Annotated in this window: 107 protein-coding genes and 1 riboswitch; of the genes, 86 read left to right on the top strand and 21 right to left on the bottom strand. The window is 28.5% G+C overall.

Annotated features, from left to right (window positions below; translation table 11 throughout):
- Nucleotides 1-159 precede the first annotated feature (159 nt).
- From OW729_RS05685 to OW729_RS05670, 4 genes are all read right to left on the bottom strand, one after another.
- The gene (locus tag OW729_RS05685; RefSeq protein ID WP_268060510.1) at nucleotides 160-1,500 is read right to left on the bottom strand and encodes a HAMP domain-containing sensor histidine kinase; all 1,341 of its coding nucleotides are present in this window, start codon (nucleotides 1,498-1,500) and stop codon (nucleotides 160-162) included.
- A 4-nt stretch (nucleotides 1,501-1,504) separates the two neighbouring features.
- Nucleotides 1,505-2,167: a response regulator transcription factor gene (locus tag OW729_RS05680; protein WP_326498359.1), complete on the bottom strand. Its 663-nt coding sequence runs from the start codon at nucleotides 2,165-2,167 to the stop codon at nucleotides 1,505-1,507.
- Between the two features lie 16 nt (nucleotides 2,168-2,183).
- Nucleotides 2,184-3,362: an FMN-binding protein gene (locus OW729_RS05675; RefSeq protein WP_268060509.1), complete on the bottom strand. Its 1,179-nt coding sequence runs from the start codon at nucleotides 3,360-3,362 to the stop codon at nucleotides 2,184-2,186.
- Nucleotides 3,363-3,583: 221 nt separating this feature from the next.
- Entirely contained in the window at nucleotides 3,584-4,120 is a 537-nt protein-coding gene (locus OW729_RS05670) for a DUF6143 family protein (protein ID WP_268060508.1), read from the bottom strand.
- A gap of 341 nt (nucleotides 4,121-4,461) precedes the next feature.
- Here OW729_RS05670 and OW729_RS05665 point away from each other — a divergent pair, with 341 nt between their 5' ends.
- A complete protein-coding gene (locus tag OW729_RS05665; RefSeq protein WP_268060507.1) occupies nucleotides 4,462-5,106 on the top strand; it encodes a TVP38/TMEM64 family protein in 645 nt (214 codons plus the stop codon).
- 48 nt (nucleotides 5,107-5,154) lie between these two features.
- Here OW729_RS05665 and OW729_RS05660 read toward each other — a convergent pair whose 3' ends face one another.
- Nucleotides 5,155-6,363, bottom strand: a complete 1,209-nt coding sequence (locus tag OW729_RS05660; protein ID WP_268060505.1) for an alanyl-tRNA editing protein — start codon at nucleotides 6,361-6,363, stop codon at nucleotides 5,155-5,157.
- Between the two features lie 522 nt (nucleotides 6,364-6,885).
- Here OW729_RS05660 and OW729_RS05655 point away from each other — a divergent pair.
- The 7 genes from OW729_RS05655 (at nucleotide 6,886) to nifJ (ending at nucleotide 15,023) form a co-directional block, all read left to right on the top strand.
- The gene (locus tag OW729_RS05655; RefSeq protein ID WP_268060504.1) at nucleotides 6,886-7,665 is read left to right on the top strand and encodes a DeoR/GlpR family DNA-binding transcription regulator; all 780 of its coding nucleotides are present in this window, start codon (nucleotides 6,886-6,888) and stop codon (nucleotides 7,663-7,665) included.
- A 27-nt stretch (nucleotides 7,666-7,692) separates the two neighbouring features.
- A complete protein-coding gene (locus tag OW729_RS05650) occupies nucleotides 7,693-8,814 on the top strand; it encodes a DegT/DnrJ/EryC1/StrS family aminotransferase (protein WP_268060503.1) in 1,122 nt (373 codons plus the stop codon).
- Between the two features lie 29 nt (nucleotides 8,815-8,843).
- Entirely contained in the window at nucleotides 8,844-10,022 is a 1,179-nt protein-coding gene (locus OW729_RS05645) for a DegT/DnrJ/EryC1/StrS family aminotransferase (RefSeq protein WP_268060502.1), read from the top strand.
- 163 nt (nucleotides 10,023-10,185) lie between these two features.
- Nucleotides 10,186-10,413, top strand: coding sequence for a spore coat associated protein CotJA (locus OW729_RS05640; protein WP_268060501.1), 228 nt, complete (start codon nucleotides 10,186-10,188; stop codon nucleotides 10,411-10,413).
- A gap of 17 nt (nucleotides 10,414-10,430) precedes the next feature.
- Complete coding sequence (locus OW729_RS05635) at nucleotides 10,431-10,715, top strand: spore coat protein CotJB (protein WP_268060500.1); 285 nt, start codon at nucleotides 10,431-10,433, stop codon at nucleotides 10,713-10,715.
- A 5-nt stretch (nucleotides 10,716-10,720) separates the two neighbouring features.
- On the top strand, nucleotides 10,721-11,320 hold the full coding sequence (locus OW729_RS05630) for a manganese catalase family protein (RefSeq protein WP_268060499.1): 600 nt from the start codon (nucleotides 10,721-10,723) through the stop codon (nucleotides 11,318-11,320).
- 178 nt (nucleotides 11,321-11,498) lie between these two features.
- Nucleotides 11,499-15,023, top strand: coding sequence for a pyruvate:ferredoxin (flavodoxin) oxidoreductase (nifJ, locus tag OW729_RS05625; RefSeq protein WP_268060498.1), 3,525 nt, complete (start codon nucleotides 11,499-11,501; stop codon nucleotides 15,021-15,023).
- 72 nt (nucleotides 15,024-15,095) lie between these two features.
- On the opposite strand, the gene OW729_RS05620 is transcribed toward nifJ, so the two are convergent.
- Nucleotides 15,096-15,263, bottom strand: a complete 168-nt coding sequence (locus tag OW729_RS05620) for a DUF3787 domain-containing protein (RefSeq protein WP_268060497.1) — start codon at nucleotides 15,261-15,263, stop codon at nucleotides 15,096-15,098.
- Between the two features lie 175 nt (nucleotides 15,264-15,438).
- Complete coding sequence (locus OW729_RS05615) at nucleotides 15,439-18,105, bottom strand: cation-translocating P-type ATPase (RefSeq protein ID WP_268060496.1); 2,667 nt, start codon at nucleotides 18,103-18,105, stop codon at nucleotides 15,439-15,441.
- Between the two features lie 512 nt (nucleotides 18,106-18,617).
- On the opposite strand from OW729_RS05615, the gene OW729_RS05610 reads away from it, so the two are divergent.
- The 23 genes from OW729_RS05610 (at nucleotide 18,618) to speB (ending at nucleotide 42,846) form a co-directional block, all read left to right on the top strand.
- A complete protein-coding gene (locus OW729_RS05610; RefSeq protein ID WP_268060495.1) occupies nucleotides 18,618-19,070 on the top strand; it encodes a MarR family winged helix-turn-helix transcriptional regulator in 453 nt (150 codons plus the stop codon).
- Nucleotides 19,071-19,151: 81 nt separating this feature from the next.
- Entirely contained in the window at nucleotides 19,152-20,879 is a 1,728-nt protein-coding gene (locus OW729_RS05605) for an ABC transporter ATP-binding protein (RefSeq protein WP_268060494.1), read from the top strand.
- Nucleotides 20,876-22,753 (top strand): ABC transporter ATP-binding protein, encoded by a 1,878-nt coding sequence (locus tag OW729_RS05600; protein ID WP_268060493.1) that lies wholly within the window; start codon nucleotides 20,876-20,878, stop codon nucleotides 22,751-22,753. Before OW729_RS05605 ends, OW729_RS05600 begins: the two co-directional genes overlap by 4 nt.
- A gap of 202 nt (nucleotides 22,754-22,955) precedes the next feature.
- On the top strand, nucleotides 22,956-23,687 hold the full coding sequence (locus tag OW729_RS05595) for a VCBS repeat-containing protein (RefSeq protein WP_268060492.1): 732 nt from the start codon (nucleotides 22,956-22,958) through the stop codon (nucleotides 23,685-23,687).
- A 415-nt stretch (nucleotides 23,688-24,102) separates the two neighbouring features.
- Nucleotides 24,103-26,454: an ATP-dependent Clp protease ATP-binding subunit gene (locus OW729_RS05590; protein WP_268060491.1), complete on the top strand. Its 2,352-nt coding sequence runs from the start codon at nucleotides 24,103-24,105 to the stop codon at nucleotides 26,452-26,454.
- A 355-nt stretch (nucleotides 26,455-26,809) separates the two neighbouring features.
- Nucleotides 26,810-26,998 (top strand): hypothetical protein, encoded by a 189-nt coding sequence (locus tag OW729_RS05585; protein ID WP_268060490.1) that lies wholly within the window; start codon nucleotides 26,810-26,812, stop codon nucleotides 26,996-26,998.
- A gap of 58 nt (nucleotides 26,999-27,056) precedes the next feature.
- Complete coding sequence (locus tag OW729_RS05580; RefSeq protein WP_268060489.1) at nucleotides 27,057-29,042, top strand: sigma-54-dependent Fis family transcriptional regulator; 1,986 nt, start codon at nucleotides 27,057-27,059, stop codon at nucleotides 29,040-29,042.
- 268 nt (nucleotides 29,043-29,310) lie between these two features.
- A complete protein-coding gene (locus OW729_RS05575) occupies nucleotides 29,311-29,781 on the top strand; it encodes a Na+/H+ antiporter subunit E (RefSeq protein ID WP_268060488.1) in 471 nt (156 codons plus the stop codon).
- A 5-nt stretch (nucleotides 29,782-29,786) separates the two neighbouring features.
- Nucleotides 29,787-30,038 (top strand): monovalent cation/H+ antiporter complex subunit F, encoded by a 252-nt coding sequence (locus OW729_RS05570; RefSeq protein ID WP_268060487.1) that lies wholly within the window; start codon nucleotides 29,787-29,789, stop codon nucleotides 30,036-30,038.
- 12 nt (nucleotides 30,039-30,050) lie between these two features.
- Entirely contained in the window at nucleotides 30,051-30,371 is a 321-nt protein-coding gene (gene mnhG, locus OW729_RS05565; protein ID WP_268060486.1) for a monovalent cation/H(+) antiporter subunit G, read from the top strand.
- Nucleotides 30,358-30,597, top strand: coding sequence for a hydrogenase subunit MbhD domain-containing protein (locus tag OW729_RS05560; RefSeq protein WP_268060485.1), 240 nt, complete (start codon nucleotides 30,358-30,360; stop codon nucleotides 30,595-30,597). The genes mnhG and OW729_RS05560 overlap by 14 nt, the downstream gene beginning before the upstream one ends.
- Nucleotides 30,594-30,896: a hydrogen gas-evolving membrane-bound hydrogenase subunit E gene (gene mbhE / locus OW729_RS05555; RefSeq protein WP_268060484.1), complete on the top strand. Its 303-nt coding sequence runs from the start codon at nucleotides 30,594-30,596 to the stop codon at nucleotides 30,894-30,896. Before OW729_RS05560 ends, mbhE begins: the two co-directional genes overlap by 4 nt.
- 29 nt (nucleotides 30,897-30,925) lie before the next feature.
- A complete protein-coding gene (locus tag OW729_RS05550; RefSeq protein ID WP_268060483.1) occupies nucleotides 30,926-31,345 on the top strand; it encodes an MnhB domain-containing protein in 420 nt (139 codons plus the stop codon).
- The gene (locus OW729_RS05545) at nucleotides 31,346-31,708 is read left to right on the top strand and encodes a sodium:proton antiporter (protein ID WP_268060482.1); all 363 of its coding nucleotides are present in this window, start codon (nucleotides 31,346-31,348) and stop codon (nucleotides 31,706-31,708) included. It begins immediately after the preceding gene.
- A 3-nt stretch (nucleotides 31,709-31,711) separates the two neighbouring features.
- Nucleotides 31,712-33,181 (top strand): complex I subunit 5 family protein, encoded by a 1,470-nt coding sequence (locus OW729_RS05540; protein ID WP_268060481.1) that lies wholly within the window; start codon nucleotides 31,712-31,714, stop codon nucleotides 33,179-33,181.
- Nucleotides 33,182-33,195: 14 nt separating this feature from the next.
- Nucleotides 33,196-34,647, top strand: a complete 1,452-nt coding sequence (locus OW729_RS05535; protein WP_268060480.1) for a monovalent cation/H+ antiporter subunit D family protein — start codon at nucleotides 33,196-33,198, stop codon at nucleotides 34,645-34,647.
- 16 nt (nucleotides 34,648-34,663) lie between these two features.
- On the top strand, nucleotides 34,664-36,736 hold the full coding sequence (locus tag OW729_RS05530; protein WP_268060479.1) for a complex I subunit 5 family protein: 2,073 nt from the start codon (nucleotides 34,664-34,666) through the stop codon (nucleotides 36,734-36,736).
- 322 nt (nucleotides 36,737-37,058) lie between these two features.
- Nucleotides 37,059-37,541 (top strand): DUF4829 domain-containing protein, encoded by a 483-nt coding sequence (locus OW729_RS05525; protein ID WP_268060478.1) that lies wholly within the window; start codon nucleotides 37,059-37,061, stop codon nucleotides 37,539-37,541.
- Nucleotides 37,542-38,060: 519 nt separating this feature from the next.
- The gene (locus OW729_RS05520; protein ID WP_268060477.1) at nucleotides 38,061-38,687 is read left to right on the top strand and encodes an HDIG domain-containing metalloprotein; all 627 of its coding nucleotides are present in this window, start codon (nucleotides 38,061-38,063) and stop codon (nucleotides 38,685-38,687) included.
- Nucleotides 38,688-38,829: 142 nt separating this feature from the next.
- On the top strand, nucleotides 38,830-40,287 hold the full coding sequence (locus OW729_RS05515) for an aminotransferase class I/II-fold pyridoxal phosphate-dependent enzyme (protein WP_407647642.1): 1,458 nt from the start codon (nucleotides 38,830-38,832) through the stop codon (nucleotides 40,285-40,287).
- A gap of 428 nt (nucleotides 40,288-40,715) precedes the next feature.
- The gene (gene speD, locus OW729_RS05510) at nucleotides 40,716-41,120 is read left to right on the top strand and encodes an adenosylmethionine decarboxylase (protein WP_268060628.1); all 405 of its coding nucleotides are present in this window, start codon (nucleotides 40,716-40,718) and stop codon (nucleotides 41,118-41,120) included.
- A 30-nt stretch (nucleotides 41,121-41,150) separates the two neighbouring features.
- Entirely contained in the window at nucleotides 41,151-42,005 is an 855-nt protein-coding gene (gene speE, locus OW729_RS05505) for a polyamine aminopropyltransferase (protein WP_268060475.1), read from the top strand.
- The gene (gene speB, locus OW729_RS05500; protein ID WP_268060474.1) at nucleotides 41,992-42,846 is read left to right on the top strand and encodes an agmatinase; all 855 of its coding nucleotides are present in this window, start codon (nucleotides 41,992-41,994) and stop codon (nucleotides 42,844-42,846) included. Before speE ends, speB begins: the two co-directional genes overlap by 14 nt.
- A 363-nt stretch (nucleotides 42,847-43,209) precedes the next feature.
- Here the strand turns inward: speB and OW729_RS05495 are convergent, their stop codons facing one another.
- The 3 genes from OW729_RS05495 to OW729_RS05485 are packed head-to-tail and all read right to left on the bottom strand — an operon-like array spanning nucleotide 43,210 to nucleotide 44,250.
- Complete coding sequence (locus OW729_RS05495; protein WP_268060473.1) at nucleotides 43,210-43,362, bottom strand: hypothetical protein; 153 nt, start codon at nucleotides 43,360-43,362, stop codon at nucleotides 43,210-43,212.
- A gap of 34 nt (nucleotides 43,363-43,396) precedes the next feature.
- Complete coding sequence (locus OW729_RS05490; RefSeq protein ID WP_268060472.1) at nucleotides 43,397-44,029, bottom strand: hypothetical protein; 633 nt, start codon at nucleotides 44,027-44,029, stop codon at nucleotides 43,397-43,399.
- Entirely contained in the window at nucleotides 44,026-44,250 is a 225-nt protein-coding gene (locus OW729_RS05485; RefSeq protein WP_268060471.1) for a helix-turn-helix transcriptional regulator, read from the bottom strand. The genes OW729_RS05490 and OW729_RS05485 overlap by 4 nt, the downstream gene beginning before the upstream one ends.
- 227 nt (nucleotides 44,251-44,477) lie before the next feature.
- Here OW729_RS05485 and OW729_RS05480 point away from each other — a divergent pair, with 227 nt between their 5' ends.
- The 11 genes from OW729_RS05480 to OW729_RS05430 all read left to right on the top strand — a co-directional run bounded on the left by OW729_RS05480 (nucleotide 44,478) and on the right by OW729_RS05430 (nucleotide 54,279).
- A complete protein-coding gene (locus OW729_RS05480) occupies nucleotides 44,478-44,960 on the top strand; it encodes a cytochrome b5 domain-containing protein (protein WP_268060470.1) in 483 nt (160 codons plus the stop codon).
- 38 nt (nucleotides 44,961-44,998) lie between these two features.
- Complete coding sequence (locus OW729_RS05475; protein ID WP_407647644.1) at nucleotides 44,999-45,883, top strand: hydrogenase small subunit; 885 nt, start codon at nucleotides 44,999-45,001, stop codon at nucleotides 45,881-45,883.
- Between the two features lie 33 nt (nucleotides 45,884-45,916).
- Complete coding sequence (locus OW729_RS05470) at nucleotides 45,917-47,323, top strand: nickel-dependent hydrogenase large subunit (RefSeq protein WP_268060468.1); 1,407 nt, start codon at nucleotides 45,917-45,919, stop codon at nucleotides 47,321-47,323.
- A 2-nt stretch (nucleotides 47,324-47,325) separates the two neighbouring features.
- Complete coding sequence (locus tag OW729_RS05465) at nucleotides 47,326-47,781, top strand: hydrogenase maturation protease (RefSeq protein ID WP_268060467.1); 456 nt, start codon at nucleotides 47,326-47,328, stop codon at nucleotides 47,779-47,781.
- Nucleotides 47,782-47,900: 119 nt separating this feature from the next.
- Nucleotides 47,901-48,155 carry a hypothetical protein gene (locus OW729_RS05460; RefSeq protein ID WP_268060466.1) on the top strand — a complete coding sequence of 85 codons (255 nt, stop codon included), beginning with the start codon at nucleotides 47,901-47,903 and terminating at the stop codon, nucleotides 48,153-48,155.
- Between the two features lie 7 nt (nucleotides 48,156-48,162).
- Nucleotides 48,163-50,463 carry a carbamoyltransferase HypF gene (hypF, locus tag OW729_RS05455; RefSeq protein ID WP_268060465.1) on the top strand — a complete coding sequence of 767 codons (2,301 nt, stop codon included), beginning with the start codon at nucleotides 48,163-48,165 and terminating at the stop codon, nucleotides 50,461-50,463.
- A gap of 1 nt (nucleotide 50,464) precedes the next feature.
- The gene (locus tag OW729_RS05450; protein ID WP_268060464.1) at nucleotides 50,465-50,698 is read left to right on the top strand and encodes a HypC/HybG/HupF family hydrogenase formation chaperone; all 234 of its coding nucleotides are present in this window, start codon (nucleotides 50,465-50,467) and stop codon (nucleotides 50,696-50,698) included.
- A complete protein-coding gene (gene hypD, locus OW729_RS05445; RefSeq protein WP_268060463.1) occupies nucleotides 50,688-51,785 on the top strand; it encodes a hydrogenase formation protein HypD in 1,098 nt (365 codons plus the stop codon). Before OW729_RS05450 ends, hypD begins: the two co-directional genes overlap by 11 nt.
- 49 nt (nucleotides 51,786-51,834) lie before the next feature.
- Nucleotides 51,835-52,827 carry a hydrogenase expression/formation protein HypE gene (gene hypE, locus OW729_RS05440; protein WP_268060627.1) on the top strand — a complete coding sequence of 331 codons (993 nt, stop codon included), beginning with the start codon at nucleotides 51,835-51,837 and terminating at the stop codon, nucleotides 52,825-52,827.
- Between the two features lie 121 nt (nucleotides 52,828-52,948).
- Nucleotides 52,949-53,524: a hypothetical protein gene (locus OW729_RS05435; RefSeq protein WP_268060462.1), complete on the top strand. Its 576-nt coding sequence runs from the start codon at nucleotides 52,949-52,951 to the stop codon at nucleotides 53,522-53,524.
- Nucleotides 53,525-54,051: 527 nt separating this feature from the next.
- Nucleotides 54,052-54,279, top strand: a complete 228-nt coding sequence (locus OW729_RS05430; protein ID WP_268060461.1) for a helix-turn-helix domain-containing protein — start codon at nucleotides 54,052-54,054, stop codon at nucleotides 54,277-54,279.
- A 133-nt stretch (nucleotides 54,280-54,412) separates the two neighbouring features.
- On the opposite strand, the gene OW729_RS05425 is transcribed toward OW729_RS05430, so the two are convergent.
- The 3 genes from OW729_RS05425 to OW729_RS05415 all read right to left on the bottom strand — a co-directional run bounded on the left by OW729_RS05425 (nucleotide 54,413) and on the right by OW729_RS05415 (nucleotide 58,302).
- Nucleotides 54,413-54,694: a DUF503 domain-containing protein gene (locus tag OW729_RS05425; RefSeq protein ID WP_268060460.1), complete on the bottom strand. Its 282-nt coding sequence runs from the start codon at nucleotides 54,692-54,694 to the stop codon at nucleotides 54,413-54,415.
- A gap of 107 nt (nucleotides 54,695-54,801) precedes the next feature.
- On the bottom strand, nucleotides 54,802-56,385 hold the full coding sequence (locus OW729_RS05420) for a DEAD/DEAH box helicase (protein WP_268060459.1): 1,584 nt from the start codon (nucleotides 56,383-56,385) through the stop codon (nucleotides 54,802-54,804).
- A 180-nt stretch (nucleotides 56,386-56,565) separates the two neighbouring features.
- Nucleotides 56,566-58,302, bottom strand: coding sequence for a methyl-accepting chemotaxis protein (locus tag OW729_RS05415; RefSeq protein ID WP_268060458.1), 1,737 nt, complete (start codon nucleotides 58,300-58,302; stop codon nucleotides 56,566-56,568).
- Between the two features lie 252 nt (nucleotides 58,303-58,554).
- On the opposite strand from OW729_RS05415, the gene OW729_RS05410 reads away from it, so the two are divergent.
- From OW729_RS05410 to OW729_RS05385, 6 genes are all read left to right on the top strand, one after another.
- Nucleotides 58,555-60,126 carry a sigma 54-interacting transcriptional regulator gene (locus OW729_RS05410; RefSeq protein ID WP_268060457.1) on the top strand — a complete coding sequence of 524 codons (1,572 nt, stop codon included), beginning with the start codon at nucleotides 58,555-58,557 and terminating at the stop codon, nucleotides 60,124-60,126.
- A gap of 266 nt (nucleotides 60,127-60,392) precedes the next feature.
- Nucleotides 60,393-61,601, top strand: a complete 1,209-nt coding sequence (megL, locus tag OW729_RS05405; protein WP_268060456.1) for a methionine gamma-lyase — start codon at nucleotides 60,393-60,395, stop codon at nucleotides 61,599-61,601.
- Between the two features lie 149 nt (nucleotides 61,602-61,750).
- Nucleotides 61,751-63,121 (top strand): Na+/H+ antiporter NhaC family protein, encoded by a 1,371-nt coding sequence (locus OW729_RS05400; protein WP_268060455.1) that lies wholly within the window; start codon nucleotides 61,751-61,753, stop codon nucleotides 63,119-63,121.
- Between the two features lie 348 nt (nucleotides 63,122-63,469).
- The gene (gene megL, locus OW729_RS05395; RefSeq protein WP_268060454.1) at nucleotides 63,470-64,678 is read left to right on the top strand and encodes a methionine gamma-lyase; all 1,209 of its coding nucleotides are present in this window, start codon (nucleotides 63,470-63,472) and stop codon (nucleotides 64,676-64,678) included.
- A 233-nt stretch (nucleotides 64,679-64,911) separates the two neighbouring features.
- A complete protein-coding gene (locus tag OW729_RS05390) occupies nucleotides 64,912-66,273 on the top strand; it encodes a Na+/H+ antiporter NhaC family protein (RefSeq protein ID WP_268060453.1) in 1,362 nt (453 codons plus the stop codon).
- A 119-nt stretch (nucleotides 66,274-66,392) separates the two neighbouring features.
- Nucleotides 66,393-68,387: a methyl-accepting chemotaxis protein gene (locus OW729_RS05385; protein ID WP_268060452.1), complete on the top strand. Its 1,995-nt coding sequence runs from the start codon at nucleotides 66,393-66,395 to the stop codon at nucleotides 68,385-68,387.
- Nucleotides 68,388-68,527: 140 nt separating this feature from the next.
- Here the strand turns inward: OW729_RS05385 and OW729_RS05380 are convergent, their stop codons facing one another.
- Nucleotides 68,528-69,952 (bottom strand): pyridoxal phosphate-dependent decarboxylase family protein, encoded by a 1,425-nt coding sequence (locus tag OW729_RS05380; protein WP_268060451.1) that lies wholly within the window; start codon nucleotides 69,950-69,952, stop codon nucleotides 68,528-68,530.
- Nucleotides 69,953-70,388: 436 nt separating this feature from the next.
- Here OW729_RS05380 and OW729_RS05375 point away from each other — a divergent pair, with 436 nt between their 5' ends.
- The 27 genes from OW729_RS05375 to OW729_RS05245 all read left to right on the top strand — a co-directional run bounded on the left by OW729_RS05375 (nucleotide 70,389) and on the right by OW729_RS05245 (nucleotide 95,820).
- Nucleotides 70,389-71,270, top strand: a complete 882-nt coding sequence (locus tag OW729_RS05375; protein WP_268060450.1) for a DMT family transporter — start codon at nucleotides 70,389-70,391, stop codon at nucleotides 71,268-71,270.
- Nucleotides 71,271-71,315: 45 nt separating this feature from the next.
- Nucleotides 71,316-71,738 carry an acyl-CoA thioesterase gene (locus tag OW729_RS05370; protein WP_268060449.1) on the top strand — a complete coding sequence of 141 codons (423 nt, stop codon included), beginning with the start codon at nucleotides 71,316-71,318 and terminating at the stop codon, nucleotides 71,736-71,738.
- Between the two features lie 461 nt (nucleotides 71,739-72,199).
- The gene (locus tag OW729_RS05365) at nucleotides 72,200-72,496 is read left to right on the top strand and encodes a WXG100 family type VII secretion target (RefSeq protein ID WP_268060448.1); all 297 of its coding nucleotides are present in this window, start codon (nucleotides 72,200-72,202) and stop codon (nucleotides 72,494-72,496) included.
- Nucleotides 72,497-72,556: 60 nt separating this feature from the next.
- Nucleotides 72,557-73,060, top strand: a complete 504-nt coding sequence (locus tag OW729_RS05360; RefSeq protein ID WP_268060447.1) for a hypothetical protein — start codon at nucleotides 72,557-72,559, stop codon at nucleotides 73,058-73,060.
- Nucleotides 73,041-73,271 (top strand): hypothetical protein, encoded by a 231-nt coding sequence (locus tag OW729_RS05355; RefSeq protein ID WP_268060626.1) that lies wholly within the window; start codon nucleotides 73,041-73,043, stop codon nucleotides 73,269-73,271. Before OW729_RS05360 ends, OW729_RS05355 begins: the two co-directional genes overlap by 20 nt.
- A 13-nt stretch (nucleotides 73,272-73,284) precedes the next feature.
- On the top strand, nucleotides 73,285-74,493 hold the full coding sequence (gene essB / locus OW729_RS05350) for a type VII secretion protein EssB (RefSeq protein ID WP_268060446.1): 1,209 nt from the start codon (nucleotides 73,285-73,287) through the stop codon (nucleotides 74,491-74,493).
- Between the two features lie 8 nt (nucleotides 74,494-74,501).
- A complete protein-coding gene (gene essC / locus OW729_RS05345; protein WP_268060445.1) occupies nucleotides 74,502-78,929 on the top strand; it encodes a type VII secretion protein EssC in 4,428 nt (1,475 codons plus the stop codon).
- Nucleotides 78,930-78,966: 37 nt separating this feature from the next.
- The gene (locus tag OW729_RS05340; RefSeq protein WP_268060444.1) at nucleotides 78,967-81,387 is read left to right on the top strand and encodes a YhgE/Pip domain-containing protein; all 2,421 of its coding nucleotides are present in this window, start codon (nucleotides 78,967-78,969) and stop codon (nucleotides 81,385-81,387) included.
- Nucleotides 81,388-81,577: 190 nt separating this feature from the next.
- Entirely contained in the window at nucleotides 81,578-81,961 is a 384-nt protein-coding gene (locus OW729_RS05335; protein WP_268060443.1) for a WXG100 family type VII secretion target, read from the top strand.
- A 77-nt stretch (nucleotides 81,962-82,038) separates the two neighbouring features.
- Nucleotides 82,039-82,362, top strand: a complete 324-nt coding sequence (locus OW729_RS05330) for a hypothetical protein (protein WP_268060442.1) — start codon at nucleotides 82,039-82,041, stop codon at nucleotides 82,360-82,362.
- A gap of 29 nt (nucleotides 82,363-82,391) precedes the next feature.
- Nucleotides 82,392-84,062: a hypothetical protein gene (locus OW729_RS05325; RefSeq protein ID WP_268060441.1), complete on the top strand. Its 1,671-nt coding sequence runs from the start codon at nucleotides 82,392-82,394 to the stop codon at nucleotides 84,060-84,062.
- A gap of 4 nt (nucleotides 84,063-84,066) precedes the next feature.
- Nucleotides 84,067-85,002: an ankyrin repeat domain-containing protein gene (locus tag OW729_RS05320; protein ID WP_268060440.1), complete on the top strand. Its 936-nt coding sequence runs from the start codon at nucleotides 84,067-84,069 to the stop codon at nucleotides 85,000-85,002.
- A 217-nt stretch (nucleotides 85,003-85,219) separates the two neighbouring features.
- Nucleotides 85,220-86,158 (top strand): ankyrin repeat domain-containing protein, encoded by a 939-nt coding sequence (locus OW729_RS05315; RefSeq protein WP_268060439.1) that lies wholly within the window; start codon nucleotides 85,220-85,222, stop codon nucleotides 86,156-86,158.
- Nucleotides 86,159-86,331: 173 nt separating this feature from the next.
- Nucleotides 86,332-87,333 carry a hypothetical protein gene (locus OW729_RS05310; protein ID WP_268060438.1) on the top strand — a complete coding sequence of 334 codons (1,002 nt, stop codon included), beginning with the start codon at nucleotides 86,332-86,334 and terminating at the stop codon, nucleotides 87,331-87,333.
- 144 nt (nucleotides 87,334-87,477) lie between these two features.
- Complete coding sequence (locus OW729_RS05305; protein WP_268060437.1) at nucleotides 87,478-88,137, top strand: YwqJ-related putative deaminase; 660 nt, start codon at nucleotides 87,478-87,480, stop codon at nucleotides 88,135-88,137.
- Nucleotides 88,127-88,597 carry a toxin-antitoxin system YwqK family antitoxin gene (locus OW729_RS05300; protein WP_268060436.1) on the top strand — a complete coding sequence of 157 codons (471 nt, stop codon included), beginning with the start codon at nucleotides 88,127-88,129 and terminating at the stop codon, nucleotides 88,595-88,597. The genes OW729_RS05305 and OW729_RS05300 overlap by 11 nt, the downstream gene beginning before the upstream one ends.
- A 1-nt stretch (nucleotide 88,598) precedes the next feature.
- The gene (locus OW729_RS05295) at nucleotides 88,599-89,303 is read left to right on the top strand and encodes an endonuclease V (RefSeq protein WP_268060435.1); all 705 of its coding nucleotides are present in this window, start codon (nucleotides 88,599-88,601) and stop codon (nucleotides 89,301-89,303) included.
- A 409-nt stretch (nucleotides 89,304-89,712) separates the two neighbouring features.
- Nucleotides 89,713-90,180 carry an EndoU domain-containing protein gene (locus tag OW729_RS05290; RefSeq protein WP_268060434.1) on the top strand — a complete coding sequence of 156 codons (468 nt, stop codon included), beginning with the start codon at nucleotides 89,713-89,715 and terminating at the stop codon, nucleotides 90,178-90,180.
- A 19-nt stretch (nucleotides 90,181-90,199) separates the two neighbouring features.
- Entirely contained in the window at nucleotides 90,200-90,529 is a 330-nt protein-coding gene (locus tag OW729_RS05285) for a hypothetical protein (RefSeq protein ID WP_268060433.1), read from the top strand.
- Between the two features lie 175 nt (nucleotides 90,530-90,704).
- On the top strand, nucleotides 90,705-90,995 hold the full coding sequence (locus OW729_RS05280; protein ID WP_268060432.1) for a hypothetical protein: 291 nt from the start codon (nucleotides 90,705-90,707) through the stop codon (nucleotides 90,993-90,995).
- Between the two features lie 358 nt (nucleotides 90,996-91,353).
- Nucleotides 91,354-91,713, top strand: a complete 360-nt coding sequence (locus OW729_RS05275) for a hypothetical protein (RefSeq protein WP_268060431.1) — start codon at nucleotides 91,354-91,356, stop codon at nucleotides 91,711-91,713.
- 732 nt (nucleotides 91,714-92,445) lie between these two features.
- Entirely contained in the window at nucleotides 92,446-92,754 is a 309-nt protein-coding gene (locus OW729_RS05270; RefSeq protein ID WP_268060430.1) for a hypothetical protein, read from the top strand.
- 87 nt (nucleotides 92,755-92,841) lie between these two features.
- Complete coding sequence (locus OW729_RS05265) at nucleotides 92,842-93,198, top strand: hypothetical protein (RefSeq protein WP_268060429.1); 357 nt, start codon at nucleotides 92,842-92,844, stop codon at nucleotides 93,196-93,198.
- A 4-nt stretch (nucleotides 93,199-93,202) separates the two neighbouring features.
- Nucleotides 93,203-93,523, top strand: coding sequence for a WXG100 family type VII secretion target (locus OW729_RS05260; RefSeq protein ID WP_268060428.1), 321 nt, complete (start codon nucleotides 93,203-93,205; stop codon nucleotides 93,521-93,523).
- Between the two features lie 2 nt (nucleotides 93,524-93,525).
- Nucleotides 93,526-94,809: a hypothetical protein gene (locus tag OW729_RS05255; protein WP_268060427.1), complete on the top strand. Its 1,284-nt coding sequence runs from the start codon at nucleotides 93,526-93,528 to the stop codon at nucleotides 94,807-94,809.
- Nucleotides 94,800-95,531, top strand: a complete 732-nt coding sequence (locus OW729_RS05250; RefSeq protein ID WP_268060426.1) for a hypothetical protein — start codon at nucleotides 94,800-94,802, stop codon at nucleotides 95,529-95,531. The genes OW729_RS05255 and OW729_RS05250 overlap by 10 nt, the downstream gene beginning before the upstream one ends.
- Nucleotide 95,532: 1 nt before the next feature.
- Nucleotides 95,533-95,820, top strand: coding sequence for a DUF4176 domain-containing protein (locus OW729_RS05245; protein ID WP_268060425.1), 288 nt, complete (start codon nucleotides 95,533-95,535; stop codon nucleotides 95,818-95,820).
- Between the two features lie 113 nt (nucleotides 95,821-95,933).
- On the opposite strand, the gene OW729_RS05240 is transcribed toward OW729_RS05245, so the two are convergent.
- Both OW729_RS05240 and OW729_RS05235 read right to left on the bottom strand, forming a co-directional pair.
- Entirely contained in the window at nucleotides 95,934-97,007 is a 1,074-nt protein-coding gene (locus OW729_RS05240; RefSeq protein WP_268060424.1) for an HD-GYP domain-containing protein, read from the bottom strand.
- A 157-nt stretch (nucleotides 97,008-97,164) separates the two neighbouring features.
- On the bottom strand, nucleotides 97,165-97,743 hold the full coding sequence (locus OW729_RS05235; RefSeq protein ID WP_268060423.1) for a GDSL-type esterase/lipase family protein: 579 nt from the start codon (nucleotides 97,741-97,743) through the stop codon (nucleotides 97,165-97,167).
- A 247-nt stretch (nucleotides 97,744-97,990) separates the two neighbouring features.
- Here OW729_RS05235 and OW729_RS05230 point away from each other — a divergent pair, with 247 nt between their 5' ends.
- From OW729_RS05230 to OW729_RS05200, 7 genes are all read left to right on the top strand, one after another.
- Complete coding sequence (locus OW729_RS05230) at nucleotides 97,991-98,758, top strand: TatD family hydrolase (protein WP_268060422.1); 768 nt, start codon at nucleotides 97,991-97,993, stop codon at nucleotides 98,756-98,758.
- A gap of 35 nt (nucleotides 98,759-98,793) precedes the next feature.
- Nucleotides 98,794-98,902: riboswitch (TPP riboswitch) on the top strand.
- 204 nt (nucleotides 98,903-99,106) lie between these two features.
- Nucleotides 99,107-99,397 (top strand): MTH1187 family thiamine-binding protein, encoded by a 291-nt coding sequence (locus tag OW729_RS05225; RefSeq protein WP_268060421.1) that lies wholly within the window; start codon nucleotides 99,107-99,109, stop codon nucleotides 99,395-99,397.
- Nucleotides 99,369-100,130, top strand: coding sequence for an ABC transporter permease (locus tag OW729_RS05220; protein WP_268060420.1), 762 nt, complete (start codon nucleotides 99,369-99,371; stop codon nucleotides 100,128-100,130). Before OW729_RS05225 ends, OW729_RS05220 begins: the two co-directional genes overlap by 29 nt.
- A gap of 14 nt (nucleotides 100,131-100,144) precedes the next feature.
- Complete coding sequence (locus tag OW729_RS05215; RefSeq protein ID WP_407647638.1) at nucleotides 100,145-101,158, top strand: ABC transporter substrate-binding protein; 1,014 nt, start codon at nucleotides 100,145-100,147, stop codon at nucleotides 101,156-101,158.
- A complete protein-coding gene (locus OW729_RS05210; RefSeq protein WP_268060419.1) occupies nucleotides 101,139-101,888 on the top strand; it encodes an ABC transporter ATP-binding protein in 750 nt (249 codons plus the stop codon). The genes OW729_RS05215 and OW729_RS05210 overlap by 20 nt, the downstream gene beginning before the upstream one ends.
- A 258-nt stretch (nucleotides 101,889-102,146) precedes the next feature.
- Nucleotides 102,147-102,875: a CsxC family protein gene (locus OW729_RS05205; RefSeq protein WP_268060418.1), complete on the top strand. Its 729-nt coding sequence runs from the start codon at nucleotides 102,147-102,149 to the stop codon at nucleotides 102,873-102,875.
- A gap of 175 nt (nucleotides 102,876-103,050) precedes the next feature.
- Nucleotides 103,051-104,121, top strand: coding sequence for a DUF7852 domain-containing protein (locus tag OW729_RS05200; RefSeq protein WP_268060417.1), 1,071 nt, complete (start codon nucleotides 103,051-103,053; stop codon nucleotides 104,119-104,121).
- A gap of 134 nt (nucleotides 104,122-104,255) precedes the next feature.
- Here the strand turns inward: OW729_RS05200 and OW729_RS05195 are convergent, their stop codons facing one another.
- Entirely contained in the window at nucleotides 104,256-106,040 is a 1,785-nt protein-coding gene (locus OW729_RS05195) for a SpoIID/LytB domain-containing protein (protein WP_268060416.1), read from the bottom strand.
- Nucleotides 106,041-106,221: 181 nt separating this feature from the next.
- Between OW729_RS05195 and OW729_RS05190 the strand changes: the two genes are divergently transcribed.
- Together OW729_RS05190 and OW729_RS05185 are read left to right on the top strand one after the other, a co-directional pair.
- Nucleotides 106,222-108,021: a heme NO-binding domain-containing protein gene (locus tag OW729_RS05190; protein ID WP_268060415.1), complete on the top strand. Its 1,800-nt coding sequence runs from the start codon at nucleotides 106,222-106,224 to the stop codon at nucleotides 108,019-108,021.
- Nucleotides 108,022-108,056: 35 nt separating this feature from the next.
- Nucleotides 108,057-108,716, top strand: coding sequence for a phosphatase PAP2 family protein (locus OW729_RS05185; RefSeq protein ID WP_268060414.1), 660 nt, complete (start codon nucleotides 108,057-108,059; stop codon nucleotides 108,714-108,716).
- A 78-nt stretch (nucleotides 108,717-108,794) separates the two neighbouring features.
- Here the strand turns inward: OW729_RS05185 and OW729_RS05180 are convergent, their stop codons facing one another.
- Entirely contained in the window at nucleotides 108,795-109,850 is a 1,056-nt protein-coding gene (locus OW729_RS05180; protein WP_268060413.1) for a YkvI family membrane protein, read from the bottom strand.
- Between the two features lie 145 nt (nucleotides 109,851-109,995).
- On the opposite strand from OW729_RS05180, the gene OW729_RS05175 reads away from it, so the two are divergent.
- Both OW729_RS05175 and OW729_RS05170 read left to right on the top strand, forming a co-directional pair.
- Nucleotides 109,996-111,090, top strand: a complete 1,095-nt coding sequence (locus OW729_RS05175) for a hypothetical protein (RefSeq protein ID WP_268060411.1) — start codon at nucleotides 109,996-109,998, stop codon at nucleotides 111,088-111,090.
- 82 nt (nucleotides 111,091-111,172) lie between these two features.
- Nucleotides 111,173-112,099 carry a TIGR01212 family radical SAM protein gene (locus OW729_RS05170; RefSeq protein WP_268060410.1) on the top strand — a complete coding sequence of 309 codons (927 nt, stop codon included), beginning with the start codon at nucleotides 111,173-111,175 and terminating at the stop codon, nucleotides 112,097-112,099.
- A gap of 100 nt (nucleotides 112,100-112,199) precedes the next feature.
- Here the strand turns inward: OW729_RS05170 and OW729_RS05165 are convergent, their stop codons facing one another.
- From OW729_RS05165 to OW729_RS05155, 3 genes are all read right to left on the bottom strand, one after another.
- Complete coding sequence (locus OW729_RS05165; RefSeq protein ID WP_268060409.1) at nucleotides 112,200-112,853, bottom strand: HAD family hydrolase; 654 nt, start codon at nucleotides 112,851-112,853, stop codon at nucleotides 112,200-112,202.
- A gap of 39 nt (nucleotides 112,854-112,892) precedes the next feature.
- Nucleotides 112,893-113,417, bottom strand: a complete 525-nt coding sequence (locus tag OW729_RS05160; protein WP_268060408.1) for a phosphatase PAP2 family protein — start codon at nucleotides 113,415-113,417, stop codon at nucleotides 112,893-112,895.
- A 142-nt stretch (nucleotides 113,418-113,559) separates the two neighbouring features.
- Complete coding sequence (locus OW729_RS05155) at nucleotides 113,560-114,906, bottom strand: [Fe-Fe] hydrogenase large subunit C-terminal domain-containing protein (protein ID WP_268060407.1); 1,347 nt, start codon at nucleotides 114,904-114,906, stop codon at nucleotides 113,560-113,562.
- Nucleotides 114,907-115,343: the final 437 nt, after the last annotated feature.

Here is a 115,343-nt window from a genome sequence, read left to right as displayed (position 1 = left end):
GTAATTTATGGTATTGTTTCCTAGGAAAATCTATTTGAATTAATCATAATATTTTTAAAGTATAGATAACTTTTTTTATTAAAAAAAGGCTATCTTAAAATTATTTAATTAAATAATTTTAAGATAGCCTATAATCCTATGTCTATAAAATATATACTATTAAAAGTTAATTTTAAATTCAACACCTTTATTTATATTATAAGCTAATATAGTTCCTCCATGGGCTTCAATAACTTGTTTTACGATAGCAAGACCTAGCCCAAATTTACCTTCTTTATCTTTTTTATAAGTATCAAAGAGTATATTTGGATCATTGACTTCAAATGGTGGTCCATCGTTTGAGATTTTTATCTCTGATTTATCATTAATATCTATAGATATAGAAATTGAGGTTTTTGCATACCTTAGTTGATTTTCAATAATATTTTCAAATGCAATGAGAAGTGCTTCTGCATCACCTTTAATTTCTAATTCTTTAAAATTTAGTTCCCAATTTAGTTCAGGGCTGACTATGCTGAATTTAGATATAATGCTTTTCAAAATCCTATCAATTCTTACAATTTCCCGATTTTCGCTATATTCAAGTATATGTCCAAGTGTATTTAGTTTTAGTAGTTGAGTAATTCGTCTTTCTAAACGCTCAGATTCTGTTTTAATTACTTCAGCTGCTGATCTCTCTGAATTTATACTTATGTCATCTAATATAGCTTGAGCATATCCCTTAATAATCATAACAGGGGTCTTTAAATCGTGTGATGTAGATTGTAGAAATTGTCTATCTCTTTCTTCCGCAATTTTTAATGAATCTCTCATTTTCTCTAATGCTTCCGATAAAAGTCCAATTTCATCAGGATCAGTTTTAGGTACTTTTGTGCTCCAATTACGTTTAGAAATTTCTTCAGCAAAGATTACAAGCTTTTGAATAGGCTCAGCAATTTTTTTTGCGGCAATCTTGGAAGTGAAAAAACTGATTATGAGAAGAATTATTATAATGGCAAAAACTTCAATTCCAAATTTGATATTTTCTTTAGATGAAGTTAAAAAAACCATAGCGCTAGTTTTAGTGTCATTCCAGTCCACATAATAATAATGAGACATACCGTTATCTTTTATTATGCCTTGATCTTCTTCAACACCATATTTCGATATATTATCAACGATTTTATCGATGATTTGTTCATTATTTTTATTATTTAAATATAAGGCCTCAGTAAATTTATCAATAGTTATATTAATTTTATCTCCGTTTTTTTCAATTCTAAAATGAGCTACCAAAATAGGGGCTTCTGATGTTCCTTCTAATTTATTTGGTTGTATAAAGCTCTGTTCTCCATTCTTTTTAGCCTCGGCCGATTCTTTTAATTGATTAAAAATAAATTCATCTTTAGCATTTTTAAAAACAGTAATGTTAGCAATAAAGATTATAATTAATAGTATTGCAATAATTCGAGTTATATCATACCATATTTTCCAACTTATCGAACGAAATGTTTTTTTCATGTTGTCACTCCATTTTCAACATATAACCATAGCCATATACTGTTTCTAAAGGTAAGTTATGTACTTTTTTTCTAAGTCGTCTAAGAGTGTCATCTACAACTCTTTCAGAGCCAAAATAGTCTGTTCCCCAAATGTTATCAATGATTTCTGTTCTACTTATAGCTGTTCCACGGTTAGTAATGAGAAATTCTAATATATCATATTCTTTTACTGTTAGTGTAATTTCTTCACTGTTATTTATAATTACTCTCTTTTGTCTATGAAAAATATAGGGGCCTAAGGAAACTGCTATTTCACCTTGTTTGCTTTTTTTGTTTTTTAAAATTCGATTCACTCTTAAAACTAATTCTCTAGGGAGAAAAGGCTTAGGGAGGTAGTCATCGCTTCCCATCTCAAGCCCAATTACACGATCTAGTTCTGCACTTCTAGCAGACATAAATATTACAGGTATTTCAGGAGTATTATTCTTAATTTCTTTAATTAAACTATATCCATCTATACCAGGAAGCATAATATCAAGTATCCATAGGCTAGGTTTCTCTGAAATAGCATTTTTAGCATCTAATCCATTATTGAAAGTTATAACATTATATTCAGCATTTGTTAGATAAGATACTAATAGATCACTTAAGTTTTTTTCATCTTCAACTAGAAATATTTTCTTCATATACATCATCACCTTTTTACTTTGCTTTTTCTAAAGCATCTTTAACAGCATTTTTAATACCCAGAGATGAATATGTTGCACCACTAACTGTATCAACATCGGTACTTTGGGATTCAATGATGCTATTAGGTATAGTAGCATTAGCTCTGTTAAACCACTTCATATCATCACTAGATTCTAGCACTTCTATAGTTGAAATCTTCTGGTCTTTTATTGTTACTTTCACGGTTATTGGACCTCTAAAACCTTCACTAGTACCAGTATAGGAACCATCAGTAATATTTGTTGTACCTACTGAGTTTTCAGTACTATTATTGTCAGCTGTTTTTGTACTATCTAATGATGAAGATTCGTTATTAGAGGTTGATGATTTAGGCGTATCATTAATTGTTGTTTTGTCATAAATATTAGAATGTTTTTCTGCGTTTAAGGGATTAGTTCTATTAAATATATTATATACTAAAGGAACTGTAATCAATACTAGTATCACTACCAATATAGGTAAGTATTTGTTCTTTTTATTTTGCTTAAAGTGTACTTTACCATAACTAAGAGTATCCTTTACAGGACAGTTAGAAATACATTGGAAACAATTAATACACTGAACTGATCTTAAATTACTGCATTTTGATATTTCAATATTCATAGGACAAACTATGTTACATTTATTGCAGTTAATACATGTAGATTCATTTCTTCTTATGGTAAAAGGTCTAAGAATACTCATTAGACCATATTTAGCTCCTTCATAACATAAGTAATTACAAAATGGTCTATCAAAAAATAAAGATACTAATGAAAATATACATATAACTACAATGGTACCAATTGAAATTAAATTACCTAATAGTAATTTTTCAAAGTTTACTCTGGGGTCAAATGACATAATATTAAAAATCAAGTCTACTTCAACTAAAAATACAATTAGCAATATTACATATCTATTAAATACAAGTATCTTTTGAATAGCTTTTGGCATTTTTCTTTTTCTTATTTTAAATAAATTACCTAGTTTGCTAAATAAATCTTGAATAAAGCCAAATGGACAGATCCAACTACAGTAGAATACTCCTAATAAAGGAGTTGACACTAGGATTGTTAGCATTGCAATTTTAAAGTTAATAAAGAATGAAGTAATTGTTAAAATTAAAAATATAAATTGGATTCCAAAACGATATTTTTGAATTGTTTTCATAATAATATTTCCTCCATATTTTATCTTAAGTTTATCTATTATTTATTGATAGTGAATTCTCAATATAAAAATTATTGTTAGAATTATTATAGAGTTATTTTTGTTCATAATCTATCAGAAACCTATGTGAAAATTATGGGATAGTTATGGGAAAATAAAAAAGATAAAATTTTTAAATCCAGAGAAAACTTCTCTGGATTTAAATTAATAGGGTAAGCTGATTATATTTTTTTCTCCCACCAACCATATGCTATATCAGCTTTGACTAATTCTGGACCAGGTGGAACTAGTAATGTTAGAAAACTGCTTCCAGGAGGAATAACTATTTTACCGTCTTTTTCATTAGCTAGAGTTGAATTAGATGGTACAATCCTTGTAAAAGCTTTGATGCCATCTGTAATTTCATCAGTTAGGAATTGACCAGCAAGGAAACGCACCATTGGTTTAGGTGGTGGTGAAAAAGCAAGATTAGCAGGTGTAATTGAAGTTACTGTAATTGCTCCTTCGGGGATAGAAGAACCCATATAAATTCTTGACTTTATTGGCAAATTGGAGGTGTTGGTTACAGTTACAACACTAACATATAAAATTACTCCAGAGTTTTGTGGATTATATAAAGCTCCCCATGCATAACCATCGAAACCAAAGCTTAATAAATTTGATTGGCCAATAAAATATCTACCTTTAAAGGATTGATAAACAGGGTTTTCAATATTCACGACTTTTTTAATATCACAAGAATTTGGTGGAATATACATCTTATCACCTCTATGTATCATATGCTATAAGGCATTAATTGGTACAAGCATAAATGTTTAAATTCAAACATGAGGTTAAAAGTCCAATAAATGCAAAAGTATAAAAGTTAGCTATAAATTTTTTATCTTCTAAGTATATTACTTTTTGTTTTGATTTACTTATTAGTATTAAGTATTAGAAAATTTGAAAATATTGCATATTATATTAATATAAATTAAGTATGAAAATTTCTTTAAATTATTTATAGTTGAAAAAGTGATAGAGTGGTATATTTAGGTACATAAATTATAGTTATTATGTTACAATGATAGTATTAATAGGAAAGGACAAGAGGTTTATCATGAGGAACAAAAAATTAGTGGGGCTAATAATTATACTTTTAGTTACTATTTTTATTTTCATTAATAGGGAAAAACTTCAAGAATTTAAAGATGTAAACTCTTTAGTAAAGTATATTAAAGGTTATGGTAAATATGCTTTATTATGTTTTATTATAATATTCTCATTAAAGCCAATACTTTTAGTGATACCGTCAGCTATGTTGTCTATAGCTTCAGGAATACTATTTGGTCCAATAAAAGGTTTTACTATAAATATGGTGGGATTTTTTATTTCGGGAACGCTAGCTTTTATGGTAGCAAGATTTTTAGGTAAGGAGTTTGTAGATAAGATACTAAAAGGCAAAGTATTATCTCTGAATCAAAATATAGAGAAAAAGGGATTTAAGATACTTTTTTTACTTAGATTACCTCCAGTATTGCCTTATGATCCTTTAAGCTATGCTTGTGGATTAACTAAAATAGATTATAAAGCTTTTATATTTGCTTCATTACTAGGGGTTGTACCAGAAACTTTATGTTATTCTTATATGGGAGAGAATATATTTAATCCTTTATGCGCAAAATTTATTATACCTATGACGATAATAGTTATAGCTACTTTACTTTCAGGAATTGCTTTTAAAAAAAGTAAGGATATAGTTTAAATATTTAATAGAAAAATGTTGCGATGCAACATTTTTCTATTATAAATTTTACTTAGAATTTAAGCAGTTTTTTATCTTCATGAAGGCATATTCTAGGGCTGAATCAAGGTTGCTAGTATTCTTTCCGCCACCTTGAGCAGAAAAATCACTTCCACCTCCATTTCCATCAATTAAGGTTATGGAATCTTTTAAGAGTGAGTTCATACTAATAACTTTCAAATCTTTTGAGCACATAAATATAAGACGTGCTTTGTCATCATCTTTAATAGCAAATAAAACTATGACATTTTGAAAGGATGTCAGTTTTGAAGCTAGAAGGTTGATGTACTTAAAATCTGAATTATCATATACTGATTTTATTATGTTAATATTATTTAGCTTATCACAGTTATTGATCATATTTTGAATTTCGTAATCGGCAATTTTAGTTTTCAAATTATTGTTTTCATGAGTAGTTTTTCGTAGATCTTGTGTAATATTTTGTATTTTTACTAATGCTTCTTCTTTATCACATTTTAAATCAGTACAGATTTTTGAAATAAACATATCTTTTGAAAAATAGTCTTCTATAGCTCTCTTGCCACATAAAAATGTTATCCTTGTGAAATTTTTATGGTTTTCCCATTTTATGATTTTGATTAGTTGAACTTCTATTGTGGAATTAGGATGTATTCCAAAGCATGGAGTTATAAATATATCGTCAATTTTAAATACTCTTATTTGTTCACTTGCTTTGATAAGAGTTTTTTTCAATGATAATTTTTTTAGTTCTGACTTAGAAGGGTATATAAATTCAACAGGAATATTATCAAATATAATCTTATTTGATAGTTTTTCAGACTCCTCTACTTGGGACATATCGAAAATTTTATCTATATCAATGGTGCAATAGTTTTCACCTAATTTAGATTCTATAGTATTTCCATTGAATAAGTTAAGAAAACAAGAAGAAAGAATGTGTTGTCCAAGATGCTGTTGCATACTGTCAAATCTATTTTTCCAGTTAATAGAACATTTAATTTTATGAATTTTTATTGGCTTTTTTTCAGTTACATGATATATAGAGCCATCTTTTTCGTATACTCTTAATACAGGGATTGACTCTAAATATCCAGTATCACAAGGTTGATTCCCATCACCAGGATAAAAGTAGGTCTTATCTAAAAGAATATGAAATTCATTATTTACCTCTAGTATGTTTATTATTTCAGCAGTAAATACTTTTATATATTGGTTTTCATAATAAAGCTTTTGCATATTTATAGTTCTCCTTTTAATAGCTAATAGTAGGCACATTTAAATAAATAACTAGTCAGTATGCTAGTTTTTTTGTGAACTACTTCTTCCTTGGAACCCACTAATAGAATAACTATTAGCGGAACCCAAGTCATTGTATTTCACAAAATATCCGTCGCATCTTTGACTTGTTATTTATTTTCATATGTCTTAGTTCTTTTATAATTGTACTATAAAGATATAAAAGAATTCTATGAAAGGTAATGTATGATATGAAATTTTTAGTTTTAATTATGAAGATTTTAAGTAAATGTTACAATAATATTGATGAAAGATTATATTTATAAATGAAGTATTAACTAAAGAATTAGATATAAAATATTATGACACTATGAATTAGTAAATAGTTATGACAAACAAAAAACAGAACAAAACAGCAAAAAACAGCAAAAAAGTATTAACAAAACAGCAAAAAAGTGTTATTATGTTATTGGGCAACTTAAAGTGTGTCTATGGTGTAGATGAAAGGAGTTTTATATAGTTGTGTTTGCAGAGGAACGACGAGAATTAATACTTTCTAAAGTAAAGTTACTTGGAAGAGTATTTGTAAAAGATTTAGCGGAAGAGTGTGGCGTTTCTATAGATACTATTAGAAGAGACCTTACATTTATGGAGAAAAAGGGACTTTTAAAAAGAACTCATGGAGGTGCTGTACCTTTATCAAAAGTTAGAAGACTGCCAATGGACGAGAAAATTAGATATAGTGAAGGAACAGAACACCAAAATGCAGTTGCTAAATTAGCTTCAACTTATATAGAGCAGGGAGATACTGTTTTTATAGGAGGAGCCAGTATACACTATGTTTTATTAAAATATCTCCCAAAAGATAGGGAATTTACAGTGATTACAAATTCACTTACAATTGCACAAAAACTTAAAAGTATAAACAATATTGAAACATACATAGTATGTGGAAAAATAAAAAGTGAAGAAGGTATGGTTGATGTATTATCTACCGACTTTATAAGAGGATTAAGAATAGATATAGCTTTTTTAACAGGAGGAGGAATTTCTGCAAAACATGGTTTAAGTAGTTCTACACCAGAAGGAGCTATTTTTCAAAGGACTGTAGCAGAAGTATCTCGCAGAAAAATATGTCTTGCCAATTTTGATAAGGTAGGTACTGAATTTTTTTCAAAAACTATAGATATTAAAGAGTTGGATATATTAATAACTGATTGGGAAGCACCTGATGAGGAAATAAACAAAATAGAGAAATTAGGAATAAAGGTTTTAACTGCAAAACAAATAAAAAATACATAATTTTATTCAATAAAAGGAGGTAAAATAATGAAAGTTAATTTTTACACATCTCTAAGAGAATATAATGAAAAAAAAGGTGAATTTGATAAAGCCATTCAATCTGTTATTGAAAAAGGTAATTTTATATTAGGTGAACAAGTTACTCAACTTGAAAAAGATATTCAAGAGTATACAGGAGCAAAACATGCTATAGGAGTAGCATCAGGTACTGATGCATTAGTTATTGCTTCAGATATACTTGGATTTAAGGATGGAAAAGAAGTTATAACTTCACCATTTACTTTTCTTGCATCTGCATCATGTATTATAAAACATAAAGGAAAGCCGGTTTTTGTAGATATTGATGAAGATACATTGCAAATTGATGTTAATAAAATTGAAGAAAAAATAAATGAAAATACAGTAGGAATACTTCCTATACACTTATTTAATCAAATGAGTGATATGGATAAAATCATGGAAATAGCAGGTAAACACAATCTTAGAGTTCTAGAAGATGCTGCTGAGGCATTTGGTATGAGATTTAAAGGAAACAGTGGTGAGTATAGACATTCAGGAACTATTGGAGATTTTGGAGTATATTCATTCTTCCCAACAAAGACTCTTGGAGGATATGGCGATGGGGGAATGATTGTTACTAATGATGATAATTTAGCGCAGCTTGTAAAATCTTATAGAGTACATGGTGCCTCAAAAAAATATCATTATGATTTTATAGGATATAATTCTAGATTAGACACTCTTCAAGCGGCTGTATTATCAGTTAAGTTAAAATATATAGATGAAGCAATAAAGAAGAGAGAAAACATAGCTAAGTTATATATTGAAGGATTAAAAGATTGTAAAAATATTAGATTCCCTAAAGTTAAAGGTGATCAACATCAAGTGTATTATGTATTTAATATATTAGCAGAAAATAGATATGAACTTGCAGAATACTTAAAGAAAAATGAAATAGGAACAAGTATATATTATCCAATGCCTCTTCATCTACAAAAAAGTTTTCAATATTTAGGATATAAGAAAGGTGATTTCCCTGTAGCTGAAAAGATTGCACAAGAGATTATTGCACTTCCTATATATCCAGAGATGACTACTGAAGAAGTTGAATTTGTATGTGAAACAATTAAAAAATTTTATAGAAAATAATAGAACCAATTAAAGAGAGGATGTTTAATATGAATAAAAAGATACCATTTTCACCACCAGATATAACTCAAGCAGAAATTGATGCAGTAGTTGAAGTTATGAAATCAGGTTGGATTACATCTGGACCAAAAACACTTCAATTCGAACAAAATATAGCAAAATATTCTGCTGCTAATCATGCTGTAGCTTTAAATAGTGCTACTGCTGGATTAGAACTTATATTAAAAGTATTAGGAATTGGTGGAGAAGATCAAGTTATAACAACACCATACACATATGCTGCTACATCTAACGTATTACTACATAGAGGTATAAAACCAACTTTTGTAGATGTAAAAAAAGGTGACTTTTTAATAGATGAGCAAAAAATTTATGATGCTATAACACCAAAAACTAAAGCAATAATGACTGTTGATATAGCAGGAGTTCCTGTAGATTATGATGCAGTTAAGAAAGTAATAAAGGCTAAAAATCGTGAGGATATTGTACTTATATCTGATTCAGCTCACTCATTTGGTGCTACATATAAGGGACAAAAAGTTGGAGGACAGATGGATTTTCACGTATTTTCATATCATGCAGTAAAGAATCTCACAACTGCAGAAGGTGGGGCAATTACTTTTAACAATAATAACTTTAAAGGTAAAGAAGATTTATATAAAGAATTTAAATATACATCATTACAAGGACAGACAAAAGATGCTCTTTCAAAAATGCAAGCAGGAGCATGGAGATATGATATTTTAACTGATGGTTTTAAATGTAATATGACAGATATTATGGCATCAATAGGTCTTGTGCAGCTTGAAAGATATGAAGGAATGCTTCAAAAGAGAAGTAAGTTATTTGATGTCTATAATTCTGTCCTTAAGGAAAAAGAATGGGCAACACTTCCTTTCAGAGGAGAAGCCGGAACTGAAACTTGTTATCACTTATATACATTAAGAATAAAAGATTTTACTGAAGAACAAAGAAATAAAGTTATACAAATGATGGCAGAAAAAGATATAGCTACAAATGTACACTTTATGCCACTTCCTATGTTTACTGTATATAAAAATTTAGGATATAAAGTAGAAGATTATCCTAATGCATATGCACAATATGCTAATGAAATAACATTACCGCTTTACTCTACACTTTCATTTGATGATGCTGAATATGTAGCAACTGAACTTGTTAAATGTGTAGAAAAAGTTTTAGGCTAGTTAAATTAATATAAATAATAAGATTGTATAGTGATTATAAAAAATTGCTATACAATTTTTTTATCATTAGAGATCATCTGAGATTAATTGTGGTGTAGCATTTTTGCTTGAATAGAATATATTACTATTGTGTTAGTAAAGAAATAGGAGGAAAAATTATAATATGGCTCATCCAATGAAATCAGAAATTAACAAAACAGATGCAATTTATTCACCTAATGAAAAATGTATCCCACAAGAAATGGTAATAAGAAATGTTAGGTTAGCTGCAGCATATGTTCCTTTCCAAAAACTTTGCACTATATTCTCACCTATAGAATCTCTTAAAAGAGGGACTGTTTTCCCAGAACTTTTTAGTCCTTACCCAGTAAAAGATAAATCTAATATGTAAGTAAGGAGGGGAATATTGTGAGTAAAAATATGAGTAAAATGGAGCTTCTAAAACAGATCACTGCCTTAAATTTTGTAGTTGAAGATCTTGGATTATATCTTAATACTCATCCTATGGATCAGCAGGCTCTTGCTAAATATAATTTATATGTAATGCAGTGTAAGGCATTAAAACAAAATTATGAGCTTTGTTACGGAATGTTATCTGAAAATGGTCAAAGTCCATATCCATGGCAATGGATAAATGAACCGTGGCCTTGGGAATATGAGGCTAATTTTGAGTTTGAGAGAGGGGAGAGGTAGTATATATGTGGACTTATGAAAAGATATTAGAATATCCCATTAAAATAAAAAATCCTAATCCTGAAATGGCAAAGATAATTATAACCCAATATGGAGGCCCAGATGGAGAATTAGGAGCATCTTTAAGGTACTTAAGTCAAAGGTTTGCCATGATTACTCCTCAAGCTATAGCTACATTAAATGACATAGGTACAGAAGAATTAGCACACTTAGAGATGGTTGGTGCAATGGTTAGACAACTATTAAAAGGCGCAAGTGTTGAAGAAATAGAGAAAAGTGGTGCAGGTGGTTATTATGCAGATCATGGTAGAGGAGTTTATCCTGTAAGTGCGTCAGGAGTTCCATTTACAGCTGCATATGTTCAATCAAAAGGAGATCCAATTGTAGATCTTACTGAAGATTTAGCCGCAGAACAAAAAGCAAGAGCTACCTATGAGTACTTAATTCAAATGGCTGATGATCCTGATGTAATAGAACCTTTAAAATTTTTAAGAGAAAGAGAAGTTGTTCATTATCAGAGATTTGGTGAAGCTCTTAGAATTGTTCAAGATTATTTACAAGAGCCTCATCTATTTGTAATGCCAAAACCAGATTTTATGAAGTAATTAAAAGTATATAGATACTTTAGCACAGAGGATAATTTTTCTCTGTGCTTTTTTATGCACAGAAGATAATATTGGATAAATCTAATCTAAGCGAATATTGACATAAAATTTGAACAACATATAAATGTAAATCAAGTTAAAACAAGAAGTATAATGTGATTTTTAAGGAGGATATTTTATGTCTAAAGTTATGAAAACAATGGATGGGAATCAAGCAGCAGCATATGCATCATATGCGTTTACTGAAGTTGCAGCTATATACCCAATAACTCCATCAACTCCCATGGCAGAATCTGTAGATGAATGGTCAGTTCATAGTAAAAAGAATATATTTGGTCAAGAAGTAAAGCTCGCTGAAATGCAGTCTGAAGCAGGAGCTGCAGGAGCTGTTCATGGTTCTCTTGCTGCAGGAGCATTAACAACTACATACACTGCTTCTCAAGGATTATTGCTTATGATTCCTAATATGTATAAAATATCTGGAGAATTACTTCCAGCAGTATTTCATGTAAGTGCAAGAGCTCTTGGTGCGCATGCATTATCAATTTTTGGAGACCACCAAGACGTAATGGCATGTAGGCAGACAGGATTTGCTCTTTTAGCTTCATCAAATGTACAAGAAGCTATGGATTTAGGATGTATAGCTCACCTTAGTGCAATTAAGTCAAGAGTCCCATTTCTTCATTTTTTTGATGGATTTAGAACATCTCATGAGTATCAAAAGATAGAAACAATAGACTATAATGATTTAGCTAAAATTGTAGATTATAATGCCATAAAGCAATTTAGAGATAGGGCTTTAAATCCGGAACATCCAGTTGTTAGAGGAACGACTCAGAATTCAGATATTTATTTTCAAGGAAGAGAAGCTTCAAATAAGTTTTTTGACGAAGTTCCTAACATTGTAGAAAGTTACATGCAGGAAATAAAGAAAATTACAGGAAGGGAATATCATCCGTTTGATTATTATGGTGTACCAGATGCAAAGTATATTATAGTTGCTATGGGTTCTGGATGTGATACTATTTCAGAAACTGTAGATTATCTTAATAAAAAAGGGGAGAAGGTCGGACTTGTTAAAGTTCGTTTATATAGACCTTTTTCAGCTAAACATTTCTTAAATGTAATACCTAAAACAGTAGAAAAAATTTCAGTACTTGACAGAACAAAAGAGCCTGGTGCCCCAGGAGAACCTTTATACCTTGATGTTGCTAAATTATTCTACAAGTCTGAAAATAAACCAGTGATTATAGGAGGAAGGTATGGTTTAGGATCAAAAGATACAAGACCATCTGAAATCTTATCAGTATTTGAGAATATGAAAAAAGACAATCCAAAAGATAATTTTACTGTAGGTATTGTAGATGATGTAACATATACGTCCTTACCAGAAGCACAAATGATAAATACTGCACCAGAAAACAATATAAGTTGTAAATTCTGGGGGTTAGGTTCAGATGGTACTGTAGGAGCTAATAAAAGTGCAATTAAAATAATTGGAGATAATACAGATCTTTATGTTCAAGCATATTTTTCATATGATAGTAAAAAATCAGGAGGAACGACTATTTCACACTTGCGTTTTGGGAAAAATCCTATAAGATCTTCATATTTGGTACACGAAGCAGACTATATAGCCTGTCATAATAAAGCATTTTTATATAATTATGATATATTAAAAGGACTAAAGAAGGGCGGAACATTTGTACTTAATTGTCCTTGGAAAGAAGAGGAGTTAGATGAAAAAATACCTGCATCTATAAGAAAATATATATCCCAAAATAATATAGAGTTCTATGTTATTGATGCTATTAAGATTGCTTCAGAAATAGGATTGGGAGCAAGGATAAATATGATTATGCAATCTGCATTTTTTAAATTAGCTAATATAATACCTGTTGAAGATGCAGTTAAATATCTAAAGGAGTCTATTGAAAAAACTTATGGCAGAAAAGGCGAAAAAATTGTTGAAATGAATAAGAATGCTGTAGACAGAGGAATAAGAAGTCTAATTAAAATAAATGTGCCTATATCTTGGAATGAAGCTGAGGAAGAAGAAAGACCTATTAAAGATGAACCTGAATTTGTAAAAAAAATACAAAGAAAGATAGCTAGAAATGAAGGAGATGAATTACCAGTTAGTGCCTTTAAGGGCATGGAAGATGGAACATTTCCACTTGGAACTACTGCTTATGAAAAAAGAGGAATTGCTGTTATGATTCCAGAGTGGCAGATAGATAAATGTATACAATGTGGTCAATGTGCTTATATATGTCCTCATGCTACTGTAAGGCAAATCCTTTTAGATGAAGAAGAAGCTCAAAAGGCTCCTGATACATTTAAAACTAAAAAACCAACTGGAAAAGGACTTGAAAATTATTACTATAGAATACAAATAGCTCCATTAGATTGTACTGGATGTGGTAACTGTGCTGATATATGTCCTGCACCAGGTAAAGCTCTTATAATGAAATCAGCAGATGAGCAGATAGAAATGGAATCTGAAAATTGGGAATTTGCTGCTAAAGTTAAAGAAAAAGACGGTGTGATGGATAAAGAGACAGTTAAAGGAAGTCAATTTGTTAAGCCTCTTTTAGAATTTAACGGTGCATGTCCAGGGTGTGGAGAAACTCCATATATTAGACTGTTAACACAATTGTATGGTGAAAGAATGATGATTGCTAATGCAACAGGTTGCTCATCAATTTGGGGAGCAAGTGCACCATCTATAGCTTATACTACTAATGATAATGGCAAAGGTCCAGCTTGGGGCAACTCATTATTTGAAGATAATGCAGAATATGGATATGGTATGTTTCTTGGAGTAAAGCAGATAAGAGAAAGATTAATGGATCTTATGAAAGAGGCAATGGAGATGCCTACACTAAATGAGTCTATAAAACAAGCATTCAATGAATGGATAAATTGTAAAGAAGATGGAGAATTATCTAAAGGTGTTTCATTAAAGGTATTAGAAGTATTAAAAGAATATAAAGATAAAGAAAATCCTATAATAAAAGAAATTTTAGATAAAAAAGATTTTCTAATTAAAAAGTCTCATTGGATTATAGGTGGAGATGGTTGGGCTTATGATATAGGATATGGTGGAGTAGACCAAGTATTAGCTATGGGTGATGATGTAAATCTTTTTGTGATGGATACTGAGATATATTCAAACACAGGTGGTCAATCGTCTAAAGCTACACCTACAGGAGCTGTTGCTAAACTTGCGGCAGGAGGAAAAAAATCAAGAAAGAAGGATCTTGGACTAATGGCTATGAGTTATGGAAATGTATATGTTGCTCAAATAGCTATGGGTGCAAACATGAATCATACTATTAAGACTATAGTAGAAGCTGAGAAATACAAAGGACCTTCAATTATTATAGCTTATGCACCTTGTATTAGTCATGGTATAAAGTTAGGTATGGGAAGTAGTATGAAAGAAGAGAAAAAGGCTGTAGAAGCTGGATATTGGCATTTGTATAGATACAATCCTGATTTGAAAAAGGAAGGGAAAAATCCATTTATTCTGGATTCTAAAGAACCAACAGCTTCATATAAAGAGTTTATTCAAGGCGAAATTAGATATTCTTCATTAATGAATACATTCCCAGAAAGAGCAGATTTGTTATTTAAAGAATCTGAAAATAATGCTAAAGAAAGATATGATATATACAAACGTTTATCTCAACTAAAATAGTTAATATTATAAATAAAAGCTGTTAGTGTATAAATTAATACTAACAGCTTTTATAAATAGCCTTAAAAGTTATTATTTTTGATTTTCATCAACATATTCTTTAGCATTTATTACTTCATGATCATTAGGAATACTAACCATTGATGTTGATTTAAGTTTTTCTTTATTAGCCCATGCAGCAGTGTCATGCTTTTCTATAGGTGTAGCCATGAATTTTTCTTTAGATTTATTTTTGCTCATATAATCACTCCTCATAAATAGTATTATCAGTATTAAGTAAAATATAAATAAAAGTTTATATTTTGCTAGCGTTAGCTTTTAATTGTGCATAAGTGAACTAAAAAATTATGAATATTAATAATTTATATTTATTAATGGAGTGAACTGTATGTTTTTGAATATGATTCTCATATATTCAATTTCTAAACTGATGGTAGATAGTTTTCTCTAAAAGGTTTTTATAATAAGTAGTTTTTGTATTTGATTCAGGAAATAATGATTTATAGGTCTGAATTGTTATAAAAGGGGTCAGGGATAAGCCATAGATTGCTAAGATTTGGCGTAAACTAATATAACTAACCTCAAAGATTATTTTTAATGGATTAAATAACAAAACTGAATTTAAGAGAACAAAACCTAAGGAAAAAGCTATACACAGATATTTATTAGAAAATAAACCAATTTTAAATATGGATTCTTTAGAACGACTATTAAAGCCATGAATTAATCTTGCAAGGCATAAAGTTGAGAAAGCCATAGTACTTGCAAGTTTTTTATCACCTGTATTTAAACCAATATGAAAAGCTGTCATTGAACATATAGAGATTAATAAACCTTCAAATAAGATATTTATTCCAAAGGTTTTATTTAATATTGGAGTGCTTACATCTCTTGGAGGTTCTCTCATTACCTCTTTTTTGTTAGGTTCAAGTCCTAAAGCTATAGCAGGAAGGCTATCAGTAAGTAGATTAATAAATAAAAGATGAACAGGAGCAAAGGGTACAGGAAGAGAGGTTAAGGAAGCATATAAAACTGATAGAATACCTGCTATATTACCAGATAACAAAAATTTAATAGAATTTTTTATATTGCTATAGATATTTCTACCATTAGATATAGCTTTTACAATAGTAGAAAAATTATCATCTGTTAGTATCATTGAAGCCGCATCTTTGGCAACTTCTGTCCCTGTGATTCCCATAGCTATGCCTATATCAGCTTGTTTTAGTGCGGGGGCATCATTAACTCCATCTCCAGTCATAGCAACTATATTTCCTTTTTCTTGCCATGCTCTTACTATTCTTATTTTATGCTCTGGAGAAACTCTAGCATAAACAGAAATATTTTCAACTTTTTGTTTTAATTCTTTATCACTCATCTTGTCAATTTCATGGCCTTCAATGGCTCTAGAATCTTGTTTTAATATACCAATTTGTTTAGCTATAGCAGAAGCAGTGATTTTGTGATCTCCAGTTATCATGATTGGCTTAATGCCTGCACTTATACAATCAGCTATAGCTTTAGCAGATTCTTCTCTTGGTGGATCCATCATAGCAATAAGACCTACAAATATTAAGTTATTTTCATCATCTATAGTAATAGATTTGTTTGTATTAATCTCTTTATAGGCAAAGGCAAGGACTCTTAATCCGTTTTTAGAGAATTTTTCATTTGTTTTTTCAATATTTTCTATGTCTTTAGGGGTAATGGGCTTTATACCATCACAGGAATTTATCATTACGGTTTTACTGAGTAATACATCTAAAGCGCCCTTAGTTACCATTAGAGTTTTTTCAGAGATGTTATGAACGGTGCTCATAAGTTTTCTTTCAGAATCGAAAGTTATCTCATCAAGCCTTGGATAATTCTTTCTTATAGTTAATTCATCTAAATTATAAATATCACCTAAATTTACAAGAGCTACTTCTGTAGGATCTCCAATTTCTTTATTTTCTATAGTTATAGCATCATTACAGAGTAAGCTCATTAAGATTAATTTTTTTTCTATAGGTTTTTCAGGATTTAATTCATTATAATCTAAAATTTTATTGTCAATATATATTTTTTTTACAGTCATTTTATTTTGTGTTAAAGTTCCTGTTTTATCTGAACATATTATTGAGATGTTTCCTAAGCTTTCTATAGTTTGAAGTTTTCGGACTATAGCATTTTCTTTAGCGATTTTTTGAGTACCTAGAGACAGTACAATTGTTACAATAGAGCTTAAAGCTTCAGGAATAGCTGCTACTGCAAGAGCTACTGCGAATATAAAAGAATCTACGAATGCGTACCCCCTATGCATATTTAATCCAAATACAATAACACATATAATCAGTATAGCAGCAGCTAATTTTTTACTAAAATTATCTAAGTTAACTTGTAATGGGGTTCTCTTTTCTTTTGTGTTTTCTAAAAGTTCAGCTACTTTCCCAAGCTCTGTGTCCATACCAACTGAAGTAACTAATATAGAAGCTCTGCCATAAGTTACTAAACTACCTGAAAAAGCCATATTTTTTTTATCGCTTATTGTTACATTATCTTTTTTTATGATATCATCTGTTTTTAAAACACTTTCTGATTCACCAGTTAATGAACTTTCATTAACTTGAAGACTATAATTTTCAATTATTCTACCGTCAGCAGATACGTAATCACCAGTATCTAGATATAAAATATCTCCTACAACTACTTCTTTTGAAGAAATTTCAATTTTTTCACCATTTCTTAGCACTTTAGCTGTTGGAGCAGACAAAGCTTTTAAGCTATTTAAAGACTGTTCTGCTTTAATATGTTGCATAGTGCCTAAAATAGCGTTTAATAAAACAACTGAAAATATGACAATAGGGCTTTCAGAATTTCCTAAAAACATAGATATACTTGCTGCAAATAATAATATTATTACTAACAAATCTTTAAATTGTTCTAAGAAAACCTGTAAGGTTGTTTTCTTTGCTGTTTCTTGAAGTTGATTTAAGCCGTATTTTTCTCTTTGTTTTTGAACTTCTTTATTGTTTAAGCCTTTAGAAGTTACGTTTAATATACTCATTAATTCTTGTTTTGATTTTTGGTGAAAATCTTTCATAAATACTACTCCTTTGAAAATTTTTAAATATAAATATATAAAAAAACAAGACTTTCAATATAATTCTAGAAAATTCAAGAATCATATTAAAAGTCTTGTAACCAATAATATTGGCATATAATACCAGGCAACTTTCGTTAGCCGTAATGTTGATATTATATTTATTACTACTCCCTTTTAATATATGGAAAAAATATTTAATTTTGAAACTAAGTTTATATTATAATTATATTTTACTTAGAGTAAAATATTCACTAAAATTTAAAATTTTTAGGAGGTAAATTTATATATTTCAGGAAATTTCATAATTCTATGTAATTTGTTTAAAGCATATATTGACTCTTACCTTATGTAATAGTGTATATTAATATGAAAAAGAAAACGAAAAAATTAAAAAGATAAAATAGATAAGCAAAATTTAACATAATCAATAATTAAAAAAAATATTGACTATAAAAAAATGAAGTGATAATATAAAAACATTAGCTGGCTAAATAAATGGAGGGATATAAATGAACTTTTGTGAACATGATTCACTATATCATACTTTTATACAAGTAATAAGGCTTCATTATCATCGTACTCATATGCTTCTTGAAAAAATAGGAATTTATCCAGGACAACCACCAATGCTAATGGCATTATATCATAATGATGGACAAAGCCAGAGGGAGTTAGCGGATAAGCTTAAGATAAAACCTTCTACCATTACAGTTATGCTTAGAAGAATGGAGAAAGCAGAACTTGTGGGAAGAAGATTAGATACTGAAGATCAACGTGTTTCAAGGGTATATCTTACACAACAAGGTAAAGAAATTTGTGAGAAAGTAAAAGAAATTATAAAAATTATAGATTCAGAATGTTTTAATGGTTTTACAATAGAAGAGAAAGTTTTACTTCGTAGATTATTTATACAAATGAAAGATAATCTTTCAAAAGAAGAAGAAAATAAATTAGACGGCTAACTTATTTTAAATATTTTGTATTGAATTTACAATATGTGAGATTAGAAATTGATAATTTCAAATAAATGGAGATGATTGCTTATGATAAAATTATTTAGATTTTTAAAACCATATACATCGTATATAGTTGCAGTTTTTATACTTGTTTTTTTTCAATCAATTTCTGAATTGTATTTACCAACATTGATGTCGGATATTGTTAACAAAGGCATAGTTAATGGTGATACTAATTATATTTTAAAAATTGGAGGATTGATGCTTCTTGTTGCTGCAGGTGGAACTATATGTATAGTATTGGCTAATTTCCTATCTTCAAAAGCTGCAACAGGACTTGGAAAAATTCTACGTAATAAGGTTTTTTCAAAAGTTGAGAGTTTTTCACTACAAGAGTTTGATAAGATAGGTACAGCCTCTCTTATTACAAGAACTACAAATGATATTACTCAAGTTCAACAAGTGCTTATGATAATGCTTCGTATGATGGTTAGTGCTCCTATGATGTGTATTGGTGGTATTATTATGGCAGTATCAAAGGATGCGGGATTATCTCTCGTTCTTGTTGCTGTTATTCCAGTACTTGTTTTGGCTATATTTATAATAGCTAGAACAGGAATACCTCTTTTTAAAGCAATGCAAGTAAAAATTGACAAACTAAATCTTGTTGTTCGTGAGGAATTAGTTGGTATTAGAGTAATACGTGCATTTAACCGTATTGATCATGAGAAAAAGCGTTTTGATGAAGCTAACAATGATCTTACTGATACAGCTATTAAAGTAAATAAGATATTAGCAACACTAATGCCAGTTATGATGGTAGTACTTAACTTCACATCAATTGCTATCATTTGGTTCGGAGGTATTCGTATAGATAATGGAAAGATGCAAGTTGGAGATTTGATGGCATTTATTCAATATGCAATGCAGATCATGTTTTCATTAATAATGGTTTCAATGATGTTTGTTATGATACCTCGTGCCTCAGCTTCAGCAGTAAGAATTAATGAGGTTTTGGATATTGAACCAGAAATTAAAGATGCTGAAAATCTTAAGAATTCTAATAGCAAAAGAGGATATGTTGAATTTAAGAATGTAACTTTTAGTTATCCAGGGGCAGAACAACCAGCTATAAATAATATTAGTTTTATGGCAAAACCAGGAGAGACAACAGCCATTATTGGAGGAACGGGTTCAGGAAAGTCTACAATGATAAGTCTTATTCCTAGATTTTATGATATTGATAGTGGGAGTATTCTAATTGATGATATGGATGTACGAGAAATGAGTCAGGAAAGTCTTAGAAATAAAATTGGATTTGTTCCTCAGAAGTCAGTTATTTTTACCGGTTCAATAAGGGAAAATATTAAATATGGTAAAGATAATGCTAGCGATGAAGATGTTAAATGTGCAGCTGAAACAGCTCAAGCTATGGAGTTTATATCAAATATGAAAGATGGGTTTAACTCTATTATAGCGCAAGGCGGAACTAATGTTTCTGGGGGACAAAAGCAGAGACTTTCTATTGCACGTGCTTTAGTTAGAAGGCCTGAGATATATATATTTGATGATAGTTTCTCAGCTCTTGATTTTAAGACAGATGCTAAACTTAGGTCTGCTTTAAGAAAGGAGACCACAGATTCTACTGTGATTATTGTCGCCCAAAGAGTTAGTACTGTTATGGATGCTGATAGAATTATAGTTTTAGATGAAGGTGAAGTTGTAGGAATGGGGAAACATAAGGAACTTTTAAATGATTGTAGTATATATCGTGAAATTGTAGCTTCGCAACTTTCAGAGGAGGAGATAGCATGAGTGATCAGAAAAAGGGAGCTAGGTCAGGTGGACACATGGGACCACATATGGGGATGCCTGTAGAAAAAGCAAAAGATTTTAAAGGGACACTTAAAAGACTTCTCAAATATTTAAAACCACGAAGAGGTCAACTTATTGTAGTATTTTTTATGGCTATTTTGAGTACAGTTTTTAGCATTGTAAGTCCTAAAATTATGGGAAGAGCTACAACTAAATTATTTGAAGGACTTATGGCTAAATTTATGGCAGCAAAGATGCACAAGCCTATTCCTAGTGTTGATTTTGAATATATAAAACACATACTTTTGATTTTAATAGTTCTTTATGCAATTAGTGCATTTTTTAGCTATATTCAACAATTCATTATGGCTGGAGTTGCACAGAAAACAGTTTTAGAAATGCGTAAAGATATAAATGATAAACTTCAGCGTTTACCACTTAAATTTTTTGATTCACGTACTCATGGTGAAATTTTAAGTCGTGTTACAAATGATGTTGATAATATTGCCACTACATTACAACAAAGTTTAACACAACTTATTACATCTGTGGTGACTATTGTAGGGGTTATAATTATGATGTTTACAATAAGCCCACTTATGACTCTTATTGCTTTTGTAACTTTGCCACTTTGTGCTATTGTGACAAAAAAAATAGCGTCTACTTCACAAAAATATTTTTCAGGCCAGCAAAAGGAACTAGGCAATTTAAATGGGCATGTGGAAGAGATGTATACAGGACATAAGATAGTGAAAGCTTTTGGTCGTGAGGGGGACTCTATTGATAAATTCAATGAGATTAATGAAAGACTTTACGAAGAAGGATGGAAAGCTCAGTTTGTTTCTGGGATTATAATGCCTCTACTAACTTTTATAAATAATATAGGATATGTACTTATATGTGTAGTTGGAGGAATTATGGTAACTAAAAAGAAAATTGAGATTGGTGACATACAAGCATTTATTCAATATTCTAAGCAGTTTACTCAACCAATAGTTCAAACAGCAAATATAGCTAATATTCTTCAATCTACTGTTGCATCAGCTGAACGCGTTTTTGAACTTCTTGATGAAATTGAGGAAATTGAGGATAGTGTTGATTCAAAAATTTTAGAATCACCAAAAGGTGAAGTTAAATTTGAGCACGTTAGATTTGGATATAATGAAGAAATAACTCTTATTGAAGATATGAATATAGATGTAAAACAAGGGCAGACGATTGCTATTGTAGGGCCAACTGGAGCAGGTAAAACAACTTTAGTAAATTTATTAATGCGTTTCTATGAAATAAATGAAGGTAGAATTACTATTGATGGTATTGATATTAGAAACTTACAGCGAGGTAATTTACGAAGCAATTTTGGTATGGTACTACAAGATACATGGCTTTTTAATGGTAGCATAAGAGATAATATAGGATATGGGCGTGAAGGAGCTACAGAAGAAGAGATTATTAATGCAGCGAAAGCGGCTCATGCTGACCATTTTATTAGGACTCTTCCAGAGGGATACGATACAGTACTAAATGAGGAGGCTTCTAATATTTCACAAGGACAAAAACAACTTTTGACTATTGCCAGGGCAATACTTGCTAATCCATCTATATTAATTCTTGATGAGGCTACAAGTAGCGTTGATACAAGAACAGAAATTTATATACAAAAAGCTATGGCAGAGTTAATGAAAGGAAGAACAAGTTTTGTTATTGCACATAGGCTATCAACAATTCGTGATGCAGATTTAATACTTGTTATGAATAATGGTAGTGTTATTGAAAAAGGCAATCATGAAGAACTTTTAGAGCAAAAAGGATTTTATGCTGATCTTTATAATAGTCAGTTTACTAGTGGGAGTTTAGAAAAAGAGGCTGTTTAAGATTACATTAATATTTTAAATGAATGAGCTACTAGTATCCACGAGTCACTAGTAGCTTTTATAAAAATATAAGGTATGTTTAGTAGAAATATTTATAGACTAGAACTTTACTTAATACTATCACTATATAGGTAATATATAAGTACATTAATGAATAAGTAATCATATTATATAAGGATTGATTAATTTGGAGGTAAGCTTAATGAAAAATTACCAATTAAATCATACTTATATATTAGATTTTAAAGTAGGAGATGTAAATGGTGATGGAATAATAGATAGAGTATATCTTATAGGGAATAAGGAAAGTGAAGAGGCTATATTTGAAAAAAATATAGCTTTGGTTATTGAAGATGGATTAACAAGCCGTAGATTATATGTACCTCTTGAAACTAATGCTGGGTATGGAGCAAGATTGTTCTTAGCTGATTTTACTCAAGACAAAGTTAAAGATATAAAGATAAGTATAGATTCAGGAGGAAGTGGGGGGCTTGCATATTACTATATATATTCTTTAAAAAACAATATTCTAAGGTTGATATTTGATTATGAAGATTTTAATCAAGAATATCAATATGAGGTTATATATCGCAATAATTATAAGGTGGATGTTATAAACAAAAAAATGAAGGAGATTTATACTATTGATATAAGTTATAGAGATCCAGAGTATCTTTCTGATATATATAATCCAGATGGTACATTAAAAGAGCCTTTGATGGGATGGGTAAATCCATTAGGTGGACTTTGGCCTGTAGTTACAGATAGAAATTCAAGAAGAAATACTTATGATTTACTAGCAATACAAAGAATTGCAGGAAGATATAATGCTGATGCGTTAGGTAATGTACAGACACTTTTAACTTGGGACGGTACTAAATTTAAGCCTGAATATGCTGAAGTTGCTTTGTTTGGAAGAGAATATAAGATATAAACTTTATATTTATTATTAAATAGGGAATAATAGTGGCTATAGGTATTACTCATAGACATACTAGTCTATGAGTGTTTTGTTTTTATATAATAAGAGTTGACTAAGAGGATTGCATACACATATATTATTTATAAGTTATAAAATCGATATAAAGATACATAAAGATACTTAGTAAAAAGATGATTTTACGGTTTATCTACTGCTACTGCACATTATTGTTAATAAAATTCAGTTAAGTGGTACTTCTGTACTGTATAATGGTTTTTAAGTTTTATATGAAGTAAAAACTCCATATAAAACTTAGAATACTCTTTATTTTTCCCTGAATATTTAATAAAATAATATAGTTAGATATGATATACTGTAATCACAATAATATTATAATTAGCATATAAAAAATATGGAGATGATTTTTATGAAATTGTGTTCTATTTGTAATAAAAATATAGCAACTATATTCATTTCAAAAATTATAGATGGAAAACCTAAAATGCAAGGTTTATGTATAGACTGCGCTAGAAAGATGGGAATTCCGGTTATAGATCAGTTGATGCAACAAACTGGTATGTCAAAAGAAGAAGTTGAAAATCTTACGGATCAAATGAAGGGAATGCTTCAAGATATAGATATTGAAGAATTAAGCAATAATGAGTTGTTTTCTAACTTATCTGAAGGATTATTTCCATTCATGAAAAACGATGATGGGATTGTAGAACAAGGAGAAGAAGAAATTCAAGAAGAAGCTACAAGTGAGGATGAGTTTACATTAGAGAATAAAGAATTTAATGATAATAATGAAGAAAAATTTTCAGGGACAAGAGAGCAATCTAAAACTAAATCAAAGAATAAGCATTTTAGAAATAAAAAGAAATATTTAGATAAATATGGAATAAATTTAACGGATAAAGCAAAGAACAAAGAAGTTGATAGGATTATAGGAAGAGATAAGGAAATTGATAGAGTTATTCAAATACTTAACAGAAGAACGAAAAACAATCCGATATTGATTGGAGAGCCAGGGGTAGGTAAGACAGCTATTGCAGAGGGATTAGCCGTGAAAATTGCAGATAAGGAAGTGCCACATAAGCTTCTAAATGCTGAAATATACCTCCTTGATCTAACAGCGATTGTGGCAGGAACACAATTTAGAGGACAATTTGAAGGTAGAATGAAATCAATTATAAAAGAAGCTAAAGAGAGTGAAAATGTCATTCTTATAATTGATGAAGTTCATAATATTATGGGAGCGGGAGAAGTTCAAGGCGGAGCAATGAACGCTGCTAATATTTTAAAACCGGCTCTTGCAAAAGGAGAAATACAGCTAATAGGTGCAACTACTCTTGAAGAGTATAGAAAACATATTGAGAAGGATTCTGCTTTAGAGAGAAGATTTCAACCGGTATTAGTTGATGAGCCTACTGTAGAGGATACGATAGAAATTTTAAAAGGAATAAAAGGTTATTATGAAGATTATCATAAAGTAATAATATCTGACAAAGTAATAGAGGCAGCAGCAAATTTATCTCAAAGATATATTACTGATAGATTTTTACCAGATAAAGCAATTGATGTGATTGATGAAGCAGGTTCAAGGGCAAATTTAAAGAACAAGAATCTTACTAAATTAGAAAGTCTAAAACAAGAGTTATCAAATCTTCAAGATGATAAAAGAAGAGCTGCTGAAAATGATGATTATGAAAAAGCTGCAGAATATAAAATGAGAGAATGTAAGCTTGTGGAAGAAATAAAAGAAATTGAAGAAAAAAATGGTAAATCAGAGATTACAGTTGAAGATATAGCTTATGTTATAGAAGCTTGGACTAAAATACCAGTACAGAAAATTACAGAAGAAGAAGCTAAGAAGCTATTAAGTTTAGAAAAAAGTCTTCATAAAAGAGTCATTGGACAGAATGAAGCTATAGTGAGTTTATCAAAAACTATTAGAAGAAATCGTTCAGGATTTAGAAAAAAGAAAAAGCCAGCTTCGTTTATATTTGTTGGACCTACGGGTGTTGGAAAAACAGAATTAGTAAAGGCATTAGCTGTAGAGCTTTTTGGCAATGAAGATGCTATGATTAGAATAGATATGTCAGAATATATGGAAAAACATACAGTGTCTAAGCTCATAGGAGCTCCTCCAGGATATATAGGATATGATCAAGGGGGGCAATTAACTGAGAAAATTAGAAGAAGACCTTATTCAGTAATACTTTTAGATGAGATTGAAAAAGCTCATCCTGATGTATTTAATATGCTTCTTCAAATTCTTGAAGACGGAAGACTTACAGATAGTCAAGGAAGAACAGTTTTCTTTGAAAACACAGTAATTATCATGACTTCTAATGCAGGAACTAACTTTAAGTCCAATGGAATAGGATTTAATAATGCTGGATATGCTGCATTAGAAAACAGTGCTAAGGAAGCATTAAAGGAAACTTTCAGACCAGAGTTTTTAAACAGAGTAGACGAGGTGATAGTATTTAATCAACTTAATACAGAAGAACTTCGCAGTATAGTAGATTTGATGCTTAAAGAAGTTATAGATGAAGTATTAGAAAAAAATATGACTATAGAGGTTTCTCAGGAAGTAAAAGATTTTATATTAGAAAAAGGATATGACGAAAAATATGGTGCAAGACCTTTAAGAAGAACAATTCAAAGGTATATTGAAGATGAAATTGCAGAAATATATCTTGAAAACAAGCTTAAAGAGGGATCTCATATAAAGGTAGAATTAAGAGATGGAAAAGTAGTGGTTGAAAGTTAAAAGTTTTTGTTTTTATAGACTAAAAATTTTAAATTAATAATAAAGCAATATTTTCTTTGTTTTATGAGAAAATATTTAATTTAAGTGTTAAAAAAGCCAGTGAATTTTGAATAGAACTAAAGTTAGTAGGGTTATATAGGGAACTAGTTATTCTAGCTACTAAATTATGGGCAGTTCATTATTTACTGGTGTTTTTGTATGTAAAAAATATATTATGTTATTAATAATAATTTTTCAATTTCATATTGATATTAGATTCTATGGAAGAGAAGAATGGTATTTATAACTAACAATTATATGATAAAAATAGTATAATTATATATAAGATTGTATATAAGTGGAGGAAGGTGAACCCTTGAAAATTTTATTATATATAATAATAGGAGTAGTGTTATTCATTATATTTGCTGTTATTTTTGAAAAGCCTATGGATGATTCAGGGGATGAATTTAATGCTAATATATTTCCTTTTGAGATAAAAGATCCAAAGGATTGGTATAAATCAAAGAAGGACAATACAAAAGAAGATGATAAAGGTAAATAAGTATAAAAGGTGGACAATGTAAATACTAGGCTCAAATAGAGGAGGTTATTTTGATAAAATGCAGCTACAGGATAATAATGAAGATATAGTAAAAAGGTGGGAAAAGTTTATTAATAAAAATATATTAGATACAAAAAAGATAAGACATATTATAGCAGAATCATGGAAGCGCAGCAAGAAACATAAAATAAATCCATTTTCAGATGAATTTTCTGTGAAGCTTGAAAAAAATGAGTTATTTAAAAGATGTAAGCAATTTGCATCGCTTTTAAATACTACAAAACCTTTTATGGAAAGTTTATATAAAATAGTAAAGGATACTGAGTTTTTAATTAGGTTAACTGATAGAGAAGGATATGTTTTGGATCATATAGGAAATGAAAGTTTGATTAATATTTATAGTTTTTGTGGGTTATGTGAAGGGTATAGTGTAAAAGAAGAAATTATAGGAACAAATGCTATAGGTATAGTACTTATAACTGGAGAGCCTATTCAGGTCGTAGGAGGAGAACATTATTTAAAAAAATATCATAATTTAACATCATCAGCTTGTCCTATAAGAGATAAAAATGGAGACATATTAGGAGTTTTGAGTATGACAGGAAATTATAGGCTTGTTCATCCTCATACATTGGGCATGGTAGTAGCTGCTGCAGAGGCAATAGAAAAAGAGATTAAATTAGAAGAAAGAAATAAAGAACTTGAAAATATAAGTGAAAAATTTTATCAAATTACTGAGTCTATATCAGAAGGTATAATTAGGGTTGATAGTAGTGGAAATATAGTAAGCATAAACAGATTTGCCAGAAAATTATTACTATTTAAAGAAAAAGATATTATAGGAGAGCATTTTAAGAATATTCTTAGTGTAGGAAATCGACAAGATATAATTAAGAATATAAAAAGTTTTAGAAAGCTTGAGGAAGAAGAAATACACTTTAAAACTCGAACAGGGAAAAAAAAGACATGTATTGCAAACATTACTCCTATTAAAGCACCAAATAATAGAGGACGAGAAGGTATAGTTATAACTTTTAGAGAAGAAAAAAAGATTCATAATTTAGTTAATAAAATAGTTGGAGCTAATGCTAAATTTACGTTTGAAGATATACTTGGAGAGAGTAAGTCTATAAAATCGGCAATAAAGTTATCCTCAATTTCTGCTAAAACTAATACAACAATATTACTTCAAGGAGAAAGTGGAACTGGAAAGGAGATGTTTGCCCAAGCGATACACAATGAAAGTGATAGGAAAGATTTTCCTTTTGTGTTTTTAAATTGTGGGGCAATACCTAGGGAATTAGTTTCAAGTGAATTATTTGGATACGTAGAAGGAGCTTTTACAGGGGCTAAAAGAGGAGGACATCCTGGAAAATTTGAATTGGCCGATGGAGGAACTATATTTTTAGATGAAATAGGGGATATGCCTTTAGACGCTCAGGTAAGTTTGCTTAGGGTATTAGAAGATAGGACTGTTGTAAGAGTAGGAGGGCATGATGTTATTCCAATTGATGTAAGGGTAATTGCCGCTACTAATAAAGACCTGAATAAAGAAGTTGAGCTTGGGAACTTTAGAAGTGATTTGTTTTATAGAATAAATGTTATGACAATTAATACTCCACCTTTAAGGAATAGAGAAGAAGATATTAAAATATTTGTTCAATACTTTTTAGAAAAATTTTGTAAGGATACAGAAAAATATATAAAAGGCATTAGCGAAAGTTTTTACAAAGGTATGGTTAGCTATAGTTGGCCAGGTAATGTTAGAGAACTTCAAAATGTAATGCAAACAGTAGTAAACATGGCAGAACAAAATTCAATATTAAATTATGAAAATATACCATCACATATAACGGGAAAAGAAATACTAGGAGAATTAATACATAAAAAAGAATTAGTTTCTTTAGAAGAAATAGAAAAAAATGCAATTATTCAAACTATAAAAGAGTTAGGCGGAAATGTAGCATCAGCAGCTAAAGTTTTGGGAATAGGAAGAAGTACTATGTATAGAAAGATGAAAAAATATAATATAGATATAATGTAAAGAAAAAAGAAAGTGTATCATAATGAAACTCATGTGCCATTATGATACAAAAAAAATGAAATAATATGTCGCAAGTGTATCATAATGAAACAATTATTAAAAAGGTTGAATATTTTATTCAACCTTTTTCTTGTTTATAGATAAATTTTATAATAAACCAGGGTAAATCAAGGGTTTAAGAGGATGGAAAATAGTAATTATAATTATAAAAAAGTTGGTATGAATCTTGCTAATAAGATTAACATAACTAGAAAAGGAGGTATTGAAAATGACATTTGAAGTTATAATATTATGCTTAATATTTTGGATTATACTATGTGGTAAATTTAATATAGAAGTGTTCATTTTAGGGATTGTAGTGAGTATATTAGTAAGTATTTTAAATGAAAAGCTTTTCGATAAAGCTACAAGAAAAGAGAAATTGTTATTTAAAAATATAAGATTTTGGGTTGAATATATAGTTATTTTGGTAAAAGAAGTAATTATAGCTAATATAAATGTAGCAATGATTGTATTAAGTCCCAATATGGATATTTCGCCTAGTATATTAGAGGTTAAGACAAAATTAAAATCTAATTTTTGTAGAACGGTGTTAGCAAATTCTATTACTTTAACTCCTGGAACTATAACTGTAGATATGGAAAATGATATGTTAAAAATTCATTGTCTTAAAAGAGAATACATAGAAGGCATAGTGAATTCTAAATTTGAAAAAATTCTTTTAAAAATAGAGGAGTGATAGATATGGATAAACTACTTGTATTTGCAATTTTATTTTTAACGGCGACCATTTTTTTATGTATGATTAGAATAGTTAAAGGGCCTAGTGCAGCAGATAGGTTAGTTGCAATAAATGTTGTAGGAACTAAAACAATAATCTTGATTTTAATAGTTTCTTTCATAATAAGAGAGAAATACTTTATTGATGTATCTTTAGTTTATGCTTTAACAAGTTTTATTGCATCCGTTGTTATTGCAAAGAATGTAAGGATATAGGAGGGGATTTTTATGAGGATAGTTATTATGGGAGCATTACTTATGAGTGGACTGTTTTTCTTTATGGTTGGTACTATAGGGGTCTTAAGATTTCCTGATATGTATACAAGAGCTCATGGTGCTGCAAAGTGTGATACTTTGGGAGCTGTGTTATGTTTAATATCGCTAATGATTTATAACGGTTTTAACATAGTTAGTTTAAAACTTTTATTAATTATAGTTTTTATATGGGTTACCAATCCTACAGCAACTCATTTGATAGTAAAAGCAAAATATGGAAATGAGATGAAAGTGAAAAATAAGGAAGGTGTGGATAAAATTGAAAACGTTTAGTATTATAATGCTAATTTTTTTAATTGGGTCTTCTGTAGCTGTTTCTGCCATGAAAAACATGTTATCTGCAATTATTGTTTTTATGATTTATAGTTTGATAATGGCTATATTGTGGGAACAACTTAATGCACCAGATGTGGCAATTACAGAAGCAGCAGTGGGAGCAGGGATTACAACCCTTTTATTTATGCTTACATTAAAAAGAATTAAGGAAGTGAAAAAATGAAGAAAATATTTGCTTGTATACTTTCTATAAGCTTAATTGGTATTTTGTTATTGGGAGTTAATGAGTTGCCTAAGTTTGGAAGCGAAAGCAACCCAGCCAATAATGAAGTTTCAAAATATTATATAGAAAATGCAGTAAAAGATACCGGAGCTACTAATATAGTAACAGGAATTATATTAGATTATCGTGCCTTCGATACTTTTGTAGAAGCCAGTGTTTTATTTATAGCAGCAGTTATAGTGATTATTTTATTAAAAAAAGATAAGAAAGAAAATCAAGATAATAGTTATATTGAATAATTGTAAAAAATTTTAGTTAGGAGGGGCTTATGAAAGATGTAATTTTAAAAGAGATAAGTAAAATAATAATCCCTTTTATACAGATTTTTGGTATATACGTTATTTTTCATGGGCATTTAAGTCCAGGAGGAGGATTTGCTGGGGGAACAATTATAGGCGCTAGTCTTATTTTATACAGATTAGTTTATGGAGGAAAACAAGCTAAACAAAAGCTAGCATATAAAACTTTAATGAATATAATATGTTTTTCTGTATTTTTATATGGAATATTAAAAGGATATAGTTTTATAACAGGAGGTAGCCACATTAATTTGCCACAGCCACCATTAGGTGATCCAGGATATATTTTTAGTGGAGGTTTTTTATTACCTTTAAATATACTTGTAGGTATTATTGTAGCTATATCAATGTACTTTTTTTATTCATTATTTGATGAAGGGGAAATTTAGATGGAGGGTTTATTAAACAATTATTATGAGACAGCAGCAATCATTTTGTTTGGAGTAGGTTTTACAATTCTTTTACTCCATAACAATTTAATTAAAAAAATAATAGGTATGAATATTATGGATACAGCAATTTTTTTATTCTTTATAGCAAAAGGATACATAGAGGGTAAGGAAGCACCAATAATTGTGAATAGTTATAAAGGAGTTAATGCGTATATAAATCCAATTCCAACAGGACTTATGTTAACCGGTATAGTTGTAGGGGTTAGTACCACAGCCTTTGCTTTAGCATTAACTATTAAAATATATGAGAATTATGGAACTATAGAATTAGATGAGATATTAAAAAAGGGAGATGGTTAAATTTTGATTATTAAAAGTTTTCCGCTGATGATAGTGCTCATATTATTTATAACAGCGTTTATAATGCCTATAGTAAATAAAAAAAATATTGTAAAGGGTATAAGTCTTATATCAATGTTTATATCATTAATTTTTTCTATAGCCAATCTTAGAGGAGTATTAATTGGGGGAAAATATTGCTATTCCATAGGACACTTTGATGCACCTTTTGGAATTGAATTTTATATAGGAAATATAGAATCTATAATGGCGGTAATGTTTACTTTTGTGGCTAGTATGGTTATTTGGTATTCCATTTATAGTATAGACAAAGATATAAATGAAAATAGAATTCCTTTATATTATTTGCTTGTAAATATACTTATAGGTTCTTTACTAGGAATTGTATTCACAAATGATATATTTAATGCCTTTGTTTTTATCGAAATAGGAACTTTAGCTTCTTGTGGGATAGTGGTTATAAAAGATAAAAAGGAAAATATAAAGGCAACTTTAAAATACCTTATAATGAGCTGTTTAGGTTCCGGTCTTGTGCTTATGGGAATTGCATTTTTATATTCTATGACAGGACAATTAAATATAACTTATATTCACGAAGTTTTGATAAATAATTATACAAATTACCCTAAGGCGATTGTTGTAACTATCGGATTATTTACAATAGGATTGGGTGTTAAAAGTGCCATGTTTCCTCTTCATAATTGGTTGCCAGATGCTCATTCAAGTGCACCTACGTCATCAAGTGCTCTTCTTTCAGCCCTTGTACTAAAAGCTTTTGCAATATTGTTAATAAAAATTTTGTATAGAGGGTTTGGATTAGAGATTATAGCAGGAAATATGGTTTTGGATATATTACTTATTTTAGGTATTGCAGGAATGGTTATCGGTTCTGTATTTGCTATATTCCAAAGGAATATAAAGAGATTAGTAGCATATTCAACTGTGGCTCAAATGGGATATATATTCTTTGGAATAGGATTAGGAACTGAATTTGGAGTTACATTAGCTGTTTTCCATATGATTGGTCATGCAGTAACCAAATCAGCATTGTTTTTATGTGCAGGGGCAATAATTGAAAAAACAGGACACAAAGAAATTGACAAATTAAGAGGTGTTGGAAAAGAGATGCCTCTAACCTTAGGACTATTCTTTATAGGTTCTTTATCCATGATAGGAATACCTGTACTTCCTGGGTTTGTTAGCAAATGGTATTTATCTTTGTCAAGTATAAGAGCAGGTAAACCAATGCTAATAATTTTTATATTAATAAGTAGTTTGTTAAATGCAGTATATTATTTTCCTATTAGTATAAACGGATTTTTTGGAGAAGAAAATTTAAAGGGTAAAGTATATAAATCTAAAAGAAAGCCACTAAAAGAACTATTGCCAGTAATGATGTTAATTATAGCTATGATTGGAGTAGGAATAGCTTCAAGAAATATAATAGATATTATTAAGCTTGGAATAGGATAAAAGGAGGATTTAATTTGAATAGTGCTGTGATTTTACTCCCAGTTTTTTTCCCTTTTGTTTTATCGATATTAATATCTATTTTTAAATTTGATGAAAGAGGAAGAAATATATTTGCAAGCGCTGGAGTAATTTTTAATTGTATTGTTTTATTTTCTATTTTTTACTATGTAGGTGAGTGTAGTTTTCATTTGTTTAAATTTAATGATTTTCTTGATATATATCTTAAAATAGACAAATTATCAATTCTTTTTTCTATATTAGTATCAGTGTTATGGATATTTACTACTTTTTATTCAATGGAATATATGAAGCATGAAGGAAAGGAAAATAGATTTTTTATATTTTTCACAGCTACTTTAGGAGTTACAATGGGGATTGCTTTTTCAGGAAACTTAATTACATTATATATTTTCTATGAATTACTGACTTTAGCTACTTTTCCATTAGTAATTCATTCTGGTACAAAGCAAGCATTATCTAGTGGTAAAAAATATCTTATATACTCTTTTGGTGGAGCAACATTAGTTTTATTAGGAATGATTCTATGCTTTAGCATAACAAAAAACTTGAATTTTGTTCCAGGTGGAGTATTAGCAGGAGTTTCAGGTGGAAATACAAAGTTATTTCTTGGAATTTACGTAAGTTTATTTTTAGGGTTTGGGGTCAAAGCTGCTTTAGTTCCATTTCACTCATGGTTACCAGAGGCTATGGTAGCTCCCACACCTGTAAGTGCTCTTTTACATGCGGTTGCTGTAGTTAAGTCGGGAGCTTATGCGCTAATAAGAATGAGTTATTTTATAGTTGGGGCTGATGTAATAAGAGTAACAAAAGGGCATATATACATGAGTGTATTAATTGGAGTAACTATTATAATGGGATCGTTTCTAGCTCTTCATCAACAGAACCTAAAGAAAAGGTTAGCTTATTCTACTGTCAGTCAGCTAGGGTATATATTATTGGGAATTGTACTTTTAAACGAAGATGCTTTGGTGGGTGGATTACTTCATTTAATAAATCATGCTGTTATAAAAATAACTTTATTCTTTTGTGTTGGCACAATAATGTATATGACTCATAAGACTGAAATTAGTGAGATAAAGGGTATAGGAAAACAAATGCCTATTACTATGGGATGTTTTGCAATAGCAGCAATTTCTCTTATAGGAATTCCTCCAAGTAATGGGTTTGTGAGCAAGTGGTATTTGGCTTTAGGTGGACTCGTAGAAGGAAAGATATATTTTGCAGCTATACTACTTTTCAGTGCAGTTCTTACAGCATTGTATCTTTTACCTATTGTTACTGTAGCTTTTTTTAAAAAAGAAAATAACGATGTGATAGAGGTAAAGGAAGCACCTATGAAGATGTTGGTGCCTATAGTATCAATAACAGTGATAGTCGTGTTATTAGGGTTATTCCCAAATCCAGTTGTAACTTTTATACAAAAGATAGCAGCTGAGTTGATTTAAAAAGGAGGGATAAAATATGAAGAGTGAAAATTTATTATTATTTATTATACTTTTTCCTATGATAGGAGCTTTTATAGGTCTCGGATTAGGACGAATAAATGAAAAGTATAGGGATGTTTTTAATATTATAATGACAGGTATAGTTTTTGGAGTGGTAACATTTTTATATAAATTTGTACAATCAGGATCAATAGAACTATCTGTACCATATATAATGGGAACAGGGTTACATTTAAAATTAAATATGTTTAGATATATATTTGCTTGGATAACTTCTTTTGTATGGTTTTTAGTTACAATTTATTCAACACAATATTTTATAAATTATAAGAATAGAAATAGGTACTATTTTTTCTTTATACTAACATTTGCAAGTACAATAGGCTTGTTTGTATCAGAAAATATTTTAAATTTATTTACTTTTTTCGAAATAATGTCATTAACTTCTTATCCGTTAATTATTCACGATGAGAGTGAGTATTCTCATGAAGCAGGGAATATTTATATAGTAATGGCAATTAGCGGAGGATTAATTCTTCTGATGGGATTGTTCCTATTGTTTGATTACACTAAAACATTGGATATAAGTCAGCTTAATGTTGCTGTTTCTAATATAGGAAATGTAAAGTATGTGATATCAGCTTTGATTATAATAGGTTTTGGAGTAAAAGCAGGAATGTTTCCTCTTCATATATGGATGCCTAAAGCTCACCCAGCTGCACCTGCACCGGCAAGTGCTATATTGTCTGGAATATTAGTTAAAACAGGTATTTTTGGCATTATTATTATGGTTAATATAATAATGGCTGGAGACATTGTTATATCTGCTATTATATTAGTTATAGGATTTTTGAATATGTTTATAGGTGGATTTTTAGCTATGTTTCAAAGAAACATTAAAAGAATTCTTGCTTATAGTAGTATGAGTCAGATGGGATATATTCTCGTTGGTATTGGACTTGTGGGAATGCTTAAAGAACATGGTGCTATAGCTATTTATGGAAGTTTATACTATGTTATCAATCATGCAATTTTCAAATCGCTTTTATTTATGATAGCTGGGCTTATATATATTGTATTACATGAATTAAGTATAAATGAAATAGGTGGATTTGGAAGAAATAAAAACAGGCTTAAAGTATTATTTTTAATAGGAATGTTTTCTATTATAGGAATGCCTGGTTTTAATGGATATACAGGAAAAACTCTTTTACATGTTGCTCTTTCAGAAGCACATCATATGTATGGAGGATGGTGGTTTACAGTAGCTGAAATTATATTTACAATAAGTAGTGCTTTTACAGTAGCTTATTTATTAAAAATATTTGTAGCTGTATTTGTGGAGAAAAACAATCCTGCTATTGAACAAGTAAAAATAAAATCTAAAGGTATTATATATGTACCTATGGTTATTTTATCAGTAGTGTCTATATTTATAGGTATTATGCCAAATAAAATTTTTAAACTTATTAATAAATCTATAGATGTTTTCCCAAGTCAAGTTTATAAGGAGCCTCATTTCTATTCAGCGTCCCATATAGCTTCAGCATTTCTTATAATATTAATAGGAGTGGGTATTTACTTCCTATTTATAAGAACTTATTTAATGAAAAAACAAGAAGAACATTGGTATTATGAAAATTATGCTTTAAACTGGATTAGTTTAGAAAAAAACATCTATGCACCAGTAGGAAAAGTTATATTTATTGTTTGTTCTATTATATTAAAGATTATTGATAAAGGCCTTATATATTCAATAAATACGTTTAATAAATTATGCAAAGCTTTAACTTTAAGGGAAATCAAGAGAGGAAAGGGCATTAAGGTACAATTGAAACAATGGGTAGAAACAATGGTTGAGTCTAGTATGACTTGTATAAATACAACTCAAAAAAATATAAAAAAACTTACTAATATAGATGAGAAGAATGTACTCAAATCTAATGATATAAGTAATAAAATAAATACTTCTACAACGAACCTTAGAAAAGAAGCTTATAAGCTAGGAGAAAAAATGAATAGTGTAACTTACTCAATATTTGTTTTTGCAGGAGTTCTTGTAGCATGTCTCTTAATTATGATTGTATAAAGTTAAGTTTTTCCTAAAGCGTATTTCTGCTTATAAATTATATAGTAATTAAAAGGAATATAATGCATTATTTTATAAAACATTATATTAGATTATATATTTATTTTTATATGATTTTATTTAAAACTGTTGATAAGTATACACTATCAACAGTTTTTATATTTACTAAAGTTTCAAATAAGTTTTTTATATTAGGAAATTTTTCAATAAATTATTAATGTTAATCATTTTGTATTATAATGGAATTAATATTTAATACATGAGTTAATAAGATAATATATAAACAAATAGTACATTAGTTAAAAAACGGAGGATTTAATCTATGAAATTTAAAAATTTCATAATAGGCGCTGCACTTTTGGGAAGCATAATATTTTCTGTTTGTGCTGCAACTGGAAGGTTAAAAATAGGGAATGATCCTGATACAAAAGCTGCTGAAACTGTAGTTAGAAACTACTTTAAATACGAAAATGAAAAGAACAAAGAAAAGGTTTTATCAACTCTAACAGATAGGTTCAAAAGCCCTAATGTGGTTTGGGGATATGACGATTTAGAAAGTATAAAGCTAATAGGTATACAAGAAGAGATGAATAATAACATCAAAGGGAGTTATTTAAAAGATGGACAGGGTAGTGTAAATGGAACTACTGAGAAAAATCTTAAAGTTTTTAGAGTCACCTATCGTGTTAAATATAAAGAAAATAATAAAAGTGCTCAAGAAAGTGGAAAATATGTTTGGTGGTTTAATGTTATTAGGAAAGATGAAAACTCTCCTTGGCTTATAGATGATTTTGGTGAGTTGTAGATATATTACATTTAAAAACAAATTTTTTAGTATACCTTTTTTGCTTAAAAATTTTATTAAAAAAATAAGGTGTGTAATTTAAAGGGATATATGCTAATTTAAATTGTTTCATAAGGCTATGCCTCAAAGTGTTTTTTTAAAAACATCACTTTGAGGTATAGCTTTTTTATATTGTTGATAAATGAATTTCGCTATAATCAACTCAATAATTTAAAATCTAGATTAGAATTACTAAATAAAATTGTAAAATATAAAAAATAAAATCATTTTAAATATAGTACAAAATTAAAAAAATATTTCAGAAAATTATATCAAATAAAAAATATACAATAAAATGACTCAAAAATTAATTTATGAATAGTAATGATTTCATTAAAATATTAAATGTACATTTTTTTATGTTAACTAGATGTATATAAAAATGAAATTTTAAAAAGGTGAGTATATTATAATAAATTATTTTATGTCATGGAACAATAACAAAGAATAGATAAATTATATTATTTAAAGGAGAAATATATGAGGGACAAAAAGCTTATTTTTGAGGAGTTTAATATACATTTAATGAATGATGAAAAACCTTCAGATTATTTTAATAATTTAATTAAAGAGGGAGAGTTTCCTAAAATATATCCGTTTAATTTGTTAGAGGAATTGAAAGATGTGCCGCAATCGCCTAAACATCATCCAGAAGGGAGTGTTTGGAATCACACTATGATGGTAGTAGATAATGCTGCTGAAAGAAAGACGTTGAGTGAAGAGCCACATGCCTTTATGTGGGCTGCATTTCTTCATGATTTAGGGAAAAAACCTACTACAAAACTTAGAAAAGGAAGAATAACTGCTTATGAACATGATATACAAGGAGAAAAGATAGCAAGAAAGTTTTTAGAAGAACTTACAGGGGAGAAAGAATTTATTGATAAGGTGTGTTATTTAGTAAGATGGCATATGCAAATTCTTTTTGTTGTAAAAGACTTACCTTTTGCTGATGTTAAAAATATGATTTTGCAAGTATCTCCAGACGAAGTTGCATTGCTGTCTTTGTGTGATAGATTAGGTAGGGGAGAAATGACAGAAGAAAAATATAAAGAAGAAGAAGAAAATATTAATAAGTTTTTATATAAAGTTAAGAATTTTAATTGAAAATTCTAGACCATGAAACAAAAAAAGTTTGTTAAATTTAAAGCCTAAAATGTAAAAAAATAGTATATTGACAAGGGGAATTTCATGGTATAACATATCATGTATTGTAAATTGCTAGTATTAATTTTCTTGAAAAAGGTGGTTGAAAATGATAAGGAATCAAAACAGAACTCCATTATTTGACGCTTTAAAAGAATACAATGAAAAAAATGTAGTACCGTTTGATGTACCAGGGCACAAGCATGGTAAAGGTATACCTGAATTTGTAGAATATGTTGGAGAGAGAGTACTAGAGATCGATGTTAATTCTATGAAATGTCTTGATAATATCAGCAATCCAATAACTGTTATTAAGGATGCAGAAGAATTAATGGCAGATGCCTATTGTTCTGATCATGCTTTTTTCCTAGTAAATGGAACATCAGCAGGTGTTCAAGCTATGATTATGAGTGTATGTAAGCCTGGAGATAAGATTATAATGCCTAGAAATGCTCATAAATCAGCTATAAATGGATTAATATTAAGCGGTGCATTACCTGTATATGTTCAACCAGAAGTTAATGATGAGTTGGGTATAGCTATGGGTGTATCAGTAGAAAATATTGAACGTGCTATAGCTGAAAATCCAGATGTAAAGGCAGTATTTCTCATAAATCCAACTTACTATGGAGCAGTGTCGGATTTAAAAAAAATAATTAAAACTGCCCATAAACATGGAATGGTAGTTTTAGTAGATGAGGCACATGGAGCTCATTTTAGATTTCATGAAAATTTACCAAAGGGTGCAATGGAGCTAGGTGCAGATATGGCTGCTGCAAGTCTTCATAAAACAGGAGGATCTCTTACACAAAGTTCAGTTTTACTGTTAAATGAAGGGTTGATTGATAAGAATACAGTTAAAACTATACTAAATTTATCACAAACTACTAGTGCATCTTATCTTTTAATGGCAAGCCTTGATGTAGCAAGAAAGATGCTGGTTATGGATGGAGAAAAGGTTTTGTCTAAAATTTTAGAGCTTACTAGAAAAGCTAGAGAAGAAATAAACAAGATAGATGGATTATATGCTTTTAGTAAAGAGCTTGTTGGAGAAGCTGGTGTATATAATTTTGATGAAACTAAATTAGGTGTGTGTGTTAAGGGATTAGGTATAACCGGCTTTAAAGCTTATGACATTTTAAGGGATGAATATAACATTCAAGTAGAACTTGGAGATGTATTTAATATATTAGCTATAGTAAGTGTTGGAGATAATGAAGATTCTATTAACACTTTAGTGAATGCTTTAAAAGATATGAGTAAAAAGTATAAAGGTAATGAATTTGAATTTGATAAAGTTGCATTAAAGAATCCACAAGTTATAGTTTCTCCTAGAAATGCTTTTTATGCAACAAAAAAGATAGTAAAACTAGATGAAGCAGAGGGGGAAATAAGTGGAGAGTCCATTATGGCATATCCACCAGGAATTCCTATAGTTACTCCGGGAGAAAGAATAAGTAGGGATATTATAGAATATATAAAGTTTTTAAAAAATCAGCATAGCATGCTTACAGATACAGAAGATCCTTATGTTGAGAGGATTAAAGTGTTGGGAACTTAAAAAATGGATATTATAGTAAAATTATAAAATTTCAGAGAAAAATTTTATTTTTACACAAAAAACATAATACAAATCTTTAGAAATCTAGTAAAAAATGAAAAAATTACTAGATTTTTCTTTAAATTTATAAATATTTTTATTAAAAAACAAAAAAATATATTGACAATCTATAAAAAATTAGTATATTTATATATAGTGAATGTTTACTATATACAAACAATAAGTTTACTTATAGTAAACAAAAAACAAAAGTAAACACAAAGTTTACTTTAAGTAAACTAACGATTTTATAAATTTTATGTTTAGAAATAGTAAACAAAATTAAAAATAATGCATATTATACATATTAGGAAACACTTGAAATGACTGGCAATAGCATATAAAAAATATAATAGGATAAACTATTAAAAGGGAGGTTCTAAATGAAAATAGAACAATTAGGAAGACATATTTTAGTTGAATTTTACAACTGTGATAAAGATATATTGAATAATCATGCTTTAATTGAAAAATACATGAATGAAGCAGCAGTAGAAGCTAAAGCTACAATAGTAACCAGTTGTTTTCATATGTTTAATCCGTGGGGAGTTAGTGGAGCTGTTATAATACAAGAATCTCATTTAACAATTCACACATGGCCAGAATATGGTTATGCATCTGTAGATTTATTTACTTGTGGTGATTCAGTAAATCCATGGGTAGCTTTTGATTATCTCAAGGAAAAGCTTCAAGCTGAAAAACATGAAGCATCAGAAGTTGCGAGAGGTCTTGTAGATAGAATAAGACATAATGCACATGAAGACTTAGGCCAAATTAATTATAAGGCAGTATAACAATATTTTTTAGTCCCGGAGGTAATGGTAATGGAATTGTGGTACACTGAAGAACATACAGATAATGTGAGATTCTCTACCAAGGTAAAGAAGCACATTTACTCTGAAAAAAGCGATTTTCAACAAATAGATGTTTTTGAAACTGAAGAGTTTGGTAGACTTCTTACAATAGACGGACTTGTTATGGTAACCCAAAAGGATGAATTTATATATCATGATATGATAACTCATGTTGCTATGGCAACTAACCCAGAAATCAAAAGTGTTCTAGTAATTGGAGCGGGAGATGGAGGAACAGTAAGGGAATTAACAAGATATAGTACTATAGAGAAAATAGATATGGTTGAGATAGATGAAGTTGTTGTTAAAGCTTCAAAGCAGTATCTTCCTTTTACAGCATCAAAACTAGATGATCCTAGGGTAAATTTATATTTTGAAGATGGAATAAAGTTTGTACAAGGAAAAGATAATATGTATGATCTTATACTAGTGGATTCAACTGATCCAATAGGACCAGGAGAAGGTCTTTTTACAACAGAGTTTTACACAAATTGTTATAGAGCACTTACGGAAAAAGGAATCCTGGTAAACCAAAATGAAAGTCCTTATTATTCTCAGAATGCTAGAGAGATGAGAAGAGCACATAATAAAATTAGTAAAATATTTCCTATAGCGAAGGCGTATCAGTACCATATGCCAACCTATCCATCAGGACATTGGCTATTTGGATTTGCTTCAAAGGCATTAGATCCAATAAAAGATTTAGATGCTGAAAGATGGAATAACTTAGGCATAAAGACTAAATATTATAACACAGACATTCATGTAGGAGCATTTGCCTTACCTACTTATGTTAAGGAGATGTTGAAAAATGAAAACATCTAAAAATGTATCAACTTTTATGGGATTTGACAATGAATATGAGGAGTCAAGCATAATTGTTTTTGGAAGCCCTTTTGATGGAACAACTTCTTTTAGACCAGGAACTAGATTTGCACCTAATATAATGAGAAATGAATCTTATGGGCTTGAAACATATAGTCCTTATTTAGATAAAGATTTGGAATGTGTAAATGTGTTTGATGCAGGAGATTTAGAGTTTCCTTTTGGAAATACAGAAAAAGTTCTAAATTTAATTTATGAGTTTGCATCAGAAATTGTAAGAGATGATAAAACACCCGTTATGATAGGAGGAGAACATCTCGTATCTCTACCTGCTATTAATGCTGTGTATGAAAAGTATAATCATATGTATCTAATTCATTTTGATGCTCATACTGATCTTAGAGAAGATTATATGGGAGAAAAATTATCTCATGCATCAGTTATAAAAAGGGTTTGGGATTTCCTTGGAGACAATAAAATATATCAATTTGGAATAAGATCAGGAGAGAAAACGGAATTTGAATGGGCCAAAGAGCATACGAATTTAACAAAGTTTTCTTGTGATGGACTAGCAGAAGCAGTTAAAGAAATAGGCAATAGCCCGGTATATATAACTATAGATTTAGATGTTTTAGATCCCTCTATTTTTTCAGGAACAGGTACACCTGAGCCAGGTGGAATAACTTTTAAGGAAATGGTGGAGGCTATAAATCTTATGAAGGATTTAAATATTGTAGGTGCTGATATTGTTGAATTATCTCCACAGTACGATACAAGTGGGGTATCAAATGCAGTTGCTTGTAAGATATTAAGAGAATTGGTGTTAGCAATATCAAAATAAAGATAATAAAAAATGCTATCTAAAAAGGTAGCATTTTTGTTTTTAGTTAAATTTTTAAATTTTAAACACTTATGTTTATTTATTTTTATTTCTAATTTCAGTAAAATATCCAAAGCAGACAATAAAAATAACTACAAGTAACCCTGCTAATAAAGGGAAAAAGCTTGAATTATCCATTAAAAATCCTCCAAAATAAAAGTCGTTTATAATATTTTTCATTATAGCGTTTATCTAATTTCTACCGCCATTAAGATTCCAACCCTATTTATTGTAACTTATAATAGTGTTTTTATAAAGTAGCATTTTAATTTTACTAAACAACAATTTCTTCAAACATACCTTAGTTTGAACAATTAAATCTTTTTAATTATTTTCTTTTATAAATAGACAAGTAATTAATGATATAATAAAAGAATAGGTAAAAAATGGGGTTCCTAAAATACCAAGCAAAAATATTATAAACACCCAATCAATTTGTTTAAGAATATTTATTTCATAGCTGGTTTTATTATTCATGTAAAAGTCCTCCTCTAAAAAATATGGCGATAGTTTAATTTAACACTGTTTTGTAAATCACATATCCGATTAATCCAACCATAAATATCAAATAAATTAAAAGGAAAATATTAAAAATTTTGTTGAGTTCTTTCTGTTCTTTTTTATACTCTTCTCTTGAGATACTTTTCTTTTTCGAAGGAAAAAGTGGTATTATAAGTCCTAATAAAATTACATTTATATATAAGATTAATTCGTCATATCGTATTAATCCTTTCTCATTTGCAAAAAAATCAGGTTTAAAAACAAGGCTGATTGTAGATAGAACACTTATAACTATAGAAATATATATTAGAATGTTTGCAAATTTTTTATTTTTTATTTTAATAGAAAAACTTAATCCTTTCAGTTCTAAAAAGTAAAAAATCATGCTTAAAAGTGCTACTGCTTCTATGGTGAATAAAATAGTGTTTATACTAATAGTAGTTTTACCTAATGTTAATAGATAAAAACTATATACTAATAGGCATAAAGTAACAATTACAACAGAATTTTTCAATGAGTTATTAAATGAATAAAGTTCTAATTCGTCTTTTTCGCCTAATAATGTTATTAGAAATGAACAACTTATAAGAGAAACAAATATTATATTCAGAGATATTAATAAATTATTTGTAGTTAGCATCATTCTTCATCCTCCAAAATTTCAAAAATTTCATCTACTGTTTTATCAAAGTATTTAGCTATAGCGAAAGCAAGTTTTAAGGAAGGGTTAAAAGTTCCTCTTTCAATTTCTAAGATTGTACCTCTATTAACACCTAAGTCTATGGCTAAATCTTCTTGAGTTAAGTTTTTTTCAGCTCTAAGTACTTTTATTTTTGTATTAAATAATTTTTTCCTTTTAACCATGTCACACCTCAGATTATTGTTATTTATAATTTAATATTACTATTTACAAATACAAATGTCAACTATATACAACATTTTGTTGTGTATATACGTGAATAATTAAAAAATTTAGTTATTTAGAACTAATTACTAAAATAAAATTGCTCTAAGATTTTGTTTCAGTGGCGTATTTTAATAGAACTTTATGCATAGTATTTAAAGTAAGCGTTTATTGGAGAAAAGGTTATATGGACTGTAAAGCATGCAAGAAACTAATAAATAGAATGAAACAAAATATAGATGAGCTTCAAAATATCAGATACATGAGTAGTAATTTATATGAGAAGATGTTTTATGATAGTTTAATTCAACAGGAAATGTATAAAATTAATGTTTTAAAAAATTTTTTATGCAATATGAGAGATATTCAAAATGAATATGAAGATATGGGGGACATAATAGATGGAGAAAACTTGAAGAAGAATTATATGAGTATGAGACAGCGAGTCTTTACTTTAGATGAGCTTGCAAAATATGATGGAGAAGGAGACAATGCCGCTTATATAGCTATTGATGGTATTGTTTATGATGTAACTTATGAAGCAGCTTGGGCAGGAGGAACTCATTTGGGGCTTAAAGCAGGTAACGATTTAAGTGAACAAATGAATTCTTGCCATGATAAAGATAAAATTTTAAGGAACTTAAAACAAGTAGGAATTCTTCAAAAGTAATTATAAAATTTAGCTAAAAATTAGGGGGGGAATAAGTGGTGGTTGATAATTCATGTCCAATATTAAAGTCCAAAACCTCCATAGCTCAGAGACTAGTAAATTTAGCCGTTTCTCAAATACAAAATGGCAATAAAAAAAAGATGAATTTAGTTTGGATTGAAGCTGCGGGTTGCTCAGGAAATATAATTTCATTGTTAAATGGATGTGCTCCTAATGTAGGATATTTTTTAACGGATATGGTGAATTTAAAATATAACAATAGCATAATGACAGCTCAAGGAGAAGAAGCTCAAGAGGAATTGTTAGCAGCACTTAATACAGAATTCATACTTATAGTTGATGGTGCTGTATCCACTAAAGACAATGGAATATATAACATTGTTGGTAGTTATAAAGGTAAAGAAATAACGGGGATGGAAGAAGTTAAAAGAGCAGCAGAAAAAGCTAAATATATACTTACTGTAGGTACATGTGCATCTTATGGAGGAATTTCAGCAGCTAGGCCTAACCCTTCTGAATGCATAAGTGCTGCTGATTTTATAAAGAGAGAAGTTAATAAAGAAGTGATAAGGGTACCAGGATGTCCAGCTCATCCAGATTGGGTTATGGGAACTGTTGCTAGTTTAATATTGTTTGGCGAACCTGAATTAGATGAAGATAGAAGACCTACGGTTTTTTATGGAGTGACAATACATGATATTTGTCCTAGAAGATCATATTTTGAAAAAAGAATATTTGCAAAATCTGTGGGAGAAAAAGAATGTATGTTTAAATTGGGATGTAGAGGACCTGTTACAAAGACAGATTGTCCTACTAGAAAATGGGATGATTATGTAAATTGGCCTATTGGTGACAATACTCCATGCATAGGATGTGCTCAAAAAGGTTTTCCAGATGCTATGGAGCCATTTATTAATATATAAAAATAAGCAAGTTTATTTAAATGAGGTGGGGATATGCCAGATAAGGTGGTTATTAATCCTGTTACAAGAATAAGTGGTTTTCTGCAGATAACAGCTTATATAGAAAAAAATAAAATTATAGATGCTAAAAGTCAGGGGATGCTTTTTAGAGGATTTGAAAAGATGTTAAAAGGAAGGTCTCCTCTTGATGCTATTTATTTTACTGAAAGAATTTGTGGAATCTGTTCTACGGCACATTCTATGGCTTCTGCTAGAGCTCTTGAAAATGCTTTTAATATACAACCTGATAGAAATGAAGAAATGATAAGAGATGTACTTCATGGATGTGAATTTCTACAAAATCATTTAAGACACTTCTATCAATATGTTCTTCCTGATTATGTAAAGAATTTTAATGTAAATCCAATATATTCAGTAACACACAATGATTTTAGAATTCCTGAAAAAGAAAGCGAAAAGCTTAGAAAAAATTATTTTACCTCTTTAATTTACAGCAGGAAGGCTCATGAAGCATTAGCTGTTTTAGGAGGAAAAGCACCTCACAATCATGGAGTTTTTGCTGGAGGAGTTACAGTTAATATAACAGCTCAAAAAATTGTTCAATTAAAAGCCCTTATAACAGAGATTAGAGATTTTATTGTAAATAACATGATTGAAGATGTATGTGTAGTTTCAAAATATTATAAAGATTATTTTCAAATAGGTACAGGAAACGAGAATTTAATGACTTATGGAGTATTTGATAATTACGGAAAGGAAGTTTATTATGTGTCTCCAGGAGTTATTATAGGCGGAAAAGAAGAGAAATTAGATACTTCAAAAATAACTGAAAATATATATAGGTCTTGGTATAAAGCACCACAGAATACTTTAAATATACCAGATAATAATTGGGAACAAGCCCCTCTTAAAGAAGAAGGATACAGTTGGATAAAAGCTCCAAGATATAATGAGAATGTAATGCAAGTTGGGCCTCTTGCAAGAATGTATATAAGTGGAGATTATAAAGATGGAATTTCTACTATGAATAGAATCGTGGCTAGAGCATTAGAGGCTGAAAAAATATCTAATATTATTATTCAACTTCTTAACAGAATAGTGCCTAAGAACAGCACAAATAAAGCGTATACTTTGAGTAACAATGCTGTGGGATATGGATTTATAGATACTACAAGAGGTTCTTTAGCTCATTATACAAATATTGAAGAAGGACAGATAAAAAACTACACGATAGTTACTCCTAGTACATGGAACTTATCTCCTAAAGACTCTAATGGAGTTCCAGGTGCTCTAGAAGAGGCTTTGATAGGAACTCATGTGGAAAATCCTAATGTTCCTGTTGAAATAGGAAGAATAGTTAGGTCCTTTGATCCTTGTGTTTCTTGTGCAACTCATGTTTTGAGCAATGAATTTTCACCAATAGACATAAGGGTGGTGTAATAATGGGCAAGAAATTAGTAGCAATAGGAAATAGAATAATGAAGGATGATGCTATTGGGGTATTAATTGGAGATGAATTAAAGGCAGATTTAAAAGAGTTGGGATTTGAAGTGATAATAGGAGAAACAGATGTAGATTATTGTTTAAGTTTTATAGAGAATGGAGACTTTATATTTATTTTAGATTCTACTTTGTATGGAATAAAACCAGGCAAGATTACTGTTATAGATATTAAAAAGGGAGAGAAGTTCTTTGAAAAAGGATATTCTCAGCATCAATTAAGTCTTATAAAACTTTTAAATAGCTATGATTTTCAAAATGTATATGGATATATTGTAGGTATAGAAGCTTCGGAAATTGATTATGGTATAGAGTTAAGCAAAGAACTCTTACAAAATTTTAATAATATAAAGAAAGAAGTGTACAATGTTATAGTTTCTAAAACTTCTCATGAGTAATTATTTAAGTTGAAGAATAAATAGGCAATAGCAACCAGTAGGTGCTAAAGGGATTTTTAAATATATGATTAAATTAAAATAAAGTCTAAAATAGATAATATTAAAAGGGGGATTTAAAAATGCATGATTCATTTTTAATGCAAAATATATCTAAGGGGATTAATGAAGTTTGCAGAAAGAATAATTTAAAGAAGGTAACTTTAATAGATATTTCTGTTGGATTTAGCAGCCATATAACTGAAAAAAATCTTTTAGAGCATCTTGTAGACTTAAATAGTGAGGTCGTTGATGAAAATACTCAGGTGAAAGTAAATTATGAAGATATGCCTGAACTTATGGCTGTCATTAAAAAAGTTGAGGGGGAAAAAATATAGATATAAAATGAAAAACAATAAAATAGCTTATATAGTAAAAATATATGGAGTTGTTCAAGGAATAGGGTTTAGACCTTATATCTATAAGAAGGCAAAAGAATTAGATATTAAAGGGTGGGTCAACAACTGCGATTCAGCAGTAATTATTAATGCAGAAGGTATAAAGGAGAAAATGGAACAGTTTCTTATAGACGTTGTAAAAAAACCACCTAAACTTGCAGAAATTAAGCAAATAGAAGTAACTGAAAAAAGAGTAGAGGAATATGAACGTTTTATTATAAAAAAGAGTATAAGCGCAAGCACAAAATTGAAATTTATTCTTCCTGATATTGCGACCTGTAATAAATGCATTCAAGACATATTCAATAAAAAATCCAGAAGATATAGATATGCTTTTACCAATTGCACTTTATGTGGTCCAAGATACTCAATAATAAAGTCGCTTCCTTATGATAGATGTAGTACAACTATGAATATATTTAAAATGTGTGATATATGTGATAAAGAATATAAAGATCCTGAGACAAGAAGATTTCATGCTCAGCCCACGTGTTGTGTAGAATGTGGGCCTGAGCTTGTTTTGACTGATAATAGAGGAGAAAAAATACAGTGTATAGATGAAATAAAAGAGAGTGCAGAGTTATTGAAAAAAGGGAAAATATTAGGTATTAAAGGTATAGGTGGCTTTCATATAGTATGTAGTGCTACAAATGAAGAATCTATTAATGAAGTTAGAAGAAGGAAAATGAGAATAGACAAGCCGCTAGCGTTAATGATGAAGGATATTCAGCAGGTTAAAAAGTATTGTTTTTTAACTAGAAAAGAGGAAGAAATTCTTGTAAGTAATAAGAGACCTATAGTTCTTTTGAGAAAAAAGGATAGTGGGAAACTTTCTTATAATATAGCTCCTAGAATAAAAAAGTATGGAGTGATGCTACCTTATACTCCCATACATTATCTATTATTTGCTGAGGGGGTAGGTCCTCTTGTTATGACTAGCGGTAATATTAGTGGCAGGCCAATAGAGTATACAAATGAAGGAGCTTTAAAAAATCTTTCAAATATAGTGGATTATTTTTTATTAAATAATAGAGAGATAAATACCCCAGTGGATGATTCTGTGGTTAAGGTTTTGGAAGAAAAGGTTATAGTTAGTAGATCAGGTAGGGGACATGCGCCTTATAATCTTGATAGAAAAATAAAAAATAAAATATTAGCTTGTGGAGCAGAAGAGAAAAGTACTTTTTCTTTTTCTCTAGATGGAATTGTCTATATGAGCCAATATCTTGGAGATTTGAAGGAGTTAGGGGCTTATAAAGAATATAGAAAAGCTATAAAGAATATGAATAATATTTTTGAATTTAAACCTGAAATTATATCTGTGGATGCTCATCCTAATTATATGTCAACCACTTATGGAAATAGTGAAAAATGTACTAAGATACAGATTCAACACCATCATGCTCATATGGCAAGCTGCATGTTAGAACATAACATATCGGATTATGTTATAGGAATAATATATGATGGAACTGGGTTTGGTACAGATGGGATGTTTTGGGGAGGAGAGTTTTTAATTGGGAATAAACATGAGTTTAAAAGAGCAGGACATTTTAGATATACAAAGGTCCAAGGAGGGGATTCTGCTCAAAAGAATATATGGAAAATAGGAATAAGTTATTTAAAGGCTATTAGCAATAAAGAAATGGTTGGATTTGGATTAAAAAGGATCAGGGGATTTTTAAAGGGCGATATAGATAAGGAAACCATTAATAATATTTGTTATGCTTTAGATTGTAATATAAACTGTTATAAAACATCAAGTTTGGGTAGATTATATGATGCTGTATCTTCTATTTTAGGAGTAAGAGAGAGAATAGCTTATGATGGGCAGGGAGCTATAGAGCTAGAAAGCGTTGCAAAGGAAAATGTCTATGGAAAGTATGATTATGTAATAAAAAAAGAAGATGATGTGTATATAGTAGATTATGTTCCTATGATTATGAATATATTACAAGAGATTAAAGAAAATGAGGAAATTTCAGATATAAGCTCTAAGTTTCATAATACTATTGCAGACATTACTGTTGAAATGGCATGTAAGTTAAGAGAAGATTTTAAGATAAATGAGGTTGTTTTAAGTGGTGGAGTATTTGAAAATGAATATTTATTAAAGAACACATATAGAAATTTAAGAGATAAAGGTTTTTTAGTGTTTTTCAATGAAAATATACCTACTAATGATAGTGGAATTTCTTTAGGACAAGTTGCTATAGCTGATGAAATTTTAAAAGAGAGGGGTATATAATATGTGCCTTGCAGTATGTGGTAGGATAAAAAGTTTAGATAGACCTTTTGGTTCTGTAGACATTAAGGGAATAGAGACATGTGTTAATGTAGAACTTATTGCTGATGTAAAAAAAGGGGACTATGTGTTAATTCATGCGGGATTTGCTATTGAGAAAGTGAATAAGGAGTATTTTCAGTATTTGAATGATACCCTAGAAGAAATGTTGAAAGAAGATAATGATTATGATGGATAATAATAAGGTAAAAAAAGTAATAGAAAATATAAATAAATTGGCAGAGAATACACATCAAGATAATATAAACCTTATGGAGGTATGCGGTACACACACTAACTCTATAGCAAAGAGTGGTATAAAAAGTGTTATTTCTAATAAGATAAAATTATTATCTGGACCCGGATGCCCTGTATGTGTTACTAGTGAAGAATATATAGACGCTGCTGTGGATTTAGCTTCAGAAGGAATAACTATAATTACCTTTGGAGATTTAGTGAGAGTTAAAGGCTATAATTGTGATCTGCTTACTGAAAAATCAAAGGGAAGAGATGTAAGAATAATCTATTCTGTAAGTGAAATTATAAATATAGCTAAAGAAATTTATCCAAAGGAAGCTGTATTTTTAGCGGTAGGATTTGAAACGACTGCCCCTCTAATTGCTTCTCTTGTAAATCAAACATATATAGGTAAAATTAAGAACTTATCTTTTTTAACCTCTATAAAAATAATGCCACCTATACTTGAAAAGATTTTAAATATCCAAAACAGAAATATAGATGGAATAATTTGCCCGGGAAATGTTGCTGTGATAAGTGGCGAGGATAGTTTTAAGTTTATTTATGAAAAGTATAAGATACCTTCAGTAATATGTGGATTTGAAGCAGAAGACATACTAGGTGGAATTTATTTTTTAGTTAGGAATATTAGTAAAAAGAATAGAGGGCGTAATGAAGCTGGTTTTGAAAATCTATATAAAAGATTGGTTAGTCCTAAAGGAAACACTATAGCTAAAAGATTAGTACAGGAGATATTTAAAATAGATGACGTTATATGGAGAGGAATTGGAAATGTTAAAGGTTCAGCTTTAATTATAGGAAACAAATATTCTAAGCTAGATGCTATTAATAGATTTAAATTAAAAGGTTATTTTAATAATCATACAATTAGTAGGTCTGAATGTAGGTGTGGAGATGTTTTGATGGGAAATATATATCCTTTTCAATGTGAACTTTTCAAAAAAAAGTGTAGTCCTGAGAACCCTCATGGACCATGTATGGTATCTCAGGAAGGAACATGTTCTACATACTACAAATATTACTTATAATTAAAAATCCATTTAAAATTTATGAATAGGTGGGTGGTAGAAAGTGAGTATGGAAAGTGTACAGCTTATACATGGAGAAGGAGGAAAGTATACTGAGACATTAATAAGGGATATATTTTATGAAGAATTTAAAAATGATATTCTTTTAAAAAATGGAGATTCTGCTTTATTAGATATCCCTAGCAATAAAATCGCTTTTACAACAGATTCTTTTGTTGTAAATCCTATATTTTTTAGAGGAGGAGATATTGGCAAGCTAGCTGTTTGTGGAACTATAAATGATTTGACAGCATGTGGAGCAGAAGCGTTATATTTAAGCTCAAGTTTCATTATAGAAGAAGGATTTCTTATGCAGGATTTAAAAAAGATAGCAAGGTCTATGAAAGATACCTGCAAACAGGCTAAGGTAAATATAGTTACAGGAGACACGAAAGTTGTTCCAAAAGGAAAAGTAGACAAAGTTTTTATAAATACATCTGGTGTTGGAATTGTGAAAAATTATTTTTCTAATAAAATAGAAAAAGGAGATAGAGTAATAGTAACAGGAACGGTTGGAGAACATGGGACAGCAATAGCTGTAGATAGATATAATTTAAAGGTTAAAGGCAGAATTGAGAGTGATTGTGCACCATTAAACTCTATTTTGGACTGTTTACAAGGATATTATGGAAGTATAAAATTTATGAGAGATGCAACAAGAGGTGGAATAGGGCAAATATTAAATGAGATAGCTAATCAATCTGAATTGGGATTACATATTTTTGAGAGTAAAATTCCTATAAGTAATGAAGTGAAGTCTATAAATGAAATGCTTGGTATTAATCCTTTATATTTAGCTTGTGAGGGAAGAATGGTGTTAGTAGTGGATAAATATGATTCAGAAGATATAGTGAAAGTATTAGTAAAAGAATTCAATTGTGATAATGCAAGTATTATTGGAGAATTTACAGATGAATATGAATTTGTTTATATAGAGAATGACTTTGGAGGAAAGAGGATATTAGGAAGCTTAGATACGCAAATATTACCTAGAATATGCTAAACTCATGTTATGGATGAGTGGCATATTGTAAATATAAGCCTCAATAGTATAATATATATTAATGAAAATTAGCATATATTAAATACTAAAAGTATATTAGCTTAAGATGGAGGTATTAGTTTTGAGTAAACTTACTATTTTAAATGGAAAAAAGATAAGACCAGAGATGATAAAAGCAATTATTGATTTAGATAAAAAGGTTTATGAAGAAAAATATTGGACAAACATAGACTTTATGACTAAATGGTTTTTAAAAAATCCTTACATTATAACTATGATTTATGATAAGGAAGATTTGGTAGGGTATTTTTGCTATCTCCCTATTGAAGATGAAAGTTATTCAGAAATAAGAAAAGGTGAGGTCTTTCAAGACTTAACTATACCTGTTGAAAATATAAAAAAGTATAAAAAAGGAGAGATAAATAATTTATATTTATTTTCTATAGTTTTAGATCCTAAATATCAGGGGACAGATGCACTAAGGTATTTACTTCGGGGGTTTTATGATAATACAAGACAGTTAAAAGAAAAGGGAGTTATTTTTAATAAGATTTTAGGTGATGTTGTATCTGATAAAGGGTATAAATTAGCCAAGTCATTGGGATTTGATAAAGTGTATGATACTGAATATAACTCAGTTATGTTTGAAAGTTACTATGATAATATGATAGAAAAATATGAGGAAGAGTATAAATGATAACTTATCTAATATTGGAAACATATAAATAAGAACAGAGGGAGTAGCTACTAGCAAAGCAAATTTACTAGTAGCTGTTTTATTTTATAGTATAATAAATTCATAAAAAGAGTATTGTAAATAAAAGTAATCTAGTAGAACTTTCTTTAAGATATCCTCCATATAAGAATAAGATTAAATTATTAAAAAAGATCTTTAAGTAGTGTGTATTAGGTGATTTATTATAAAATAATTGAATATAATTTAATATATTTTATAGTGTGATTTTTATTATATATAAGGAATATTTAGCATAAATAATATTAAATAAGTGTAAAAACATATTTTAAAACTATTTTTCAGCTTCAAAAAGTATTATAATTAGATTGTAAAAACTTTTTATCTGATTATAGTTACTCTGAAATTTTTAATAAGAAATAAGGGGATATGTCATTGGACTACTAAATTAGTTCTATGAGAATTTCATATTAAGTGGAACTTCATCTAAACTAGTTTTGCTTTATACTTTAATAAGGGGGGTCTCTATTATGTTAAATGGTAAGAAGGTTAGAGAATTTAGGATGAATTTGGGGTACACAGCTCGAGATATTGAAAATCTTACAAAGAACCCAAAATACGAAACTTCTATTTCTAAGTCATATTTAGAGGAATTAGAGAGAGGTGATAAAAAAAATCCTAGTCTTGAGAAAGTTGTGGTTCTTGCAAACATTTTACGATGTAAAATAGATGACCTAGTAGTAACCGGAGAGTATTAAAGTATTTTAAAATTTTAATAATAAAAAGGTTGTTTTTAAGAGAAGAAAACAACCTTTTTGGTTTATAAAGAAATATATTATGTTTTATTATAATATTAAGGATATAGGACTAGAAATTAAAATAAAGATGTATCTATAAAATTTCTATATCAACCTTTTCAATAAATCCTTCTGTATTTCCTTCTATATAATTTACTACATTTTGAATTATAGCATTAGATTGTTTTGTGCTGTTACTTACACAAGCAATACCTAAAACTATAGATTGATGGAAATCTTGATTCTCTATTTCTGCTATAGAAACATTGTATCTATGTTTAACTTTTGCAATAATACTCTTTACTTCCATTCTTTTTTCTTTAAGAGAATGAACCCAACTAGCATAAACATAAACTTTTGCAGCTCCTATAATCATTATATACACTCCCCAATAATTGATAATAGATAATACTCTACTAAAAAATTATTTCATTTAGTATATATTATTATATTTCTTTATTTTTATACTTTATTATAGTAGATTTATCTTGAGTTTGCAGGTTCTATATTTATTTTCTTCCCTTTTATTGTATTGTTCTTCATCACACTTATTACTTGAGAGGCACAATCTTTAGGAACTTCAACAAAAGAGAACTTATCATAAATATCAATTTTACCTATCAATTTACCCTTTATTCCTGTTTCACCTGCTATGGCTCCAATTATGTCTTTTTCTCTTATTTGATGATTACGACCTAAATTTATAAACAGTCTAACCATACCTGATTCTGCACCCGTATTATCAAATTCATGATGAGTTTCTATTTCAGTTTTCTTTTCTTCGCCAGTAGCGATTTTTAATAAGGCAGCAGCTATATCTATAGATACATAATCTTCATCAAGTAATCTATCTATATAGTCAATGTATTTACCAAGGTGACCTTCATCTATAACAGATTTTATTTTTTCTAAGAAAGCGCTTATTTTAACTTCCTCTACGTCATCAAGAGATGGAATTTCTTCTCTTTTAACTTTTGATTTAGTATATCTTTCGATATCTTTAAGTTTGCGAATTTCTTTACCAGATATAAAACTATATGCTTTCCCTTCTCTACCTGCTCTACCTGTTCTTCCTATTCTGTGAACATAATATTCTTCATCTTGAGGTAAATCATAATTGAACACAAATTCTACATCATCTACATCTATACCTCTAGCTGCAACATCTGTTGCTACTAATATTTCAATAACTCCGTTTCTGAATTTATTCATAACTCGATCTCTTTGAATTTGCTTCATGTCTCCGTGAAGTCCGTCAGCAAAATAACCTCTAGATTGTAGAGCGGCTACAACATCATCTACTTTTTTCTTTGTGTTGCAAAATATTACAGAAAGTTTAGGGTTATGTATGTCGATAAGTCTAGATAAAACCTCTATTTTAGAACCTTCTTTTACTTCTAAATATTTTTGTTCAATACTTGGAAGGGTTAATTGTTTGTGTGTTATTTTTATCATTTGGGGATTCTTCTGATACTTTTTACTTAAATCTATAATTGGTTTTGGCATTGTTGCAGAAAATAAAATCATTTGCTTATTTTTAGGCATATCTTCTATTATAGTTTCTATATCTTCTCTGAATCCCATATCAAGCATTTCATCTGCTTCATCTAGAATAACCATTTTTACATCATCAAATTTAAGTGTTTTTCTTCTCATGTGGTCCATGACTCTTCCAGGAGTACCTATAACTATATGAACTCCTCTTTTTAGAGCTTTAATTTGACGGTCAATTGGCTGCCCACCATAAACAGCTAATGTGCTGATACCTTTTTTATATCTAGCAAGTTTATTTAACTCTTCTGTAACTTGGATAGCTAATTCTCTTGTTGGACATAAAATCAAAGCTTGTAATTTATCATTTTTAGGATCAATGGAGTCTAGTGATGGAATTCCAAAAGCAGCTGTTTTACCTGTTCCTGTTTGAGCTTGACCCGTTACATCTTTACCTTCTAATATGAAAGGTATTGCTTTTTCTTGAATAGGAGACGGTTCTTCAAATCCCATATCTCCAATAGCTTTTTTTATTTCTTGTGATATTGGTAAATCTTCAAATTTAATTTTTCCCATATTTACTTCCTTTCGAATTTAATAAAATAACCCTAACTTAACTATTATATATGTATTATGTGTAATATACAATTAAATATAAAAAATAAATCTCAGTTTAATGGCTGAGATTTAAGTGATGATTATACTTTAAATATGAATATATAACAATTTTATATTTATTTTCATAAAATAAATTATTTATTGTAGCTTTAATCTTGACAGCTTATCATTTAAATATGATGATACAGTGGATAATTCTTCTACCATATTCATTAAATTATTCATTGAGTTAGCTTCATTGTCAATACCTGCTGCAATTTCTTCAGCAGAAGAATTATTTTCTTCTGATATAATAGCTAAGTTTTCAATTTCTTCAGTAATTACAGAAGTGTTAGCAGATATTTCTTCAGTAGAAGAAGATACTTCTTCTACTCTAGTAGACACATCATTAATAGAGGAATTGATAGTATTAAATCTTTCTATAACCTTATCAATAAAACTATTTTGTTCTAAAGTTTTTTTAGCTACATTTTGCATAGATTGACCTGAGTTTTCTATGCCGTTTTGTATATTGCTAACTAATTTTGATATTTCATCTGCCCATCTAGCAGACTCTTCTGCTAATTTTCTAACCTCTTCAGCGACTACAGCAAAACCTTTCCCATGCTCTCCAGCACGTGCGGCTTCAATACTAGCATTTAAAGCTAAAAGGTTTGTTTGTTCTGCTATGGAAGATATAGCAACTATTATATTGTTTATTTCTTTTGATTCTTTAACTAAATTTTCAACTACCTCTGAAGTGGTATTTACTACATTCACTATGTCTTTTGAGTTTGTATCAAGGTTTTGCATAACCTTACTACCCTCTATAGCACTTTCATTTGTTTTTATGGCCTCTTCAGTTACTAGCTGAGAATTGTTTGCAATTTGTACTATAGTTTCATTTACTTCGCGGATTTTATCACTAGTACTAGATAATTTTTCTGTCTGTTTGGTAATTCTTGTAGTTATATCTTTTGTAGAAGTATCCATTTGTTCAAATTCTAACTTTGCAGTATTAAATGAATCTTTGAAATTTTCATTTGTGTCTTGAAGCTTTTTAGATATATCACTAATATTAATTAATACATCTTGGAATGTATCTAGCATTTTATTTGTATAGTTAGCTAACTCCCCAATTTCATCATTACTTTTGATTTGGATTCTTTTAGTTAAGTCTCCCTCTAAATTAGAAATAAGCTTCATATTTTCAACTAATTCATCAATAGATTTAGTTTGGTGTTTAGTCATTAAGCCAACTAATAATCTAACTACTATTAAAGCTACTATCATTATAAAAACTAATACTGATATAATGATAACTTCAAATTTTATAAATTTACTATTATTTAATTCAATCCCTACAACTACTTCCTTGTTTTCTAATTTTAAAGGAACATAAACTTGAGAAGCAGAAGTTTTTTCCTTTAAATTATGTTTTATGTTATCTACATATATTTCTTTGGTTTCAATAGATTCATTTATCTTATCTAAATTTGTAGTTCTTGTAAATTCGTCACCATATTTTGCACTGCTTTCTTGTGACTTATCAATTACATATGTCCATTTTCCATTGTTATTGGAAATTATAAAAATATCTTTTACAAAACCATCAGATTTACTTTGAAGAGTTGCAAGCGTTTTGTCGATTTCTTTATAGATATTACTGTTTTCTTTTTCTCTGTCAAGACTTGAAAAATCTAATTTTTCAATTTTACTAGTTATACCGTTAGTGATGGTCGGAATTGCTATGTTGATAGTGCTTTTAATAGAATTAATAATACAAAGATACATTATTATATCTATTATTACAAATAATGATATTATGAGAAGCATTATATTCCTTGTCCATTTTTTCCTTAAAGTAGTTGTTTTTATGGTGCTTGTTTCTTTCACTTATGTACCCCTCCTGTGCAAATATTAGAAAATATTTAATAAAATAATTATAGCATGAATAAAGGAAATACAAGAAAAATATTCAGTAAATTTTTATTATTATAATTTTTTTTGCGATTTAACGTGTATACAGTTGTAATTACAGTTTTTTTTAGTAGCATATTAGTATATAATTAATGTAGGGTTTATTTTTTATATAAACTTATAAAGTTAAGCCTTAAGTATTTTATAGTTAATATAAGGGTGATAAATATGAAAAATTTTATTAGGCTCGAAATAATTACAAAAGACAGAATTGGAATGACATTAGACATAGTATCTCAAATATATAAATTCAATATAAATGTACATTCTTTGGAGGTATTCCCCAAAAAAGTTTGTGTAAAGGTGGAAGAAATAAATAAAGATATAAAGCAATATTTAAGTGAGTCTTTAAATAGTTTAGAAGGGGTTATTAGTGTAAGAGAAGTAGGATTATTGCAACAAGAGAAGAATGAAAGAAAAATTCTAGCAACAATAGATTCTGTTGATGAAGGTATAATGGCTATAAACAATAAATTAGAGGTGGAGATTTTTAATAGTTATTGTGAAAAAATATTTAGACGTAAAAGAGAAGATATAATTGGAACCAATATAAATAATTTTTTAAGTATAAATGCACCAATGGTAACTTTGCTTAAAACAGGGGAAAAATATGACAACGTTGAAATTAATATAAAAAGTGATGAAGGAAATATACATTATCTTACAACGGGTAGACCGGTTAAGGATGATAACAATAAAACTATTGGGGTTGTTGCATCAATAAAGGATATTGCGCAAGCTCTAGAGATTGCTAATGTAGTTTCATCTACTGAGGCAGGAGCTTTTAATGACGTAATAGGCAATAGTTTTCCCATGGAAAGAGCAAAAAAAATGTGTGCCTCTGTAGCTAAAAGTAATTCTACGATTCTACTAAGAGGTGAAAGTGGTACTGGTAAAGAGGTATTTGCTAAAGCTATACAAAAACTTAGTGATAGAAAAGATAAAAAATTTGTTACTATAAACTGTGCTGCACTTCCTGATAATTTGATAGAAAGTGAATTGTTTGGTTATGAAAAAGGAAGTTTCACAGGAGCAAATATATCTGGAAAAGAAGGGCTTTTTAAGGAAGCTGATGGAGGAACTTTATTTTTAGATGAAATAGGGGAGGTATCATTGGTACTTCAAGCTAAGCTACTTAGAGTTCTTCAAGAAGGAGTTATTAGAAAAATAGGAAGTAATAAAGAAGAAAAGGTTGATGTTAGGATAATTGCAGCTACTAATAGAAATCTAGAAGAAATGATTAAAAGAAAAGAATTTAGAGAAGATTTATATTATAGATTAAATGTAATACCTATATATATACCACCATTAAGAGAAAGACTTGAGGATATACCTAACTTAGTAAGTTTTTTTATATATAAATTAAATAAAAGATTAAATAAAACTATCTCAGGAGCAGAACTGGACTTTATAAATGCATTAATGGAGTATAATTGGCCAGGTAATGTAAGAGAATTAGAAAATGTAATAGAGAGAGCTATGAATTTATGTTGTAATAATTTATTAAAGTTAGAGAATTTAATAATTAATTTTAAAGGTTACAATAAGCCGAGTTCTCAGAGTTTTGATTTAGATGGAGAGATGAAACTAAAAGATGTAGTGGAGATATGTGAAAAAGAGGCAATAATAAAGGCGCTAGAAAAATATAAAAGCTGTCGCAAAGCTGCAAAAGTTTTAGGGGTATCCCATACTACTATAATAAATAAGACAAAAAAATATAATATAAATTGTAAAATATAATGTACACTCGGAAAGAATAATACACATATGGAAATTATAATTTACGGGTGGAAAGAATAATTTACACAAAAAGGGCAAATGTGGTTTAAAATGTTTAAATTTTAGTTAAATAATTAGAATTTAAACGTTTTTTTTTTGCCATAAGAGGTAGGTATAGGGTTTCGTCAGAATCAAATAAAATTGGCATGGTATTTGCTTGTATAATATTGCGTAAAAAATAAGATGTATTAAATTAATATAAATACTAATCAAAAGGAGAGGTATAAATGAATAGAGAACATATGGAAAAAATGGGCGTAGCAACACAAGCAATACATGGTGGACATGTAGGAGATAAACAATTTGGATCATTAGCAACACCTATATTTCAAACTTCTACATTTATCTTTGATTCAGCAGAACAAGGTGGAAGAAGATTCGCTTTAGAAGAACCAGGATATATATACGGAAGACTTGGAAATCCAACAGCTACTGAACTTGAAGAAAAAATTGCTTTATTAGAAGGAGCAGAAGCAGCTGTAGCTACATCATCTGGTATAGGTGCTATATCTTCAGCATTATGGACAGCATTAAAAGCTGGAGATCACATAGTTGCATCTGATACACTTTATGGATGTACTTTCGCATTATTAAATCACGGACTTACTAAATTTGGTATAGAAGTTACATTTGTAGATATAACTAATCTTGAAGAAGTTAAAAAAGCTATGAAACCAAATACTAGAGTTGTATATTTAGAAACACCTGCTAACCCAACATTAAAAATCACAGATATAGAAGCAGTATCTAAAATGGCTCACGAAAACAACAAAGATTGTTTAGTATTTGTTGATAATACATTCAATACTCCATACATCCAAAAACCATTATCATTAGGTGCTGACGTAGTTCTTCATTCAGGAACTAAATACTTAAATGGACATGGAGATGTTATAGTAGGATTTGCAGCAGGTAAAGCAGACTTTATAACTCAAGTTAAATTAGTAGGAGTTAAAGATTTAACAGGAGCAGTTTGCAGCCCTATGAATGCTTACTTAGTAATCAGAGGAATGAAAACTTTAGAAGTAAGAATGGAAAAACATAGTGCAAATGCTATGAAAGTTGCTGAATTCTTAGAAGCTCATCCAGCAGTTGAAAAAGTATACTATCCAGGACTTAAGAGTTTTGAACAATATGATTTAGCTAAAAAACAAATGAAATTACCAGGCGGTATGATATCTTTCGAAATTAAAGGTGGAGTAGATGACGGAAGAACTGTTATGAATAATGTTAAATTAGCTTCATTAGCAGTAAGCTTAGGAGATACTGAAACATTAATTCAACATCCAGCTTCAATGACACACTCTCCATACACTGCAGAAGAAAGAGCAGCAGTAGGAATAAGTGATGGATTAATAAGATTATCTGTTGGTCTTGAAGATGCTGAAGATATAATCGCTGATTTAAAACAAGCTTTAGATTTAATAGTTAAATAATAAGATTTCACATATATTTAAATATTTTTTAAATAGAAATCAATTATAAAAGGATTCCTTTTATAATTGATTTCTGTAGTTTATGAGAAAAATAAGAATATTTAAAACAATATACTAATTTATTAAAATTAAGGGAGGACAAAAAATTAATGAGCTCGAAAAAAAAGACGAACAGTATTATTGCTTTAATGCCTTTTGTAGTGTTTATTGGAGTGTATCTCGGAAGTGGAATATACCTGCAATCAAAAGGGGTTGAGATGGCATTTTATCAATTTCCTGCACCAGTTGCTGTATTTGTAGGTGTTATTTCAGCGTTCATATTACTTAGAGGATCCATAGAAGAAAAATTTGAAACATTTATAGAAGGTTGTGGAAACTCAGATATAATTATAATGTGTATAATCTATCTATTAGCAGGAGCTTTTGCTGCTGTATCTAAAGCAATGGGTGGAGTTGACTCTACTGTTAATTTAGGATTAACTTATATACCAGCACAATATATTATGGCGGGATTATTTATAATATCAGGCTTCATATCTTTAGCAACAGGAACTTCTGTAGGAGCAATAGCTGCACTAGGACCTATAGCTGTAGGTGTTGCTACAAAAGCTGGATTGTCAATGCCACTTACTATGGCTTCTGTATTAGGGGGAGCTATGTTTGGTGATAATTTATCTATAATATCTGATACAACTATTGCATCTACTAGAACTCAAGGTTGTGAAATGAGAGATAAATTCAGAGTAAATGTTTACTTATCTATACCACCTGCAATTATAACAGTAATACTATTACTTGTGTTTGGAAAACCTACAACTATTACAACTTTACAAGCTTGTGATTTCAATATTATAAAAGTATTACCATACTTATTTGTATTAGTATTAGCTTTAATGGGAGCAAATGTATTTGCAGTTTTAACTGGAGGAATATTTTTATCAGCGGGAATTGGACTATTCTATGGTGATTTAACTGTAATGAGTCTTGCAAAAAATATATTCTTAGGATTTACAAGTATGACTGATATATTCTTATTATCAATGCTTACTGGAGGGCTAGCTGAGCTGGTAACGAAGGCTGGTGGATTAGAATGTTTATTAAATGGAATTCAAAAAATGGTAAAGGGCAGAAGATCAGCAGAACTTGGAATAGCTGCACTTGTTTCATTAACTGATGCTGCTGTAGCAAATAATACTGTTGCTATAATTATAAATGGTTCGATAGCTAAAGAGTTATGTTATAAATTTAAAGTTGACCCAAGAAAAAGTGCCGCTATATTAAGTACATATTCTTGTATAATTCAAGGATTTATACCATATGGAGCTCAAATGTTAGTTCTTACAAGCTTTGCTAAAGGAGCAGTATCACCAATGCAAATAATCCCACTGGTATGGTTCCAAGAATTACTTTTAGTGAGCGCAATAATAGCTACTTTTGTACCATTTGCAGATGGATTCCTTAGAAAACATCCTTGGAATTGGGAAAAGGGACAAGTAGAAGCAAAATCAGAAGTTGCTTAATTATAATAATATTTATTAAAAAACAGAACATAGATTTAAAAATTCGACAGTTTTAAGATAAAGTATAACTAATTGTTCAAAATTTTAATTATAAATTATTCTTAAATTTAATATAATGGCAAATTAAATTTACATTTGGAAGTGTAATTTGCCATTATTTTATTAAATGTGGTTGTAAATGTTTACACCAGGATAATTATTTTTGTTTAAAGCGCGTAAAATGACGATTTATGAGTAAACGTTTAAATTGGCACGTGAATTGCTATATAAAGTAGTGTAAGTAATTTCAAAATATAAATATTAAATATCTAATAGAAATATATTAATTAATCAAAAGGAGAGATATAAATGAATAGAGAGCATATTGAAAAAATGGGTGTAGCAACACAAGCAATACATGGTGGACATGTAGGAGATAAACAATTTGGATCATTAGCAACACCTATATTTCAAACTTCTACATTTATCTTTGATTCAGCAGAACAAGGTGGAAGAAGATTCGCTTTAGAAGAACCAGGATATATATATGGAAGACTTGGAAATCCAACAGCTACTGAACTTGAAGAAAAAATTGCTTTATTAGAAGGAGCAGAAGCAGCTGTAGCTACAGCATCTGGTATGGGAGCTATATCTTCAGCATTATGGACAGCATTAAAAGCTGGAGATCACTTAATTGCATCTGATACACTTTATGGATGTACTTTTGCATTATTAAGTCATGGACTTACTAAATTTGGTATAGAAGTTTCATTTGTAGATATAACTAATCTTGAAGAAGTTAAAAAAGCTATGAAACCAAATACTAGAATAGTATATTTAGAAACACCTGCTAACCCAACATTAAAAATTACAGATGTAGAAGCAGTATCTAAAATGGCTCACGAAAACAACAAAGATTGTTTAGTATTTGTTGATAATACATTCAATACTCCATACATCCAAAAACCATTAGAATTAGGTGCTGACGTTGTTGTTCATTCAGGAACTAAATACTTAAATGGACATGGAGATGTTATAGTAGGATTTGTAGCAGGTAAAGCAGACTTTATAACTCAAGTTAAATTAGTAGGAGTTAAAGATTTAACAGGAGCAGTTTGCAGCCCTATGAATGCTTATTTAGTAATCAGAGGAATGAAAACTTTAGAAGTAAGAATGGAAAAACATAGTGCAAATGCTATGAAAGTTGCTGAATTCTTAGAAGCTCATCCAGCAGTTGATAAAGTATACTATCCAGGACTTAAGAGCTTTGAACAATATGATTTAGCTAAAAAACAAATGAAATTACCAGGCGGTATGATATCTTTCGAAATTAAAGGTGGAGTAGATGACGGAAGAACTGTTATGAATAATGTTAAATTAGCTTCATTAGCAGTAAGCTTAGGAGATACTGAAACATTAATTCAACATCCAGCTTCAATGACACACTCTCCATACACTGCAGAAGAAAGAGCAGCAGTAGGAATAAGTGATGGATTAATAAGATTATCTGTTGGTCTTGAAGATGCTGAAGATATAATCGCTGATTTGAAACAAGCTTTAGATTTAATAGTTAAATAGTAAGTTCAATATAAATTGCCCATATAAGGAGCCAATTATATATAGGGGGGAGGTACTCCCCCCAAAAATATTCTTATTTACCAGTAAAAAATAAATTCATTTTTATATTATAATATTGAAAAAAAAAATATTTAATCTATAATAAGTATTAAGGTTGTTTCCATACCATGAAAACCTTTTCAAAAGTGAACTAATTATTTTCATACAATTTATAATCAAGAGGAGGATAAATAATGAGTGATAACCAAAGTAAAGTAAAAGCTAATGGAATTGCCCTTATACCTTTTTTAGTTTTTGTAGGCATTTATCTTGGAGCAGGAATTTACCTTGATAAAGTAAAACATGCTGAAATGGCATTTTATCAATTACCAGCACCAGTTGCTGCTTTTGCTGGTATCGTAGTAGCATTCTTTTTATTAAAAGGAACAATAAATGAAAAATTTGAATCTTTTGTAGAGGGTTGTGGAAATTCAGACATAATTATAATGTGTGTAATTTACCTATTAGCAGGAGCTTTTGCTGCAGTATCTAAAGCAATGGGTGGAGTTGACTCAACAGTTAACTTAGGATTGACACTTATTCCAGTTCAATATATAACAGCAGGATTATTTGTTATAGCAGGATTTATATCTATAGCAACAGGAACTTCTGTAGGAGCAATAGCTGCACTAGGACCTATAGCGGTAGGTGTTGCTACAAAAGCAGGGTTATCAATGCCTCTTACTTTAGCTGCTGTATGTGGTGGAGCTATGTTTGGTGATAACTTATCTGTAATATCTGATACAACAATTGCTGCAACTAGAACTCAAGGCTGTGAAATGAGAGATAAATTTAGAGTTAATATATTCATAGCAGCTCCAGCAGCAATAATAACAATAGTATTACTTCTTATTTTTGGACATCCGACTACTATACCAGCAATGCAAGCTTATGATTATAATCTAATAAAGGTTTTACCTTATATCTTTGTTTTAGTTTTAGCATTAGCAGGAATGAACGTTTTTGCAGTATTAACAGGTGGTATAGTTCTTTCAGGTGCAATTGGATTAATTTATGGAAATTTAGGATTTTTAACTTTTGGTCAGCAAATATTTGAAGGGTTTAAAGGTATGATAGACATCTTCATTTTATCAATGCTAACTGGTGGACTTGCTAATATGGTTACAAAAGCAGGTGGAATTCAATTCTTATTAGATGGAATTCAAAAAGTTATAAAAGGAAAGAAGTCAGCAGAAATTGGAATTGCTGCATTAGTTTCTTTAACTGATGCTGCAGTTGCTAACAATACAGTTGCTATAATAATAAACGGACCTATAGCTAAAGAACTTTGTGAAAAATACAAAGTAGATCCACGTAGAAGTGCATCTTTATTAGATACATTCTCTTGTGTATTCCAAGGACTTATTCCTTATGGAGCTCAAATGCTTATATTATTAAGCTTTACTAAGGGGGCAGTATCTCCAGGACAAGTTATTCCATTATTATGGTATCAACAACTTCTAGTAGTGTCAGCTATAATATCAATATTTGTTCCATTTGCTGATGGAATTATTAAGAAAACCCCTTGGAATTGGGAAGAAAAGATTACACAATAAAATTTTAAAGGACATTATAAGAGCAAATCAAATATTTGATTTGCTCTTGTGTTTGTTTGAATATTTTAGTAACATAAATTTATAACAAAAACTTTAAAGGTATAAGAAGGAGGGGCATAATGAAGATAAAAAAGACCATGAAATCCCAAATAACGATACTACTATTTTTAGCAGTAATCATACCTACTACTATAATCGCATCTTTAAGCTATTATATTAACAACAAAGGTCTTAAGGAAAAGTTTGATAGTGATATGTTTAATCAAACGTCAAATGTATCTTCTATTCTAAATGATATCATAAAGTATAATAAAGAAATTATAAATATGCTTAGTGAAAATTCAGATGCTAAAGAGATACAAGCACATCCAGAATATGAAGGACGTATGATGTCTTATTTTTATGAATGTAGGGATGCACATAAAGATATAATAACAATATATTATGGAGAATCTACAGGAAAACATCATGCTACAGTAGACAAAATACCAGACGGGTTTGATCCTAGGACAAGGCCTTGGTATAAAAATGCTTTAAGTAATCAAGGTAAAGTCATCATTACTGAGCCTTATGAAGATGTAAATAAGAAAGGTAGATATGTTATAACTTTAGCCAAAAATGTTAAAAATAAAGCAGGACAATTGGCAGGCGTAGCAGGAATAGACATAACTTTAGATGACTTATCCGAAAGAGTATCTAAAATAAATATAGGACAGAATGGATTTACAACTATAATAGATAACACAGGAAATATAATAGCCTGTAAGGATAAAACATTAGTAGGTAAAAATTCAAAAGAAGAAAAATGGATTAATGAATTAATACAAAACAAATCTAAAGATAAAATAACACAAATAAAAGGTCAAAAATATATTACATATACTATGAAAAATGAAGAAACAGGGTATACTGTAGCAGCATTTATTCCAGAGGTTGAATTTAATCAATCTGTTCAGAAAATTAGAAATACTATGGTTTTAATTATAATTGTTTTATTAATTTTATCTTTGCTTGTAGGAAATTTTACAGGTGTAAGATTTTCTAAATCTATAGAAAGAATGGTTCAGTATATAAAACAACTAGGAACAGGGGACTTTTCTTTAAAGATTATAAATAACAAGGGAGATGTAGAAGAGTTAAAAACAATTGGAGACTCTTTAAATTTAATGATAGAGGATATGCAGGTTGTTATAAAAAATATAAAAGACTCATCTGAACAATTACAAGATGCTTCTTCAAACATGGCAGCTATCACTGAAGAATCTAATGCTGCATCTGAAGAAGTGGCAAAAGTTGTACAAAGTATATCAGAGAGTGCTTCAGAACAATCTACAAGTTTAGAGAATACTGAGGAATTAACAATTTCTTTAAGTAAAGAAATTGATAACACTACTATGAAAAGCAAAACCATAAATGAAGCTTCAAAAAATGTAAAAGGAGCAGCTGATGAAGGTATTTTGGCAATAAATACTTTGAGAGAAAATTACTCGAAAAATTTAGAAGCAAATGATACATTGCTAGAAAATGTTAAAGTTCTTGCAAGAAGTTCTAAGGAGATACTAACTATTACAGATGCTTTAAAAGGAATAACTGAGCAGACTAATCTTTTAGCTTTAAATGCAAGCATAGAAGCAGCTAGAGCTGGAGAACATGGAAAAGGGTTTGCTGTAGTTGCAGATGAAGTTAGAAAATTAGCTGAAGAATCCTCTAATTCAGCATATGAAATCAACAATGTATTAACTAATATGGAAAATAATATGAAAATAGTTTTAGAGGGTATTAATGAAAGTAAGAGCTTAAATAACTTAACAGGTAACAGTTTAGAAGTTACAAATACAAGTTTTAATAATATAATAGGCGAACTTAAAGCTTTAACAGAAAATATAAGTGATATGTATTTATCTCTTAATAAAGTAGATGCAAATAAAGAAAAGGTTGTTAAAAATGTTTCTGATGTAGCTGTTTTAGCTCAAGATATAGCAGCAGCAACAGAAGAAGCAAGTGCATCTTCTGAAGAGCAAAATTCAGGTGTTGAACAAATAGCTAATTTTGCAGAAACACTTGTAGAACTTGCTATGAAGCTAGAAGAAGATTCTAGAAAATTTAAGATATAATTTACTAAATATAATAAAAGGAACATAGTTTAATTTTACTATGTTCCTTTTATTATATTTAGTTACACTTTAGACGTACAAATGTTTTTAAAACTTATAATTAGATTAGCAAAAGTTTAAAATTTAGTATTACATTAATGTTAATTAAATTTTTTAGATATATCTGAAAGGTATTTAAATACAAGATTTAAATCTTCATAACTAGTTCTATGATTTGAAAAACAAGCTCTTATAACAGTTTTATTTTTTATGATGGCAGGAGATAGAAAAGCTTTCCCGCTTAACTCTAATTCATATAATATTTTATTTTGAATTTTATTTAGTTCTTCATCATTATAGTTGGAATTAGGAACGTATCTAAAACATACTGCAGATGTTTGTACAGGAGTAACAAGCTGCCATTTATCAGAGGCAGTTATCTTTTTTGCAAATTCTTCTGCCAAATCCATATTTTTATCTATGATTTGTTCAATTTTATTAAGTCCATAAGATCTAAAAGCAAACCAAATTTTAAAAGCTCTAGAAGCACGGGTAAATTGAATTCCATAATTCATGTAGTCTACTGGATCTTCATGATTAAAAGTTTTGTTAGTTGTTTTGTAAGTATTATATAGGTGTTCTTTATTTTTAATAAGAACGCATCCAGCTTCTACAGGAATGAAAAACCATTTATGTGGGTCTGTAGAAATAGAGTCCGCTTTTTCTATGCCTTTCATTAGTTTCTTGCCTCGTTCTGTTAAAATTGCTCCGCCAGCAAAGGCAGCATCAATATGAAGCCATATATTGTTTTTATTGCAGAAATCTGCTATTGTATCAATATCGTCTACAGCACCTTCGTTTGATGTACCGGCTTGTGCTACAACACAGAAAGGATGAAAACCTAATGTAATATCTTTTTCCACTTGCTTTTCAAGCTCTTTAAAATTCATTTTAAAATTAGAATCTACTGGGATTTTTCTTACAAAATCACTTCCAATACCAAGTACACTTGCAGCGGTTTCAACTGATTTATGGCTTATATTTGAAACATAAACTACTAAAGGCTTTTTTATGTTTTGAATACCTTTTGTCATGGTACCCGGCATATGAACTTCTCTAGCTACAGAAAGGGCAGTTAATGTTCCCATCGTGCCTCCACTTACTAGAATTCCTCCACTTTTATCATTGTATCCAAATAGAGATTTAAACCAATCTATAACAATATCTTCAATGACTGTGGCTGCTGGGCCAGATTTATAGCAGAAAGGAACTTGGTTTAGACCTACATTCAAAATTTCCCCAATAGTCCCAGCTGGAGATGGACTTGTGATGATCCAAGAGAGAAATTTTGGATTTCCTATTTTACTGCAATAAGGCACAATTGTATTTTTTACATCTTCAATAGCATTTTCAACACCAATTCCTTCAAAAGGAATATCTTTATAAATTAAATTATTCAATTCTTCTCGTTGTATATTAGGAATGACTGGTTCCGTAGAGATATTTTCCATATAGTTTTTTACAACATTAATAGCTTTGTTCAAACATATATCTAAATTTTTAATATCAAGAGAGTCTAGTTGCATATTTTTACCCACTTTCTTTACAGTTATTTAAAATGAAAAACTAAAATAAAATTCAAAATATAATTTATATTAAATATTCTTAATTATCTACATATTAAGTATATATTGATGGCAAATAATTCTCAATAATTAATAATTAAGATAGTGTATATATAAATTTAAAATTGATTCGGAAATTACATGAAATAAATAATTTTTTAATAGAATAAATGAATTTTACTATGTAACATGTAGTAAGTATATATGTTATTATATGGTATAATATATCTTGTCTTATTATTTTATATGATACCTAGAAATTTAAATATTATTATGTTTAATAGAATATAAGAAGTGAAGTATACCTAATAAATTCACATTGGTTCTACTGCAACAAAAATAGAATAATTTAAACAGTAATTATTATAATAAAAAATAATACTAAGGAGATAATTTTATGAAAAACCGAAATATTTATTTTTTGATGGTATTATCTGCATTGTTTTGGGCAGGAGCATTTATTGCAGCAAAACTTTCAGCACCACATATTCCTGTATTTACTCTAACTTTTTTAAGATTTTTAATTGCTACATTAATACTTTATTTTGTTATTTCATTTAAGGAAAAGAGTATATATAAGTTAAAAAAACAAGATATACCTGTGTTTCTTTTTACAGGAATAGTTGGTATGGTAGGGTATCATATTTTCTTTTTTAAAGCCTCTTTATACACTACAGCGATAAATTCATCAATAATAGCTGCATCTAATCCTATTATAACTACTATATTGAGTTTTATTTTTCTAAAAGACAAGCTGAACTATAAGGGCATTGCTGGAATATTACTTTCATTTACAGGTGTGATTTTAACAATAACAAATGGAAATGTAAAAGCTATAACAAGTATTAATTTCAATAGAGGAGATATATTAATGCTTTTAGCAGTACTATGTTGGGCCGCCTATGGTGTTTACAGTAAAAAAGTTATGCCAAGATATTCTCCAATGACTTTAACTTTTTACAGTTTTTTATTTTGTACTTTATTTTTAATTCCGTTTGTTATATATGAAAATCCTATGGCTTTAATAAACAAAGTACCAACTTATTCTTATATTGCAGTTGTATATATGAGTATATTTGCATCAGTTATAGGATATCTTGTACAGCAAATGTCTATAAAGCAAATAGGACCTTCTAGGACTTCTATTTTTGTAAATTTAGTTCCTATATTTTCTATTATATTATCTGCTTTAATACTAAATGAAAGTATAACTATTGTAAAAATATTTGCTGCTGTTTTTATAATAACAGGGGTATATATTTGCCAAAGGTTCAAGTAATTATAGAATCTAGGTCTAATAACTTAAGTAAAGGAGGATGCTTATATGTATTCTAATAAATCAAAAGTCAAAGTTCGTTATGCTGAAACGGATAAAATGGGAGTTGTTCATCATTCAAGGTATTACCCTTGGTTTGAAGTAGGTAGAGGGGAGTTTATAACAGAGAGTGGTATGACGTACAGAGATATAGAAGAAAAAGGTGTGATGATGCCATTAGTGGAAAGTGGATGCAAATATATAGAAGGTGCAAAATATGCAGATGAGCTTATAATTGAAACTTTTATAGAAGAGTTAAATGGAGCCAAAGTTATTTTTAGTTATAATGTTATTAGAGAAAATGACAATAAACTATTAGCTAAAGGAACCACTACACATGTTTTTGTAAATAATGAGTTTAAAATTATTAATATAAAGAAAAAACATCCAGATATGTGGGGAAAAATTAATGAATTATATGATAAAGAATGATATTTTATTTATTGGCTATAAAATAGATGTTGATTGATAGGCGATAGGTAATAAAAAAATTTTTCTTGTTATCATAGAATATTTAAATGAAACTAAAACAATAAAAGGCTAGTGATGTTAAAATATTTCACTAGCTTTTGTATTTGCATTTGTGATATTTTTCCCCAATCATCTGAATATTGGAAAGTGCAACTCTTGTATCTTTTGGGACATGGGCATGTTCTAAAGTGTGAAACATATCTATAATAAAAAATCCTTATTAAATCTTTTGTTTTTATTAATTTTCAATAACTTTAATATTATATTGAAATATTTTACACATATACACAAAACAGTGATCAATATGGAAGGATATTTGTAATTTTTTGTTTAATTTTGATAAAATAATTCCAATAGTGGAAAAAACATAATTATTATGTTACAATAAGGAATACAATGTAAAAAAAAGGAGGAAAATCAAAATGTCAGATCAAATTAGAATTTCACCAGAACGTATGATAGAAAGATCAAGGGATTATCATCAAGAAGCAGAAAAAATTAATGACGTAATTACTAGAATGACTTCATTAATATCAGAATTACAAACTGAATGGGAAGGTCAAGCAAGCACAAGCTTTGCTAATCAATTCAATGAATTAAGACCAAGCTTTGTAAATATGCATAATCTTGTAGAAACTATTTCTCATCAATTACAACAAACAGGAGTTGCAATGCAAGAAAGAGATAACGATATAGCTTCACAATTTGGAGTTAAATAATGAAGTTAATAATTAAATTAAAAGAGAGATGTTAAACATCTCTCTTTTAGGAGTTAAAGAATGAAAAAGAATATAATAGTAAGTATATTAGTAATTCTAATTACATTTACGTTTAATATATATAAAGTTAATGCAAGTAATGAATTAAATATAGATCATGATTCTTTAAAAAACAGTGAAAATGAGCCGTATATGTCAGTATCAGATATATATGGGATTGAATTATTTACAGATGAGGTTGCAAAAACCAAACAAGAATTAAGTAATAAACAGCAGCAGAATAGAAAAGCTTTATACAATAGCATTTTCTTATCAAGAAATAATGCAAAATCTATTAGAGATAAAAAATTTTCTCAAAAGATAGAAGCATATAATTTATTTTCTCAATCAAATATACAGAAAAAAATTAAATATGAAAAAGATGATAGTAATGTTGGTATTATAACTGTTTTAGTAATTACATTTTTATGTATACTAACAGGCGTATTGACTAGAATGTATTATGTAAATAAACGAAGGGAAGAAGAAAAACGCGGTGAATATAATGATTACACTGGATTTTAGAGCACAGAATAAAGGTCAATTTGATATATCCTTAAATAGTGAACAAGTGATACAAGAAGCTATAAGGATAGTTAATGATGGTTTAGCTTTAAATTTAGATTTACAAAAGATAAATTATTGTAAATCCAATAGAGAGAAGAGAATAATTTCTGTATATAGTACTTTTGAAGAAAATAATATATACACAGGAGATAGATTAGAATTATTATAGAGGGTAAATAATTATGAAGGAAAATGAATTTGAAAATGTAGTTAAGATATCAGAGCTAAATGCTAAAAGCGATAGTGAAATTAATAGAATAACTTATGAAAACACATATTTAATTCCATGTAAAGTAAATATTAAAGATGAAGAAGTGAATTTTACATATGTTTTAAATGAGTTACAACCTTTTAGTGAAATAAAAAATAGAAGAGCTGTTGAAAAGTTAAGATTTTTAATAAATGTTAGCAATGTTTTAGAAATAGCAGATGAATATTCATTTAAATTAGAACCGAATAACATTTATTATGACTATAACTATATTCCAAAAATCTTGGACAGAGATATAAGATTAGAGGATGAAATTATAGATTATAAAGATCTAGTCTTGCAGTATAAAAGTTTAATTGCAGATGTATTTAACAAACAATATTCATACAATGACTTTTATAATGGTGGTATGGATTTGATAAAAAAGAATAAAAAAATTAAGAAATACATAGAACTTGAAACAATTGAAGAAGTTAAAAATGAACTTTTAGAAGATTTAAAAATAAAAGAAAAAGAGGATAAAGAAAAGTATATAGAAATAAAATTAAAAAATTATAAAGTAAAAAAATATAGTATATGGGGAATGAGTGTGGTAATACTGGGATTGATGATTTATACAATTTATGTATCAGTCTTCTTAATTCCATTTGATCAAAAGGTAATTAAAGCTAATAGTTACTATATGAAACAAGATTATGAAGGGGTAATAAAATGCTTTGAAAATACAAGAGGCTTAAAACTTGATAAAGAATCAAAATGTAAGCTCGCATATTCATATGTAACGTCAGAAAATCTTGCAGAAAATAAAAAAAAGAATATAATAGCTACGTTAAATGATAAGAGTGATGAAAATATTTTAGATTATTGGATTGCAATAGGAAGATCAAAATATGATAATGCAATAGATTTAGGGAAAAAGGTGCAAGATGATGAATTACTTTTATATGCTCTTTTAAATAAACAAAAATATATACAAGATAATAATAAAATGACTGGAGAAGAAAAACAAAAAGCACAAGAAGAATTACAATCTCAAATAGAAAAGTTAACTAAAAAGCTAAATATAGGAGAAGAAACTAAAAAAAATAAAGCAAAAGATTTAACTACTACTAATACCTCTAAAGATAAAAGTAAAAGCGGAGAATCAGTAAATGGATTAAATTTAGTTCCAAGTAAATAGGAGGAAAAATGTATTATCGAAACAGTGTATTATTTTTTGAAAATGATATGGTAAGGGAGATCCCATGCGATAAAAAGGTGTATATTTCAAGTGATTTTAGAGTAGGAACTAAAGAAAAAAATATTGGAGATTTAGCTTGCTATAATGAAAATAACATAGCAATCTTAAATATTGAACAGAAAAAGATAGAATTAAAACCATATGAAAAGTATGTGTATAGTTATGAAAAAAAATTGTCAATCATGTATTTTATAAATGATAGAAAGAAAGTATCAATAAAAGGGAATAGTTTTATTACTATAGGAAATTCAAAAGACAGTAGTATTTATTTGAAAAATACTAAGAAATTAGAGTTAAGATTAGAAAAAAGCAAATTATATAAGTTTACCGGATATGAAATTTATGTAAATGGAAAGTTAGCAAAGGAAAATCCAATTATTTTGAGTGAAGATGATTTAATTTTAATTGATAAAATTAAGATTACTTATCACAATGATATGTTATACATTGAAGGAGATTCAAGTTCATATGAAACTTCTCTTTATATTATGGATTTAGAAAAAATAAAGTTTGAAGGTTTTCCAAAATATAAGAGATCACCTAGAATAATTAAAGATTGTCCAACTGAAACAGTAAATTTTAAAAATCCACCAAGCAAAGTGGAAAAGAAAAAGGGACAACTAGTAAGAGTTATAGTGCCACCAATAGTAATGTTAATTATAACTATTGCTATAAGTTTAATAAGTCCCAGAGGCATATACATTATTATGAGTATTGCTGGTATGGGGATGAGCGCTGTATTTTCGGCAACTTCATATATAAGTGATAAAAAAGAGGAGAAGAGAAAAAATAAGCTTAGAAAAGAAGTATATAATAAATATTTATTAGATCTCAGAAAAAGATTAGATAATTTAAGGAGAAGACAAATGGAATCCTTGAATTATCATAATCCCACATTAAAGAAGATAGATAAAATGACAGAATTTTACAGCAGTAGAATATATGAACGAACATATAGTGATGAGGATTTTTTAAGTATATTAATAGGAAATGCCGATATAAAACCAAGTTATAAAATGAAGTTTTCTAATGATTATATACAACTTGAAAAAGATGAATTATTAGAACAAGCAAATGAAGTTTATAATGAATTTAGTATAGTAAGAGATATGCCAATTACTATTGACTTGAAAAAAGCACATTTTGGATTAGTTGGAGAAAAGAAATATATCCATGAACAATTAAATATTATATTTGCCCAATTAACATTGTTTCAAAGTTATAATGATTTAGAAATTATATTGATACATAATGAAAAATATAGAGAAGATTTTGATTGGCTAAGGTGGTATCCTCATTTTAGAATAAGTGCAATTAATGTTATAGGTCTTATAGATACAGATAGAGTAAGAGATCAAGTACTTGGAAATATTTCTAAAATATTAAAGGACAGAGAAATAAAAAGTGAGGAGAAAAAAGATAAGATAAAGTTTATACCATATTATTTATTTGTTATTGATGAACCAAGTTTAGTATTAAATCATTCTATAATGGAATATTTACAAAAGTATGATTCTAAATTAGGATTTTCAATAATATATACAAGTCAGCTAAAAGCTAATTTACCTGAAAACATTAGAACAATTTTAAAAATTGATAATTATGAAAATGGAACACTTATGATAAATGAAGGACTTTTAGTAAATAAAAAAGTTAAACTTAATCATGTAGACATAGAATTAAATAATTTATCTAGAAGATTGTCTTGTTTAAAACATATTAAAGGAATGATAAATCAAATTCCAGATAGCATGACATTTTTTGAAATGTACAATGTTAAGAGTCCTAAAGAATTAGGAATAGAAAGTTTATGGATGAAAAACCAAGCATATAAAACTTTAGCTGTTCCTTTAGGTGTAAGAGGTAAAAATGATTATGTGTATTTAAATCTTCATGAAAAGGCCCATGGACCACATGGTCTTATAGCTGGTACTACAGGATCTGGAAAAAGTGAAATAGTACAGTCATATATTTTATCTTTAGCTGTAAATTTTCATCCTTATGAAGTTGGATTTTTGTTAATTGACTACAAAGGTGGAGGTATGGCTAGTTTATTTAAAAAGTTACCTCATTTATTAGGTACAATTACTAATTTAGATGGATCTGAAAGTATGAGAGCTATGGCATCAATAAAGAGTGAATTAGGAAGAAGACAGCAAATATTTAATGAATATGAAGTAAATCATATTAATCAATATAATAAATTATTTAAAAATGGCGAAGCTAAAGAGCCAATGCCACATTTGTTTTTAATTTCGGATGAATTTGCAGAATTAAAAAAGGAGCAGCCTGATTTTATGAGAGAGTTAGTTAGTGCTGCTCGTATTGGAAGAAGTTTGGGAATTCATTTGATACTTGCAACTCAAAAACCATCAGGTGTAGTTGATGATCAAATATGGAGTAACTCAAAATTTAAATTGGCATTAAAAGTTCAAAATGAATCAGATAGTAATGAAATTATAAAAACACCAGATGCAGCAAGAATAACTCAACCTGGACGAGCATATTTGCAAGTTGGAAATAATGAAATTTATGAATTATTTCAATCAGCCTGGAGTGGAGCAACATATGAAAATAATGAAGATAATGATTCAATAGATGATAGAGTGTATCTTATTAATCATATGGGACAAGGTCAACTTCTGAATAATGATTTAAGTAGTGGTGCTGAAGATTTAAATCTAAAGGCAACAGAATTAGATGTAACAGTTGATTATATAAATAAATTATTTAGCAACTTACAATTACCAAATGTGAAAAAACCATGGTTACCTCCATTAGAAACAAAAATCAGTTCACCACATATTAATGAAGAAAATATAGTTGATGTAGCAGAATTTAAGGAATTAGATACAAGTGTTAGCATAGGACTTGTAGATATACCAGAAGCTCAATCACAAGATGAATATAAGTTAAATTTCGTGAAGGATGGAAACTTTGTTATATTTTCATCAGCTGGATTTGGAAAAACCACAACATTAACAACAATAATGTTATCACTTGCAGTTAAAAATTCTCCTGAAAATTTACAATTTTTTGTATTGGATTTTGGTAATTCAGGATTAATACCAATGAAAGAGTTACCACATACAAGAGATTATATTAAATTTGATGATGTTGTTAAATTCCAAAAAATGTGGAAGATAATAGATGATGAATCTAAAAATAGGAAAAGAATGTTAGGTGAAGCAAGTGTAGCAAATTTCAACATGTATAATGAAGTGAGTGATAAGAAGTTACCAGCATTATTCATCATAATAGATAATTATGATGTAATAAAGGAATTTGGGGTAGAAGCAGAAGATTTTATTATGAAAATAACTAGAGATGGAGCTGGAATAGGAATATTTACAATAGTGACAGCTTCTCGTCAAAATGCAATTAAATTTGCAGTTTTAAATAACTTTAAAAACAAAATGGTACATTATTTGTTTGATGAAACTGAAATTAGAACTATTATTGGTAAAGGTGATTATGCATTACCAGATATATCAGGGAGAGCTATGGTCAAGCTTCAAAATGTTAATATAATGCAGGTTTATTCCGCCGTTGAGTTTCAAGATGAATTAGAATATGCAAATAAAGTATTAATTATGATAGGCAAAATAAAAGATTTGTATACTGGTGAAAAGGTAGAAAGTATAAGAATGTTACCAGAAATTCTTACAATCAATGCGCTTAAAGAATTTGCAGATGAAAAGAGATATAAAAATAAAATTCCAGTTGGATTAGATGCAGAAAATGTAAGAACTCAATTTATTGAATTAAATGGAGGTACTCAATTAGTAGTAGGGACAACGCAAACTGGTAAAACAAATGTTTTAAAGATAATGCTTTCATTAAGAAAAGATACAGAAACTTATGTATTTGATTCTAAAAGTGGAGAACTTTATCCATATAGGAATGAAGTTAATCAATATGTTGTATTATCAGATGGGCATAGAGAATTTTTGCAAAAAATGAAAGAAACAATTGATAAAAGAAAGAGTGCATTTGATAAACGCAGAGCAGAAGAACCAGGATTAATGCCAAAGATATATTATGCTTCATTAAGTCCTATTATGGTATTAATAGATGACTGTGATAATTTTATAGCAGAAATAAGCTTAATCACTGATTTATCTGTAAAGGAAATAATAGAAGAGGCAATTAGTGTAGGTGTTACATTTATAGCTAGTGTTCAAGCAAATGGTCTTAAAGGATATGACTTAGTAACTAAAATATTTAAAAACTCTATTAACGCAATTATTTTAGGTAATCCAAATGATCAAACTGTAATTACAAATTATACTAGAAATCCACAAGTAGCTATAGATTTAGGATATATGTATAACAAAGGTAAAATACAATTGATTAAAATGCCTAAGGTAAAATAAATATAAAAGAATAAATTAAAGGAGGGAAAAACAAAAGTTGAAAGGGAAAGTAATATCAGCATTTATTATTATGAGTGCTATGATTGCAATATCTACTACTTCTTTCTATGTTGGAAAGCAGGTGCAAAAAAGAAACTTTTTAGCTGAAAAACAAGATCAAACTCAAGATGAAATTCAAGATCAAACTGAAGATCAAACTGAAGAAATAAAGGGATCAACTAAAATTGCAGTTGTGAATCAAGATTTGGGAACAGAGTATAAGAACAAAAAAGTTAATTATGCATTAGAGTTTTTTAATTCTTTGGATAATGGATATGAAATAACAAATAGAGAAGCAGCTCAAAAGGGAATAGATAATGGTAAATATGGAGCTATGATTATAGTTCCAGGAAATTTTTCTAAAAATATAACAACAATAAATGAAATTACACCATCAAAAGTTAAAATTTACTATGAACCTAATGATAAATTAAGTAAGGAAAATAAACTTATAGTATCAGGGAAGATAGGTAAATTTGAAAAAAAACTAAACAATAAGTTAAGTTATATGTATTTATCAGGTATATTTGACGAATTACATAATGGGCAAGATTATGCATTAGATATATTAAAAAATGATAATAGTGATATAGAGGCAATCAACTCAATAAATGATTCAGATATATTGGTATCAATTAAGTTAACTACATTGGAAGATAAAGATATTAAATTTAATGATTTAGATTTAAGTAAAGATTTTGATGAAAATAAAAAAATAATATCAGAAGTTGATCAAAAATATAGAGACAAAATGATAACTAAAGAAACACAATTAGATGGTATTAAAGATGAACTTGTGGATGTTATGACAAATAAAAATACAGGAGTTGAAACATTTACAAATAGATTAAAGAAAATGGATCAACAGGAGTTAGAAGATAAATTTGCTGATAGGCATAAGTATAATTATGATGGACTAACAAATAATTATGAAGCAAATGTATCTGATGTTAATTCATATCTAGAAGATGTAACTAAAGATAATGGTAAAATAGATGATTTAGTAGATAAGTATGAAAAGCAAATATTATCAAAAGTAAATGAAAAGGGAAGCAATGCTATTAAGAAATCTAATGAGAAACTTAAATATATACAGGAAAAAACAGATTTAGATTTGGATATTATAAAAAATAATTCTATAAGTAATTTGGAGAATTTGAAAAAAGACATAAAAGAAAAAAATCAAAATGATCCTAAGATACAATCACTTAATGAAGAGTATTTATTATATGGGCAAATGATAAGCAAATTAAAAGAAACTAACCCAGCAGTTTTTGATGATATTTATAATGAAGTAGTAAATAATAACAATATTAATTACAGTAAAATACTAAAGAATCCATTAGGTAATTCAAATGATAATAATTTCTTTAACAATTCAAATGAATTAAAGGAATATATAAATGATGGAATTAGTGAAAAAAATGAAATCTTTATATCATCAAGAAGCAGAAAGTATAGAAAATTTGATGAAAGTAATGAAAGTGATGAAAGTATAAATGATACAATTGATAATTTAAATAAAGTTGAGAATGATTTAAAGAAAATATCATCTTTAACACAGCGCATTATGAATGATGAAGATTATAAATATCTTAAAGATATATTTAATCAGAATTCAGATGAATCTTTAGGTGAAAGATTGAAGATAAAAGATAATTTTATTAATCCAGTAAAAGATTTAATGGGTGGGGACAACAGAAAACAATTGATTTCTACAATTAAAAGTAACAATACAAAAAATGTGGACAATGTAAAAGAAATAGTACAAAAAGAAGTTGAAAAAGTTGTAGAAGGTGATGGCCCAATTGATATTAGTGACGTAATAAATGTATTTACAAAAGACTATATGAGCAAATTCAATAATATTATAACGCATGTGTCTAATATTGATAAAATACCTTCAAAAATAGAAGATGATAAGGAAATATTAAATCTTTTAGACCAATATAATAAATCCAATGAAAATCTGAATAATAAAGTATCAAAACAGTTAGAGGAATATGACAAAGTTGAAGAGGAAGTTCGAGAGCAAGCTAATAAGCATGTAACTACCATGAAAGATGATTTAGATAAAGGAATTGAAGAATCTAAAAATAAGCTATTAAGTGGATTACAGAATGCTAAGACAACCAAGGAAAAAACAAGAAATTTTAATGAAGAAAAATTAGATTTATTAGTAAATGTATTATCAAATTCAAGAGTAGGAACTGTAGAAAATACAAATGTGTATAAGTTTATTATAAATCCTGTATCTGCAGTTCAAAACAAATTACTAGGAGGTAGCATAGTTAAATCACAGCAAAATGATAATAATGAGGTTAAAAAAACAGCAGTTTTAATTTTAGCTATATATATTATGCTACGGTTTGCAATGGGTCTATATAAGAAAAAAATAAAATTAAAGTTAAATAAATAGTTAAATAAATCCTATATAAGGACATAATGAAATGTATTACTTATATAGGATTTGTTATTAATTAGTTATTATTAAATGAAACTCTTTGATTAATAACAAAATATAAATAGAATCTGTCAATTGCTATTTTTTAATATAATTAAGTTTCAATCAAAGTGAAGATTAAAACTAGTAAGGGAGAAAATAAGTAATGGCTGGAAATAAAGAAATTAAATTAAATGAACAAGCTTTTGATAATGCAATTTCAAAATTAACAAATTATAAAAGTAACTTAACTACAACAAAAGATAATTTTAATAAAGTAAATACTAATTTGAAGGGAAATTGGTCAGGAGATGGAGGAACTGCATTTATACTTAGTGCAAATGTAATTGAAGCGAGATTCGTTAAGATGATGCAAGAATTACAAGAAGAAATTAATGATTTAACAAGTGCAAAAATTTCTATGTTTGGCTTGGATTCTAATTTAGCAAACTGTATAGCAGAAGCTATTTTGGGGTCAACTGTAGCAGGAGTTGTAACAACTACAAGTACAGCTACTGAGTATGTGAAAAATGAACTAAATAGTAAATAGTTAAAAAACATAGGGATTTAGTATAAATTGTAATTTAGATAAAAATTAGCAATAACATATATGGAGGAAACAGGAATATGGGATGCAGATGTAATGATATTACAAAGTGCACAAGTGATATATTTAAGATAAATGAAATGAAGAGTTTATTTTCTAATACAGAAAATATAAATTTTTCTGTATCAATGGAATTGCAAAGACTGGCAACGAATTGTATGACAACATTTTCTTGTGTTAATATGATGGAATTAATGTCTGAAGAAAAAAAGTTAAATAAGGATATGACAGAGTTATTGCCTAACTTAGTTAAAAAGTGTGAGGATAAAATTGAACAATTAAAATCACAAAAGAGATCAATGGAAATAGAAGATATTCAGTATCATAGAAAACATCATCATTAATATTGTTGCAAGGAATAGGAGAGCTAGAAATGGGTTTTCAGTTAGATATCGGAGAATTAACTAATACGATAAATGAATATGAAAATTTTATAAAGATATTATCAGAGCAAAAAGAAAATATAAACAAAGCAGTTAAAGAACTTACTGACTTAGGATGGTCAGGTGAAGCAAAGGATCAATTTGAACAAAATCACATTAAAAAACAAGAGTTTTATACAAAGTTAGAAGAAGATATAAAATATATGAAAAGTGCTTTAGAAAATGATGAAAAACCAAAAGCAGTTCAATTAAAAAAACGTAGCGAGGATTTTGAAAACTGTATAAAAAGAAGTGAAGGAGGAGCAGCTTTTACAAGTGATGATACAGGAGTTATTTCACTTCAATATGGAGGACAATTTCTAATAAATAATAATGTCAATGAATGTACAAATGATTATTATAGAAAGATGAATGGTAGATTTGAAGAAATATTAAGATTGGTAAATAGCCTGACTTTTACATCATTTCCGATTAAGGGAGATGTTATGAATGCAGAAAATTCGCTTAGAAATCAGACAACTAGTTTAACAGAGTTTGATAATTCATTTGATGCATATTGTAGTGGCGTAAGAGCTATCGAAGACAATATATGTTCAGTATTTGGAAAGATATCAGGGGTAACTGAAGGAATATCTAAATTTAGAGGTGTTTCTGTTATTTCAGAAGATGGACAAGTAGATAAGAATAAAGTAAAACAATTAATGTTAAAAAATCCAGGAGAATTAACAGCAGAAGAAAAAGAAATGCTAGAATATGCAAAAATTGTTTTAGGAGAAGATGAATATAAGAAAGTAAAAGAAATTGTTGCAACATATAGTGGACCTACTGTAAGAGAAGCAGCATATATGGCAACGGATGTTTATAAGAATATTAAAGATGGACCAGTACCAAAAGACAAGCAAGACAAATTAATTAATGGATGGACAAGGATTTATATGAAGGCCTCACAAGAAAGCCTAGTAATAGGTGTATATCAAAGAAAAAAAGGAAATGGAATGATAGAATATGCAGTAGTTAATAAAGGAACTTCATCTTGGAGTCTTTTCCCAGATGGGGATGGGGATGATAATTTATTGCAGCTTTTTGGTGAATCTCATGATATGAAAAATTCAATAAATTTTGCAATAAATTTTATTAATAATCATCCAGATGAAAGTATAACGTTTATTGGACACTCAAAGGGTGGTGCAGAATCTGCAGCAAACGCAGTAGTAACAAATCGTAATTGTATATTGTTTAATCCAGCAACAGTTAATTTAGATGCTTATCGTCTAGGGGAAAAGAGAAAAAAATATTCTGCAAAAATGCACGCATATATTGTTGATGGGGAAATCTTACATGGTATCGAAAAAGGTTTTTCAAAACCAATTGGTAAGGTGACTTATTTACCATGTCAAACTAAGGAAGCAGTTCAAGATAAGTGTTCAATCAAAGATTCTCCTGGTATATCTAATGTAAGACATAGTATAGGAAATAAAATTAAAAATATAGTAGGTGAAGATACTTATAGTGAGTTAAAAAGTGCAAGAAATAAAATAAAGAATATATTAGATGATGATATTTATACTGATGTTAAAAATGGAATAAACAATCATCTTATGGATCAAGTAAAAACAGCAATAGAAGAAAAGGAAATAGGTGACAATAATGGAGTAGAATAATAGAATGGAGAAAAATAGAACAATGAAGAAGAAAATAATAATTTTTATTATACCAATTTTTATTATGATAACATGTTTTTGTTATTTACGTAATAAAATTACTGAAACACATAATAAGGGGGAGTATAAAATTACTAGTATTAATATTTACAAAAATACACCAGCATGGGAATTAGCCTTAGCTGTAAAAAATGAAAAAACTAGCACTATAGAAAAAATAACAAAAGATAAACCTGAATTGTTAAATTACCAAGATCCTAAATATGGAGTCACTTTGTTACTATGGTCAATAGGAATGGAAAAATATGAATCTGCAGAAGCATTGCTAAAATGTGGTTCAAATCCTGATATAGCAAGAAAGAATGGGGAAACACCACTTTTTTTGGCAGCAGGATACTCTTGGATAGATAATGATGCTAAAAAAGACCCCAAATACGTAAAACTTTTATTACGTTATGGTGCTAATCCTAATAAGAATTATGTTAATAATGATCCGAATGATATATATTCAGGAACTAGTCCATTAATGAATTCAATTTCAGGTGGTTTTGAAAAAACTAAAGCCTTAGTGGAAGCTGGTGCTGATATTAACTATAAAACCCAAAGTGGAGATACAGCAGCAAACCAAGCCTTATTAGCAGACGAGACACCAGAATATGCATATTACTTAATTGTTCAAAAAAAAGCAAAAGTAACAGATCCAACTTATGGCAGAGAATGTTTTGCTACAGATCCAGACCAAAAGTTTTTTCCAGTGACTATATTAAGAAATTGGGTATTTGCTTTAGACTCAAAAGAATACAAAATGAAAATGGAGATTGTTGATGAATTTGCTAGGCAAGGTGTAAATTACAAAGATGCTAAAATTAATAAACATACACTTGGGCAGATAAAAAAACTTTACCCTAATGATTGGGAGGATTACATAAAAAAATACTAATATTAAGATTATGTTCTAGCAAAATCAATGAAAATAATTGGATAAAAACTTAAAAATTCAAAACCTTTGATGTTGTGAAGTAAAATCATGTTATCAAGGGTTTTTTTATAAGTTAAAACTGATATTAAAAATGGAATAAACAATCATCTTATGGATCAAGTAAAAACAGCAATAGAAGAAAAAGGAATAGGTGACAACAATGGAGTAGAATAATAGAATGGAGAAAAATAGAACAATGAAGAAGAAAATAATAATTTTTATTATACCAATTTTTATTATAATAACATGTTTTTATTATTTACGTAATAAAATCACTGAAACACATAATAAGGGGGAGTATAAAATTACTAGTATTAATATTTACAAAAATACACCAGCATGGGAATTAGCCTTAGCCGTAAAAAATGAAAAAACTAGCACTATAGAAAAAATAGCAAAAGATAAACCTGAATTGTTAAATTACCAAGATCCTAAATATGGAGTCACTTTGTTACTATGGTCAGTAGGAATGGAAAAATATGAATCTGCAGAAGTATTGCTAAAATGTGGTTCAAATCCCGATATAGCAAGAAAGAATGGGGAAACACCACTTTTTTTAGCAGCAGGATACTCTTGGATAGATAATGATGCTAAAAAAGACCCCAAATACGTAAAACTTTTATTACGTTATGGTGCTAATCCTAATAAAAATTATGTTGGGAAGGATTCAGGTATTATGGAATCAGGAACTAGTCCATTAATGAATTCAATTTCAGGTGGTTTTGAAAAAACTAAAGCTTTAGTGGAAGCTGGTGCTGACATTAACTATAAAACAAAACGTGGAGATACAGTAGCAAGAGAAGCTCTATTGAGAGATGGTACACCAGAATATGCATATTATTTAATTGTTCAAAAGAAAGCAAAAGTAACAGATCCATATTATAAGTTACAAATTTTTGAGGATGAAGATCCAAATGAAAAACTTTTCCTAGTTAATATATTAAGAAATTGGGTATTTCCTCTAGACTCAAAAGAATACAAAATGAAAATGGAGATTGTTGATGAATTTGCTAGGCAAGGTGTAAATTACAAAGATGCTAAAATTAATAAACATACACTTGGGCAGATAAAAAAACTTTATCCTAATGATTGGGAGGATTACATAAAAAAATACTAATATTAAGAGGATGTTCTAGTGAAGTCGATGGAAATAATTAGAAAAAACTTAAAAATTCAAAACTCTTGATGTTGTGAAGTAAAATCACAAAAGAGATCAATGGAAATAGAAGATAATGAGTATCATAGAAAACATCATCATTAATATTGTTGCAAGGAATAGGAGAGCTAGGAATGGATTTTCAGTTAGATATCGGAGAATTAACTAATACGATAAATGAATATGAAAATTTTATAAAGATATTATCAGAGCAAAAAGAAAATATAAACAAAGCAGTTAAAGAACTTACTGACTTAGGATGGTCAGGTGAAGCAAAAGATCAATTTGAACAAAATCACATTAAAAAACAAGAGTTTTATACAAAGTTAGAAGAAGATATAAAATATATGAAAAGTGCTCTAGAAAATGATGAAAAACCAAAAGCAGTTCAATTAAAAAAACGCAGTGAGGATTTTGAAAACTGTATAAAAAGAAGTGAAGGAGGAGCAGCTCTTGCAAGTGATGATACAGGAGTTATTTCACTTCAATATGGAGGACAATTTCCAATAAATAATAATGTCAATGAATGTACAAATGATTATTATAGAAGGATGAATGCTAAATTTGAAGAAATATTAAATTTAGCAAATAGTTTAACTTTTACATCATTCAACGGTATAGGGGATATTTTCAATTTAGAAATTTCACTTAAAGATCAGACAATGAGTTTGACAGAGTTTAATAATTCATTTAATGTATATTGTAGTGGCGTAAGAGCTATGGAAGACAATATATGTTCAGTATTTGGGAAGATATCAGGAGTAACTGAAGGGATATCTAAATTTAGAGATGTTTCTGTTATTTCAGAAAATGGACAAGTAGATAAAAGTGAAGTAAGACAATTAATGTTAAAAAATCCAGGAGAATTAACAGCAGAAGAAAAACAAATACTAGAATATGCAAAAATTGTTTTAGGCGAAGATGAATATAAGAAAATAAAAGAAACTATATTTACATATGAAGACGCACGGAAATACATTAAATGTAATGTTTTAGGAATTGATGTAGGATTCAAGACATATTTTCTAAATGAGATATCTAATTTGCCTAAGCAAATAGTTTATCCGATGACTACCCACTCTAATACTCCCCTCTTTTTCAAAGTGGGAGTAAAGGGTGGCTACGTCCCTGGATAACGAGTTCTAAGGCGTAAAACTCCTAAGAACCCTGTTTATAAAAAAGATGGATATACTTATATTTACGATTTAATAGAATGTCCTTCACCTACATTTTATGGAATAGAAATTCCTATTGATGATATAGTAATAAAAGATGATGAAGTGATTAGCAATAAAGTATATGGTTATAAACTTGTTTATACGAATGAACCAGTAGTATTAACAGGGACTGTTTCTGTTTCATCTATAGAGGGGGCGGGTAACCCTGAAATAAGCAGAATTGACTATCTAAGAAATAAATATGGTAAGTTAACTTCTGCGGAAATAAATAATCGTATTAATTTAAGAGGGGCTACACATGATAAATTAGATGAGTTAATCGAAAGAGAACTTAAAAATGGTATGTCAAAGAAAAAAATACAAAATAAATTAGGACCAGCAGTTGCGGGAGTTTATGACCCAGTTACGGACAAATATTATTTTGGAATAAATAATTTAAATGGAGATTTACCAGAAAATCTACATAGATTATTGAGAGTTAATTATGAAAATATGCCCACAGAAGGTATATATACAGAGTATAATAAATTTACGTTAGGTGCTGGGTCACATGCTGAAATTTATGCATTAAACGAAGCACTAATAGAAAGAGAGTCGATGGGAATTTCAGTTAAAAGTTTAGATGAGTTAATACTTACAGTTATTAAAGGACCAAAATGTGGATGGAAAAAAACAGGGATGCCTATGCCAAGATGTCCACATTGTGAATATATAACAAATGGAGCAAGTTATTTTCCGGAGGTTTTAAAATATGCAAAGTAAATTGATAGATAAAAATTTTATATTAAGTAATGGAATAGATTATGATGAACTAGAGGTGGACTATGATAGGTTTGGAGATAAAGAATTTATTATTAGTGAAGGAAAAGAAAAATTTTTTTCGGGTATAACATATTCATTATTTCCTAATGGAAACCTTGAGTTTTATGCATTTTTTAGAGATGGATTTAAAGAAGGAGATTTTGTTGAATTTTATAAGGACAATAAAATTAAATGCATTCAAAATATGCAAAGAGGAAGAACTCATGGTATAAGAAGAATATTTTATAAGGATGGTACAAAAAAGTTAGAAGCTAGATATGAATATGGCGTTTGTCTAACACTAAAAGAATGGAATGAAGAAGGAGTATTAATAAAGGAAAAATTAAAACCAACTGAAGATGATATAAAGCTTAGAAATAGTCAAGAAAAGTGGTATAAAAAAGCTATAGAAAAGGAGTAAAATGGAAATAAAAGAAATTCATAATTTTAATGTTTATGAGGAATCAGATTTTATTAAGATACAAAATGAGTTAAAGAAAAAAATAATGTTAAAAAATACCTTTAATAAAAGTAGTATTAGATTAGTAGCAGGTGTGGATTTAGCTTATTGGGAATATAAAAATAAGCAGTATGGAACATGCTCTATAGTTGTTATTGATTATAATACCAAAGAGGTAGTTGAAAAAGTTAATAGTGTAGGGGAGATAAAAGTACCATATATACCTGGATTTTTAGCATTCAGGGAGTTGCCTTTAGTTATTGAGGCTTCAAAAAAATTAGTAGTAGAGCCTGATATATTTATGTTTGATGGTAATGGATACTTGCACTTTAATCATATGGGCATAGCTACTCATGCATCATTTTTCTTAGATAAACCAACTATAGGAGTTGCAAAAAGTTATTTAAAAGTTAATGGAGTGGATTTTAAGATGCCAGAGGGTAAAGAAAGTTCATATACTGATATTATAATAAATGGAGAGGTATATGGTAGAGTTCTTAGAACAAGAAAAGATGTAAAGCCTATATTTATATCATGTGGAAACAATGTTGATTTAGAAACTTGTACAGAAATAGTATTAAAATTAATTAACAGAGAAAGCAGACTACCAATTCCAACCAGATTGGCAGATTTAGAAACACATATCAGTAGAAGAAAACTAAGGTAACTGCAAAATTATAATAAAAGTTAATGCATAAAAAGGATAAATCTTAATAACTATGCAAGTTGTATAGTTATAGGAAATTAATCTTATAAAATATACCACATAATTGTAATGATGCATTGAAAACATGAAATGAATCAGCGGAAATTTAAGTAGGCTGGTTCATTATTTTTTATACTTATAAAGAAATGGCATATATACAAAAAAACATATATATATTTACAAATTCTTCAAAGTGGGAGTAAAGAGTGGCTACGTCCTTGGATAACGAGTTCTAAGGAGTAAAACTCCTAAGAATTCTGTTTATAAAAAAGATGGATATACTTATATTTACGATTTAATAGAATGTCCTTCACCTACATTTTATGGAATAGAAATTCCCATTGATGATATAGGAATAAAAGATGATGAAGTGATTAGCAATAAATTATATGGTTATAAACTTGTTTATACTAATGAGCCAGTAGTATTAACAGGGACTGTTTCATCTATAGAAGGGGTTACTGAAGCTGAATCAATTGTATCTAAAAATGCATTAGAGCATATTTTTCATGGAAATATTAATGGAAAAGGATTACCTTCTGGATATCACAAACCAAGTATTATGTCAGAAGCTACAATATCTAATATTAGTAGTCCAGATAAATTTGGAGTTTATAAGGGGATGGTTGAAATGAATGGGAAAACAAAATTTTCAACATTTTTCCCTGATAGTTGGAACAGAGTAAATATTATAAATTCAATAAAAGAAGTTCATGAGGGGATACAATTTAATAAAGCAGGATGGTATACGGGGAAGACTAGTTGTGGGATGCCTATAAAAATGTGGTTGAATGAGAAAGGGCTAGTAGATACTGCGTTCCCAGTTTATTCAAAATAAATAGAAAGGAGTAAAATATATGAAATATATGTTTTCAATTGAGAAAAGTAATTATGGATATAATAGGATTATCCTTCCACAAGAAATTAAATTGATAGAGTATGTTTTCGAAGATATGGAGTCATTTGGAGAGCCAATCTTCAAAGAATTTATTGAGAGAGTAATTAATAGAGTTAGTAATAATGAGGAGGTATCAGGTAATATTTGCAGTCTTGAAATAAATAGAGATTTTACAAATGTTATTGTTGATTTTGTACCAAGTGAAATGTCAAATAAATGTAAAATAGAAACTGATGAATTATTGTCATTAATAGAAGTGTGGATAATTATAAATAAATCACAGTTATAATTAAATTGCATAATTATTATTCTATAGTAAGCATATGAGGAAAGATAAAAGTAATGTTAGGATGGTAGTAATGGTTAAAAATCGTTACTGCCATTAATTTTTATAGTTATAGTTTTAACTCTAATCTATTATTTCAGAAAATGGACAAGTAGATAAAAGTGAAGTAAGACAATTAATGTTAAAAAATCCAAGAGAATTAACAGCAGAAGAAAAGCAAATACTAGAATATGGAAAAATTGTTTTAGGCGAAGATGAATATAAGAAAATAAAAGAAACTATATTTACATATGAAGATGCACGGAAATACATTAAATGTAATGTTTTAGGAATTGATGTAGGATTCAAGACATATTTTCTAAATGAGATATCTAATTTGCCTAAGCAAATAGTTTATCCGATGACTACCCACTCTAATACTCCCCTCTTTTTCAAAGTGGGAGTAAAGAGTGGCTACGTCCCTGGATAACGAGTTCTAAGGAGTAAAACTCCTAAGAACTCTGTTTATAAAAAAGATGGATATAATTATATTTACGATTTAATAGAATGTCCTTCACCTACATTTTATGGAATAGAAATTCCTATTGATGATATAGTAATAAAAGATGATGAAGTGATTAGCAATAAATTATATGGTTATAAACTTGTTTATACTAAATTATAATGAACTTTTACCAAGAAAGTCTAATTGATAGATTTACAACTAAAAAGGGTGTTCCAAAAACATGGGGAAAGTCAATTGAATTAAGAATTGGAAAATAAAAAGCGTTATTTAGGAATAATAATCGATTTAGATCAGATATTATGGGAAGGATAGGTAAATAATTATGAACGTAGAAGTTTTAGAAGATAGACTAGCAATTGATGGGTTTCAATATCCAGCTTCATTTATAAAAGCTATAGAATTAAATTTATTAGACTTTGATTTGTGGTATATAATGGATGAAGAAAGAGTGTTAAAGAGATTAAAAGGACTTAAGGAAAGATACCCTAATAGAAAGCTTATACATTTTGCAAGACGAGATGACAATGATGATATAGCATGCTTTGAAGTAGGTAAAGGTGGAAAAGTCCAAATAATACATGATTTTGCATCAGAAGGTTATGAGCAAAGAAAAGAGCATAATGATTTTTGGGCTTGGTTAGGAACTGCCATTAGTGAAATGGTTGCAGTCAATAGAGAATAATTATTGACTGCTTTAAAAGAAAATAGCCAATGGAAGAGTATAACTATAGAAGATTTAGAGCATATATATAAGTTACTTCATAATGAGATTTATCTAATAACATAAAAATGAGATTAGTATAAGTGAAATAAATAGATAAATAGCTTACTGCATAATTACAATAATGTAGTAAAAAGATGAAATGAATCAGCCGAATTTACGTAGGTTGGTTCATTATTTTTTTAGTAGTTAGTAAATTACAAGTATATGGTAAAGAAAATCCTAGGCGCAATAATTCCACTTAAAAGTTAATGGAATTCATAACAATAATATGTATAGGATAAAAGATATAAAAGTACTAAAAAACGATTTATAAAGTAAAACATAATTGTAAAAAAATGAATAATTTAAAAGATAAAAGGCAGGTAAAACTTGACACTCATATACAAAATTATTAAAATAAAGGAATAAAATAAATATTAATGTAAAAAATAGATATATATTGTCAATTGTATTAATATTGAAATGTAATAAAGTAAATGAGTATATGGAAGACAATATATGTTCAATATTTGGGAAGATATAAGGAATAACTGAAGGAATATCTAAATTTAGAGGTGTTTCTGTTATTTCAGAAAATGGACAAGTAGGTAAAAATAAAGTAAAGAATTAAAGTTTTTTGTTTTATGGAAATATTTATAAAAAACATGAAGGAAAAATGAATAAGTATAGAAATTTTAAAGGAGTAATTATATGGGATTTTGGAAAGATGATACAATTAAATTTGATTATGCTTCTGTTCAAAAGGCATATACGATTATGCATCAAATTTATGAAGATGCAGATAAATTATTAGAACAATTAGAGAAAGATAGTAAAGATGCTGAAGACAAAATGAAAGGTGAATATAGAGAAGCCTATAGTGATAAAAGTGAGGATGTTTTTAAAGAATTAAAAAAAAGTATTAAAAATATAGACAAGCTGAGCAGAAAGGTAGAACAAACATCTAAGGATTTCTTGGAGAAAGATATGGAAATAGCAAAGTCTTATAGAAAATCTTAATATTTAAAATTAAGCTATATTAAAAAAATAACAAATACCTTATATTTGTGTTTTCTTTTATATGCATAAATGAGGAGAGGGTTTTATATGTCAAAAAATAAGGAAAGAATACGAGAAAAGATTTATGAATGTAGGAAAGAGATTGAAAAATATACAGAGTATAAAGCATATATGCTTAATGCAGAAGATTATTGTAAGCAAGCTGGAAATGGAATAAGTTTATTAATGAATGATCAATATGAAAAAGTAAAATCAAATTGTATAGAGGCAATAGGAGAAGAAGATGATTTATTAAGTGCACTTCAAGTTAAGAATACTAATCTTCATGAGGTGCAAAAAATGATTCTTAATGAAATACAAAAAGGAATAAATGGTATTAATAAAAAATTAGAAGAACTTGAAAGAGATCTTAAAAGTTTACTTGAAAGTTACAGAGAGGAATAGAATTATGGCAGGAATTTCAAATAGCAATTTTTATATTGATAATACATCATTAGATACTCTTAAAAAAAGTTATAATAAATCAATACAAAATCTAACCCAATTATATTTTGACTTTGAATCAGAAGTGAATAATATAGAAAGTAAAGAGCTGTGGAAAGGCGAAAGTTTTGATAAATTCAAAAAAAACTTTGATGATTGGAAAATGGAGTATTTAAAAAAATTAAGTGAACTTGTACAATTAAAAGAATTTATTGAAGAAGTAAAATCAACTTCTGAAATGTTAATTGAACAAAGGGATAGCTTAAAATTTTCGCTGGAGGTGTGAGTATGTCAAAGGATATTTTTATGGCTGATTATAGTGAATGTAGAGATACAAATAGAGAAATTAAGAGTAATTTAAATTATATTGAAGATATAGTATCTAGATTGAAAAGTATGGATAATTTAATTCAAAAAGTAGATATGCCATCAAGTGTATGGGATAAATCTAATTATGAAAGTGATTTTGCAATCATTAATAGATATCTAAATGAAGAAACAAATAGGTATAACAATTTTCATACTGCATTTGAAGCTTTTTATACACCGTTGGAAAAGATAGATGCAGGATTAAAAGCTGTTCTTACTAATTCATTAAATTTTATTGAAGAAACTGAAGAATATGGTGTTTATGTATCTATTATAAAAAGTGGTGAACAAGAGGAACTTGTAGATAGTATATATAATGAACTTATAAAACAAGGTGTGAGTAAAGAAGATGCACTTAAAATTTCCGCTCTTGCAAATGAAGAAACTCAAGAATTGTTGAAAGAACTAGCAGGATTAGATCAAAATGAATTAAAAAATAAAATAGATGAAATAAAACATAAGACGAAGCAAAGTCCAAGCGAGATAGTACTCTTAGATTTATTAAGTGCAGATCAACCTAATACCTATAGCGACATGATAAAAGATTTATCTCAAGAGTTTGCTATGGGTGGTTTTGTTGGAGTTCTTGAAAAAGGCTATTTAGGAAAAAATCTTGATAAATACCAGTTGGATATTAAGTCTTTAACAGGACAAATCACTAAGTTAAATAGGCAAATAACAAATAGTCAATTAAGCGCAGCTAAGATTAATATTAAGAGAGAAACTATGGAACAATTGAAAGCAATACGTGAATCTAAATTATCAAAGATTGATGGTTTAGATTCTACAAAAAATAATTTATCTAAGATTAGCAGATGGTTAGGTATAGCTGCTACAGCATATAACATTGGTAAAATATCTTATGACGAATGGAAAAATTATAGTGAAAATGGGGCCGAATTAGATGATGTTGTTGTTGATGCAGGTATTGAATGGGGAGGTATAGTAGCAAGTACAGCGGGGGCTGCTTTTGCAACTTCAAAAGCATTAGGTGTAGTAGGTACTACAGTTACACCAGGAGTTGGTACTGTTATAGGCCTTGGAGTAGGTTTTGTTGGTGGAGCAGCAGCAGGATTTGCTTATAATATACTTGTTAAACCCATTTTAATTAAAGCATATGATGATGCTATAAAGCCAGCAGGAGAATGGATTGTTGATAAAGCAAATGATATTGGAGATTGGTGGGATTCGTTATGTTGGTAGATAATATTTTTCCGAAAGTTAACTATCCAGATGATAAAAAGAGTATAGAACATATTATAAAAGAATATGATAAGGTTCTAAAATATAAATTAAAGGGACGACTTTCAAAAACAGAAAAACCAGGATATATAATACAGTTTTTTAGCATTGCATTTGTACCATATATAATTACATGTTCATGGATTTCTTTGGGAATTAGAGTCTTATACGTGATACCTCTGATATTCTCTGTAATTTATAACATTGTATTATTTAAAAAAGTTAAAGATAGTGATTTTGAAGATGAAAAAATTTTCTATAAATTTGAAAATTCTAATATTTTTTTATTAATTGCTTTTATATATGGTGGGATCTTTGGATTTCAGACAGTTTTATTTGGAAAATGGAATAATAAGGAGTATTTAATTTGCTTTATTATTTTAGCTTTATTTTCATTGATAACATTCATGAAAGTTAGAATAGAATCACCCAAAAAATTTATTAAACAGTATTTATATACTGATAATAAAATGCCTTCTTACTCTACTATTATAATTCCTATAGTTCAGCTATTAGTAAGTATCGCATATTTTAAAAAGCCGTATTTTTTTATTTTAATATTGAGTTACATTTTTTTAGTTGTTTTTTCTGGATTTGTAACTTATGGATATTTTGAATACTTGCAGTATGATAAAATTCAAGAATTAAAAAAACAAATAAATTACATACCAAAGGAGAAATAGAATGAAAAGATTATTACCAGTTGGAAGTATTGTGATGCTTGATTTAGAAAAAAAAGAAAAAATAATGATAATAGGGCGTCTTTTAAGACTTACAGAAGATGATGAGGTTATATGGGATTACTGTGGATGTTTAGTACCACAAGGATTGCAAACACCAGAACAACTTAGAATGTTTAATCATAAGGAAATAAAAAGACTTCTTTTTGTTGGATATCAAGATGAAGAAGAATTAGGCTATTCTTTAGCTCTTTCCAAAGAGAAGGAGAAGATTATGGAAAAAAGTATTTAAAAGAATATTAATATTTAAAAATAGTTAAAACTCACCTAAAATTAATAAATGTAAGGTGAGTTTGTCTAGTAATACTTTATATTCATAGTCAAGGAATATTAGAGATTAAATTATTAGAGTGTTGTTAATGTTCCATTGATGAATAAAGTAGTTTCCTCTGATAAATCTAATTTTTTAGCTTCTTTTAATTTAACACCATCTTTATCAACTAAAATATTTATAATTGGCCTTGACGGTAGCTGTTTATTTTGTTTTAATACTATTCCTTTTTCATTTGTATTAAGAACAATAAGTGTTCCAGAAGGGTAAGCGGCTACATTTTCAACAAATATATCTACTAATTTTTTATCAAATAATATGTTGCTCATAGCTGTAATGTATTCTAGAGCTTCATATACTTCCATTTTTTTCTTGCCAGGAAAATCAGAAATAAGATTATCAAAAGTGTTACAAATAGATACAAGTTTAACAGTTTCATGAAGTTTATCATCTTTGAATCCTAAAGGATAGCCAGTCCCATTATAATGTTCATGGTGCATAAGTATTATGGCTTTAGATATATAACTTATGTTGGATTTTTCATTTAATATCTCATATCCATCTAGAGGATGAGTTCTTATAATGTCCATCTCATCTTCAGAAATTTCTCCTGTCATATATTTATTAAGAATATCTTCAGGAGTTATTAATTTACCAAGGTCATGAAGAAGAGCACCTACAGCTAATTCTCTAAGGTGTGATTTTGAATAGCCTAAATGAATCCCCATTATTATAGATAGACCACAAACGTTAACACAATGCTCATAAATATATTGATCTTTAGATTTTATATCACAAATATTTATTATTACCTCGTCCCTTGAAAGTATCTCATCTATAACTTTATCAACAGTACTAATAATTTTATTAGAAGAAGTATTGCTATTAGTTAGGAAATTTTTAAATTCTTTTCTTATTATTCCTTTAGTTTCTTCTCTTGTTTCTTCAGAAAGGAAATCTTCCATTTCCACTTCTTTTGAAAGTTCATCGTCTATGTAAACTGATAATATACACATTTGGGTTAGTCTCATTTTATAACCTGGTTTTAAAATAATACCTTTGGCTAATAAAATTCTTCCATGATCATCATATAGAGGCTTTCCAAGTATTTCTCCGCCTTGTATTTGTGAAACAGATATTTTTCGCATATTAACCAAATCTCCTTGCGTATTAGAATGAAGTAATTTTATTTGGATTTAATTAGAAGTATTACTATATTTAATATGATATCATAAAAACAATGTTATAAAAACACTTTTATAGGGTGTTTTACAAGTTTATTACTATAATTACTTAAATTTATTTCTATTTAAAGGAAGAAAGTGATGTAATAAAAGTTTTAGCCATGATTTTATGGCCTTTAGAAGTTAGATGTATTCCATCTAAATATAATTCATTTTCCTTATATGTTGACAAGGATTTTTGAATTACATCATAGAAGTTTATGTAAATAAGACTATTTTTCATTGAATAAGTTAATAACCAGTTTTTATATTGTTGTATCCTATCATTTACTTTAGCGTAATCACTATACATCCAGTATTTATTAGCTAATTGAGAAATAACAGCAGGTTGAATACCTAGAATAACTTCTATGTTGTTTTTTTTAGCTTCAATTAATATGGACTTCATATTGTCTATAACATTATTTACAGAATAATTTAATAAAAAATCATTTGTTCCACCCATTATAAATGCATATTTAGGACAGTTTAAAATTACATCTTCGTAAAATCTAAAAAGCATACCTGCAGTTGTATCGCCATTGAAGCCTTTATTAGTAAGAGATAGATTTAGATTGCTGTTGACTAGATGTATCCAGTTTTCATTGGAATTAACTCCGTATCCAAAAGTTAAACTGTCGCCTATACATACTATATTCATAATAAGCCTCCATAAGTTTTAAGTTTATATTATAATTATTAATACCAGGATTATATATGTGAAAGGGTATGTTTATATTTTAACATATAAGAAATGAAATGTAGTATAGTAATATATTAAATAACCTATTAATAGAAAAAGTTCTAGTAAATTATATTCATAATAAAACTTTTGAAATAGAATTTTTGATCGATATTATTAAAATAAGTCAAAGTACAAGAAAAAATATGTAATTAAGGAGAAAATAATGTTTATTGATGCTCATAGTCATTTAGAACACTATAATAATGAAGAGATAGATAAAGTTCTTGAACAGATTAACAATAAGAAAATAATAACGATATCAAACTCTATGGATATTAGCTCATATATGGAGAATTTAAATATAAGTAGGAAAAGTAAATTCATAATACCTACTTTTGGAATACATCCATGGAATGCTTTTAAGTATTCTGATAAACTTAATGAAATAGAAAAATTTATATATGAAACACCTATGGTTGGTGAAGTTGGATTAGATTTTTATTGGGTTGAAGATAAAACCCAATTTGATTCTCAGATAAAAGTGTTTAAGTTTTTTTTAGAAAAGGCCAAGCGACAGGATAAGATAATTAATATTCACACTAAAGGAGCAGAAAAGGAAGTTCTATATTTATTAGAAAGTTATGATATAGAGAGAGCTATAATTCACTGGTACTCTGGGCCGAAAGATATTTTAATTAAGATGATTGAAAGAGGATGTTACTTTACAGTAGGGGTTGAGGTGTTTTATTCAGATAAAATAAAGTCTATTGCTAAAAATATTCCTATAAATAAAATTTTAACAGAAACAGATGGTCCAAGTTCACAAGAGTGGTTAGTAGGGGAAAGAGGTATGCCAATAGATATTGAAAGAGTTATATATAACTTATGTGAAATAAAACAAGTAAATTATTTGGAAATGAAAAATATAGTTTTTAAAAATCTAAAAGATTTGTATTATGAAGAGGAGTTATCAAAAATGTTTGACAGGTAGATCTTTATTTTGTAACATTATAGTTAGAAAAAACAATACAAAAACAGGGGAGTCTGTGAATAGGCTGAGAGGAAATTTTAAGATTTCGACCCTTATGACCTGAACTGGGTAATGCCAGCGAAGGGAGGATATCTATAAAATTTTTAGTGTTTTATTCAAAACATTTTATGACAATAACTCCCTTTATCTAATTCAGGATAAAGGGAGTTTATTTATGGAAACTATTTTAAAAAGACTATTTAAAAATTATTTAAAACAAAACTATCCACATATGTGTATTAAATTTAATAATATTATCTATTAAATGTGGATAAATAATATTATAAATAAAGGAGAGGTTTAGAAGTTATGAAGACTGTTAATGTAAGTTTGCAAGTATTACCTGTAGTAGAAGAAGAACGAATATACCCAGTAGTAGATAAAGTCATTGAATACATAGATTCATGTGGAGTCAAGTATGAAGTAGGAGCTATGGAAACTACAATGGAAGGTGATTTAGATAAGCTGTTAGAAATAGTTAAAAAGGCTCATGAAATATGTGTAGAAGAAGGTGCAGCTAGAGTTGTATCAGTAGTAAAAATAGATTATAAACCTGAAGGCGTGACTATGAATGAAAAGACATATAAGTATAAAAAATAAATTAATACCTATAATATTTCAAGTAATTATAATAGGCATATGGCAATTTGTAGTAGATAAAGGAATAGTAGAGAGTTATATATTACCTTCTCCTAAAGAGGTTATAGTAACTTTGTTTAAAATACTTCCTAATATAAAACAACATATATATGTGACATTAAAAGAGGCTATGTTTGGATTTGGTATATCAATTATTTTAGCCTTAATATTAGCTGTACTTATGGATAATATTAAAGTTATAAGAAATTCTATATATCCTATATTAGTTATATCACAAACAATTCCTACAGTGGTTTTAGCACCGTTGTTTGGAATGTGGTTTGGATTTGGAATGTTGCCAAAAGTAATTATTGTAGTTTTAGTATGCTTTTTCCCTATAGTTATAAGTCTTATGGATGGACTAAATTCTGTAGATAAAGATATGGTTAATCTTTTAAGATCCATGGGAGCAAGTAAGTTCCAAATTTTTAAAATAGTAAAGTTTCCATCTTCAATGGTTAATTTTTTCTCTGGACTTAGAATTGCTGCAACTTATAGTATTATGGGAGCTGTTGTTGGCGAGTGGGTAGGTGCTAATGAAGGGCTTGGATTTTATATGATGAGAGTAAAGCACTCTTTTGCTATGGATAAGGTTTTTGCAGTAGTTTTAATAATTATACTTTTAAGTATGTTTCTTTTTGGAATACTATTCTTAATTCAATATATGCTAACACCTTGGAATAGAAAAAACTAATGGAGGTAATAAAAGTGAAAAAAAAGATTATAGCCATTATATCAGCAATTACTATTATGACTACGTTATTTGCTGGATGTGGTAGCACAAAGACAGAGGATAAAAAAGCAACAGAAAATAAGGAATTAAAAAAGGTAACAGTTGTACTTGATTGGGTGCCTAATACAAATCATACGGGATTATATGTTGCAAAAGACAAAGGATATTATAAAGGGGAAGGTCTTGATGTAAATATAATTCAGCCGTCTGAAGGGGGAGCAGCGGATTTAGTTGCAGCAAAAAAAGGTGATTTTGGAATCAGTTATCAAGAACAAGTGACGTATGCTAAAACAGCTGAAAAACCATTACCAATAAAATCAATTGCAGCTATTATACAGCATAATACTTCTGGATTTGCTTCTCCAAAAGAGAAAAATATAACATCACCTAAGGATTTTGAAGGAAAAACTTATGGTGGTTGGGGCTCGCCATCAGAGCAGCAAATATTAAAGGCATTAATGGAAAAAGAAGGAGCAGATTTTTCTAAGTTAAAGATGGTAGATGCTGGTTCAGATGATTTCTTTGCAGTAACTAAAAAGAATATAGACTTTGAATGGATTTTTTATGGTTGGACAGGAATACAAGCAGAATTAAAAGGATTCCCTATAAATTATATAGAATTACGAAAAATAGATAAGAGAATGGATTATTATACCCCAGTCATAATTACAAATGATGATACAATAAAGAATGACCCAGAACTTGTTAAGAAATTCCTAAAAGCTACTACTAAAGGATATAAATTTTGTATAGAAAAACCAGAAGAAGCAGGAAAAATATTATTAAAAGCGGCTCCAGAGTTAGATGAAAAGCTAGTATTAGCAAGCCAAAAGTATTTAGCTGATAAGTACCAAGATGATGCAAAAAGATGGGGAGAAATGAAGGAAGAAGTTTGGAATAATTACACTAAATTTTTACTAGAAAAGAAACTTATACCAAAAGATATGAATGCAAAAGAGGCTTTCACAAATGAGTATTTACCAGAGTAATAAGCTAAAAGTAGAAAACATAAAAAAGAAATTTAATAATATAACAATAATAGAAGATGTGAATTTTTATGTTAAAGAAAATGAATTTGTAAGTATATTAGGCCCTAGTGGAAGTGGTAAAAGCACAATATTTAATATTATAGCAGGTTTGATGCAACCTGACAGAGGTAAAGTCTTTATTAATCAAGAGGATTATACAGGAAAGGTTGGGCATGTAAGCTATATGTATCAAAAAGATTTGCTTCTTCCTTGGAAGAAGATAATTGATAATGCAACTATGCCACTTGTATTAAAAGGCGAGAACAAGCAGTCAGCAAAAGAAAAGGTAGCTAAGTATTTTAAAAATTTTGGTTTAGAAGGATTTGAGGATAAATATCCTCATCAATTGTCTGGAGGAATGAAGCAAAGAGCAGCACTTCTTAGAACATACATGTTTTCTAAGGATATCCTGCTTTTAGATGAGCCTTTTGGAGCTTTAGATGCTATTACAAGAAGTAAAATGCATTTTTGGCTTTTAGATGTTATGAAAAATTTAAAATCTACTGTTTTATTTATTACCCATGATATAGAGGAGGCTATTTTTCTGTCAGATAGGATATATATATTATCAGATAAACCTGCAGTTATAAAAGATGAGATAGAAGTTAATCTGATTGATAGGAATAGTAAAGATATAGTTACAACTAAAGAGTTTAATGACATAAAAAGAAGGATATTAAATGCTTTGTAATAAGCAATAAGGCTGTGCAGTAACTCAATACTGTACAGCCTTATTTTAGATTTACTTATAATTTTCTAAGGGAACCGTAGTTATACATTTGATAATTTTAAAAATTTTTTATGAGTTTGGCTACTCACCATATAGACAAACTATGCATAGTATGTAATAGATATGAAAGCAAGCTTTACATTATAGGCTAAAGACTTGTTATATCTAATTTGAATAATATATTTTTGAGAAGCCTAAACTTTAAGGGGGAAATATATAATGGAACGTACACCTAATCAACAATTTTGTGGCAAGGTAGATGCTGAAACATTAACATTATGTTCAGGAACTAATATAGTACCAAGTGGAACAAGTGATCCTGTAGTAGCTAAAATACCTGTTGTTTTAGCAGAGAGAACCATTCAAATAGATGTGGAAGCGGATATATGTTTACAGTATCCTTTCTATGATATAAAAAGAATTAAAAAAGATATATTTTTAACTCAATGTAAATTGATATTAACTACAGAAAGTACAAATACGGGAAAATTATTCTTAGAAGGATATGTTAGAAAGAACATCGAATATACAACAGCTGATTGTGTAGACTGTGATGTAGTTAGTGGAAGAGTGCAGCATACAACAGTAGATGTTCCTTTTAGATGTGTAACTGAAGTTGAATATAGTACACCACCAGTATTCTGTACTAGAAGACCTGCAGAAGAAATAGAATTAATTTGCGATAAAGGCTGTGGAAGTTGTAAGTGTGGAGAAGAAACATTAGGAGTATTACCATGCGAACAAAACTTTATAGACAATATTTGCTATACAGAAAAACCTTATTGTGAATTAGAAGAAGCAAGAATTTACGAAGCAGATATTCATAAGAATAGATTTGATAAAGTACCAGGTTCTCCTTACAATAAGATTACTGAAAAAATGGTTATTTATTTAAGATTAAAAGTATTACAAAATCAACAAGTAAATATTAATGGAGTTCTTGGCTAATCTGTAGAGAATAGTGCTTAAAAATAATTGTATATAATCTAACTAAAATGAGCTGGTCTTTTAGGACTTAGCTCATTTTTTAAAAAGTATTTTTAATTATTTGAATTTAAATTCCAATTACCTATGATCTGAATATAATAAAATAAAGCATAAGTAATTTAAAGGGGTACTTGCAGTGAATACGTATAATGACTGTTTAAATAATAATATATGTGTATTTTTAAAACTACTTATTATAATACAAGTTTTAAAAATATATTGCTATAAAGGTGAAACAAGATATTGTAATATAAGTAAAGTAGATAAAAAAAGAGATATAAAAGACAAAAAAGATGTAAAGAATGTAAGAGATGTAAAGGATAAAGTTAGTAAAAGTAGTTTAAAGCCAACAGAGGTATGTGACAAAGCATATAATAAAACACACAAAGCAACATATATAGATACAAAAAAATTAGCTAATAATATAAGTGAAGACAAGGATAATAGTTCTATAAAAAATAAATGCGAAAATGAAAAAGATGATAGGGGTAATTCTATTAAAGATGAAATTTATGTAGAGAAATGTGATGGTAATAGTTTAATAGAGAATAAAGTAAAAGATAATATGAAATCTAATATTAATATGGAAAGAAACATTAAAGGTAAAATCCCTATTATTATATCAGAAAAAAATGTTTTTGTGCCAGTAGAAACATCATTAGACCTAGAAGAAAATGCATTAGAAATCAAAGAAATATATAATAATGTGTATTTAAATGAGAGTACATTAATACCAATAGAAGTTAAAAAGAAAGATTTAAAATATAATACAGGAAAGCTTTTTTTAAAAGGATTTATTAGAAATTGTATCCAGTATTCTACAGTAACATCTATAGATGATATAAAAATTAAAGGTGAGATTAAACATTGTATTAATTATATTCCATTTAAATGTACAACTTTAATTAATTACAATAATAGTCCTAAATTAACAGAACAACATAATATAGAAAATCTAGTAATAACGAATCCTACTAAATTTAAACTAGATGAATATATTTATAAGACTAAACGCAATGAGCCTATATATTGTAATTTAATAAAAGTAAAAATATTTACTAATAGAGAATGTTGTAATAAAAGGTTATTACATGATAAATTCCCTATGGAATCAACTTTTTCAATGATAAAAGAGAAAATGATGGTACAGTTGGTATTGCAACTAATTCAAAAGCAAGATATTAATATTAATTGTTTAAGAACTTAGAGATATATTCATATTGTATTATAATTTCCTAGAATATAGATAGATATTTTAAATTAGTAAGTAATTCATATAAAATTTCGGTTTATAGGTTAAGCTTTAGGTGGAGTTTTAAACTCCACCTAAAGCCAAGAATCTTATTTATATAACATAGTAAAATTTATATCTTTATAATAGGTATTTAATATTGTTTTAAAATCTATATTTTTTTTACTAAGGCACATTGCACCGTATTGACTCATTCCTACTCCATGACCATAGCCACCACCGTAAATAGTAAAATAATCTTCAGTAACTTCTATTGAAAAGAATGATGAGGGAAGAGTAAACCAATTATCAATAAATTTTTCGTTTTGTAAATATATTTTAGGAGGAGAAGTAGATTTAAAGCTTCTTCTTATAAAAGAATCATTTTTTACATTTACTATAGCATTATCAAATAAAAATGATATTTCTATAATATTTCCACCATCGCTTCTACTTAATACTTGTATATTTTTTAAATTTTTTAGTTTTTTAGGAAATCGTTTTAATTTTTTATTAGAATTATTGTTTTTAAATAAGGTTATATAATCAGGGGAATTATTTTTTATTTGCTTTAGATTATAGTTTAAATTATCTTCAAGAGTTTTTTTATCGAAACTTACATTCCATCTAAAGTAAGGGGAGTTTTTATCATAGGCATCAATATCTTTATTTTTGTAAAATTTTAACCAACCCTGTTCAGTAGAAGGAAGAGTAGTATTATCGTTAAAAAACACATTTGTTTTTAAGTATGGCTTTACGTCACTTGAACCATCACTTTTAAACCAAATATCTTGATAATTAACGCTAGTACCACAAGAGGTGGAGTAATATTTAGCATCAATTGGTATGGAATTATAAGTCATTATTATACCAGCGGTTTCTCTCACAGCTTTATTTGAGATGTTTTGAGGGAGAATATTATTGTAAACTTGACATTTGGTACTGTCATCTACATGAAATCCTAAAGTGCTATATCGGTTTGAAAGCATATCTGATATTGCATAAGTTCTTGCAGCAATGGCTTGACATTTTAAAGCCTCTATACCACCCCAAACAGGCATTTCAGAAGGTACTACTTTGGTTAAATATTCTTCAACTTTAACTTCGTTTATTATAATTAATCCTTTTTCTGATGGGTATAATTCTAAGATACCATTAAAACTTGGATTGAAGGCAGGAGAGCCTCGCTTTATATTAGCTATTTTTATATTTCCTCCACTTATATATAATCTATTCTTGCTTATTACAGGGTTTTCGTTAAAATAAATGTTGATCTTACCTTTTGAAAATTTGAATTTAATGGTATAATGTTTAGGAATGTCCAAATGGATATTTTCAGTTTTATTATATATTTTCCCAGGAGAATTAAACTGAAGATATATCTCTTTATGATATATAGAAGTAAAGTTATTATCAGAAATACCGACTCTTATATTAGAATAATCTTTCATAGGATATATTACAAAAGTTTTCAATTCATTTTTATTAAAAAAAGACTTTACATTATTTTTCCCAACTATTATATCTTTGCTTGTAGCTATATTTATATTATTATTTTCATCTATTTTATAAAATGAAGGATTTTTAGATAAATTTATTGAACCAATATGTTCCAATTCATATTTTTTGGATGTTTTTCTTAGTATCCTATTAGAAGATGGAGTTGCTACTTGGCAATGGTATACTTTAAAACAATTAAATTTAAAATCTGCTACTGTATATTTTGGAAGATTTGAGTTTTTAAATTTAATTTTTTTTATTTTATTATTGGTGTATATAAGAGTGTAGTTGGGTGTGGAGTCTAGTATAATAGCATGAGTTATTTTACGTGGAAATAATAAAGTCACTATAATGATACTAAAAAAAATACTAACTATTAAAAAAGGTTTTTTCATATAATTTACCTCATTTACATACTAAAAATTTAACTATATACTTAAATTATATCAACATGTTTGTAAAGATATTACTAATAGGAGGAGTATAATATAAGTATTAACAAATAGTAAAAAGTAATGTATAATAATTAATAAATATACTTAATTAATAATGATTTTAAATTAGGGGAGGAGTACAATGAAAGGGACAGTAGTTGCTACTTGGATTAAAACTTGTAGAAAACTTTATAATGATGACGTTGTAGACAGAGCTATGAGTTCTATTGGATGGAAGAATAGTAAGATATTTAGTCCAATAGAAAATATTGATGATGATGATGTAAAAAAGGTAATGTCATATATATCAAAGGATATAAATATTAGTGTAGGTCAGTTATGGAGAAGTATAGGAAAAGATAATATACAGTCGTTTTTTAATGATTTCCCTTCGTTTTTTGAGCATGAGAATTTATACTCATTTTTTAGATCTTTATATGATATTCATTTAGAAATGGTCAAAAAGTTTCCAGGAGCAAAACCACCACTAATAAGCATAGAACCAATATCAGATAGAAAAGCTATTTTTACATATAAATCAAATAGAGAAATGTTTGATTATGCTTTTGGACTTATTGATGGAAGTGCAGAGTTCTTCAAAGAAAAATTGGACATAAAAGAGATAGAAAGAAAATCAGGATTCTTAAAACTTGAATTTAACTTTGAAAAAGATATTTATTATAAAAAAGTCTATAATTTTAACAAATTATTATCTTTTGGTTTTGTAAAAAGTATTCCTGCAAAAGTTGGAATATTTACAATAATAATATCAATTATTAGTAATATATTTTTAATAGGAGTGAAAAATATACCAGCATTTTTATTAGCAACTATAATTCCTCCAATAGCATCTGCTTTAGCAGTATCTTTGCTTATGAAACCTAAAGATTTAATAAAAGAAGAAATAAAAATAATTAATAGTAATAATTATACAGAAGAAAAAAGAATAGTTACAGGGGACTTTTTTGAAGATATATTTGAACTTTTAAAAGATCATAGGAAGGTAATTAGAGCTGATTTTACTAATTTTAAAGGTGTTACAGATGAAATGAATACATTTGTAGCAAATATTAATAATATATCCGATTCTATGAAGGCAACTTCAGAAGATATTTCTGGAGTAGTAGAGCAAATGGCAGATGGAGCTGTAAGCCAAGCTGAAATGACTCAAGAAGCAGCTTCTGCATTAAATAATAATGTTGAAACTTTAAAAAATATTGTAGATAGTGAAAATAATAATAAACAAGAACTTGAAAAGGCTGTCCATAAAATCAATAACAGCTATGAAAATGTAGAAAATTCAAGTAAGAATATTTATCAAACTTTACAAAAATTCCAAGAGGTAAAGAATAAAGGAATAGAATTAGAAGAAAAGGCTAAAAATATTAATAATATAGTTTCTATAGTTTCTGGGATTTCTGAGCAAACAAATCTTTTAGCGTTAAATGCCTCTATTGAGGCCGCTCGTGCAGGAGAAGCAGGAAGAGGATTTACTGTTGTGGCTGAGGAAGTAAGAGAACTTGCAGAGGAAACACAAGATGCCGTTAAAGATATAAATCAAAATTTAGCAGAATTTGTAAGTGAAATAAAGCTCTTAGTAGAAAAAATAGGAAATCAATATAATGTATTGGAAAATGAGACAATAAGTTTAGAAAAGGTTAGAGACATAAGTTTAGATGCAGCTAATTCTATTCAAGAAGTATCTTCAACAATGATAAAAACGATAAATGATTTGGATAAAGAATCTGGATATATTCTAAAAATTTCTGATAATATAGAATCATTATCAGCTATCGCAGAAGAAAACTCTGCATCTTCGGAAGAAGTAAGTGCTAGTGTATCAAGTTACACTAGTGAAATAAAAAATCTAATAGGAAATATATCCAATTTCAAGAAAACGACTGAAGAATTTAAAAATGAGCTTAGCAAGTATAAGATTTAATGAAGTATAATCAATAATTTGCCAGGAGGGTTGATATGCAACGTGAGTGGGAAGAAAGTGATTATCAAATACGAAATATTATAAAAAAAGGTATCTTAATGGCTACTATTCCTGTTACAAGCATCTTATACCCAACGTTAAATGTATATAGAGAAGATATAAATGTTATGAAAATGCCCATAGATAATATTATTTCATTTAATAAGTATTTTGTTATACCATATGTGGGGTGGTATGCTTATATATTCTTCTTCTTGCTTTTGCTTTGTATATTAGATTCTGATGAGTACTTTAAATTACTGATAACTTTGAATGTAGGAATATTGATTTGTTATGTAATTTATTATTTTTATCCTACCTATGTTGCAAGGCCTATTATTGAAGATAAAGATATTTTTAGTAGACTAGTGCTATGGGTATATGGAAGAGATAATCCTTATAATTGTATGCCAAGTATACATGTATTAAATTCTATGTTAGTTTTGTTGTTTGTAAATAATTCTAGTAAAATTAGTTCGTCTTTTAAGATGACAACGGATATAATAACTATTTTAATAAGTTTGTCTACTATGTTTATAAAGCAACACTATTTTATAGATGTTATAGTATCTATAGGATTATCATTAAGTTTATTTTATTCAATGAACTGGATATGGAAACTTATTAAGGATAAAAGGAAAAAGGCGAAAATTTAATATAATTGTTAAGAGAAAAAAGCTTAAAGAGTTAAAGATAAACCAAGGAATTTTAATGGTTTTCTTTAACTCTTTATTTTAATGAATAGATTTTTGTTTAAAATAAAATATAATACATTGTATTATAAAAACAAAACTTATGGCCCCAAAAGCAGGATATACATATGTTATTAGATTTACAAATCCAAGTTGTGATATGGGTAGTGCTAATAAAATAATAATAATAACTGCTTTTTTATAAGGAATGTTAAATACATTTTCTATAGTTTTGCCTAAACTATAGATATCAGAAACTTCAGTAGAAAACATTTCTAACCACATTACACAAAGTAGCATTATTTGAATTAGTTTGCCAAAACGATCTGCAACATATAAAAGAGGAATGTCATATTGAAATATATTTGGAATATTAAGCATTAGCATAAGATTAATCATAAATGCTATTACAGTAAGTATTATGGAGCCTAAGAGAACTCCAAACTTTAAAGGAGTTTTTGATTTTATTTCTGAGCTTAAAGGAACTAGTACACCACTACAGGATATTATGTTGAAACCTGCATATAAAAGTGCAGAAATAAACCAATTATACTTTGAGTCAGCTATATTCATTATGTATGGAATATTTACCATATCTTTTGATAAGCTTATAAATAAAATAAATATAGTTGTTATAATTATTATTAAACAAGGAACTATAAATGAATTTATTTCTAATAGACCCTCTGTATCCTTTAGTAGTATATATATAGAAAGACAACACATTAATATTATGCCTATCCATTTAGATACATGAAAAAACTGACTTATCAAGGCTCCACTTCCAGCTAGAATTATTGCGGAACCACTTAAAAGAAAAATACTTGTTAATATATCCGTTACTTGTCCTAAGAATCCAGGACTTACTAATCTAATGAATTCATTATAGGAATTTAAGTTATACTTAGTACTTATATGTATTATTATAAATCCCATAATTACATAAATTAACATGCATATTAGTAAGCCTATAAAGCTTTTACAACCATATCTTGAAAAGAATAAGGTTATTTCCTCACCAGAAGCAAGACCGGCACCTACTATAGTGCCAATAAATACGGCAGCTAATTGAAAAGTTAAACTTAAATATTTTTTCATGTAATACCCCCATAAAATTGATAATAAGGTTCTTTTTATAAATATATATAAATTAATAAAAATAATGATTGTATAAATTAATTTTTTATTTAGTGGCAAAATAAAAGTAAAAAATAAAGTTATTTATGGATAGGTGATAAACAATATGAAAAAATATATTAGGTATATGTCAACTATATTAATATTATTTAGTTTTATGGCATGTGGACAAAAAAAGGTTGAGGATGTTAAAGAAAAGGATAATTTTGATATGAAGATGGCTAATTTAACTGTAGAAAATTATGTAAAATTTACTAAAAATCAACAGTATGAACAAGCTAACAAACTTGTAAGTGATAGTGTTAAAATAAACAAACAAGATTTAACTGAAAATGGATTAAAAATAACTGGATACAAGATATTGGAAATGAATGAGTCAAATGAAGGAGGAAATTTTAAAATACAAGTTATTAAAAGTAATGAAGGTAAACCAGAAACATTAATAACAGAATCAGAAATACTTGTAAAAAAAGAAGGAATTGATTATAAAATAAATAAAATAAATACTAATATAAAGAAAGAAATTTTTTATAATGATGGGATGCTTCGTTTAAGAAAAGAAAATGAAGTTGATACTAGTCTAGTAACGGATATGCAAGGACTTCCTAAATATGCCTATTCAAAAGATGATAAAGCAAAGATGAAGATGCAGATAGTACCTAAGACAAATTTTGGCATTATAGAATTTGGGTATGAAGGGACTAGTGTAGCGATGACTACTTTTGATAGTGATACTTTTGTTAGTATTTTAATTTTAGATGATACTATGACAACTCAAGGAAATAATTCTAATCCACAAGATCAACAAGGTGCTGGAGGGCAGAAGGAGAAGGCTGGAGGAAAAGTTTTAAAAGAAGTACCTATAGGTAAGAAAGTTACGTCATGCGATATATTAACTAATTCTAAGGTAGAGTTTATGCGATTTTCTCTCGACGAAAAGTACTTAGCTATTCAGTATATTGCTAATGATAATAGCAAAAGAGCTATTAGGCTTTATGATACTTCAAATGGTGATATGATACCTGTCATTTTTGAAGAGGAATATCCTTTAAATAAAGTTCAAGTTATTTTACAAGAATTCCAAAATGAAAAAATGAAGTATAAAGTAATACCTAAGAGTGAGAATGATAAGAATAATGATTATATTGGTGAGTGGGAAATGGACTTAAAAGAGTTAAAATTAAAGAAATTAAGTAAGTAATTTATATGAAGTGGTTTTGTTATAAAGGTGTCTATAGTGTATAATGGCTAGAGACACTTTTACATATTTAAAGGAGAAAATTATGAAAAAAACTTGGGGAGATAAAAGATATCATTCTTTAAATTATTTTTTGAGAAATAAATTTAAAGAGAAGGTATTTAAAATATCATTAGATGCGGGTTTTTCATGTCCAAATAGAGATGGGACTATAAGTTATGGAGGATGTATTTATTGTAGCGAGAGAGGTTCAGGAGATTTTGCAGGAGACAGAAATTTTTCTATTTCTAGTCAATTTGAAGATATTAAATTGATGATGAATAAAAAGTGGAAAAATGGAAAATACATAGCTTATTTTCAAGCTTATACAAATACTTATGATAGTATTGATAGATTAAAGGAGAGATATGATGAAGCAGTAAGGCAAGAGGGAGTTGTGGCTTTAGCTATTGCTACTAGGCCTGATTGCTTGAGTGAAGAGGTTATAGAATTAATAAGTTCTTATACTGATAAAGTATATACATGGGTTGAATTAGGTCTTCAAACAGCCAATGAGGAAATAGCAAAATTAATAAATAGAGGATATACTTTAGACGTTTTTGAAGATGCTTTATTAAGACTAAGAAAAAGAAATATTGATGTTGTTGTACACACTATTTTAGGGCTTCCAGAAGAAGAGGAAGAAGATATAATAAATACTATAAAATATCTATCACATAAAGATATACAGGGAATTAAACTACATCTTCTTCATTTACTTAAGGGAACTCCTTTAGTTAAATTGTATGAAGAAGGCAGATTGACATTTTTTAGTCAAGAACAATATATAGATTTAATTTGCAAGATTATAACACTTCTTCCACAAGATATGGTTATACATAGATTAACAGGAGATGCTCCAAGAAGTCTTTTAATTGAGCCTGTGTGGAGTTTGAAAAAATGGGAAATATTAAATAATATAGATAGTAAATTGGAAGAAGAAGACTTGTATCAAGGTAAGTGTTATAAATAATATAATTAAAGAGTTTTAATTATATTATAATGAAGAAACTTGCACATATAATAAAATAATGAAGAAAACTTATTTTTATATATGCAAGTTTTTGATTAAATTAAATAGCTTTAATTAATTCTGAATACTCATAGATATATTTATCGGCTGTGTTTATTATATCTTTTTCTTGATTTTTAGAATATTCATCATGTATTCCTATTACCTTCATGCCAGCGGATTTGGCACCCATTACAGCAGGTAAAATATCTTCAAAAACAATACATTCTTCTGGTTTTACTCCAAGCTTTTCAGCTGTCAAGAGGTAAACATCAGGAAACTGTTTGCCTCGAGAAACTTCATCGGTGGTTGTGATCGCATCAAAATATTCATATATACCATTTACTTTTAAGCCAGTTTCAAGGAGTAGTGTACAATTACTCGTAGCAAGAGCTATTTTTATCCCAGCAGATTTTAATATATCTAGATATTTTTTGGCTCCATATTTTAATTTAACATTTATCTTATATTCCTCAAAAGCCATATCGTTCCATTCAGTCATAATTTCTTGGATACTTTCTTCTAAATGAAATGTTTCTTTAAAATACATAGCAGTTTGTTCAAAAGACAAATGCTCTATTTTTGATTTTAAGTCCTTTGGACACTCTAAACTCCTTTTTTTTAGGAAATCTATATCTATTTTTGTCCAAACCCACATAGAATCTATTAAAGTACCATCCATATCGAAAATAGCGGCCTTTATATTATTTAACATATAATATTCACCCCTTATTTAGTGATGTATCTAAAAATTTCATATAAAAATATATACCAAAAATGAGCAAAAACTTCCTAAAAACATTCCTGCTAATACATCAGTAGGATAATGAACTCCTAGATATATTCTAGATATGCCAACTATAAAAGCAAGCCCAATATAAATAATTGCATGGTTATGATAAAACAGCGATGTTGTAATAGCTATTGAAAAAGCAGCGGTAGTATGGCCAGAAGGAAATGAGTGTTTATCTATTCCTATCTTTTTTATGTTTAAATTAGTTACTTTTAAAAAAGGACGTATCCTACTAACAGAAGTTTTTATTACCTGAACCATTGCCGAACTAAAAGCCAGAGTTATACAAGTATTTATTCCTAAATTGTGAATGGTTCTGTTAGGATATATTATAGCAAATATACAGAATAAAATCGAAAATACCAGAGAACCTAAATAGGTAATAGGAGTCATTATAAAATCTAAAATTTTACAGCTTAGTGAATTATTTATTGATTTTAAAATAGCAATATCTTTTTTTTCAATTCTTTCTAAAAAAGTATTCAAAGAGATAGTCCACCCCCATGTAATATAAGTAATACTATTCTAACATAAGATTTTAAGTTGTAATATATAAAATTAGTATTATTTTAATTTTACATAATAAGTATTAATATTATGTTTAGGTTATTTTAAAAATAGGTTAAAATTATAAACTTCGTTTAAAAATCTTGACTTTTTCTTTTATAAATAAATCTTCAACAGAATTAATACCTATTTGTTTAAACACTTTATCGATACACTCATTATCTAAAGAAATTTTAACTTCTGAATTCTCAGCAAATGCATCGACTAGTTCCTGGCCTTTTTCTCTATCAATATTTACCTTAGGACCGCCAACGCAGCCTTTAATACAACCCATTCCTTCTATAAAATTAGCATCAATCTCTTTTTTTTGTAGTTTATCAAGTATGTCTCTACATTCTTTAATGCCATCTCCTTTTATTGTTTTCAAAAATTTAGATTTCTCCGGAAAAAGGCGATGGATTGCTTCAGTGATTGCTATAGAAACTCCACCAGTACGGGCGTATATTCTACCTTCTCTTGAAGCATATTCTGTTGAAACATCTTCCTTAAGATTTTTAGGATTTATGTTTAGGGTATTAAATATGTCTTTAAGTTCTTGAAATGTTAAAACATAATCTATAATACCTAATAGATCCTTTTCTTTTGCTTCAGCTTTTTTTGCAATGCAAGGTCCGATAAAAACAACTTTACAATTAGGGTTTAAGGTTTTTAAAACTTTTCCAGAGGCAATCATAGGGGACACAGAAGGAGAGACATGATCCAATAGATTGTTGTATATTTTTCGTAACATACCTATCCACATAGGACAACAACAGGAGGTAATCATGAAATCATCTTTGGTTTTTACAAGATGATTAAATTCAACAGCTTCCTTAATGGTTAGCATATCTGCAAAAAATGCAACTTCAACCATATCTGTAAAACCAAGTCGTTTAAAAGCTGCTCTAAGTTGATGAATAGTTACACCTTCTCCAAATTGACCTATTATTGAAGGTGCAACTGCAGCAATTACTGTAGTTTTTTTATTTAATAAGTTCACAAGAGGCATAAATTCTACTTTATCAACAATACTGCCTGTTGGGCACGCTTCTACACAAAAGCCACAGTCAGTACATTTATCATTACTAATATAAGTTTTATGTGTATGTTTATCTAAAAGTATTGCATTAAAGGGACAAGATTTCTGACAAAGAGTTTTACCAGTAGAATCTGCACAATCCATAGAACAGTCTTTTATTTTATGAACCACTTTATGGTGTATCTCATAATTAGCGATAGCATGTTTTAAATTTTCAATATAATTATCATCATATTTCACATCTACTCCACAAAGAGAAGAAACTAGGTTGCTTAAGTAATTTTTGTCAATGGAATCATCTGATATTAAGGTGAAAATAGTTTCTTCAAAATTTTCTTTATAATAGGCTTTTATTAAAGATCTAAATAGTTCTTTATAATTGGTATTCATGGAACTCTCTTCCTTTCAAATAAGTAATTATTAGATAAAATTTCAGCACTAAGTTTATTTTGGACAATAGAAGAGAAGTATATACCAATTACTTTAGAAGAGGGGGAAGGTATTAATAAGGTTAAATATATAATAAAGGTATGCGTTCTTCATTTTTAATTACCTAGATTTCGTACAAATATAAAGATTATATTTTCATATAATTACCTGTTAATATTATTCAATATATTCCATAGTCGCCCAGATTTTTAGGCGGAGCCTTCTGGAATAATTCCACAGAATTAAATTTGACAACACTAAAGAAAAGTAGAAGTCCATTTACTGTTTTGGATAATATTACATTAATTAATTTATTGTATTTAACTTCATATATTAAATTTTAATTGTATATATTTAGGGGTATAGAGTGCGTTAGCAATTAGTTTTGCCAGTTTTGT

The organism is Clostridium brassicae (genome assembly GCF_026738875.1).
Classification (GTDB): Bacteria; Bacillota; Clostridia; order Clostridiales; family Clostridiaceae; genus Clostridium_H; species Clostridium_H brassicae.
This window is presented reverse-complemented; position numbering and strand designations above follow the sequence as displayed.

Coding starts and splice junctions, on each gene's coding strand:
- OW729_RS05685 (WP_268060510.1), bottom strand. CDS start 1,500: ATGAAAAAAACATTTCGTTCGATAAGTTGGAAAATATGGTATGATATA.
- OW729_RS05680 (WP_326498359.1), bottom strand. CDS start 2,167: ATGAAGAAAATATTTCTAGTTGAAGATGAAAAAAACTTAAGTGATCTA.
- OW729_RS05675 (WP_268060509.1), bottom strand. CDS start 3,362: ATGAAAACAATTCAAAAATATCGTTTTGGAATCCAATTTATATTTTTA.
- OW729_RS05670 (WP_268060508.1), bottom strand. CDS start 4,120: ATGTATATTCCACCAAATTCTTGTGATATTAAAAAAGTCGTGAATATT.
- OW729_RS05665 (WP_268060507.1), top strand. CDS start 4,462: ATGAGGAACAAAAAATTAGTGGGGCTAATAATTATACTTTTAGTTACT.
- OW729_RS05660 (WP_268060505.1), bottom strand. CDS start 6,363: ATGCAAAAGCTTTATTATGAAAACCAATATATAAAAGTATTTACTGCT.
- OW729_RS05650 (WP_268060503.1), top strand. CDS start 7,693: ATGAAAGTTAATTTTTACACATCTCTAAGAGAATATAATGAAAAAAAA.
- OW729_RS05645 (WP_268060502.1), top strand. CDS start 8,844: ATGAATAAAAAGATACCATTTTCACCACCAGATATAACTCAAGCAGAA.
- OW729_RS05640 (WP_268060501.1), top strand. CDS start 10,186: ATGGCTCATCCAATGAAATCAGAAATTAACAAAACAGATGCAATTTAT.
- OW729_RS05630 (WP_268060499.1), top strand. CDS start 10,721: ATGTGGACTTATGAAAAGATATTAGAATATCCCATTAAAATAAAAAAT.
- nifJ (WP_268060498.1), top strand. CDS start 11,499: ATGTCTAAAGTTATGAAAACAATGGATGGGAATCAAGCAGCAGCATAT.
- OW729_RS05620 (WP_268060497.1), bottom strand. CDS start 15,263: ATGAGCAAAAATAAATCTAAAGAAAAATTCATGGCTACACCTATAGAA.
- OW729_RS05615 (WP_268060496.1), bottom strand. CDS start 18,105: ATGAAAGATTTTCACCAAAAATCAAAACAAGAATTAATGAGTATATTA.
- OW729_RS05610 (WP_268060495.1), top strand. CDS start 18,618: ATGAACTTTTGTGAACATGATTCACTATATCATACTTTTATACAAGTA.
- OW729_RS05605 (WP_268060494.1), top strand. CDS start 19,152: ATGATAAAATTATTTAGATTTTTAAAACCATATACATCGTATATAGTT.
- OW729_RS05600 (WP_268060493.1), top strand. CDS start 20,876: ATGAGTGATCAGAAAAAGGGAGCTAGGTCAGGTGGACACATGGGACCA.
- OW729_RS05595 (WP_268060492.1), top strand. CDS start 22,956: ATGAAAAATTACCAATTAAATCATACTTATATATTAGATTTTAAAGTA.
- OW729_RS05590 (WP_268060491.1), top strand. CDS start 24,103: ATGAAATTGTGTTCTATTTGTAATAAAAATATAGCAACTATATTCATT.
- OW729_RS05580 (WP_268060489.1), top strand. CDS start 27,057: ATGCAGCTACAGGATAATAATGAAGATATAGTAAAAAGGTGGGAAAAG.
- OW729_RS05575 (WP_268060488.1), top strand. CDS start 29,311: ATGACATTTGAAGTTATAATATTATGCTTAATATTTTGGATTATACTA.
- OW729_RS05570 (WP_268060487.1), top strand. CDS start 29,787: ATGGATAAACTACTTGTATTTGCAATTTTATTTTTAACGGCGACCATT.
- mnhG (WP_268060486.1), top strand. CDS start 30,051: ATGAGGATAGTTATTATGGGAGCATTACTTATGAGTGGACTGTTTTTC.
- mbhE (WP_268060484.1), top strand. CDS start 30,594: ATGAAGAAAATATTTGCTTGTATACTTTCTATAAGCTTAATTGGTATT.
- OW729_RS05550 (WP_268060483.1), top strand. CDS start 30,926: ATGAAAGATGTAATTTTAAAAGAGATAAGTAAAATAATAATCCCTTTT.
- OW729_RS05545 (WP_268060482.1), top strand. CDS start 31,346: ATGGAGGGTTTATTAAACAATTATTATGAGACAGCAGCAATCATTTTG.
- OW729_RS05530 (WP_268060479.1), top strand. CDS start 34,664: ATGAAGAGTGAAAATTTATTATTATTTATTATACTTTTTCCTATGATA.
- OW729_RS05525 (WP_268060478.1), top strand. CDS start 37,059: ATGAAATTTAAAAATTTCATAATAGGCGCTGCACTTTTGGGAAGCATA.
- OW729_RS05520 (WP_268060477.1), top strand. CDS start 38,061: ATGAGGGACAAAAAGCTTATTTTTGAGGAGTTTAATATACATTTAATG.
- speE (WP_268060475.1), top strand. CDS start 41,151: ATGGAATTGTGGTACACTGAAGAACATACAGATAATGTGAGATTCTCT.
- speB (WP_268060474.1), top strand. CDS start 41,992: ATGAAAACATCTAAAAATGTATCAACTTTTATGGGATTTGACAATGAA.
- OW729_RS05495 (WP_268060473.1), bottom strand. CDS start 43,362: ATGAATAATAAAACCAGCTATGAAATAAATATTCTTAAACAAATTGAT.
- OW729_RS05490 (WP_268060472.1), bottom strand. CDS start 44,029: ATGATGCTAACTACAAATAATTTATTAATATCTCTGAATATAATATTT.
- OW729_RS05485 (WP_268060471.1), bottom strand. CDS start 44,250: ATGGTTAAAAGGAAAAAATTATTTAATACAAAAATAAAAGTACTTAGA.
- OW729_RS05480 (WP_268060470.1), top strand. CDS start 44,478: ATGGACTGTAAAGCATGCAAGAAACTAATAAATAGAATGAAACAAAAT.
- OW729_RS05470 (WP_268060468.1), top strand. CDS start 45,917: ATGCCAGATAAGGTGGTTATTAATCCTGTTACAAGAATAAGTGGTTTT.
- OW729_RS05465 (WP_268060467.1), top strand. CDS start 47,326: ATGGGCAAGAAATTAGTAGCAATAGGAAATAGAATAATGAAGGATGAT.
- OW729_RS05460 (WP_268060466.1), top strand. CDS start 47,901: ATGCATGATTCATTTTTAATGCAAAATATATCTAAGGGGATTAATGAA.
- hypF (WP_268060465.1), top strand. CDS start 48,163: ATGAAAAACAATAAAATAGCTTATATAGTAAAAATATATGGAGTTGTT.
- OW729_RS05450 (WP_268060464.1), top strand. CDS start 50,465: ATGTGCCTTGCAGTATGTGGTAGGATAAAAAGTTTAGATAGACCTTTT.
- hypD (WP_268060463.1), top strand. CDS start 50,688: ATGATGGATAATAATAAGGTAAAAAAAGTAATAGAAAATATAAATAAA.
- hypE (WP_268060627.1), top strand. CDS start 51,835: ATGGAAAGTGTACAGCTTATACATGGAGAAGGAGGAAAGTATACTGAG.
- OW729_RS05430 (WP_268060461.1), top strand. CDS start 54,052: ATGTTAAATGGTAAGAAGGTTAGAGAATTTAGGATGAATTTGGGGTAC.
- OW729_RS05425 (WP_268060460.1), bottom strand. CDS start 54,694: ATGATTATAGGAGCTGCAAAAGTTTATGTTTATGCTAGTTGGGTTCAT.
- OW729_RS05420 (WP_268060459.1), bottom strand. CDS start 56,385: ATGGGAAAAATTAAATTTGAAGATTTACCAATATCACAAGAAATAAAA.
- OW729_RS05410 (WP_268060457.1), top strand. CDS start 58,555: ATGAAAAATTTTATTAGGCTCGAAATAATTACAAAAGACAGAATTGGA.
- megL (WP_268060456.1), top strand. CDS start 60,393: ATGAATAGAGAACATATGGAAAAAATGGGCGTAGCAACACAAGCAATA.
- OW729_RS05400 (WP_268060455.1), top strand. CDS start 61,751: ATGAGCTCGAAAAAAAAGACGAACAGTATTATTGCTTTAATGCCTTTT.
- megL (WP_268060454.1), top strand. CDS start 63,470: ATGAATAGAGAGCATATTGAAAAAATGGGTGTAGCAACACAAGCAATA.
- OW729_RS05390 (WP_268060453.1), top strand. CDS start 64,912: ATGAGTGATAACCAAAGTAAAGTAAAAGCTAATGGAATTGCCCTTATA.
- OW729_RS05385 (WP_268060452.1), top strand. CDS start 66,393: ATGAAGATAAAAAAGACCATGAAATCCCAAATAACGATACTACTATTT.
- OW729_RS05380 (WP_268060451.1), bottom strand. CDS start 69,952: ATGCAACTAGACTCTCTTGATATTAAAAATTTAGATATATGTTTGAAC.
- OW729_RS05375 (WP_268060450.1), top strand. CDS start 70,389: ATGAAAAACCGAAATATTTATTTTTTGATGGTATTATCTGCATTGTTT.
- OW729_RS05370 (WP_268060449.1), top strand. CDS start 71,316: ATGTATTCTAATAAATCAAAAGTCAAAGTTCGTTATGCTGAAACGGAT.
- OW729_RS05365 (WP_268060448.1), top strand. CDS start 72,200: ATGTCAGATCAAATTAGAATTTCACCAGAACGTATGATAGAAAGATCA.
- OW729_RS05360 (WP_268060447.1), top strand. CDS start 72,557: ATGAAAAAGAATATAATAGTAAGTATATTAGTAATTCTAATTACATTT.
- OW729_RS05355 (WP_268060626.1), top strand. CDS start 73,041: ATGATTACACTGGATTTTAGAGCACAGAATAAAGGTCAATTTGATATA.
- essB (WP_268060446.1), top strand. CDS start 73,285: ATGAAGGAAAATGAATTTGAAAATGTAGTTAAGATATCAGAGCTAAAT.
- essC (WP_268060445.1), top strand. CDS start 74,502: ATGTATTATCGAAACAGTGTATTATTTTTTGAAAATGATATGGTAAGG.
- OW729_RS05335 (WP_268060443.1), top strand. CDS start 81,578: ATGGCTGGAAATAAAGAAATTAAATTAAATGAACAAGCTTTTGATAAT.
- OW729_RS05330 (WP_268060442.1), top strand. CDS start 82,039: ATGGGATGCAGATGTAATGATATTACAAAGTGCACAAGTGATATATTT.
- OW729_RS05325 (WP_268060441.1), top strand. CDS start 82,392: ATGGGTTTTCAGTTAGATATCGGAGAATTAACTAATACGATAAATGAA.
- OW729_RS05320 (WP_268060440.1), top strand. CDS start 84,067: ATGGAGAAAAATAGAACAATGAAGAAGAAAATAATAATTTTTATTATA.
- OW729_RS05315 (WP_268060439.1), top strand. CDS start 85,220: ATGGAGAAAAATAGAACAATGAAGAAGAAAATAATAATTTTTATTATA.
- OW729_RS05310 (WP_268060438.1), top strand. CDS start 86,332: ATGGATTTTCAGTTAGATATCGGAGAATTAACTAATACGATAAATGAA.
- OW729_RS05300 (WP_268060436.1), top strand. CDS start 88,127: ATGCAAAGTAAATTGATAGATAAAAATTTTATATTAAGTAATGGAATA.
- OW729_RS05295 (WP_268060435.1), top strand. CDS start 88,599: ATGGAAATAAAAGAAATTCATAATTTTAATGTTTATGAGGAATCAGAT.
- OW729_RS05285 (WP_268060433.1), top strand. CDS start 90,200: ATGAAATATATGTTTTCAATTGAGAAAAGTAATTATGGATATAATAGG.
- OW729_RS05280 (WP_268060432.1), top strand. CDS start 90,705: ATGTTAAAAAATCCAAGAGAATTAACAGCAGAAGAAAAGCAAATACTA.
- OW729_RS05275 (WP_268060431.1), top strand. CDS start 91,354: ATGAACGTAGAAGTTTTAGAAGATAGACTAGCAATTGATGGGTTTCAA.
- OW729_RS05270 (WP_268060430.1), top strand. CDS start 92,446: ATGGGATTTTGGAAAGATGATACAATTAAATTTGATTATGCTTCTGTT.
- OW729_RS05265 (WP_268060429.1), top strand. CDS start 92,842: ATGTCAAAAAATAAGGAAAGAATACGAGAAAAGATTTATGAATGTAGG.
- OW729_RS05260 (WP_268060428.1), top strand. CDS start 93,203: ATGGCAGGAATTTCAAATAGCAATTTTTATATTGATAATACATCATTA.
- OW729_RS05255 (WP_268060427.1), top strand. CDS start 93,526: ATGTCAAAGGATATTTTTATGGCTGATTATAGTGAATGTAGAGATACA.
- OW729_RS05250 (WP_268060426.1), top strand. CDS start 94,800: ATGTTGGTAGATAATATTTTTCCGAAAGTTAACTATCCAGATGATAAA.
- OW729_RS05245 (WP_268060425.1), top strand. CDS start 95,533: ATGAAAAGATTATTACCAGTTGGAAGTATTGTGATGCTTGATTTAGAA.
- OW729_RS05240 (WP_268060424.1), bottom strand. CDS start 97,007: ATGCGAAAAATATCTGTTTCACAAATACAAGGCGGAGAAATACTTGGA.
- OW729_RS05235 (WP_268060423.1), bottom strand. CDS start 97,743: ATGAATATAGTATGTATAGGCGACAGTTTAACTTTTGGATACGGAGTT.
- OW729_RS05230 (WP_268060422.1), top strand. CDS start 97,991: ATGTTTATTGATGCTCATAGTCATTTAGAACACTATAATAATGAAGAG.
- OW729_RS05225 (WP_268060421.1), top strand. CDS start 99,107: ATGAAGACTGTTAATGTAAGTTTGCAAGTATTACCTGTAGTAGAAGAA.
- OW729_RS05220 (WP_268060420.1), top strand. CDS start 99,369: ATGAAAAGACATATAAGTATAAAAAATAAATTAATACCTATAATATTT.
- OW729_RS05210 (WP_268060419.1), top strand. CDS start 101,139: ATGAGTATTTACCAGAGTAATAAGCTAAAAGTAGAAAACATAAAAAAG.
- OW729_RS05205 (WP_268060418.1), top strand. CDS start 102,147: ATGGAACGTACACCTAATCAACAATTTTGTGGCAAGGTAGATGCTGAA.
- OW729_RS05195 (WP_268060416.1), bottom strand. CDS start 106,040: ATGAAAAAACCTTTTTTAATAGTTAGTATTTTTTTTAGTATCATTATA.
- OW729_RS05190 (WP_268060415.1), top strand. CDS start 106,222: ATGAAAGGGACAGTAGTTGCTACTTGGATTAAAACTTGTAGAAAACTT.
- OW729_RS05185 (WP_268060414.1), top strand. CDS start 108,057: ATGCAACGTGAGTGGGAAGAAAGTGATTATCAAATACGAAATATTATA.
- OW729_RS05180 (WP_268060413.1), bottom strand. CDS start 109,850: ATGAAAAAATATTTAAGTTTAACTTTTCAATTAGCTGCCGTATTTATT.
- OW729_RS05175 (WP_268060411.1), top strand. CDS start 109,996: ATGAAAAAATATATTAGGTATATGTCAACTATATTAATATTATTTAGT.
- OW729_RS05170 (WP_268060410.1), top strand. CDS start 111,173: ATGAAAAAAACTTGGGGAGATAAAAGATATCATTCTTTAAATTATTTT.
- OW729_RS05165 (WP_268060409.1), bottom strand. CDS start 112,853: ATGTTAAATAATATAAAGGCCGCTATTTTCGATATGGATGGTACTTTA.
- OW729_RS05155 (WP_268060407.1), bottom strand. CDS start 114,906: ATGAATACCAATTATAAAGAACTATTTAGATCTTTAATAAAAGCCTAT.